Origin of the sequence: Bacillus sp. SIMBA_074 (genome assembly GCF_046534555.1) — a bacterium.
Taxonomy (GTDB): domain Bacteria; phylum Bacillota; class Bacilli; order Bacillales; family Bacillaceae_G; genus Bacillus_A; species Bacillus_A mycoides.
On sequence record NZ_JAWRYM010000008.1, the window covers coordinates 57,672 to 173,014 of the forward strand.

Here is a 115,343-nt window from a genome sequence, read left to right on the forward strand (position 1 = left end):
GAAATTTTCTATGTACTCTACAATTTTTTCAAGACCAGCAAAAACAGCATAGCCGTTTTCGAATGGAAGCTTTCGAAAGTATAGATCAAAAACAGAACGGCGAGTATGAATACCATCTTTCCAATATGTATAAGCCATGTTGATTTGATATAAATCTGTATGTAAGGCGTAACTATCGTCTTTATAATGATTCATTGCGAAAACACCTCCGTAATTTGGTTATAGTATACCAATTTTTCCCCTTTCGTAGCAAAGAAGTAATAGGGGATTGAAGTCAAGAGAGAAAAAAATGAAATAATGCATATTTTTTAGAAAATTTACATTTATCAATTTATATTTCTCTAGATTTTATGTATTATTAGAGTAGTGGGGGTAATGAGAATGGAGGAGGACAATGCAACAAACATTAGAAAAAATAGGCAAGCAAGTTTTTTATAAACGGCTACAGCAAAAAATGACACAAGAAGAATTATGTCAGGGCATTTGTTCTGTCTCATACTTAAGTAAGATCGAAAATGGAAAGATTGAAGCATCAGAAGAAATTCTACAATTGCTCTGCACAAGACTAGAAATTGCTGTGACGGATTTGAGAGATGTAGAAGAAGATGTGAAAGTGAAGTTGGACGAGTGGTTGAATGCATTAGTTCATTTGGACAAGCAACAAGTAGAGCGCATATACGAAGAGTTGCAAGGTGAAATGAAGCATGTGTTGGATTTTGAAATTATAAATTATTATAAACTGCTGTATACACGTTATTTAATTATGAAAAGGGATTTTCCTGCTGTTGAAGAAGAATTGGATAGATTGAAAAAAGTGTACAAGAAGTACTCACCTTTTCAGAAGATGTTGTATACGTATAGTAAAGCTCTATTACTTAGTTTGCAATATAAGCATAAAGAAAGTTTGAAGTATTTAATTGAGACAGAAGAAATGGCTAAGGAGCAAGGGTATTATGAAACGGGGATATATTATAACTTGAGTCTAGCGTATAGTCATCTAAATATCCCACATTTAGCTATGCATTTTGCTCATATTGCTATGGAAGGATTCCGTAGTGAATATAAATTCCGTTATGTAATAAATTGCCAAACGATTATTGCTTTAAGTTATGTAGAAAAAGCGCAATATGAAGAAGCTTTAAAGATTTATGAAAGTATATTGCGAGAAGTAGATTCTTTTGCGGAAAAAGACATGATGAAAGCTATGACTTTAAATAATATGGGAGAATTATATCATTATAAAAATGAGCATGATAAATCAAAGAACTATTTTCTCCAAAGTTTTGAATTACAGCAGACAGTCAATATGAATTATATTGAAACGATTTATGGGCTCGCTAAACAATGCATTCATCTTAAGCGTTATGAAGAGGCGCAGGAATGGATAGAAAAAGGAATTGATTGCTCACGTAGTGATGAAAAATATAATAAAATGATTTATTCGTTTTTTATATTTAAGTATAAATATTTTGGTGAACCTCAAGAATTTAAGAGATTCTTAGAGAATGAGGCTATTCCGTTCTTTAAGAGTGTAGGTAGTATGAAAGAATTGAAAAATGCTTATTTAGAATTAGCTATGTATTTGGAAAATGAATTTAAGTATGAAGAAAGTAATAGATATTATAAAGAAGCTATTAAAGTTTTAGAAGAAAAGGAGGAATTGAATTGAAAAGCCGTATGTATGGTGTGGTAGGAATGAGTATAGTGGCAATTTTGTCTTTTGGGGTTAACTATTCTAATCCAGATATCTATGGAGTAAAATCCTTGAAAGAAGGATCAGTAAATTACTCTAATCCAGATATTTATGGATTGAACTCTTTACAAGAAGGAAGTATACAATATTCTAATCCAGATATTTATGGTTTTAATTTTTCGGAAAAAAGCGACATAAATTATTCTAATCCAGATATTTATGGTTAAGAAAATATTGAAAAACCCCTTTCCAATCGGAAAGGGGTTTTTCAATATTTGTTCCTCAAAATTCTACAAAACTTGAGAAATTAATTATTTGAATTTTTAGTATATTAATAGTGGAAACATAATGCTAATATAAAATTACTCTTTTTCAAAAATTTTTTATTAGGGGGAAGGTTATATGAAAAGGAAGAGTTTAGCGTTAGTGTTAGCGACAGGAATGGCAGTTACAACGTTTGGAGGGACAGGCTCTGCGTTTGCGGATTCTAAAAATGTACTCTCTACGAAGAAGTACAATGAGACGGTGCAGTCACCTGAATTTATTTCTGGTGATCTAACTGGAGCAACTGGCAAGAAAGCGGAATCTGTTGTGTTTGATTACTTAAACGCGGCAAAAGGTGATTATAAGCTAGGGGAAAAGAGTGCGCAAGATTCTTTCAAAGTGAAACAAGTGAAGAAAGATGCAGTAACTGATTCAACGGTAGTGCGTATGCAACAAGTTTACGAGGGAGTGCCTGTATGGGGTTCTACTCAAGTAGCTCACGTAAGTAAAGATGGTTCTTTAAAAGTATTGTCTGGAACAGTTGCGCCTGATTTAGACAAAAAGGAAAAGTTGAAAAATAAAAATAAGATTGAAGGCGCAAAAGCGATTGAAATCGCGCAGCAAGATTTAGGAGTAACGCCGAAGTATGAAGTAGAACCAAAGGCGGACTTATATGTATATCAAAATGGTGAAGATACAACATACGCATACGTTGTGAATTTAAACTTCTTAGACCCGATCCCAGGAAACTACTACTATTTCATTGAGGCAGAAAGCGGTAAAGTGTTAAATAAGTTTAATACAATCGATCATGTGACGAATGATGATAAGTCTCCAGTTAAACAAGAGGCTCCTAAGCAGGATGCAAAAGCAGTTGTAAAGCCTGTAACAGGAACAAATAAAGTAGGGACTGGTAAAGGTGTATTAGGAGATACGAAGTCGCTTAATACAACATTATCTGGATCATCTTACTATTTACAAGATAATACACGCGGGGCAACGATTTTCACATATGATGCGAAAAACCGTTCAACATTACCAGGAACATTATGGGCAGATGCAGATAATGTTTTCAATGCAGCGTATGATGCAGCAGCGGTAGATGCTCATTACTATGCAGGTAAAACATATGATTACTATAAAGCTACATTTAATAGAAATTCTATTAATGATGCAGGAGCGCCGTTAAAATCAACAGTTCATTACGGAAGTAATTATAATAATGCATTCTGGAACGGATCACAAATGGTATACGGAGATGGTGATGGTGTAACGTTTACTTCATTATCTGGTGGAATTGATGTAATTGGTCATGAATTAACGCATGCGGTTACGGAAAATAGCTCGAATTTAATTTATCAAAATGAATCAGGAGCATTAAATGAAGCAATTTCTGATATCTTTGGTACATTAGTAGAGTTCTATGATAACCGTAATCCAGATTGGGAGATTGGTGAAGATATTTACACGCCTGGTAAAGCAGGAGACTCGCTTCGCTCTATGAGTGATCCAACGAAATATGGTGATCCAGATCATTATTCTAAGCGTTACACTGGTTCAAGTGATAACGGTGGAGTTCATACGAACAGTGGTATCATTAACAAACAAGCTTATTTATTAGCAAATGGCGGTACGCATTCTGGTGTAACAGTAACTGGTATCGGTAAAGATAAGCTAGGTGCAATTTATTACCGTGCAAATACACAGTATTTCACGCAATCTACTACATTTAGCCAAGCTCGTGCTGGTGCAGTACAAGCTGCAGCTGATTTATATGGTGCGAATTCTGCTGAAGTAGCAGCAGTTAAGCAATCATTTAGTGCTGTTGGTATAAACTAAGGCCTTAAGAGATAGCTATTAATAAAATACTTCAAAAATAAAGAAGGAGCATAGGCTCCTTCTTTATTTTTTTCTCCATTTTTTCCACAAATAATATAATCCGATACAACCCGCGATTGTTACAATCCACTTCGCTTCATTTGTACCATTCATGACATGGTATGCAGAATATACTTCAATCAATAAGGACGGTATTTTCCCTATTGTACTGGCAATACTGAAAGAGAGTAATGACATTTTGCCTAGAGCTGCAAATAAAGTAACGATACTGGACGGAATGAAAGGAATAAAACGAAAAGATAGGACTAGTAGAAATGCCTCTCTGCCTTCTACGTAAAGAAGGCGTTCTACCTTTGGATACGTATTTACTTTATCGTGAGTGAACTTTTGAAGGCCTATACGATAAATATAAAACGAGATAATAGCCCCTAATGCCTCACCTGCGATCGAAATGATTGTGCCATTTGTTACACCGAAGAGCTGTATATTAATGGCGGTCAAAAAAATACTAGGGATAAAACCTAAAAGACTGATGATGATGTTGATTAAGATACTAAGTGGAATTGCGATTGAATAATAGTCTGTTAAGAAGTTTTGAATTGTTTCAGTCATTCTTTAAAATCCTTTATCTTTTTTTGCATTACACCATATTTACATTGTATAGGCAAGTGCAAATTTACATAATGTAGAAAACAGTTGATAGAAAGGGGATTGTATACCTTATATAGGTATTGGGTATATGAAGGTATGGGTATATTTAGTTTGTTTAAAAAACACTCAATAAATCCTGTATTTAAAGGGTTTATGGAGTGTTTCGATTGGTGTTTTAATCTGGGAAATAATTATAAAAACATGGGGGTATATTTTAAAAAGGGCGAAAAACAGTGATTTGATGAAAGGGGGGTGGAAAATATAGCAAAATGAATGAGGATTTTAAAACTGTATACATTTTTTCTTTGTGAAATTGACTTTTAGTGGAGTTACGATAATAATCATGGAAGAGGTGATACGATGAAACGATTAAGTAGTCTTTTCTTGAGTAGTTTATTGGCACTAATGCTGATTTTAAGTGGATGTGCAGGAAAAGAACAAAAAACAGAAAAACCAAAAGAGGATCATTCTACATCAGTAGAAAAAATTAGTGATAATATTTTAGATGAAATGGAAGGGCCACCTAAAAATGGTCATACGATTGAAAGGCATGTAGGCAAATCAGAAGAGGATTTGAAGAATCGTTTGAAGACAGATAAAGTTTCAGCGGCAAGTACATACTATGATAAGGAAACAGCGACAAAGGCTGTGAAAGATAGTTTAAAACAACATGATAAAGAAATTCAGGATTGGTTGAAAAACTCTAAAGAGGCTCGTCTTGTATTGAATACAACTCATTCATTCCCAGTTGGGAAAACAGTAATAAAGAAAAATATGAATGTAAAAGACAAACTAGTAAAGACTGTTACTGTTTTAGCGAGAGATAAATCAGGAAATCTAGGATTTAAGATTATTACTTCTTATCCATCAGATAAATAAAGGGGGGAGTATATATGTATCCAACATTACAATACTTTCTTAAATCGTACTGTACGTTAAGTATTCATGAGGATGAAATAGTAAGCGTAATGGAAGAGTTTATAGAGCAAGAGGACGAAGAGATTGTTTTGAAATTACGCGATGAATTAGTAAATATGAAGAAAAAGAACGCGTGGGAAGAAGCGTGCGTATTAGCTGCGAAGCAAGGCAATCGTGTGTGGTCTTTAGAAGAAACGAAAGATCATCTGGAAATTTTTTTACTATTATTGCAAAAGAAAAAGGCGTGAGTAGATCACGCCTTTTTGTATACGCTTTTTGTATACGCTTTTTGTATACGCTTTTTGAAATTTGTCCGTTTGATATTATCTCATTGTTTTGGGGCACTTTTATATACGCTTTTTGAAATTTGTCCATTTGAGAGTACTTCACCGTTTTGTGTTACTTTTTTATACGTAACCGCTGTTATTTTATCACCAGTATTACTAATTACTTGAGAAGAAACTTCAACATTTTTACCAGTATTTGTACCGAAAATACGTGTAGTAATACTACCGCCATTTGAAAATGCTTGAATGTAAATATGCTTACCTGTATTGTTTTTAAATTTTAAATCCGGACCATAATCTGCCACTGCTGCATCCTGCCCAAGTGGTAAATAATTTACGGGCATAGAATGATTGCTTCGAGAAACAATTCCTAAATCTGCCCTTAAAGCTGCGCTGTATAAAGTACTACTTACTTGGCAAACGCCTCCGCCTGCACTTTGTATAACTTTACCTTGTGAATATACTGCTGCGGATTTATAACCATGTGCAGCATCAGTTACGCCAACACGGCCATTAAAACTAAACGTTTCATCAGGTGCTACAATAACTCCACTTAACGTATTAGCTGACTTATTTACGTTATAGGACTGATTTCCATTACGGCCAGCCATTGGGGTAGAGTATTCAGCAATCACTTCTTTAATCCCCATTTGTTGTATATCTTCTGTAGAACGTTCAGGTTTTATTAGTGTAACTGGTAATACAACATCGGGTGTGCCAGAAGTAATAGCTGCGCTTGTTAAATCGGTTAATTTTCCTTTATCAATTTTTTCCCCATTTTGACTTTGGCTAATATTTACTATAGAGCCTTCAACACTTAATTCGGCGTTGACAGGATTTTTTAATGTTTCATTATATTTATCCTTTATAAAGGTTTCATAAGTTGTTGTATTTAATTGTGGTGTTAATTTATAGTCACGTTTTACTTCACCGTTTTCAGCTTGCTTACGCATGTTGTAACGATTCATTACGTTCCCTTCTTGTTCTTTAAAGATATTGTCGACAATATCCTTCTCTTTATAATCTACTCCTAAATCTTTCCACGTGTAATTTTGCTTATCATTTTGGAATACGTAGTTAAGAGATTTTTGATTTAATTCATTCATCTTTTGATTAACAAGGGCTTGAATATCTGCTTTATTTTTTCCATCAAGAGAAATACCTTCAAATGTAGTGTTTGGTAGTGCAGTTGTATTTAGTTGATTATTTAATTTGGATACATATTGATATCCACCAATACCACCAACACAAAGTAATATGCCACTAGCAATAGCGGAACCAATCAGTATTTTGCTTAGCTTCATTTATTTCCCCCCAGAAAAATTTGTATAAATATATGTATTACATTTTTTGTATAAAAATGATGAAAATAACATTATGTACGTCCTAGTATACTATTATTTTCACTACGTGTGTAATGTTTTCATAAAAAATGTTACACTGCTGTAATAATTGTCTCTTTTTGTCACAATATGCATGAGAAATATGTTGAAAATTATAATAAAAAGGCTGCTTAGAAAAATCTAGCAGCCTTTTTATTATAATTTTTTATGCTCATTTTTATTCGTAACACCGAGATGTTCTTGAAGTGTTGTCGATATATCATTAACACTCTTTTCGTTTGGAACGTAATAATAAATACCACCTATATATTTATCAGTACCTTCCACTTGCAATTTATCCATTTTTAAATTTGAATCCATTGAATTTTTTGCAATAGTCATCATATCATCAAAAGTTAAATTTGTTTTTAAGTCTGTATCGACAGCATCTAATAGGCTTCCGATTTTATTAATGGAATTGAGAGATAGGGCTTTTTCAGCAATAGCCTCTAAAACAAGTTGTTGTCGTTGACCACGCATATAATCACTATCAATATGACGCGTTCTAGCTAGTGCAAGTGCTTCTTCTCCATTTAAATGTTGACGCCCTTTTTTTAGGTGAATTGCATCTGCTTCGTCGCTACTATTTTGTTCTGTGAACTCAACTGGAACGTCGACAGTTATACCACCTAGAGAATCAACAATCTTGATAAAGGATTTGAAATTAAATTTTACATAGTAATCAACTGGTACATCTAAAAATTTTTCTACTGTATCAATTGTGCTGTCTACACCACCAAATACATGTGCATGTGTAATTTTATCATATTTATCACGTGATTTAATGAAGACGCGTGAATCACGTGGAATGCTGACTAGTTTAACAGATTTATCATTTTTATTAATTGTTGCAAGTAGTAATGCATCTGTACGAGTCGCTTTTCCGTAACCTTTTTCCCTGATATCACTTTCATCAACACCCATGATCAGGACAGAAATATTATCAGTCATAGGTTTAACAGCTTTTTCACGTTTGCTGGATTTATCTCCTCGGCCGAGTTCAGAATAAGCGTTGCTTAAGACGGATTTTGCTTTACTGTATATATGGAAGGAATAGCCTCCTGCTCCCATTGCTACAATAAGTAAGGGAATAAGAATGAACCAAAGTAGGCGCTTTTTCTTTGAGCGTCCTTTTTTGGCTCGAGTTTCGTTGTTAATGTCGGATTTCATCATTTTTTCTCCTTTAAAACAATCAAAGTGTATACATCTAGAAGCGTATTAAAACACATAAAAAATATTTTACGCTAAATAAAAGGTATTGTACATGTATAAAAAATAGATGTATTGATTATTTATAAGACATCTATTCGTTATTGTATACAAAAGACAGGGATAAGAAAATGATAAAATTTTACCTAATTAAAGCATAATACTTACAATAATCGCAGATAAAATACTAACGAGAGTAGCGCCGTATAGTAATTTTAGGCCGAAGCGGGCAACAACATTTCCTTGTTCTTCGTTTAACCCTTTTACCGCACCGGAAATAATTCCAATGGAAGAAAAGTTGGCAAAAGAAACGAGGAAGACAGAAATAATACCAACTGTACGGATAGAGAGAGTGCTGGAAATTTTACTAAGATCCATCATTGCTACAAATTCATTTGTTACAAGCTTTGTTGCCATAATGCTACCCGCTGTGACAATTTCAGAACTTGGTACGCCGATAAGAAATGCAATAGGGGCGAATACATAGCCTATTAATTGTTGGAAAGTAATGCCGAATATAATGAGGAATAGGTCATTAATGCAACTCATTAATGCGACGAATCCAATGAGCATAGCACCGACGACAATTGCTACACGAAAACCATCAAGAATGTATTCTCCAAGCATTTCAAAGAAACTTTGTTTTTCCCCTTTTATTACCAAAATGTCTTCATCATCGTTAACGTCGTAAGGGTTAATAATGAGTACGATAATAAAACCACTAAATAAATTGAGAACGAGTGCGGTTACTACATATTTTGGTTCAATCATTGTCATATAGGCACCGACAATGGACATAGATACTGTTGACATAGCAGAGGCGCAAAGTGTATATAGTCGATGTTTTGGAATTTGGGCTAATTGTTTTTTAACCGTAATAAAAACTTCTGATTGGCCGACAATAGCGGAAGCGATGGCGTTGTAAGATTCTAATTTCCCAAGACCGTTTATTTTACTAAGAAAGAAACCAATCCAACGAATAAAGAATGGTAGTATTTTGAAATGTTGTAATATACCAATTAAGACGGAGATAAAGACAATCGGTAATAATACGTTAAGGAAAAATGGCATTTCCCCTTTATTTGCAAGACCGCCAAATACAAAGTTTATACCACTGGCAGCATACTCAAGTAGCCTCGTAAACAGGCCAGAAATTACCGTAATAAGTATGAGACCAATTTCTGTATTTAATAATAAATAGGTTAAAATTAATTGTATAATAAGCATGATGAAAATTGGTTTAAATTTAATATGTTTCTTATTGTTGCTAGCAATATAAGCAAGGAAGAAAACAACGATAAGTCCCACGAAAAAAGTAATAAATTTCATAGTAAGCCCCCTAAAAGAGATATTCTGCTATATATGTTTTTCATTTCAAGGGAGAATATGCATCTTTAGTAAAGAAAGGAATAGAGAGAGCATGAATATATGTAGAGTGCACCACGTTGCAATTATTTGTTCGAATTATGAACTGTCAAAGGATTTTTATACTCGGATATTAGGTTTTAAAGCGATAAATGAAGTATATAGAAAAGAACGAGATTCTTATAAGTTAGATTTATGTGTAGGGGAAGAGTATCAAATTGAATTATTTTCATTTCCTAGTCCACCTGAGCGCCCAAGTTTTCCAGAAGCAGCTGGACTTAGACATTTAGCATTTGCTGTTACAAATATAGAAGAAGCTGTAAACCATTTAAAACAATGCGGTGTGGAGACTGAAGCGATACGTATGGATGAAATTACGGATAAAAAATTTGTCTTTTTCCAAGATCCTGATGGCTTGCCTTTAGAATTGTATGAGGCTTGAAATTGGTGAATTTTATATAGGGTTGCTTTCAAATAAATGAAGAAACTAAAGTGAAACTTCTTTTGTAAAGGAGGTGTAACTTTAGCTAAGAAAGCTAAAGGACATATGTGGATATTTTAAAATTACTGATGGTAGCCATCCTTATTGCGTTAACAGCATTTTTTGTGGCTGTTGAGTTTGCAATTATTAAGGTGCGTAGCAGTCGTATTGATCAACTCGTTAGTGAAAAACGAAGAGGAGCATTGGCAGCTAAAAAAGTAACTTCGAATTTAGATGAGTATTTATCAGCATGTCAGTTAGGTATTACAATTACTGCTTTAGGGCTTGGGTGGTTAGGAGAGCCCACTATAAAACATATACTCGAGCCGTTGTTTTTAAAACTACACCTATCTCCTGCAATTGCAAGTACAGTTTCATTTATTATTGCCTTTGCAGTTATTACGTTTTTACATGTTGTCATTGGTGAACTTGCTCCGAAGACGCTCGCTATACAAAGGGCAGAGCAAGTTAGCTTATTATTATCGAAGCCAATTATTTACTTTTACCGAGTAATGTATCCGTTTATTTGGGTTTTAAATGGTTCTGCAAGGCTTGTAACAGGGTTATTCGGATTACATCCGGCTTCTGAACATGAAGTAGCTCATTCGGAGGAAGAATTACGATTAATCTTATCTGAGAGTTATGAGAGTGGAGAGATTAATCAAAGGGAATTTAAATATGTAAATAATATTTTTGAATTCGATAATAGAGTCGCAAAGGAAATTATGGTACCTCGTACGGAAGTTGTAGGTTTATATGAGGACGAACCATTTGAAACACATATTAAAATAATCGCACAAGAAAAGTACACGAGATATCCCGTATTTGGTGAAGATAAAGATGAAATTATTGGGATGGTTAATGTAAAGGATTTATTTATTCGTTATATGGATGGTAATCGAGAAGAGGGGTGCTCGATTACGCCATATACAAGGCCAGTTATTGAAGTGTTAGAAAATATACCTATTCATGATTTGCTATTACAAATGCAAAGAAAACGAATTCCATTAGCTGTATTATATGATGAATATGGTGGTACAGCGGGGATCGTTACACTAGAAGATATTTTAGAAGAAATTGTTGGAGAAATCCGAGATGAATACGATGAAGATGAACACCCGCCTATAGAGCATATAAGTGAAGGGTGTAAAATCGTAGAGGGAAAAGTGCTTATTAGTGAAGTAAATGATTTATTTGGCATACACTTAATCGCTGATGATGTAGATACAATTGGTGGCTGGATTATGGTACAAAAGCAAATCGTTGCTGAAGGAGATATTATTGAAAAACACGGCTTTTCTTTTAAAGTTCTTGAAAAGGATATGCATCAAATTAAGCGAGTTGAAATAAAGAAAGTAGAAGAATGAATGGATTTTCTATATAAACTTTAATAAAAAGTATATATAGAAAAATAAATGTTTGCGCTTTCAAAAAAGGTGCTATATAGTGAAAGTGGATACTGAAGAATTCATTTAATGATACTCGTATTTTATAGGGCGAATTCTTTAGATAAGGATTTAGAATGAAAAGTATAGGTGATGAAAAATGATAGCAACGAAGGATATACGTATAGAAAAAGATTTTTTAGGTGAAAAGGAAGTACCGAGTGTAGCTTATTATGGTGTACAAACATTACGTGCCGTAGAAAACTTTCCTATTACAGGATACCGCATTCATCCGTCACTCATTACGGCAATGGCAATTGTAAAAAAAGCGGCAGCGCTTGCGAATATAGATACAGGTTACTTAGCTAAAGATATCGGACAAGAAATTGCAGAAGCGGCACAAGAGATTGTTGATGGAAAGTTCCATGATCAATTTATCGTAGACCCGATTCAAGGCGGAGCAGGTACTTCAATTAATATGAATACTAATGAAGTAATTGCAAATAGAGCCTTGGAACGTATGGGATACGAAAAAGGTGAATATGCGAAAATTAGCCCAAACACTCATGTGAACATGGCCCAATCAACAAATGATGCGTTCCCAACTGGGATTCATATAGCAACTCTTATGATGCTGGAAGAACTTCTTGTTACAATGGAAGAACTTCACTCTGCTTTTCATGATAAAGCAAAAGAGTTTGATCACGTTATTAAAATGGGGCGTACGCATTTGCAAGATGCAGTTCCAATTCGCCTTGGGCAAGAATTTGAAGCATATAGCAGAGTGCTAGAGCGTGATATAAAAAGAATTAAACAGTCTCGTCAACATTTATACGAAGTTAATATGGGTGCGACAGCTGTTGGTACGGGATTAAATGCAAACCCTACTTATATAGAACAAGTTGTGAAGCATTTACGAACTTTTAGTGGTTTCCCTCTTGTTGGTGCAGAGCACTTAGTTGATGCGACGCAAAACACAGATGCATATACAGAAGTATCTGCAGCACTAAAAGTATGTATGATGAATATGTCTAAAATTGCAAATGACCTTCGTATTATGGCGTCTGGTCCACGTGTTGGGTTGGCGGAAATTCAATTACCAGCTCGTCAACCAGGTTCATCTATTATGCCGGGTAAAGTGAATCCAGTTATGGCAGAAGTAATTAACCAAGTTGCTTTCCAAGTAATTGGAAATGATCATACAATTTGCTTAGCGTCAGAAGCTGGACAATTAGAGTTAAATGTAATGGAGCCGGTATTAGTATTTAATTTAATTCAATCCATCAGTATTATGAATAACGGTTTCCGTGTATTCCGTGAATACTGTATAAAGGGAATTACAGCGAATGAAGAGTTGCTTAAGCAATATGTTGAAAAAAGTGTTGGAGTTATTACAGCAGTGAATCCTCATATTGGTTATGAAGCAGCTTCTCGCATTGCACGTGAAGCAATTGCGACAGGAAAGTCTGTTAGGGAGCTATGTTTAGAACATGGTGTACTTACAGCAGAAGAGCTTGATATTATTTTGGATCCATACGAAATGACGCATCCTGAAATTGCTGGTGCTTCTTTATTAAAGGATAAAGTGAAACTTTAATCAGTGGGGGGGGGAATCCCCCACTGATTATTAGTTGAACCAATCGGGCTTTTACGGGCAGTTGATCTCCCATCTAACTCCCTCGCATTCGCCGAATTTTGGGGTGGGAGTTTTACTGCCCGTTAATGCGGGATAAAAAAATGTAATGTAAAAAGCACCGATCCATTTGGATCGGTGCTTTTTTAGAAGATATTAAATACAGAGTTAAGTTGAAGTAAGCTAATAATAGCTAAGAAGATTAAACTATATTTCATTACTATTTTAAATAGAGCAGATTCTTGACCAACTAGTCCAACTGCTGCACAAGCAACTGCTACAGATTGTGGTGAAACCATTTTTGCGATTGTACCACCAACTACGTTTAATGAAACGAGAGTAGATGGTACGATGTTTAACTGATCGGCAGTTACTGCTTGAAGTGGTGCGAATAATGAACCACTTGATACGACTGAACCTGTAATGAATACGCCAATCCATCCTAAGATTGGAGAAAGAACTGGGAATGCATTTCCCGTAGAAGAGAATGCAAGTCCAAGTGTAGATGACATACCAGAGTAGTTTTCTACGTAAGCTAAAGCGATAACGCTACAAATTGTATATACTGGAACTTTTAGTTCTTTTATTGTTTCGATCATTAATTCTTTAATCATTTTGCCGTTTACACGGTAGACGATAAGTGAAACGATGATTGCTAATACAATCGCAGTAGTTGTAGAAGAGAATACATCTAGTTTGAAAATCGCTGCGAAAGGTGTATCAGCCTTTGTAATTGGTGCAGTTTTCATAACCGCATTATGAAGACCAGGGAATTGAATGTTAAATACTAAGTTTGCCAATGGACCATCCGGAGCAAATAAAGCTTTAATTGGTTTTAAATTAAAGATTGTTACAAATGCAGTTAAGAATACGAATGGGGACCAAGCATATAAAATTTGATTGAATGTATGAGATTCTTTTTCTTCTTGTTTTTCTTCTTTAGCAGAAGATTTTGGTTGCCAAACACGTAAGAATAATGTAAGAGCGACCATACTTACGACTGCTGCGAAAATATTAGTAAGTTCAGCGCCTAAGAAGTAAGTCACAAGGAACTGAGTAATTGCGAAAGAAACACCACTTACAAGAATACCTTGCCAAGTTTCTTTAATGCCTTTAAATCCATCTACCATTGAAACAAGTAAGAACGGTAAAACAATGCTAATGAATGGCAAAATGTAAACAGCTTGACGACCGACAGTTAATGCATCTAGCCCAGTTAATTGTGCAGGTACTGTAACTGGAATACCCATAGCACCCATAGCACCACCAGCGATATTAGCTACTAAGCAAATACCTGCTGCTTTTAATGGATTAAAGCCCATACCTACAAGTAATGCAGCTGTAATAGCAACTGGAACACCGAAACCAGCTGCGCCTTCTAAGAAAGCACCGAAAGAATAAGCGATTAATAATACTTGTAAACGCTGATCATTTGTAATACTTGAAATGCTATCACGAATGACATTGAATTGTTCTGTTTTAACAGTTAATTTGTAAAGGAAGATAGCTGCGATAACGATAGTACAAATTGGATAAAATCCAGATAAAACACCGAATCCGGCAGATGCTACAGCTACAGTTGCGGGCATTTTATAAACAAATATAGCAAGAATAATAGCGACGATCACACTATAAAGCCCAGCCATGTAACCTTTCATTTTGAATCCCACTAAACAAATAATGAAGCAAAAAATTGGGAGTGCTGCGATTAGTGCAGATAACCAAATATTGTTTAATGGGTCATAAATTTGTGTCCAAGTACTCATAATAATGACAACTCCTATCTATTATATGTGAAGAAATTCACATTATTTGTGAAACTATTCACAATCAACTTACATGCTTAGTATATTCTCCTTCAACACTATTGTCAACGTGAAAAAGTATAATTATTCCATAATAGTATTAAAAGTAACATTTTGTTCATAAAGTAGACAAAAAGCGTAATCAAATTGATTTGAATACGCTTTTATAAATTATTGACATATTCTTTCATTTTTTCATATGTCATTGGTCCTACATGCTTATATTGAATGACACCGTTTGAATCGATGACAAAAGATGTTGGAATACTGATAATTTGATATGCAGCACTTGCCTGTCCTTTCTGATCTAATAGGACGGGAAAGGTATATTTGTTTTCTTCAAGAAATTGTTTAACATTGTTCGGGTCTTTTTCAGTAGCTGTCGCATTTACAGCAACAATTTCAATCCCCATATCTTTAGTATCGTGATAAAACTTTTCCATATCAGGCATTTCTATTTTGCATGGACCACACCAGCTTGCCCAAAAATTCAATATTACTTTTTTTCCTTTATAGTCTGTAAGACGAACTTCTTGACCAGTGGTTGTTTCCAGAAGGAAATTGTGGGCAACATTGCCAACTTCAGTTCCAATGGGGGTGTTTGATTTTGAAGCTATATCTTCTTTGTTGTCTAATAGGAAGTGATCGATAATAGTCCAGCCAACGGCAATGCTAATTAACGCAATAATAAACCATTTTTTAATATTATATCATCCTCCTTACTTAAATTTCCTTTTTATCGTAACAAAGTGGTTAAATATGGTCAAATTACTTTACGATAGGTTATCAATTATGGACGATATTTTACAATATCATTACTGTACATTTCAGTAAGGTGAAAATATAACAAAAAGCCTGATAAAACAACGTTTGTAAGCAAAGTATTGCTAGCCCTTTGTTTTGCTTTTTTATTGTATCATATAGTATAATATTCAAAATCAGGTGGGATTTTTTCTTGAACTGTGTGCTGATAAAAGTCGGAAAATTTTCTCAGCATTATAGGTTGATAAAGTTATGTCGTAACAGGAAATATAAGAACAGATATATAAATAAATAAAGAGAAAATAAAAAATGAAAATGAGGGGAATTTTATGAACCAAAACCAATTTGACTGTCGTATTTCAGAAGAAGACGTACAGATGTTAAGAGCATTAGCTCATCCACTTCGTCTACGTTTAGTAATGGAACTGATGCAGCGTGGAACATGTAATGTAACACAATTACAAGAGGTATTAGAAATTCCGCAATCAACTGTTTCGCAGCATTTAACGAAATTAAAACAAAATAAAGTAGTACGCTTTGAGAGACGCGGGTTAGAAGTGTACTATCAAATTCATAACGATAAAGTAAGTGAAGTAGTAAAAACATTATTTTCTTAATTTTTGAATATTATGGAAAGAAGACGTGTGAAATATACGTCTTTTTTTATTTGGAAAGGATCTAATAATAGGAAGATTTGAGAGCGTATATATTAGCGCGTTAGAAAGAAACAAACTATCGGTTGAAGTGCTAAATTGACGGAATATATTCTGAAGGGATATGAAAAGATAGAAAGGAGTGTTGTAAGCCAAAGGAGGAATAATATAATGGATGTAAAACGTGTGAAACAGATATTATCTTCTTCAAGTAGAATTGATGTTACATACGAGGGAGTCCCCGTATGGATTGAGAGCTGTGATGAGCAGAAGGGTAGTGCTCAAGTGTATGACGTATCCAACCCAGGAGAGAGCGTTCACGTGGATGTGACGGCTTTAGAAGAGATGTAATAGAAAAGACGCTTCTAATTGTAGAAGCGTCTTTTTTATTTACTATTCCATCATATGTGCAATTTTCTTAGAGAACATAAGAAGTACTAATCCTAGCACGATTACGATAACACCGATGCTTGCGAATACTTCTAAATATCCTAAAGATTGAGTGAAAGCAGCTAATTGTCCTGCTAATAAGTTTGCACAGCCAGTACCAGCTAACCATACACCCATTAATAAAGATGCTAATTTAAGAGGAGCGATTGCACTTACCATAGATAATCCGATTGGTGATAAGAATAATTCACCAATTGTATGGAACATGTAAGTGAACACAATGAACAGTAAGTTTGCTTTCATTGTAATGTTACCTTCATCGCTACCAGTTTTTAAAACAGCTAAAGTTAGAATTAAATATCCAACTCCTAGTAAAATCATACCTAATGCCATTTTTGTTGGGATTTTTAAATCACCATTTTTTGTTTTTGAAAGTTTAATCCATAATGCAGAAACAGGTAATGCTAATAAGATGATGAACAATGGGTTTACAGATTGGAACCAAGGTGTTGGAATTGTAAATCCACCAATTGTACGATCTACGAATTTATCTGTATAAAGTGTTAAAGAACTACCAGCTTGTTCAAATCCTGCCCAGAAGAATACAACGAAACAAGTTAAAATTAAAATTGCAGCTGTACGTTTTTTCTCTTGTGGTGTTAAAGGTTTTTTCTCAATTACTTTTGCGTTTTGCTCTTTAGATTGTTTACCGACAACAGTTGTTCCGATTGTACCTAAGTAACGAGGCGCTAAGAAATTAAAGGCAATCTGACCAATGATCATACCGATACAAGCTGTTAAGAATCCGTATTTATAATCTGTGAAATAACCGCAAATGAATGGAGCGATAAAAGCTCCTAAGTTAATTCCCATGTAGAAGATAGTGAAGGCACTATCACGACGAGAATCATTTTCGCTATATAATTGACCTAATAAAGTCGAAATATTTGGTTTGAAGAATCCATTACCGATAACTAATAATCCTAAGCCTAAGAAAAGTCCAGTTTTAGTGTTCATGGAAAATAGTACAAAGTTACCAAGTGCCATAATGATACCACCGATGGTAATGGCGTGTCGTTTCGTAATGAAATGGTCAGTTAGCCAACCACCAATAATCGGTGTGAAGTATACTAACATTGTGAAAATACCGTAAATCTGTACAGCAACTGCTTTATCAAAGCCTAAACCGCCACTTACTAAGCTCGTTGTTAAATAAAGAACTAATAAGCCACGCATTCCGTAATAACTAAATCTTTCCCATGCCTCTGTAAAGAACAACAAATATAATCCTGGTGGATGTTTTTTTGGTGATTGTTGCTCTCCAGCTTTGTCTAATTTTAAAGCTGCATCCATGTTTGTTTCCCCCTAATCCTGTATAACGGATATTTATGTAATTATTTTAATTCACAAAATATTTAGAAGTCAATAGAATTATATGGAAATAGCAAGAAAATTTATGAAAAAATCTATTTTTCTTCAACCGTTATTATATTTTTCCCTGAAAACAAGATAATAAGCGTTTTCAAATGTAGTAATTGAATTCTAAAATAAAGTAAAATAGTGATAAATCAGAAAATTTAGATTAGAATATTTATTCTGATATAGAGAAAATATACTATATTTACTTTTATAATATAACATATCGGGAATAAAAATACAAAATGAAATAATGTGACACTTCAGTGAAATGAAAAAACCAGCTCCATAAAAGAGGGAGCTGGTTAGAATGAAATTATTTAACAAAGCGTTTTTCAATGTCGTCTAGTAGTAAGTTAGCAGCCATTACACCGCCAGCTGTATTCCAAATAACGTCGTCAACTTTGTATGCTTTTCCGTTCTTTACTGCATTTAAGTTTTTAAAGAGAGGGTCGTTTATATATTCTTTTTCTAGTTCAGAACCTTTTTTCTCATTGCCTTTATCGAATGTGAAGTAGAATAATACATCGCCATCCATTGCCGAAATACGCTCTTTAGATACGTTACGTTCTGCGAAATCATCTTTGTTTTGATCTCCAGGACGTTTAAATCCAAGTTCTTTTAAAATAACACCAGAGAATGTATCGCCATGATAAATACGAACATCACCAGGCATAAAACGTACCATAGAAATTTCTTGATTTACTTTATCGCCAAGTTGGCCTTTCAAATCTTTCATACGTTTTTCGTAATCAGCTAAAACCTTTTGACCTTCTTTTTCTTTATTTAAAGCCTTTGCATAAAATGTGAAGTTATCTTTCCATTCACCACGTAATGTTTCAGAGAACACAGTAGGTGCAATAGCTTTTAGTTGCTCGTACACTTTTTCGTGACGCATTTTGTTACCGATAATTAAGTCTGGTTTTAAAGAAGCAATCGTTTCAACGTTAACTTGTCCTTCGTCGCCAACAACTTTTACATCTTTCATTTTGTCCTTAATATGTGGATACCACGGATCACCAGTCCAAGACTTTACAGCACCAACGGGTTTCACACCTAATTCAAGTAAAGCTTCAGTTCCTTCATTCGTTAAAATAACTACACGTTTTGGATTAGCAGGAACTTCTGTTTTACCCATTGCGTGTTCAACGGTAATCATTTCTTTTTTATTATCTTCTTTTGTTGATTCTTCTTTGTTATTTGATTTTCCACAAGCACTTAAAAGAAGTGAAAAAGCTAGTAGAAATACAAATACTGTAAACGATTTCTTTTGCATGAAATTCATTATGTACCCCCTACATGTTGAGAATATTTTTCAATAGCAAGCATGATATTAAGCCTTTATCTTTTGATTGTCAATATATATTACTGAAAATAGTTCTCATTATCGTTGACAATGAGAATTAAGTTGAAATACACTTACAACGTATCATTATACATTGAAGGGGAAACGCTGCATGTTATTAAAAACAAATCAAGCAAAATGGATTGGATTATTTGTTGGAATCATTGCAGTCGTTATTTGTATTTGGGGAAGTATTATTTTCGGATATACAAATACGAGTTGGAAATTAGCGTTAGATGCTTTTTTCCATTTTAATGGTTCAAATGAGCATATTATTATTCAAAATGTGCGTTTACCAAGGGCGTTAATTGCAGCAAGTGTTGGCGCTAGTTTAGCCATTGCGGGTTGTTTAATGCAAACTTTAACAAAGAATCCGCTTGCTTCTCCAGATTTTATTGGATTAAATTCAGGCGCTGCGTTCTTTATAGTTGTAGCAATTGTACTTTTTTCCGTTACGTCTTTATCGGCTTTCACTTGGATTGCCTTTTTAGGAGCGGCAGTTGCAGCAGTACTTGTATTCGCCTCTAGTTCTTTAGGAAAAGAAGGGACAACACCTCTTAAGTTAACGTTAGCAGGTGTTGCAATCAGTGCGTTATTTTCATCATTAACACAAGGGTTACTTGTTTTAAATGAAAAAGCATTTGAAGAAGTGTTATTTTGGCTTGCCGGATCTGTGCAAGGAAGAAAGTTAGAGATTTTACAATCTGTATTCCCATATTTATTAATAGGCTGGATCGCATCTCTTATGATGGCAGGGAAAGTAAACACATTAATGATGGGGGAAGACGTTGCAAAAGGACTTGGACAACGAACAATTTTAATGAAATCATTCGTACTACTTATTATTGTATTGCTGTCTGGTGGTTCAGTTGCGGTCGCTGGTCCAATTGGATTTATTGGTATTGTTACTCCGTATTTTGCCAGATTCCTTGTTGGAGTAGATCACAGGTGGAGAGTACCGTATAGCGGCTTGTTAGGTGCAATACTATTACTCTTAGCTGATATAGCAGCTAGATATGTCATTATGCCACAAGAAGTACCAGTAGGGGTTATGACAGCATTTATCGGGGCCCCATTCTTTATTTATATTGCACGTAAGAGAGGGCTTAGCAAATGAAGAAGTATATTCCGTTTCGTATTGGAAAAGGCGAGCTCTCGTTTTTAATGTATAAACGAGCTTGTCTCGTCTTATTGAGTTTACTAGTTGTTTTAATAGGATTATTTTTTGCGAGTGCAGGTATGGGGGATATGAAAATTGCTCCTTATGACGTATGGCAAGCGATTACCGGAAATGGTGATGCGATGTCAAATATGGTTGTAAATAAATTTCGTATGCCGCGTATTTTAATTGCTATCCTCGTAGGAATTGCGCTTGCGGTAGCGGGCTGTATTTTACAAGGGCTCGTTCGAAATCCGCTTGCTTCCCCTGATATCATCGGAATTACGGGCGGGGCAAGTGTTGCAGTTGTACTCTTTTTAGCTATATTTAGTGATAAAAACAATGCGTTAACAGTAAGCATTCATTATATGCCGCTAGCAGCTTTTGCTGGGGCAACAATTGTAGCGTTTTTTGTATATTTATTTGCCTGGAAAAATGATGGATTATCACCGATTAGTCTTGTTTTAATTGGTGTTGGATTTTGGGCATTAACGAAAGCAGCAACAACTTTATTTATGTTGTTAGCACCAATTTATCAAGCAAGTCAAGCGAATGTATGGATCACAGGTACTGTTTATGGCTCTTCGTGGCAAAACGTTATGATACTTGCGCCGTGGGTTCTTATTTTAACGGTAATATCATTTATAGCGGCTAGACATTTAAATGCTCAAGAGTTAGGGGATGATATTGCGGTAGGACTGGGTGTTCCTTTAACGAAGTCACGCGTATTCATGTTATTACTTAGTACAGCTTTAATTGGCGGGGCAGTTGCCTTTGCAGGAGGAATTGGATTTGTTGGTTTAATGGCACCTCATATTTCGCGAAGATTAGTTGGCTCTTTCTACGGTGCATTGCTCCCAGTTGCGGCGATTATCGGTGCAATTCTAGTACTCGCTGCAGATTTAATTGGGCGTACAGTTTTCGCACCACTTGAAATTCCAGCAGGGGTATTTACATCAGCAATTGGTGCACCTTATTTTATTTATTTACTTTATAAAAGTCGGAATTCATAAAGGGAGATGAATATGCAAAAAGCATTGGAGACGAAACGCTTGACGCTGTCGTATGGTGAAACGATTATTATTGATGAGCTGAATTTAGAAATTCCAAAAGGGGAAATTACAATCTTCATCGGTTCTAACGGTTGTGGGAAATCAACTTTATTACGTTCACTAGCTAGATTATTAAAGCCAACAACCGGTGACATTTTGTTAGATAATCAAGCAATTCAAAGTATGCAAACGAAGCAAATTGCTCGTCAAATGGCGATTTTACCGCAAGGGCCACAAGCACCAGAAGGACTTACAGTATTGCAACTTGTAAAGCAAGGACGTTATCCATATCAAACATGGCTGAAGCAATGGTCCGAAAAAGATGAGGAAATGGTACAAAAAGCGCTTGCTGCAACGGGTATGACAGAATTTGCTGAGCGTGATGTTCATGCCCTTTCAGGTGGACAACGTCAACGTGCTTGGATTGCAATGACCCTTGCACAAGATACAGATATTATTTTGCTTGATGAGCCGACTACATATTTAGATATGACGCACCAAATTGAAGTGTTAGATTTATTATTCGAATTAAATGAAACAGAGCAAAGAACGATTGTTATGGTATTGCACGATTTAAATTTGGCATGTCGTTATGCAGACAACATTGTGGCTATTCAAGATAAACAAATATATGCGCAAGGTAAACCAGAAGAAGTTATTGACCAGAAGTTAGTTCGGGATGTATTCCGTATGGAGTGTCAAATAAGCGCTGATCCGTTATTTGGGACACCGCTCTGTATCCCGCATGGAAGAGGAAGACGTGTACTTAAAGAGGCTGTTCAGGCGATGAGATAACGAAAAAAGACGATGAGGATTCATCGTCTTTTTTATTTTTGGCAAGAAAATAATAGAAAAAGGGGAATACGTAAACGTCGTTCATATTCTTCTTCATCTTGAAAACAGTTTCGATTTGGTGTAGCTTCTTTTAAGCTTGTAATCGTAAATCCGGCTTGTTGTAATAATGTAAAATATTCTTCCGTAGTCCGGTGATATTTAATAACTTCTTGATCAATCCATGGCTCAACTCGTTTTCCTGTTTCGAAATAATCATCGACGAGCCAACTAGTTCTTTTACCACTCGTTTGCAAGCTTTCAAATGAAGAGGTAATAACGGGATGTTGAACGCTAAAGGTGAAGGTTCCGTTTGTTTTTAAAGTTTGAAACACATTTTGAAAAATGATATCAAGGTGTTCAATATAATGTAAGGCGAGTCTAGATGTTACTAAATCAAAAGTAGAAGGAGGGTATGTGTAGTCTTTGAGGTTTAAAAAATGAACGGTGCCATTTTTATTTTCTAGTTGTTTTTTAGCTTTTTCATACATAAGCTCGGAGCCTTCAATACCAGTGTAAGAGTGGCATCCATGTTCTAATAATTCTTCGCCGAATTTAGCATCACCACAACCTAAATCGAGGATTTGTTTTCCTGATACATTGCCAATGAGCTGAAAGAATGCTGGTTTTTCAAGGGATTCGTTTGGACTATTTTCTCGATATCTTCGCTGCATATATTGCTCTAAAAACGATTCGTTATTATATACATCAGATTCAGTAAAAGCCATTTTAAAAGCCTCCTAAATATTTTTTTAATTCTATCAAATATGAAAAGTAAATGATAGATTTCTTGTAATGAATCATATATAATCTAAAAATGTAAGCGGTTTCTTTAAACTATTTTTCTATAATAAATTCTGAAAACGTGTTAAGCTAGTAGAGGGATTATTAGAACTATTAAGATAATAATCCGCTTACATGAACGATGGGAGGCTTCACGATGTCTAGTAAAACACTTGCAAACTTTTTAGAAGAAAATTTAGAGGATTTAAAATCAAAGGGGCTTTATAACGTAATTGATCCGCTTGAAAGTCCAAATGGACCGATTATTACAATTGGCGGAAAAGAATATATTAACTTATCTTCAAACAACTATCTTGGATTAGCGACTGATAATCGCTTACAAGAAGCAGCAATTGGTGCAATTCATAAGTACGGCGTTGGAGCAGGAGCTGTTCGTACAATTAACGGTACTTTAGATTTGCATATTAAATTAGAAGAAACAATTGCAAAGTTTAAACATACAGAAGCAGCAATTGCTTATCAATCAGGATTTAACTGTAATATGGCAGCGATTTCAGCTGTTATGGATAAAAATGATGCGATTCTTTCAGATGAATTAAACCATGCATCTATTATTGATGGTAGTCGTCTATCAAGAGCGAAAATCATCGTTTATAAGCATTCTGATATGGAAGATTTACGCAAAAAAGCAATCGAGGCAAAAGAATCAGGTCTTTATAATAAATTAATGGTTATTACAGACGGTGTTTTCTCAATGGATGGAGATATTGCAAAATTACCAGAGATTGTTGAAATTGCAGAAGAGCTGGATTTAATGACATATGTAGATGATGCACACGGTTCAGGTGTACTTGGCAAAGGTGCAGGTACTGTAAAACATTTCGGCCTTTCTGATAAAGTTGATTTCCAAATTGGTACATTATCAAAAGCAATTGGGGTAATTGGTGGATATGTAGCTGGGAAACAAAACTTAATCGATTGGTTAAAAGTGCGTTCACGTCCATTCTTATTCTCAACAGCTTTAACACCAGCTGATGCAGCTGCTTGTATGAGATCAATTGAAATTCTAATGGAAAGCACAGAGTTACACGATCGTTTATGGGAAAATGGTCGCTATTTAAAACAAGGGTTAAAAGAACTTGGCTTTAACATTGGAGAAAGTGAAACACCAATTACACCTTGTATTATTGGTGATGAAGTATTAACACAAGAATTTAGTAAACGTCTAAATGAAGAAGGCGTTTACGCAAAATCTATCGTATTCCCAACCGTAGCAAAAGGAATGGGACGCGTTCGTAATATGCCTACAGCAGCTCATACGAAAGAAATGCTAGATGAAGCAATTCGTAAGTATGAAAAAGTAGGGAAAGAAATGGGTATCATTTAAGTAACGACATCTTTTGAATAGCTTGCAAATGGGGAGTGGGAAAAATGAAAAAAATTCTAGTAACCGGTTCTTTAGGGCAAATTGGTTCTGAACTAGTAATGAAACTTCGTGATGTATACGGCGCATCAAATGTTATTGCAACAGATATTCGTGAAACAGACAGTGAAGTAGTAACGTCTGGTCCATTTGAAACGTTAGATGTAACGGATGGACAAAAATTACATGATATTGCAAAGCGTAATGAAGTAGATACAATTATTCATTTAGCGGCTTTACTTTCAGCAACTGCAGAAAAAAATCCGTTATTTGCTTGGAATTTAAATATGGGCGGACTTGTAAATGCATTAGAAGCAGCACGTGAATTAAACTGTAAGTTTTTCACGCCAAGTTCTATCGGTGCATTTGGTCCATCAACGCCAAAAGATAATACACCACAAGATACAATTCAGCGTCCTACTACGATGTATGGGGTAAACAAAGTAGCAGGAGAATTACTATGTGATTATTATCATCAAAAGTTTGGCGTTGATACGCGCGGTGTACGTTTCCCAGGCTTAATTTCTTACGTAGCTCCTCCAGGAGGCGGAACAACTGACTATGCAGTTGAAATTTATTATGAGGCGATTAAAAAAGGTACATACACCTCATACATTGCAGAAGGAACATACATGGACATGATGTATATGCCAGATGCTTTACAAGCAATCATCTCATTAATGGAAGCTGATCCAAATAAACTAGTTCATAGAAATGCGTTTAACATTACAGCAATGAGCTTTGAACCAGAGCAAATTGCAGCATCAATCCGTAAACACATTCCGAACTTTACAATGGATTACGCAGTAGATCCAGCTCGTCAAACAATCGCTGATAGCTGGCCGAACTCTATTGATGCAACAGCAGCAATGAAAGAGTGGGGCTTTAAAGCAGAATATGATTTAGACAGAATGACAACTGATATGCTGGCTAAGTTAAAAAAAAAGCTCGCATCTGAGTTAGTAATGAATTAATAGGAAGAGCCGATTCTTAGGAATTGGCTCTTAATTATTTTAGGAAGGGAGAAAAGCAACATGCAAAGAGTTGATGTTGTATATGCATTAATACACGATAGCGAAAAAGATAAAATATTAATGGTACATAATATAGAACAAAACGTTTGGTCATTGCCAGGCGGGGCTGTTGAAAAAGGTGAAATATTAGAGGAAGCACTAGTAAGAGAAGTGAAAGAAGAGACAGGTTTAACTGCCGCACTCAGTGGACTTGTCGCATTAAATGAGAAGTTTTTTGAAGAGAAAGGACATCATGCATTATTTTTTACATTCCGAGCAAATGTAGTAACAGGTGAACTTCGTGCAGAAGATGAAGGAGAAATTTCCGCAATCGAGTGGGTAGATAGAAAAATCGCGAATGAGCGATTCCCATACTACGATGGAGGGTTCGAATTATTATTAGAAGTTTCCATTCCATACAAGTTTCAACCAGAAACAAAGTAAGTTAACGAAGAAAAACAGGAGCCTCGTGGCTCCTGTTTTTCTATTCAATCGTCTTCAGTAATAGTTTCTTCAACAATGGTTTAATCTTCAGGCGTAAATCTTCAGCATGATTTGCAACTAAGAAGTGATGGTTATAAATGTTTTTCATTAGTTGATAAGTCGCTTCTTTCGCTTCGCCTTCTTCGATAAAGATGCCGATTACTTCCATACCACTTTTGCGAGCAAGTTTGACTGCTTCGTGCGTATCTAAAATTCCGTCTTGTTGATAGTCTAGTGCAGAAGGTTCACCGTCTGTAAAGACAAGTAAGAATTTATGTTTTTCTGGTCTTTTCGCAAGCTTTTCGGAAACGATACGAATAATATACCCGTCGCGGTTATCTTCTTCTTCGCGAAGTTGCATAATTTCTGGACCGACGTTTGGTAACGTTGAGTTTTTATACGTAACAACTTCATGGATAACGTTCGGTTTATCTTCAGGTTTAGCACTAGAAGCATCTTCCCAAAATCCACTAATAGCGTGCGGGATTTTTAAAGATTTTAAAGCTTCATGGAATAGGACCACACTCTTCTTCGTTTCTTCCATTTTGTTATACATAGAACCAGAGCAGTCCACTAATAGTTGGAATGCAACGTCGAGCTCTTGTGATTCTTGTCCTTTTTTATAAAACATACGCGGCTGTTTTTCAGTATAAATACGAAGGAATTTCTTACGAAGCCTTCCGTAATATTTATCACTGTTTGCATTCGTTTTGTTTTCAATTGTTTTTTCGATAATTTTCTTTAATTCTTTTACATCTTTATTAACGACTGATTTGATGGCTTGGTAATCTTTTTTCTCATCAGGATTCGATTTGCGAGCTTCTTTAAATGTATGAAAAGCTCCCACATTATACTTGCCGTATGCACCGTCGTTTTGGCTAGAAGCATGAGACGCTCTTGCTTCCTCTGTATCAGCACCATCAAAGTTAGATTGTGTACTTTTTTGGGAAGTACCTTGTACAGAACCAAGTGCTTGGTCACCATCTTCTGATTCACGAGCAGTATCACCCATCATATTTGTTTTTGTTCCGCTTTCTAAATCAAAGCGTAAAAAGTTCTCGTTTTCATTGTTTTTATTTTCACGGTGCCATGTCGAGAAGCTTTCATCCATTTTGTTTTTGTTATCATCGTCATCTAGGAGCTGCGTATCATCATTTGCTAATTTTTCAGCGCGACTGTCTTTCTCATCTGCAATCACAGATAAATAAAGCGGTGCATGTCCGAAATAATTATTAAGCATATCACTTTCAAGAAGTCCTTCTAAACGATAGCGAATTTTCTCAACAATATACATAATATCTTCCGTATTACGAGCTTGGAATGTTTCATGCAAAATTGATTCAATTTGCTCGAAATATTCATTATTAAACATTTCATATTTATCACTCGTTAATGAAAGATAGCATAGACAAAATAGACGATCACCGTGATAGTTACGAACACGATTTATTTCATTTTGTGAGCCAAAGTAATTGCGATACATTTCTTTTCGGCGTTTAAAAATATGTTTTGTGCCAGGACGTAAATTTTTGACGATTTCCTCAACACGCAAATCTTCTAATAGAACAAATAATTGTGTTAAAAACTTTTTTAGAGGCGATTCTTGTAACTCAATCGCATAAGAACGAATTAAAGTCATGTCCGAGTAATGTTTATTACCAAGTGCCTTTAAGAACACTTCGCTTTTTAATCCGATTACTGTATCCTCTTCTTTTCGATCATCCCAAAAGTGACTAATGACAACCTTTTTTTCAATTTCGTCGTAGTATGCTTTATAGCCATACTCAAGATAGGCATCGTCTTCTTTTAGAAGAGCATACATTAAGTTTTCCATTTGTAGAAACAGCGACGCATCAATTTTTTTGTCACTAAAAATTTGTCTCATGAATTATCCCTCAAAGAAATAACTTTCTGCTAATTCACGGACAGTCATTTGTTCTGTTTCATCGTTTAATTTTGCGATAATACTACGTTCAATTGCACGCATAACAGGAATATATACACCTAAATCACATGCATCGATAATGCCACGAATACTAGCTGCTTCTTCACTTACGCGCCCATCACGAGCTAAAGGCATAAGATCGCTTGCGAATGCAACGAACTTTTCAATTGTTGCAACATCATTTAATTTTGATTCAGATAGTAATAGTTCTTTTAATGTATCACCTTGAATGTAAGGAACTTCAATAATAACGAAACGGTTTTTTAACGCTTCGTTTAGTTCACTTGTCCCAACATAACCTTCGTTAATCGCAGCAATTACGCGATATTCGTCATCACCGTATACAACTTCTTGTGTAAATGGGTTTGTAATCATTTTACGGTAATCTAACGCACCATGAAGAAGTGGTAACGTTTCAGGTTTTGCCATATTGATTTCATCAATATAAAGGAAATGACCGTTTTTCATTGCCTTCATAAGAGGACCGTTAACGAACGTAACTTCAGATGCGCCGTCTTTTGTTTGTAATGTGTTGTATCCTAAAATACCTTCCACATCTAAATCGACAGAACAGTTAATGCTATGCATTGGTTTTTGGAATAAAGAAGAAAGAGTTTCTGCTAGTACGGTTTTACCACTACCAGTTGGTCCTTTTAATAGAATGTTTTTACCAAGTAAAAGTGCTGTAATGGCATCTTCAATAATGCTATTATCAGATGCTTTATATATTTTCTTGCCAATTAAATGTGCATTTTCACCAGCTTCTTGTTTATTCTTTTCATGAATTGTAGAAAGCTGCTGTTTTAAATCAGAATGTATATGAAATTGTTCTAACATGTATTTCCCACCTAACATTATTTTCATAAAGTAATACATCTTATGATAACTTGTTTTAATATGGTATGCAAAGAAAAGGAGAAGGGGGAAATATAAAAGAAAAAGCAATCAATATCACATTGATTGCTTATAGTAAAGGAGAAATGAGTCGCATAAAGGACTCTAATATTCTTTTTTTGATACTTCTTTTTTGGAACGAGTTCCATTTAATTTCAGTGGAGTGTTTAAAGTCTTCTTCAAAATCGCGTTTAATATCATGAACGGTTTCTGATTCATATAGTACGCTAATAATTTCATAATTCAATTCAAAGCTACGTACATCCATATTTGCTGTTCCGATTGTTGCAATTTTATCGTCAACGAGTACAATCTTTGCGTGCATAAATCCATCTTTATAACTGTAAATAGAAGCACCAGCTTTTAAAAGTGGAGTGAAATAGGATTGAGATGCTTGATCGCTAATAATACTATCACTCTTACCAGGATATAAAATGCGTACATCTATGCCAGATATTGCACTTAAGCGTAATAATGTTAAAGTTTCTTGATCCGGAATAAAGTATGGTGTAGCGATCCAAATAGATTTTTTGGCTGAGCCCATAACAGCTAGTAATGTATTACGAATACTTTTATCATCTGAGCTTGGTCCACTTGCTACAATTTGCACCGCACCTTCTGCATCCGGAATTTCTTTTCCTGGGAAGTAGTGTCTATTCATAAATTGATCCCAAGAATAAGTATTCAATCCACTAGACGCATAAAGCCAATCTTCTAGAAAGATGGCTTGTAATTTATACAATGCTTTTCCTTCTATTTTTAAATGACTATCACGCCAAACAGGGAATTTTTTTGAGCGACCAAGATATTCATCACCGACGTTGAGCCCTCCGGTAAAACCAATTTCTCCATCTACAATGACGATTTTACGGTGATTCCGATAATTAACTGTCTCGAGTAACCAAGCTGAAAAAATAGGGTCAAATTCGACAATTTCAATTCCAGCTTTTTTCATAGGTTGTAAAAATCGTCGTCTTAACGTATTACTTCCGAGTCCATCATAAAGGAAGCGTACAATAACACCATCTTTTGCTTTTTGTATTAAAGCATCTCGTACTTTTGTACCAATCTCATCAGATTTATAAATATAGTATTGAATATGTATGTGATGTTTTGCATGCTCAATAGCTTGCAGAATTTCTGAAAAGGTTTGATCACCGTTTGTTAAAAGTTTTGTTGTCGTTCTATCTGCGGCAGGCCCGCCTCCGAATTTTTGTACGACTTCTGTTAAATGTATAGAACGTTCATGTAATGGGACTGTGAGTGATAATTCTAGTCGTCTTCCTTCTAATATTTCGCGGAATAACTTTCTTTGTTCTTCTGAACGATGAAGATGTTTTTTTCTTCTCCAACGGCTACGCCCGAAAATAGAGTATAAAAGGACACCTACAACAGGAAGAAGTGCTAATACTAAAAACCACGCTAAGGTGCTTTGGGGTGATCTATTTTCGATAAAAATAACGAATGAAATTCCTACGATTGTGATGGACCATAGAGCACCAACAAACGTATATAACGAAATAACCGATGTATTTAATAGGAAAAGAACGATAGATACGATTGTAAATATTAATAATAATTGAACGATAGGTTTCTTCATTTCTATATAATTCCTCTAATCTTTCTTAAATATAGACTTCTTAAATAGAAGATATAATCTGACATCCTTATTATAAAGTGTTTTGTTTTTTTTACAAAATATAGACATTTGTCCTATACTTTCCGCATTTGTCCTACATACAGTATATTGTTACGTTGTTATATAAAAAAGGGGTGTGAATAAAATATACGGTCGTCCAATTGGAGGATTTGGTCATGGCCGTGGTTTTGGCGGATATGGTTATCCATATTATTCAGATTATCCATACTATGTGGATTATCAATAGAATCCTTATTATTCCACATATTAAAGAGAGGCAGAACTATATGCTAAAAGGAGAGGAAGAAAAATGAACTATACTGGAAATTATGGAGGATATGATCGGAATCATCACGGAGGACACAATCATCATGGTGGACATAATCATCACGGAGGGCACAATCATCATGGCGGACATAATCATTATGATCACTACCACCATCATGGTGGCGGGTGGGGTGGAGGCTCATGGGGCGGAGGATTTTTCCCAGGGAGTTTTGCAGGGGGCGTAGTAGGAGGACTTACAGCTGGGGCATTAACAGGTGCAGCTAGTGGTGGGGGATATTATCCAGCACCATACCCGGTAACTTATCCAGCGCCGTACCCAGTACCATACCCAGCTTATCAACAAACATCGTACCCTTATTATTAACATATTTCCAAAAATAAGGTGGAAATATGTTAATATTTTATTATTGTAATTCAAAGTATTAAATGTCAAATCAGGTGTTTATAGCACTATTTATGAATGCATATATTTTGTATTTAATAGCTATTCCGCAATTGGTAGGCAGTTATATTCACCCTTCAATTTTTTATAAACGTAAAGAGGGATAGATGGTGGATGGCTAATATTTATAAAATCTTCACTTTATAAATGAATAGAATATAAGCAGCATATTGTATAATAAAATCAGATAATCAGAGAAGAAAGAAGCCTCTACTATAATTTAAAGGGCACCATATTGCTTTTTTTTATAAATAATATTATGTTATTTTAATCGGCCTATTTAGAAAAAATTTGTGATTTATCCCGCATTAACGGGCAGTAAGACTCCCACCTCAAAATTCGGTGAATGTGAGGAAGTTAGGTGGGAGATAAAAGCCCGATTGGTGAAGGCTAATAATCAGTGGGGGATGGACAATCCCCCCCCCACTGATTAAAGTTTCATTTTATGTAAAGGCGTATTGTTAGAAAATGAAATATCTCTATTTCTATGAAGAGAAACGAGTTGTGTTTTAGTCAGATAGGAAGCAAGGAGAGGTGCGCATGCTAGAACAAAGAGGTCATGCATTATATGACTCTTCATTGCAAGATTTAAAATTAGCATTAGATGAGTCTTCAATTGTTGCTATTACAGACCGAAATGGTCTTATTACATATGTGAATGATAAATTTTGTGAAATCTCAAAATATAAAAGAGAAGAGTTAATAGGAAAAGATCACCGTATTTTAAATTCCGGATATCATCCGAAAGCATTTTTTCAAATCCTATGGAAGCGTATTTTGAGTGGAAAAGTCTGGACAGGGGAAATTCGAAATCAAGCAAAAGATGGTACGTATTATTGGGTTAAAACAACAATTGTTCCATTTTTAAATGAAAAGGGAGAACCTTATCAATTTATTGCAATTCGAAATGATATAAGTAGTAGGAAAGAAGCAGAACAAAGATTACGATTAAGCGAAAGTCGTTATAGGGAACTTGCTTATCATGATGCGTTAACAAGTTTACCGAACCGTTTACAGTTAATTACGACTGTAAATAAGATGATTGCAGAGAAAATAGAGTTTGGCATGATTTACTTTGATTTAGATCGTTTTAAATTAGTGAATGATACGTTAGGTCATATGATAGGAGATTTACTTTTAAGCGAAGTTGCTTCACGGTTGCATTATGTGCTAGGAGAGAAAGATGTTCTGGCTAGGCTTGGTGGCGACGAATTTGTGCTGTTAACAAAAACTCATACACATGATGAGATGAGGCAGTTAGCGACATCCGTGTTGTCATGCTTTCAAGCGCCATTTATGCTTGAAGGTCATGAAGTATATATTTCAGCTAGTCTAGGACTTTGTTCCTATCCGCAAGATGGAAAAGACGTTGAAACGTTATTAAAAAATTCGGATTTAGCCATGTATAGTGCGAAAGAGCAAGGAAGAAATGCGGCGTGCTTCTTTACAGATGAATTACGTGCGAAAATAAACCGTAGAATGAAAATAGAATTTGCTTTGCAAAAAGCGATTCGTGACGAAGAATTAAAAGTGGCATTACAACCCATTATTGATTTGAAAACAAAGAAATGTACTGGTATTGAGGCTTTAGTACGCTGTAAGACAGAAGAAGGTCCTATTTCACCAAGTGAATTTATCCCTGTAGCTGAAGAGTGTGGACTTATTATAAAACTAGGAGACTGGGTACTAGAAAAGTCATGTCGACTGTTTAAAACTTTACCAGATTATCAAGAGGGACTGAAGTTATCTGTTAATTTATCAATACAACAATTGATGCAAAAGCGATTTATTTTATCTGTTCGTAGTATATTGAAGCGAACAGGGTTTCCGCCAAATCGTTTAATATTAGAAATAACAGAAAGTATAGCTGTACGTCATTTTGATTATATTATTGCTACATTACAAGAATTAAGAAGTATGGGAATTTTAATCGCTTTAGATGATTTCGGAACAGGGTATTCCTCATTATATTATTTAAAACAACTACCACTTGATATTGTGAAAATTGATCGTAATTTTATTCGTGAGTTTCATTATGATCATGCACAACCAGAGCGAACGATTGTAAAATCGGTTATTGAAATTGCCCATAGTTTAAATTTATTAGTGGTTGCTGAAGGGGTAGAAACGGTAGAACAAGAAAGTTTATTAAAATCAATGAGTTGCGACTTTGTACAAGGTTTCTATTATGCGAAACCGTTAGATATAGGGGAACTAAAAGAAAAGTTATTAACTGATTTTTAATAAAAAAAGAGAAGCGAAAAGCTTCTCTTTTTTATTGTTTTTTTTGTGAATCTTTCATTAAAACTGGATAAAGAATAAGACCTAATACAAACAAACCAATGCCTAAGAAGAATGTTTTTAAATCAGCAGTTCCCGTTTTAATAACCCATATGGAATATAAAAATGCTAATGCAGTAATGATTCCATCTTTTATTCGAGATCCCGGCATTATATCATACGTTTCCCCCGTAATAACTAATTTTAACTGATACAAGGTAGAAACAAGGTACGGGATTAAATATGCTAATGTCGCTACAACAATAGCGAAATTATATGCTTCTGAAACAGTACCAGAAATCGTTGAGAATAAGAAAATTTGCGTCATCACATTTGTAATAAATAATGATTTTGAAGGACTACCTTTTTTATTTGTTTTACTGAAAAACTTAGGGAAAAGTCCATTTTTAGCAGCCTGGTAAGGTACTTCTGAGCTAACAACGATCCATCCTACAGTAGAGCCGAATAAAGATACGAGTGCAAGTAAGGCCATTATATAAGCACCTTTAGTACCAATTGCTAAATTTAATGCATCTACTAATGGTTTTTGAGACTCTTTTAAAGCGTCTTGTGGAAGAGCGCCCATTGTTAGTAGAGTAATTGCCATGTAAATAAGAAGAGCGATGATTAATCCGAAAATCGTAGCTTTCTTAACATCGTGCTGAGATTTTGCACGGTTAGAGAGCATAACTGCTGACTCAATACCGATAAACGCCCAAAGTGTTGCAATAGCAGCGGAATTTATTTGTCCACCCAACGAAATAGGTTGTCCAGCTTCATTCATAAATGTTTGACCGTCCCCGAAATTAGAGGCATTGAAAATGAATAATGTGATTACAATAAACATTGTAAATCCGATGATTTTTGCGATTGTTGCAAGAAGGTTCATATTTCCGGCTCTATCAATATTTTGAGAAAGAATATATTGAATTCCCCATAGCATCATACTACATACTATGAAGGTTAAAGCTTTTCCAAGTTCTAATGAAAATCCGTTTGTTGAAAAGAGAATTTGCTTACTTTGTAAAACTGGGAAGAATGTTGATAAATATCCTGCAAAGGAAATAATTACAGATGCTGTAGCAGCCCAGTTAGCAGCCCAGTATCCCCAAGCCATACTATATCCTGCAACTTTACCTGCCTTTTGGGAAGTAAACATCGCTTGGGCGTAACTTTGTGGTCCTGCTTTTAATTCTGGTTTACGAATTGCTAAATTTCCAAATACGAGTGCAATCATAAATACACCAAGTCCTGTAATACTCCATGCGAGTGTAGAACCCATTGGACCTGATACTTGTGCTAAATTTGCTGGGAGCATAAATACGCCACCGCCAACCATATTCCCGATAACAAAAGCTGTTAAAACCCATAATCCCCATTTTTTCGTTTCCATTTTTGTTAACTCCTTTGTAGTAAGATTTGCTTAAACATCATTTTTTACTAGCTTTTTGGCAATAAAAAAAGAGCCATGTAGATAAAAAATACCTACATGGCTCTTTGCCAAAGCGTAGGTACAACGGGAATAACCCTTGTACCTACGCGTAATTTTTCCGCTAGGTTTCAAGGGTTACGTATGATGATGATGTTTTTGTGCAAATGTAACTACAATTGTTGTATAAGTAAGCATAGTTCTTTGCTCCCTTTCTCCTCTGATTTTGAAGTTAGTATACTACATGTTTTTTTGAATGAAAAGAAAAATATAAAAATTTTTATAAAAATACGTTTTAGAGATTAAATATTTATCCGTATTTTTCCTATACTGGATAATAAGTGAGAGATTGGCAGAAGAGTGTAGCATGGTATAATACATATAGAATTAGAAGGTGACAAGGGGCTATTGTAGATGATGAGTAAGTATGAACAAATTTATACAGAAATCAGTAAGTCTATTGATAATAAGCAATTAAAAGAGGGATGCAAAATCCCATCAGAAACAGAATTAATGAAGCAGTACGAGGCAAGCAGGGGTACTGTAAGAAAAGCAGTAGATTTATTGCAAGAGCGTGGATATGTGCAAAAAATTCATGGAAAAGGTGTTTTTGTATTAAAGCGCAAAAACATTGAGTTTAACTTCGGTGGCATTGTAAGTTTTCAAGAAGAAAATGAGCGTTTAGGACGTTACTGTATTACAGAAGTCGTAGAAATGGAGAAAATAAAAGCGACAAAAGATGTAGCAAAACTATTAAACGTGAAAGAGAAAACAGAAATAGATCATATTAAACGTGTACGAAATATTGATGGAGAAAAAGTGATTTTAGATATAAACCATTTTGTAGCGGAATATATTCCAGGATTAACGAGAGAAATTGCAACTGCATCGATTTATAAATACATTGAGAAAGAATTAGGGCTACATATTAGCTATTCACAGCGGGTAATTGAAGTGCAACCATGTACAGAGGATGACCGAAAGTATTTGGATTTAAATGGAACAGACTATGTTGTCGTTGTAAAAAACTTTACTCATTTATACGATGGGAGTCAGTTCGAATATACGGAATCACGTCACCGTTTAGATATTTTTCACTTTTCGGATGTGGCGCGAAGAAAATAAAGAGATGGAGCGAAATAATCGTTCCATCTCTTTATTTATCCCGCTATTTGTGGGCAGTAAAACTCCCACCTCAAAATTCAGCTGGAGCAAAGAAGTTAGGTGGGAGATCAACTGCCTGTAAACGCCCGATTGGTGAAGGCTAGTAGTCAGTGGGGGATGAACAAAACCCCCACTGATTAAAGTTTCACTTTATAAAAAAATCACCAACTTATATATACGAGTGTTGACTAACTTATATATACGAGTTAATATGTAAGTGTAAACGGTATCAAAAAAAGAAAAGAGGGACGGGAATATGGGGAAAGACTATCGTAAAACAGCAAAAGAAGTGTTGCAGTATATTGGTGGGAAAGACAATATTGAACAAGCTGCGCACTGTGTAACGAGGCTACGTATCGCTTTAAAAGATGAAAATAAAATAGATAATGATAAATTACAGTCTGTTTCATTAGTAAAGGGAGCGTTTCATAACGCTGGGGTATTTCAAATTGTAATTGGTCCAGGTGATGTCGATCGAGTATACGCTGAATTGATAACGCTTGCAGGTATGGAAGAATCGACAGTAGCTGACGTAAAAGGTTCAGGGGATAAAAAATTAAATCCAGTTCAAAAGTTTGTAAAAGTATTTTCAGATGTATTTATGCCGATTTTGCCAGCAATTATTACGGCAGGTTTACTAATGGGGATTAATAACCTGTTAGGGGCAAAGGACTTATTTTTTGATGGGAAAAATTTATTAGAAGTATATCCGAACTTAGGTGGGCTTTGGGATTTAATTAATATGATGGCCAATACAGCATTCGTATTCTTACCGGCACTTGTTGGTTGGTCAGCAACGAAGCGCTTTGGTGGTAGTCCAATACTAGGGATTGTTATGGGATTAATGCTTGTGCATCCGGCCTTATTAAACGCGTGGGATTATGGAAAAGCAGCGACTGGTTTAGAGGGACAAAAGATTGAGTACTTCGATATTTTAGGGCTATTCCAAATTGAAAAGGTAGGGTATCAAGGTCAAATTTTACCCATTTTAGTAGCAGCATTCGTATTAAGTAAAGTTGAAATCTTCTTAAAGAAACATGTGCCAAACGCAATTCAATTATTAGTTGTACCAATTACAACAATCGTTGTAACGGGTGTGTTAGCGTTAGGAATTATCGGTCCAGTTACACGTCATATTGGCGATTTATTAACGGCTGGATTAGTTGGCGTATATGAAACGGTACCAGTAGTTGGAGCAGTATTATTTGGAGCATTATATGCACCGCTCGTAATTACAGGAATGCATCATATGTTTATTGCAATTGATTTACAGCTAATTGCACAGCACGGCGGTACATTTATTTGGCCGATGATTGCTCTTTCTAACATTGCACAAGGTAGTGCGGCACTAGCGATGTTCTGGATTTCTAAAAATCAAAATGATAAAAGTATGGCATCAACATCAGCAATCTCAGCGTACTTCGGTATTACAGAGCCAGCGATGTTCGGTGTGAATTTAAGAAATAAATTCCCGTTCTATGCAGCGATTATTGGGTCTGTTATAGCAGCGATATTTATTACATTAAATGGTGTATTAGCACCAGCAATCGGAATTGGCGGATTGCCAGCATTTATTTCTATCATTCCGAAATCGATTCCAATGTTTATTGTAGGGATGATTATTGCGGTTGTAATCCCATTTACGTTAACATGGTTATTTGCAAAAAGAGTTAAACAGAAGTAGGAGGAAGTTAAACATGAAGGATTGGCATAAAAGTGTAGTCTATCAAATTTATCCGAAGAGCTTTAATAGTTATTACAATAAAGAAACCGGTGATATAAAAGGTGTTACAGAGAAACTAGATTATTTAAAAGAACTCGGAGTGGATTATATTTGGTTAACACCGATATACCAATCGCCACAAAATGATAATGGATACGATGTAAGTGATTATTACAGCGTTGATTCATCTTACGGAACGATGGAAGAGTTTGAAGAACTTTTAGAAGAAGCGAAAGCACGTGACATTGAAATTATGCTGGATATCGTTGTAAATCATAGTTCGACGGAGCATAAATGGTTTAAAGAGGCGAGCAAAGACAAAAATAGTCCGTATCGTGAGTATTATATTTGGCGTGATGAAAAAAATAACTGGCAGTCTAAGTTTGGTGGATCTGCTTGGAAATATGATGAAAAGACAGGTCAATATTTTTTACATCTATTTGACGAGACACAAGCAGATTTAAATTGGGAAAATGAAAAGCTTCGTGAAGAAGTGTACGATATGATGCGCTTTTGGCTAAATAAAGGTGTAAAAGGGTTCCGCCTTGATGTTATTAATTTAATTTCAAAGGATCAGAGGTTTTTAAGTGACGAAGGAAGCACCTCTACAAGTGATGGGCGTAAATATTATACGGATGGTCCACGCATCCATGAATATTTACAAGAGATGAACCAAAATGTTTTTGAGGGGAAAGATGTAATTACAGTTGGAGAAATGTCATCTACGACAATTGATAATTGTATTAAATATTCGAATCCTGAGCGTAATGAACTAAGTATGACGTTTAGTTTTCATCATTTAAAAGTAGATTATCCGAATGGTGATAAGTGGACGCAAGCGGAGTTTGATTTCATTAAATTAAAAGAAATTATGTCTAACTGGCAAATTGAAATGCAAAAGGGCGGAGGATGGAATGCGTTATTCTGGTGTAATCACGACCAGCCTCGTATCGTTTCACGGTTTGGTGATGATGAGAAGTACCGAAATGAATCTGCGAAAATGTTAGCGACAGCTATGCATATGTTGCAAGGAACGCCTTACATTTACCAAGGTGAAGAAATCGGTATGACGAATCCTAAATTCGAGTCCATCGAGCAATATCGTGATGTAGAATCGTTAAATATATATGATATAAAGCTAGAAGAAGGATTATCAAAAAAAGAGATTATCGGGATTTTAAAACAAAAATCTCGTGACAATTCCCGTACTCCGATGCAGTGGAATGAAGAGGTGAATAGTGGTTTTACAACAAGTACACCTTGGATTTCTGTGGCTGAAAACTTTAAAGAAATAAACGTAGAGAAGGCATTAGAAGATAGAGAATCTGTATTTTATCATTATAAAAAGCTAATTGAACTTAGAAAAAAATACGATGTCCTTACAGAAGGGAAATATGCTATTTTAGATGGAAATCATCCTAGCATTTGGGCGTATACACGTACTGTAAATAATGAAGTATTACTTGTTATCAATAACTTCTACGGAGAAGAAATAACGTATTCTGCACCAGTGAATGTTCAATTGGATGGAATGAAACAAGAAGTATTATTATCAAATTACAAAGATTCAAGTAAAGATATTACCAATCTTAACTTAAGACCGTATGAGTCAATTGTATATCGTTATATGAAATAAAAGGTTGGATGCCGGCGGGCGTCCAACCTTTTTATTTTAAGACACCACTATATAAAATACTTACTTCAACTTCGGGCTTAAATTTCACTTTTGCATAATCTTTATTCCAATTTTTTTTCTTCCATAATTCAGGATGATAAGCGATAAGATGTCTACCAATCCCGAAAGCATCACAATTTGCTTTTTGTAGCTTTTTCGTTATTTGTTTAGCTTCCTTCGTAAGTTGTTTCGATAATTCTTTATTTAGATTTTTTCTTTCACCCATTTTATAAAGATTATCCCTTGGGGCTTCAAGTGCTATAACTTTTAGTTGGAGCTTAATGTTAGCATAAACATTTCCTTTTTTATCCGTTGTTATTTTTAAGTCTCGTTTTAATTTCCTATTACTCACTTCCATTGTTAAATAATCAGATGTCGTCTCTGATTCATTGCTAGTAAGTTTTTGGGTTATACGGGCACTTGTTCCCATTTTTCCAGTTAATAATACGAAGAGAACCGACTGTCTTAAAGGTAAATGTCCAGTTAATTTGTCTTTATTAAATAAAGCTATTCCATTGGTTACAACTTCTTTTCCTTTTAGCTTTATAGACGGGAGGGTGAAGTCTTTGCCCGGATCTAACATTTTTGTAGCAGCTGTTTCTAAAGTTTCTTCTGGAAACACACTCATATCCTCTAGGCTTTTAATTTTTTTCTTTAGAAAATCTCCAATCAGTAAATTCCCTACTTTCTTTTTGTTGAGTATCTCGGATGTGCCACCATCTACTGAAATAAGTTTTACTAATGCGGTTGGATTTGATGGATCTCTAAATCCAACATCTAAATAGGAAAGTATTCCTTTCTTCTGAATTGTAGTTCCTAATAGCTCTATTCCATATTTAAAATAACGAATGTTACCTGTTACATTTTTTCTCAAAGAATCACTTGTGTCACGCACGTTATAGCCAGTTGCTGAATGCACTTCATTTTCGAATGAAGATTGTTCACCACTCGAGCTTTTTACGAGTTCAATGGTTTGCTGTAGTTTATTATTTTCTATAATGTCAAACCCGAGACTATAGGCTAATCTAGCTTCTCTTAATGGTTCTTGGTCCCAACAACCGGAAAGGAGTAGGCTAAAGCATAGTACTGTACACAGTTTAGCTATTCTTTTGGACATAATTTTCTCCTTTCTTAGTTCTTAATAAGGAATAAAGGAGAAATAAAAAAGGAAGAACGACAATGAAAATATAAGTGAATTTATCTGTGAAATTCGCAAGCATTTTTAGTTGTTCTGGTGTGTCTATAAATATTGCAACAAAAAAGGAGATGAGACCAACAATTGGAACAGCTTTCTTATGATTAGCTATATTGAATATATGACCGATTCCTATTGAAGCTGCACAATAATAACTAGCGATAGAAGCTACAACGGTTATCATCCATATTGGAATGAAAATTAAGTCAGTTCGGTCTACAATTCCGATATGAAGAGAGCGCAGCAAATAAGCAACTGGTTCAGGGATAAGTTCCACTTGTTTCGGACTAAATACGATAAAACAAATCAAAACTGTAAAAGCATAAAATAGTGTTACTAATCCGTTAGCAATAGAAATTGCTTTCAGTTTTGCTGCTGGTTTACCTTTTACATATGGATAAGCAATAAGAATAATTTCAAAGCCATACATTGCTGTAATAGTCTCTTTGGATGCTTGGATAATATTCCACCATCCTGCTTCTGTAAGCGGGAAAATATATGAAAAATCAGCACGTGTTAATCCGAGAGCAATTAAGAAGGCCATCGGAATAATAAGAATAGAGGCCATGACGTAAAATCGTACAATGACTTTGAATGTGTTATAAGCTAAATAAGAACATGTAACAGTAAATAAAATTAAAAGTGCAGACCAAGGCGTTGCTTGTAAAATCCATACTTTAATGACATTACAAGCGTTTAACATAACCGTCATTCCGATGATGATAAAATAGATAATATAAGAAAAACCGAATAGTTTCCCGAGCTTATTTCCGAACATTGTACAAACAATTTCATATATATTTTTATCGGGAAACCTCTTTAGTAAAAGCCACATCAGTGAAATAATAAGTTGAATTGCAAGACCAGCGATGAGAGCAGAAATCCACCCACCGCCTTTGGCAATGGGGTGAAGACGGTTTGGTAAAGAAAGTATACCAACTCCGATTTGGCATTGAATAACGAAAAAGGTAAATTGAACAAGCGAAATTTTATTTTGCGTGTTTGTCACCGTTCTCATCCTCTCTCGTTACATGTTGTCTTTGCATTTTTTTCGGCTTTGGATCATGTGGGCGTTCCCCAAATGACCAAATAGGAAGTCTTACAAAAGAATCTTTCATGTCTTTTATTCGCATGGGCGCAATAGGAGAAAGGTATGGCGTATGGAAAGAATGCAGCTGACATAAGTGGACGAAAGTAATAATTAAACCGAAAGAAATTCCAACATATCCAAATAGAGCAGCTAAAATCATTAATGGAAACCGGAGAATTCGAACGGCTGAACTCATATCATTTGATGGAACGAGAAAAGACGCAATTGCAGTTAAAGCTACAACGATAATCATTGTATAAGAGACAAGTCCAGCCTTTACAATCGCATCACCAATAACTAAACCTCCTACGATACCGATTGTTTGTCCAACTCGGCTCGGCAGACGAATACCAGCTTCTCTTAATAATTCGAAGATTAATTCCATTAAGAGTGCCTCAAAGATCGGAGGGAGTGGTACCTTTTCTAATGAAGCTTTAATTGTATAAACGAGTTCGAGTGGTAATACATCAGGATGAAAGGCGACGGTTGCGATATATATAGCTGGTAGGAGAAAAGCGATTAAGAAACTTACTAAGCGAATCATTCGTACGAAAGAACCGACAATCCAGCGGTTATTATAATCATCTGGTGATTGATAAAAAGCAAATAGTGTAACGGGAACAATAAGGGTAGTTGGGTCTCCGTCAGATAAAATAGCAACGCGTCCTTCCATTAAGTTAGCGACAGTTCTATCAGGTCTTTCTGTATTTAATTGTTGCGGAAATGGTGAGAAAGAAGTGTCTTCTATAAATTCTTGTATGTAACCTGGTGGCATTAGTGCATCGGTCTTAATCGTTTCTAATCTTCTTTTTACTTCTGTGACGAGATCATCATTAGCTATATTTTGCATATAAACAATTGCTATTTTCGTGTGCATCTCTTCACCAAGGATAAAATATTTAACGACTAAATTTGGACTCTTAATTAGTTTCCGTACGGAAGCTAAATTCGTAACTAAATCTTCAACAAAACCAGAATGTGATCCACGTACAACCCCTTCATTATCAGGCTCTGTTATATCTCTTTTTAAAGATAAAGCCGTTTCAAAAATACAAAAGCTCTCGACATGCTCATGGAAATATAAAGATTTACCTTGTAATAAAAGTTGCACACCATAATTTAAATTTGTTTCTTTTTTCATATTCAATGTAGAAAAAGCTTTTTCTAAAGACAAATCAGATCGAGTTAATAATGGTTCAAGAGCTAATTGATGAATTAAATTTGGGTCGGCTAAAGATTCGATATATAAGATTGTTCCTTTTCCATTTTGAAAAGGAACATCTAATTTTTTTATATCATCAGAATGGCAGAGCTTATTTTCAATGTAATTAACATTTTCCAAAAGTGATGGAAACATATGCTTCGTTTTATTTTTTTGCTCGTTATTGCTTTGCTCTGTCATAAGGCCCACCCTTTTAGAATTGAATTATCACTGTTAATTTTTGCTTTTTATGAAAAAATTATGCTTATATTCTTTTTAAAAAAGTAGCTTGAAAGTTACGTTACGTCATCTTTTATACTAAAGAAAATAGGATATAGGGGGATGGTGTAGATGACTTTAAAATGTATGTGGGGATGGAAAGAAATTTTATATTTATTTGTTTTCGTATTTCTGATTGTACCAGTAATGATTGAATCTCTTTTTTATGATTATACTTTAAAAATACTAGGGAACTCATTATATGCTGGAGTATTAATGGGACTTATAATGGCAGTGATATTTACGTTTGTAGTTTATCTTTTTTGCATAAAAAGATATAAACTGTCGTGGAAAGATATTGGAATTCGGAAGCTTTCATGGAAAGATTTATTGTGGACATTTGTAGTGGTTATTTCTTTGATTGTAGTTAGTATTGGTGTATTAATGATAATGGAGAAACTGGGGACTTCTTTTGAAAATAGTAAAACGGAGACGATCCAAGATGATAAATCAATATATTCGTTTTGCATCGCGGTAATTGGAGCGGCGGTTATATCACCAATCTATGAAGAGATTTTATATAGAGGTGTTTTTTATACATTTTTTCGTGATAGGTATGGTATATGGGGCGGTATGCTTATAAGTTCAATAATATTTACTGTTGTTCATATCCCGACATATAACACATTACCGGTGAATTTTTTAAGCGGAGTAGTATTTGCGTGGTTATATGAGAAAACAAATTCTATTTTATCGGCTATGATTGCCCACGCATTATTCAATTTCATAGCAGTACTTCTCACATTCATGTCGAATTAATTAGAGGGTACATATAGGAGGGAATAAATATGGAAATAGCTGTGGAACGAGTTTTTACACATGAGATTTTAGCAGAAGCTGCAAAGATATTTAATGTGAAAGTAGAAGAAAAGCCACTTGGTGATTTTGAAAATTATATTTTTAAGGGGAAGGGTAAAAATAATGAAGATTACGTATTACGCTTAACTCATTCTTCTCATCGTTCTAAAAAAGAGGTAGAGGCCGAACTAGATTTTTTACGGTATGTTGCGGAGCATGGGGCGAAAGTGGCGGGACCTCTTAATTCAATATCTCAAAATCTTGTAGAAGAAATCGGAGCGGAAGATGGTACTTTCTTTTTTGCGTCTTTATTTACATATGCAAAAGGTGAGCAAGTAAAAGGAGAAGAATCGGCTTATTGGGGAGATGCTTTCTTTGAAGCTTGGGGAAAAGCGATTGGACAACTGCATCGCCTCACAATGGATTATCCTAAAACAGACTACCGTGATACGTGGGAAGAGGATGAAAGTAGCATTGTTAGCGGATTAGAAGATGCGAAGGTGAAAGAGATTGGTTCTGTATTAATGGATGAAATAAAGTCTCTTCCAATTGAAAGAGAAACATTCGGTCTTATGCATGGTGATATTCATCCAGGTAACTTTCATTATGATGGTAAAGAACTAACAATCTTTGATTTTGATGATGCAGCTTATAATTACTTTATACATGATTTAGCAATGGTTCTCTATTACTCTGTTCTATTTACACCGTGGACTACAGAAGAGAGGAAAGAATTTGTTTGCAAACAGTTACAAGTGTTACGAAAAGGTTATGAATATGAGCACAGACTGGCGGATAGTTGGTATGAATCGTTACCGTTATTTTTACGGTTACGTGATATAGGCCTATACGGTACGCTTCAAAAGAAATTTAAGGGGAAAGATATGCCAGAGGATTTTCAAAAGTTATCAGATGAGTTGTATGAAAGAATTATAAAGCAAGAGGCAATTGTGAATATATAATACATTCATATCGAAACAAAGTATACAAAATAAATGTATACTTTGTTTTTTTATACAAAAATATGTTTGTTTTATTAAAATAATATTGTTATAGATTCGGTATACACTTATAATTTTATATATATTCTGAATATTCTTTATAAAGAAGGAGGGGGAAAGTTGGAAGCTATCGTAAGTTGGATAAATAATATTGTTTGGAGTCCCGCACTTGTCTATTTATGTTTAGGAGTAGGCTTATATTTTTCCATTCGAACGAGGTTTTTACAAGTAAGACATGTAGGAGAAATGGTGAAGCTTACATTTAAGGGAGAAAAGTCTGATGCGGGTGTTTCTTCGTTCCAAGCGTTAGCACTTTCGTTATCAGGGCGCGTTGGAACCGGAAATATTGCCGGTGTTGCAACGGCTGTTGCCTTTGGTGGTCCAGGCGCTGTATTTTGGATGTGGGCGGTAGCCTTTCTAGGAGCTGGTTCTGCATATGTAGAATCGACGCTTGCACAAATATATAAGACGAAGCATCAAGGGCAATTCCGCGGTGGTCCGGCTTATTACATTGAAAAAGGACTAGGTGTTAAATGGTACGCATTAGTGTTCGTCGCAGCGACAATTCTTGCAACAGGAATGCTGCTTCCAGGTGTTCAAGCGAATAGTATTGCTGTAAGTCTAGAAACAGCTTTTGGTATTAATACTTCTGTATCAGGGGCGGTATTAGTAGCGGCATTAGCACTTATTATTTTTGGTGGAGTTAAGCGAATTGTTAACGTAGCGCAAGTTGTAGTACCGTTTATGGCGCTTGGCTATATTTTAGTAGCTTGTGTAATTGTAGGTATGAATATTGAAAAATTACCAGACGCTTTCATGTTAATTTTAAAAAGTGCATTTGCATTAGAAGCAGCTTTTGGCGGGATTATTGGTTTAGCAATTTCTTGGGGTGTAAAACGTGGTATTTATTCAAACGAAGCAGGGCAAGGAACTGGGGCCCATGCAGCAGCAGCTGCTGAAGTATCGCATCCAGCTAAACAAGGGTTAGTACAAGCATTTTCCGTTTACATTGATACATTATTTGTTTGTTCAGCAACAGCATTTATGATGATTATTACAGGCATGTATAACGTATTTGATGCAAGCGGAAAAAACTTTATCGTCAATAAATTAAATGGTGCACAGCCAGGTCCTGGTTATACACAGGCAGCAGTAGAATCTGTTTTCCCTGGATTTGGAAACGGTTTCGTAGCAATCTCTTTACTATTCTTCGCATTTACAACAATTATGGCTTATTACTACATTGCAGAAACGAATATAGCTTACTTAAATCGTGATAAAGACCGTCCTTGGATGTCTATCGTACTAAAGTTTGTATTCTTAGGAGTTGTATTCTACGGTTGTGTAAAAACAGCAGAAACAGCATGGGCTTTAGGAGATATTGGTGTAGGAATTATGGCATGGGTTAACATTATTGCGATTCTATTATTACAAAAACCGGCATTGATCGCATTAAAGGATTATGAAAAGCAGAAAAAAGAAGGAAAAGATCCAGTGTTCGATCCGCAGAAATTAGGAATTAAAAATGCTGATTTCTGGGAGCATGAATACGGGAAAGACAAGAAAGAAGAAGTATCTTAAGAGAATAGAAATGAAGGAGCAAAGGGAAATCCCTTTGCTCTTTTTTATGGACAAAATGAAGATGAAAGTTATTTTTTTGCCTATTTTTGAATATAAAAAGAATGTACATGCTTTGTTTAGGGGAGGAGGGAGTATGGTGATAGAGTTTCGTAATGTAAATAAATATTATGGTAACTTCCAAGTTTTGAAAAATATTAATATGCAAGTGAAAAAAGGTGAAGTGGTAGTAGTTGTTGGTCCTTCAGGATCAGGAAAAAGTACATTGCTTCGGTGTATAAATCAGTTAGAGGCGATTACCGATGGAGAATTAATCGTACAAAATACAGACGTACACAATAAAAAAACAGATATGAATGAATTACGCCGAAATATTGGTATGGTCTTCCAGCATTTTTACTTATACCCACATAAAACAGTTCTGCAAAATATTACACTAGCACCAATTAAAGTAAATAAAACTTCAAAAGAAGAAGCAGAAAAAACAGCGATGGTTTATTTAGAGAAAGTAGGAATCCCGGAGAAGGCAGGTGTATATCCTCATCAATTATCCGGAGGTCAACAGCAAAGGGTAGCTATTGCTAGGGGACTGGCAATGCAGCCGGAAATTATGCTATTCGATGAGCCTACGTCTGCTCTTGATCCAGAGATGATCGGGGAAGTACTTGATGTTATGAAAACGCTAGCTAAAGAAGGGATGACGATGGTTGTTGTCACGCATGAGATGGGATTCGCGCGGGAGGTAGCCGATCGGATTTTATTTATGGATGATGGCCAAATCATTGAGGATACAACACCGGCGCAATTTTTTGCAAGTCCTGAACAAGAAAGAGCGCGTCTATTTTTAAGCCGAGTGTTAAACCATTAAAGGAGGAATTTCATGCTTAAAATGAAAAAGTTGTTTACGTTAATCGTATTTTCATGTTTATTCGTAATTGTCGTTGCCGGGTGCGGAAGTAAAAAAGATGAGGCGAAAGAAACGAATACGAAGCAAGGCGGGGCTGTGGAGCAAATTAAGAAGCGCGGGAAATTAGTAGTTGGAGTGAAGAATGATACGAACTTATTCGGATTGAAAAACCCTTCAACAGGGCAAGTAGAAGGATTCGATGTTGATGTTGCAAAGGCGCTTGCGAAAAAAATTCTCGGAGATGAAAAGAAACTAGAATTAAAAGAAGTAACATCTAAAACGCGTATTCCACTATTGAAAAACGGTGATATTGATGCAATTATCGCAACAATGACAATTACAGAAGAACGTAAAAAAGAAGTGGATTTTTCAGATGTATATTTTAAAGCGGGGCAATCGTTACTTGTGAAAAAAGGGAGCGATATTAAAAGTATTGCTGATGTGAAAAAGGGTGTGAAAGTGTTAGCTGTAAAAGGTTCAACGTCTACAAATAATATTCGTCAAAAGTCACCAGAAGCGACTGTATTAGAATTTGAAAATTACAGTGAGGCATTTACGGCGTTAAAAGCGGGGAAAGGCGATGTTTTAACGACAGATAATGCAATTCTTTACGGCATGGCAAAACAAGATTCAAATTATGAAGTTGTAGGGAAAATTTTTACGGATGAACCGTACGGAATTGCAGTGCAAAAAGGTGCAGATGATTTGACGAAAGAGATTAATAGCTTACTAAAAGATATGAAAGCGAATGGGGAATACGATAAATTGTATGAGAAATGGATTGGACAAAAACCAGAGAAGTAGATAGTAAAAGTGAGAGGATGAGAGTACTCATCCTCTTCTTGTAAAGAAAGAGGGGAGAATATGTGCCTGATTTTTCTATATTAACGAATAATATTGATATGTATGTAGAAGGATTTAAATATACAGTGATGTCTAGTGTAATTGCATTAATTGGAAGCTTTATCTTGGGAGTAATTTTGGCTGTAATGCGTATTGCACCGATTCGTATTTTAAATTGGATAGGATCAGCTTTTGTTGAGTTTGTAAGAAATATTCCACTCGTATTAATTGCATTTATATTTTATTTCGCTTTACCTGTAATAGGAATTACTTTAAATGGGTTTGTAGCAGGAACAGTTACGCTTACCGTATATACGGCAGCGTTTATTGCGGAAGTTATTCGCGCTGGTATTTTATCAGTCGCGAAAGGTCAGATGGAAGCAGCACGTTCCTCAGGATTGACGTATACGCAAGCAATGTACCATGTCGTTTTACCTCAAGCGATGAAAATCGTAATCCCTCCTCTAGGAAATCAATTTCTCAATTTAGTAAAAAACTCTTCCATACTCGGAATTATCGCTGGTACGGATTTAATGTATCAAGGAGACTTAATTTCAACGAAGACATTGGTTACGTTCGACGTCTATATATTTGTCGGGATGTTTTATTTAATATTAACAATTCCGCTCAGTATGCTAGTGCGTTATTTAGAAAAACGCTTAGCAAAGGAGGCGGTGTAAATGGATTTTAAGGGAGCAATTACAGGAGATCATATTCTGTTTTTATTAAAAGGATTACTTATAACGCTAGAGGTAGCGCTCGTAGCAATTGTACTTAGCTTTATTATTGGTAGTGTAATAGGGATATTGCGCTACATGAAAATACCTGTCGTCTCACAAATATTAGGAATTGTCGTTGAAGTAATTCGAAACTTACCACTACTATTAATTATATTTTTCACATATTTTGCACTTCCAGAAGCGGGATTGAAGTTAGAAATTATAACAGCTGTAATTGTTGCTTTAACAATATTTGAAGCAGCAATGATATCTGAAATTGTTCGAAGTGGTTTATTATCGATTGAAAAAGGACAGATTGAGGCTGCAAGATCTTCAGGATTAACGTATGTTCAAGCGCTTTGGCACATTATTTTACCACAAGCATTAAGAAGAATGGTCCCGCCGCTTGTTAGTCAGTTTATTTCATTGCTGAAAGATACATCATTAGCAGTTGTTATATCACTGCCAGAGCTTATGCATAATGCTCAAATTATTAGCGGACAGAATGTGAATTATATGATTCCAACGTTTATAGTAGTAGCTTGTATGTACTTTATCATAAATTATAGTTTATCAATTTTATCGAGAAGATTAGAAATCCGTTAACCTTTACAATATATGTAAAGGTTTTTCCTTGTTTCTCCTTATTTTCCTTTAATTATAATCTAAATCTCGCGATAATTCGATTTTTTATATTGTTTTATCAGAAAAGTTTTAATTTTATATAGAAATTGTAATCGCTTTCGTGTATATTTTTATTATCAGAAAATTTTAAAAAGAGATAGGGGTACTTGTAGGGGGAGGATTAAGATGCAGCAAACAACGAATGAGCAATTACATCGTACGATGAAGAGTAGACATTTATTTATGATCGCACTAGGTGGTGTAATCGGGACTGGTTTTTTCTTAGGTTCAGGTTACACCATTAATCAGGCTGGACCAGGGGGAGCCATCCTTTCCTATTTAGTGGGCGGATTTATTATGTATTTAACAATGCTTTGTCTTGGAGAGCTAACGGTAGCAATGCCAGTTTCAGGATCTTTCCAAAAGTATGCGACGAAGTTTATTGGACCAGGAACTGGATTTATGATCGGTTGGCTATACTGGATTGGATGGGCAGTAACAGTAGGATTAGAATTAACATCGATCGGTTTAATGATGAAAAGATGGTTTCCGAATGTTGATGTTTGGGTATGGTGTCTCGTATTCGGAGTTATTTTATATGCTTCAAATGCAATATCAGCGAAGAGTTATGCTGAATTAGAGTTTTGGTTCTCTAGTATTAAAGTAGTTACAATTATTGCATTCATTTTACTTGGTGGTAGCGCATTACTAGGATTCTTACCATACGATGGAAAAGAAGCAGCGCCTCTTTTCTCTAACTTTGTAAGTGATGGTGGGCTATTCCCAAATGGACTAGCTGCAGTGCTTCTTACGATGATTACAGTTAACTTTTCCTTCCAAGGAACAGAGTTAATCGGGATTGCAGCAGGAGAGAGTCAGAATCCTGAAAAAACAATTCCACGTGCGATTCGTAATACAGTATGGCGCATTATGTTATTCTTCATTTTAACAATGACAATTTTAGTAGGGTTAATTTCTTGGAAAGAAGCAGGGATAATTGAAAGCCCATTCGTAGTTGTATTTGATAAAATCGGTATTCCATATGCAGCTGATATTATGAACTTCGTTATTATTACAGCTCTTCTATCTGTAGCGAACTCAGGGTTATATGCAGCAACGCGTATACTATGGTCACTTGCAAATGAAGGAATGGCACCAACTTCTTTCAAGAAAGTAAATAAACGTGGTATTCCGATTACAGCGTTAGTCGTAACGATTGCTGTAGCGGCGTTATCTTTATTAACAAGCTTCCTTGCAGAAGATACAGTATATATGTACTTATTATCTATAGCTGGTTTATCGGCTGTTTCAAGTTGGATCATTATTGCTTTATCACAACTTCGCTTTAGAAGTCAGTATTTAAAAGGTGGAGGAAAATTAGAGGACTTAAAGTATAGAACACCACTATACCCGCTTGTTCCAATTTTAGCTTTAATTACAAATAGCATCGTTGTTATTAGTTTAGCGTTTATTCCAGAACAAAGAATGGCGTTATATTGTGGTATTCCATTTATCATTTTCTGCTACATATATTATTATATGAGTAAGAAACGGAAGAAGCCGATGAAAGTGGAGATGGAAGCGAAGTATGAAAATAAAAATTAAGCATGATGATATAGAGGCAGATTTATCGTATGGTCCATTAGCGATTGGAAAAGAAAATGGGTATTCACCGTTACAATTACTCGTTTCTTCTATCGCAGGATGTAGTGCAATTGTCTTTCAAACAATTTTAGAAAAGAAACGTATTACATACGATACGTTTACAATCGAAACGGAAATTGGTAGAAGTGAAGCTTTATCAAAACCAGTTGAAAGTGTTCATTTGCACTATAAAATTAAAGCACAAAACATTACAGAAGAGCAATTGGACAAGGCGCTACAACTTGCAGTGAAAAATTGCACGATTGTTCAATCGGTAAAAGATAGTATAAAAGTTACGGAAACAATTGAACTAATAAAGTGAAATATAAAAGCGTGAGAATATAGCTCTCACGTTTTTATGTTTTAGAGAGAGGGGAAAGTGTGATGGAATGTTTAGGATGTAAATTAGCCAACGAAGAAGAAAGTATATATAAAATATATGAAGATGACTATGTAACATGTTTTTTAGATCATGAACCTTTCTATTTAGGTCATACTTTAATTGTGCCAAAGCAACATGTTGTAGAAGTGGACGAATTAGATGATTGTGTAGCAAAAGCGATTATGGATGCTTCTAAGCTTATTTCAAAGGCTATTAAGTTATTATATAAACCAGACGGAGTTACAATTTGTCAAAATGGTGGAATCTTTAACGAGTTAACTCATTATCACATGCATGTTGTGCCGAGATATAAAGAGCGTTCGTTTGCTGAGTTTTATACGGTGCAGCCAGGAGAACAGCAGAATCATAACTTTGAAGAGACAAAGAATTTATTAAAAGAAGCAATTGAGAAAATAATACATAGCGAAAAGGCGTAAGAGGGGTTTTCTTAAGGGGACAGTCAGGAAAATTCTAATATTAAAAAGCCCAATTTCTCAGTTAAAATAGAGAAATTGGGCTTTTCTTTATTCTATTATTCAATTTTCTTTATTAAAGAATTCTGCAGTGTCACAAAGTATATCGCTCATTCGTTATATAGAATGAGAGGAGGAATTATATGAAAGTTACAAACAAAGATTACGAAAAGATGGAAGAGCTATACGAGTTGTATGAACAAAAAATTTATTATGTAGCTTATTCTATTTTAAATAATATTGAGCAGGCTGAAGATGCAGTTCAAGAGACGTTTATTACTCTTTATAAAAATTTGGAAAAGCTTCATAGTTTGAACACTGAAGAGCTTAACCGGTATATTTTGAGGATTGCGAAAAACAAAGCGATTGATAGCTACCGGAAAAATAAACGACATGAAACATTTTTAGAAGAATATCAACGAGAATCAACAGAGGTAGTAGATGAAAATATTGAAGAGTGGGAAAAACGTATAATGTCTGAGGTTCAGATTGATACATTGCTAAAAGAGCTAAATGAATCTAACAGAAAAGTGTTTAAGTACAAAGTCTTCTATAACTTAACGTATCAAGAAATTTCAAGTGTAATGGGGATAACAGAGGCTAATGTCCGCAAGCAATTTGAGCGCGCTCGAAAACGAGTACAAAGTATTATAGGAGGTATACAACATGACGAATTCAAAGAACTCCAAAGAAATATATGAACTTGCTGAAAAAATTGCTTTAGATGATTTTGATAAACTGGATGAACAACATGAATTCTCACATACATATACGCGCAAAAAGAAATTGTTTATGGAGGAAATGAAGCTGAAAGATGGAAAACCACAGAAAAAGCGAAAAAGACATCGTATGTTAATCGCTGCTGCGTGCTTATTGATCGGCATGCCGACAACCGTTTTTGGAGCAGTAAAAGTCTACAATATGATTGTTCAAAAACAAAATTACGAAGTAAATGTTTCAGTAACAAATAAGGACTCGAAAAAGGCTGATAAGTGGTATAAGTTGAAAGTTGGTAAATTACCAGAAAATATGGAGGCAATTGATGACTCTGCTATGAAATATTCATTTAAAGGTAACGACGCAAATGGAGGCTTTTCATTTAGTCTTTGGAGAGTAGGGGAAAATGCGGACTTTCAAACTTTATACTCAAAAAGCTATGAAGAAAAAGAGATAAGTGGCAAGAAAGCAGTAATTGTTCATAAAGAAACTGGAAACAACAATGTAATGTTTGATAGGAAGGTCTTTCTCTTTTTTGAGAAAGAAGGGATTATGTTAGAAAGCCATATCGGATCCGATGTAAATGAAGAACAAATGATAGATGTGTTAGGGAATATTTCACTGGAGCCTACTTCAAAAGAAAAGGCATCACATATAGCAGATTATGATGAAAATCGTTTTAGCAAACCAACTGAACCAAAAGAAACTAAGGTTATTCCTTTGAAAAAAGATAGTAAACGACTATTTCATGTAGGGCAAAAGGTTCCAGTAACGATATCTATGGATAACAGCCAAATTGAATATGTGATAGAAAAAGTTGAAGTTTTTGATTCGATTAAAGGTTTTAAACAAGAGAACTTTAATGAACTTGGCCTAGGGATATTAAGCAAGAAGAAGGCTTTAGATCAGACGGGAAAATTGCTATCGTACAGACGGGATGTATATAAATTAGGGAATGGTAAAGGTTCAATTGATACATTAGTAGATTCGAAATTAGTTAATGTTAAATTTGTCTACCTGACAACAACAGTGAAAAATATAGGTAAACAGATGACAGAAGAAATCTATATGACTCCATCCATAAAACAGCTTAAATTTGAAGGGAATGCATGGAACTACGCTAAAGAAGAGGGAATGGACGCAACGCGTATTATGACGGGCGAAGTTGATTATTTAGAACCTCACGGAGAGGGAAAAAGCTTTTACAATATTGGTAGTATCCGACCAGGAGAAACGGTAAAAGTTAAATTAGGTTATTTTGTAGATGAGGATAAACTAGATTCAATCTTCCTGGATGCTTTCCATTACAGAGGGAATGGAAGTACTGAAAATATGAATGCGTCATATCGTTGGTGGATTGATATTCGTCAACAGTCAAAATAATAGGAACAAATACACAAAAAGCTGCTTATATTTAGCAGCTTTTTTCGTCTTCATACATATTTAAAACTTCTTTCGCACGTATACGTAAACCATCTATTAATTCTTTCGGTTCTAAAACTCGTGCATCTTTTCCAAGTCTATAAAATAAAGGGGTAATAAAGTTAATTTCACCTTTATCAATTGTTGAATGTATATAACCTGTCCCGTCTTCGTTTACTACCACGAATTCTTCAAGGTAAGGAACGCTTTTACATTGGCGCACGCCTTCAGTCGTTAATAAAACATGTAACTGGGTAGGAATATGCACTACGTTAGAGCTAGAGGCAAACCATTCTTCTAAATTCATGAACGTATCTTTATTTTCTTCTGTTGATAATATAGAAAGAATACGATCAACGCGATACAGTAATATTTTTTTGCTGCTGAAGTCATAGGATGGTAAGTACCATAGCCCATCATGAGCATATACACCGATAGGATGAACATATTTTATTTTTATCCCTGATTTAGATTCGTATTGAAAGTGTAAATTTTTATTTTCAATAGCCGCGGTTAATACTTCGTTTAAAAGAGGTGTATCAATTGTTCTCTTCGGATTCCAAAAAGAGATATAAGAACGTATTTTATCAACTTTCGCTTTCGCATCATGTTGTAGGGAGCTATACAGTTTATGAGTAACAGAATTGATTTCTGTATTAAAAGGCAAGTCTCGGTAGTAGCTTAAAGATTGAAAAGCAAAAAAGATGGAAACCGCTTCTTCTTCCGTAAATAAAATAGGGGGAATTACTCTATTCGTTAATACTTTATATCCTCCATTGCGACCTTGTTCAGCATAAATGGGTAACCCCATATCACTTAAATCTAAAATGTATCTATGAACTGTACGAACGGAAATATTAAATTCATCAGCTATCTCCTGAGCTGTAAATGTTTTTTTCGCAGAAGCAAATATAAGAATGTCTAACAAACGTTTTGCTTTTGACAAATACATCACCCGTTTCTTTTTTAACATGACATTAATTGTCATGTTTTACGGTTAGTATAGTGCATATACTCTAATTTTATCAAGATGAGACGCAGGGAGGAAAAGATATGTCACGTGAAATTGTTTTATTTATTGCAGCGAGCTTAGACGGGTTTATTGCGAAAGAAGATGATGATTTACAGTGGTTAATGGAAACTGAAGGAGAGGGAGACAACGGTTATACGGAAATGTATGAGACAATTGATACAATAATCATGGGAAAGAGAACGTACGATTATGTAGTAGAGCATACAGAAACATTCCCGTACTTAGATAAAAAATGTTACGTGTTTTCTAATTCAGAAAAAGGTTCGAACGGACATGTAGAGTTTGTAAATGAAGATGTAGTGGAGTTTACAAAAAAGTTGAAATCGCAGGAAGGATCTAAAATATGGATGGTCGGTGGAGGGAGTCTACTGAGAGAATTTTTTAAGAATAATCTAATTGATGAATATGTTGTTACGATTACACCCCATATATTAGGTTCTGGAGTTCCATTATTTAAAGAAAAAAATCCAGAAATTCATTTAACTTTAACGGAAACGAAACGTTTTGGCCAATTCGTAAATCTATATTATAAAGTAAAGTCCTAAAGGATAAGAAAACACGACTATTAATGATAGTCGTGTTTCTATATAGATGGCAATGAAATTGTAAAGCAAGTTCCATGATCAACTTCACTTGTGACAGTAATATTCCCGCTGTGGAGTTCTACAATTTCCTTTACGATAGAGAGTCCTAAACCGGTTCCACCTGTAGCTCTGGAGCGCGCTTTATCAACACGATAAAAGCGGTCGAAAATGTGAGGGAGGTCTTCAGGGGGAATACCTTCGCCTTCGTCCTCAATTTTGATGGAAATATGTTTATGTTCTTCTGTAACAGAAATATTGATATGAGAATGTTCTTTTGAATGCCTATAAGCGTTATTTAAAATGTTCACTACAACTTGTTCGAATCGCTGTTCATCCAAGTTTACTAACAGTGAAGGAGGACAAGTGAAAGAAACTGTAATATGTCTTTCCTTATACATCGCGTTTACTTTTTCGGTTATGCGAGTAAGGAAGGTGTGTAAATGCACTTCCTTTACTTGAATGAAAAAGTTATGTTTTTCCATTTGAGCGAGTGAAAATAAATCTTGAACTAAGTTTGTAATATAATCAGATTCGTCTTTTATAATGGATAAGTATCGTAAACGCTGCTCAGGAGGTGTAATTTCTTTTAATGCAATGTCAGCATAACCTCTTACGTACGTTAATGGTGTTCGTAATTCGTGAGCAACACTTGCTAGAAATTCACTTCGCTCTGTTTTCATATAATGTAAATCATTTGCGAGAGTTTGGATGGAGTCTGCTAGTTCACCAATTTCGTCATTTCGAGTAGTCGTTAATGAAACTGATAAATCCCCCTTACTCATTTTTTCAGTCGCTTGTTTCATGTGTAACAATGGTTTTGTTAATAAACGTGACAATAGAAAAATGGTGATAGCTGTTAATAGGAAAGTAATGACTCCGGCAATAATGAATTGTCTTGTTAGCCCGTTAACCATTTCTTCGATTGATTCCGTCCCGAGAAACATATATACATAGCCTTCCGTTTTTCCTGCCACTACAATTGGGCTAACTGTACATATATAATTAGATGTTTTCCAATGATTCTCTATAATTGCTCCATCATGATCTGTTCGTGTTTGCATTCTTTCAATATGTTTTTTTATAGTAGTATTTATTTCATTGGATTTTGCTAGCACTTCCTTATTTGCATTTGTAATAATAACAGTTGTTTCAGCTTCGGATTCCATTAAAGCAACATGGGAGATTGTTTGCCTATCAAAATACTTTTCAAGGACATCTCGGTGACTATTTCCACGCTTTAATAAAGCAGTCATTTCTTCATTCACTCTATTGTTTACAAGGCTATAATAGAGCAAGACAAATAGAACACTTTCGATTAAAAGTGTAACAATTAGAAAATAAAATCCGAGTTGAATAGAAATTCGCTTCATCGTTTTGCTCCTTAGTTTTCAATATCAATCCATCGATATCCTACTCCATAAACAGTTTTTAAATGGTGATCAATGGGGAAATTTACTTTTCGTAATTTATCACGTAAATTACGAATATGTGAATCGACTGTTCGATCTTCTGTATTTGTATTTAATCCCCAAATTCGTTCAATGAGCTGATCACGGCTTAATACGTAGTTCACATGACGTAAAAATAATCCGAGTAAAGAGAATTCGATTGGGGTGAGAAGAAGTTCTTCATTATGGACAGAAATGAAATGCTTGGCCTCATCCCATAAAATGCCGTGATATTGGATTTGTGCATGTTGATTGGTTCGGCGTAAAACAGCTTCAATTCTTGCGAAGAGCTCCTCTTCGTGGAATGGTTTCGTCACGTAATCATCTGCTCCAAGTTTTAACCCTTGAACGACATCTACCGTCTGATCACGAGCAGTTACCATAATGATAGGAACGTTACTAAATGATCGAATTCTTTTGCAAGTTTCCCACCCATCCATCTTTGGCATCATAATATCGAGTAAAACAAATTTGAAATTTCGATTTTCTATATGTGAAATAGCTTCTTCTCCGGACACTGCACATACGCAGTTATATCCGATTGGAGTAAGATAAAGCGTTAATAATTCAAGCATTCTCGGTTCATCGTCTACGAGTAGTATATCGATCATAGAGTACCTCCGCATTTGTAGTTATTACTTAAATTGTAAGTCAAAATCATGAAGAAATGGTGCAGATTATAATGCATCTGCATAATTTCTTCAGAATTGCTTGTTATCGTAAAGTTGAAATTCCATTTTAGGTAATAAGATTGGTTCGAAAACAATTACGGGGGCGATATAGTGAAAAAGATGACCCGAATTTTTGGGATAACAATAATTGCAGCAGTCGGTCTTGCGGCATGCGGACAAACGAGTACAGATCATAAAAATCATGAATCTACAGAAGAGAAGAAAACAGAGCAAAAGGAAATGAAAATGAATCAGGAGGTAACTGCGCCGAAAGAAATGAATCAAGGTGCATCGAATGATTTATTAACGACAAGTTTAAAAAATGTAACGAGATTAAATACAAATGATCCTCTGCAAATGGCAGTATTAACTTCGCAAACGATATGGCCAGCAACGCATAAAGAGAATCAGCCAGGCGCTATTATTTTAGTGCCAGTGAACGAGTGGCAATTAGGTATTGCAAGTGCGGATCTTATTCATCACCCGAATAACGGACCGATTTTATTTATAGAAAAAGAAAAGGTACCCGAAATGACGTTAAAAGAAATAAAACGATTAAATCCGCTCGGAACGAAAGATGGAACGCAAATTATGGTGATGGGGGATATAGGGGCATCTAGCCTAGAGCAATTAAAAGGTTATAAAGTAAAGCAAATAAAAGAAACAGATCCAGCTACATTTGCTAAAGATGTTGATAAGGAGTACGCCGATATAACAGGAAGTTATCCAAATAGCGTTATTGTCGGTTCGTCTGAAGAGGAAGGGCGTTTATATACAACACCAGCTGTAAACTGGATTTCTCATATGCCGGAACCTCTTCTATATACTGAAAAAAATAAAGTGCCAGAAGCGACAATAGAGGCATTAAAGGCGAGAAAAGATAAAGCAAATATATATGTATTAGGACCAGAAAAAATTGTTTCAAAAGAAGTAGAAAAAGAGTTAAGTAAATACGGGAAAGTAACGCGTATTAGTGGAGAGACCCCTACAGAAAACTCGATTGCGTTTGCCAAATTTAAAGATGAAAAAACAAAATTTGGCTGGGGATTCACAAAACCTGGTCACGGTTTATCATTTGTTTCAAACAAAACACCAGATTTAGCAGTTGCGGGAGCACCTTTTTCACACATGGGTAAACACGCGCCCGTTGTATTATTAGAAGAAGGTAAAGCCTCACAACCAGTTTATGACTTCCTTACTACTATTCAGCCGAAGTTTAAAGATGATCCAACAATCGGTCCATACAATCATGGATTCTTATTAGGGAATACCGAAAATATTTCATTTGAAACGCAAGGTGTATTAGATGAGAGGTTAGAGATTGTTCAAGAAAATGGCAAGGGGCATGGTGGACATTAAATGGGGAAAGACGCTGCTGCTGGTAGCGTCTTTTTTTAGGAAACTTTTACATAGCAAAAAATCTTCTACTCGTTATATAATAGCCTTCGTGTAGTCGGCCTAGATTTTCTTACGGAGAAAATCAAATGATAAAAGAGTAGAGGGTGGTAGCTTGTTTCAAAAGATAAAAAATGAATGGTTTTCTAATGTGAAAGGGGACGTACTATCAGGAATTGTCGTTGCTTTAGCATTAATTCCTGAAGCGATAGCTTTTTCTGTTATTGCAGGTGTAGATCCGACGGTGGGATTGTACGCGGCCTTTTGTATTGCGGTTACAATTTCGTTTGTTGGTGGAAGACCAGGGATGATCTCGGCGGCAACGGGTGCGATGGCTTTATTAATGGTCACTCTTGTGAAGGATCACGGTTTACAATATTTATTTGCTGTAACAATAGTAACAGGTATTGTTCAAATTATTTTTGGAGTGTTCAAGCTGAGCTCATTTATGAAGTTTGTTCCTAAATCCATTATGAGTGGTTTTTTAAATTCACTTGGAATTTTAGTTTTTACAGCGCAATTGCCGCATTTTAAAAATGCAACTTGGCAAATGTGTGCACTTGTCGCATTAGGACTTGCAATTATATATTTATTTCCACGTATTACGACGGCTGTTCCGTCTACACTTATTTCAATTATTATTGTGACAAGCATTGCACTTATGAGCGGATTACAGTTAAAAACAGTAGGGGATATGGGAAGCTTACCGAAAGAATTACCGTTCTTTAGTATTCCTGATGTTCCATTTACACTTGAGACATTAGCAATTATTTTACCGTATTCAGTTATGTTAGCGGTTATAGGTTTACTAGAGTCATTATTAACGGCGTCGGTTTTAGACGATATGACACATACGGAAAGTAATAAGCATAAAGAGGCACGTGGACAAGGGATTGCGAACGTTGTTACTGGGTTTTTCGGAGGAATGGCAGGATGTGCAATGATTGGACAATCTGTTATTAACATTAAATCAGGTGGTCGAGGGAGATTATCGACGCTTGTAGCCGGTGGTTTTTTAATCGTATTGCTATTTGTTTTAGGTGATTACGTTGTTCATATTCCGATGGCAGCTTTAGTTGCAGTTATGATTATGGTTTCGATTGGGACGTTTGATTGGAACTCTGTAGCGACGATTCATAAAGTACCAAAAGGAAACGCATTTGTTATGATCGTAACAGTTGTGATTGTCCTAATTACACATAATTTAGGATTAGGTGTAATTATCGGAACGATAATTAGTGCAGTTTTATTTGCATTCAATATGGCAAAGATTCACGTGAAACATTTGTATATTGAAAATAAGAAAATATACGAAATTCACGGCCAACTATTCTTCGCATCTACGGCAGAGTATATAAATGCTTTTTCATACAATGAAGATGTGAAAGAAATTGAGATGAACTTTACTAACGCACACGTATGGGATGATTCAGCAGTAGCGGCAATTGATAAAGTTATAATGAAGTATGAACAGAACGGTGTGAAAGTAAGGATCACAGGGTTAAATGAACGTAGCTCGAAGCTCGTTGCGAATTTAGCTACTTATAATAAGAGAATTGCTAGTTAGAAGCCTCCTTTTTAGGGGGCTTTATTATATAATACGGGTAGGATAACGAAAAGGGGATTCAGCATATGTACAAACAAATTTTATTAGCATGCGATGGTTCTGAACATGCACTTCGAGCAGCCGAGCATGCAACATATATTGCGAAATTTAACGAAGAAACACATGTTGAAGTTGTGTACGTAGTAGATAATAGAACGGCAAAGTCAGATATTATACAAGGACAAACGGATTTAGAAACAATATCAGCTAGTCGAAAAGATAAATTAAAAGAGATTGAGGGTTTATTAAAGAAAGAGAACATTTCCTACAAAATTACGATTCTACATGGCGATCCAGGAGATACGATTGTTCAATATGTAAATACAGGAGATATAGATCTTATTATTGCTGGGAGTAGAGGGCTAAATACACTGCAAGAGATGGTGCTTGGTAGTGTAAGTCATAAAATAGCAAAGCGTGTGAAATGCCCGGTTATGATTATAAAATAAGTTGAGTGAGATATTATGTAGTGTAAGCAGGACCTTGATATAATTCGAGGTCTTTTTTGATGTATTAAGAGGGAGAATGTGGACAGAATATATATAAGTTTAAAAAATGTTAACTTACAAATTTGTAAGTTAGCTGTCAGCGAAATCGATGTTATGAAATTTTTCCCATTGATACAATAAGAATATCAAAGGGGATATAGGGAGGATGGAAGGTATGAAATCATTTCAAAATTTGTCTTATAGCCAAGGGGTAAGTTTAATTTGTTTAGGTGGATTTGCTGGATCTGTTACGTTAGCTGTTTTAATAAAGATGTTTCAGCAAATGTTTTAATCGTATGAATAGAAGGGAAATGATTAATATAAATAGCAAGAGAAGAACGATAAATAAAAAATAGCTCTTAGCATGTAAGTAAATGCTGAGAGCTATTTTTATGTTTATTTTTCTACACATTATATTTTGTTTAAACTTCTTTTGATTTAGCAGATCCTGTATTTAAAGTAAGAGCAAGGAAGAACATTGCAAGCACACAAGAAGCAAGGAGCAAAATGAATCCGCCGTCCCATCCGAATCCATCTACAATAAAGCCCATAGCTGCGCTAGCAAAAGTAGCTCCGCCTAGGTAACCGAAGAACCCAGTTAACCCAGCGGCAGTTCCAGCAGCTTTTTTTGGTGCTAAGTCAAGAGCGTGTAGACCAATTAACATAACAGGTCCGTAAATTAAAAATCCAATTGAGACAAGTGCGATACTATCAACCATTGGATTACCAGGAGGATTTAGCCAGTAAACAAGAACGGCAATGAATACACCGACCATAAATAAAATACCAGCAGGTGCGCGGCGCCCTTTAAATAGTTTATCACTCATCCATCCGCAAAGAAGTGTACCTGGAATACCAGCCCATTCGTATAGAGCATAAGCTGTACGTGAGCTACTATGAGTAAAACTTTTTTCTTCTACTAAATAAGTAGGAGCCCAGTCTACAACGCCGTAACGAACGAAATAAACAAAAACGTTAGCGATAGCGATGTACCATAAAAACTTATTGTTTAATATGTATGTAAATAAAATTTCCTTTACCGAAAGTTCGCGTTCACGGTCCGCTACTTTTTCATCTGATGGATATTCCCCAGTATGTTCTTCAATAGAAGGTAATCCGCAAGATTGAGGTGTATCTCTCATCGTAATTAATACATAAATCCCCACCAAAATTGAAAGAATACCTGGGAAGTAAAATATACTTTTCCAGTCATTTGCAAAGAAATATAAGCCTAATGTAACGAGAGAGGGCATAAGCGCGCCGCCGACATTATGAGCGACGTTCCAAATAGACATTTTTGTACCACGTTCACTAACGGAGAACCAGTGAACCATCGTACGACCACAAGGAGGCCATCCCATACCTTGTACCCATCCATTTAAAAACTGAAGTACAAACATAAGTATAATGCTCGTTGTAATGAAAGAAAATGAGCCGAAAATAATATTAATGATACCGGATAAAAATAGCCCAGCTGCTAAAAAGTAGCGAGGATTACAACGATCGGATACGATACCCATAAGAAATTTACTTAATCCGTAAGCGATAGATACTGCTGAAAGGATAACCCCAAGTTCCCCTTTACTAAAGCCTTGTTCGATTAAGTATGGCATTGCGAGTGAAAAGTTTTTTCGAACAAAGTAGTAACCCGCATAACCGATGAAGATGCCTAAGAATACTTGCAAACGCAATTTGCGGTATTCGCTATCAGTGCGATCAGCGGGTAAGCGTTCTGCGTGGGGCGCAGGTTTAAATAATTGTGTGAAAAACATAAAATGAAAATCCTCCCCTAATTAATTGGAAGCGTTTTAAGACAGAGAGAATACAAAAAGGCTATGAAATATAAAAAAGTTCCCTTTTTTATGATTCATAGCCGTATACTCCGATTCTCCGTGACTGTCAATATTAACTTCGACGAAAATTATACAACTTTGTGACAGAAATGTAAACGTTTTTATAAAGAAAGTTGTTGACGTATTTTGTTTGTGGGATTAATATTTAAATACGTTAAATATTTTATTGCTTAAATAAGAGGTGGATAACATGCCAAATGATATGACTCATATTGATAAGATTCAAGCTCTTGCATTCGCTATAGGAAAGAAAATGCAAACAGAGCTATTAGAACAAATGCAAGCATCAGGACTTACACCACCGCAGTTTTATATTTTAAAGATTTTAGATCATTACGGAGCTTCAAGAGCGACACAATTGGCGGAGAAAATGTACGTGAAACCGAGTGCGATTACAGTAATGACTGATCGTTTAATTGATCATGGGTTAGTAGAGCGCTATCACGACGATAATGATCGCCGCGTTGTTGTCATTGAGCTAACGAAGAAGGGGAAAGCTACAGTAGAAGAAGCGATGGCGGCTCGTAATGAGCATATTGCAAAATACTTCTCACACTTAGAATTACAAGAGAGGGAAGATTTGTTGCGCCTCTTTGAAAAGCTAGAAACAATTATTTGCGGGAAACCAGAGAAAAAAGAGAAAAAAGAGAAACACTAAGAGGAATTGAGGAGATTACATGGAGCAACAAGAAAATCAGAATAGAAAGTTGTTGTTAATCGGTTTAGTAATCGCAATGCTATTTGCTGCATTGGACGGAACAATCGTTGGTACAGCAATGCCGCGTATCGTCGGTGAACTAGGTGGATTAAGTTTAATGACATGGTTAACAACAGCTTACATGTTAACATCAACAACGGTTGTACCGATTGCAGGTAAATTAGCGGATTTACTTGGGCGTCGTAACGTATATATAGCAGGATTAATTATCTTTATGGTTGGTTCAGCGTTATGTGGTATGGCAAACGGTATGACAGAATTAATTATTTTCCGTGGTATTCAAGGTCTTGGTGGCGGTATTATGATGCCAATGGCTATGATTATTATCGGAGATATGTTCACGGGAAAAGAACGTGCTAAATGGCAAGGTATTTTTGGCGCTTTATATGGTCTTGCTTCTGTAATTGGACCACAAGTTGGTGGTTGGATTGTAGACGCAGTGAACTGGAGATGGGTATTCTATATTAACTTACCAGTTGGTATTTTAGCGACAATCTTTATTGCAATGGGATTAAAAGCACATAAACAAACAGGACCAATTAAAATTGATATCGCTGGAATCTTCACGATGATTCTCGGTGTTGTAAGTTTATTACTTGCGTTAACGTTTGGCGGGAAAGATTATGCATGGGGTTCTTGGCAAATTATCGGGTTATTTGCACTAGCTGCCATTGGTATTGTTAGCTTTGTTATCGTTGAAACGAAGGCTGAAGAACCAATTTTACCGATGCACTTCTTTAAAAACCGTACATTTACACTACTGAATGCGATCGGTTTCTTTATGAGTATCGGAATGTTTGGAGCAATTATGTTCGTACCGTTCTTTATGCAAGGAATTGTAGGCGTAAGTGCTGCTGAATCAGGAACGATTATGACACCGATGATGATTACAATGATCGTTATGAGTATTATCGGTGGTCAGCTTGTATTAAAAATTGGTGTGAAACCACAAATTATTACAGGGATGCTTATTATGGCTAGTGGTTTCTGGTTATTAACAACGATGGATATGCATACAACTAAGCTTACCGCTACTTCTTATATGATGGTTATCGGTTTAGGAATGGGTCTTGTTATGCCGATATTAACATTAGCATTACAAGAAAGCTTCCCGAAAAAAGATCTTGGCGTTGTAACATCATCAAGTCAATTCTTCCGTCAAATCGGTGGAACATTCGGTATTACAATTTTAGGATCAATTATGAATAACACTTCAGGTACAACGTTAACAAATAAATTAGTACCTGTATTAGACACATTCCCAAAAGAAGCGGGACAAATGGTAACAAAATTTAAAGATATGATTCATACAGATCCACAAAGTTTATATTCTATGCTATTTAGTCCAGAGGCATTAAAACAAATGCCAGAAGCATTTTCTAATAGCATCGTACCAATTTTGAAAAGCTCTTTAGTGGACTCACTTCATACTGTATTCTTAACAGGATTGGTATTTATCGTAGTAGGTGCTATCTTTACGATTTTCTTACAGAAAATTAAACTGTCTGATCGTAAAAAAGGTGCTGAAGAGCCTGCTGTAGAAGAAAAGGAAAAAACGGTATCATATTCGTAATGAAAAAGCATCGCCTTATGGCGATGCTTTTTTTGAGTATAACCTTAAAAGCTTTTTAGTTAGAAATGATTGACGTATTTTTATAAATGCGTTATATTATTTTCTGTAAACGGTTACATGAAATGAGGAGAAAAGAGAATGAGTACGATTAAAGACGTTGCAAAATTAGCAGGGGTATCTGTTGCGACCGTTTCCAGAGTGTTAAATAAAAATGGATATGTCCATGAGGATACATTAAAGAAAGTAGAGCGAGCAATTGAAATGCTAGATTATAAGCCTAGTACAGTAGCGCGTTCTTTATATAATAAAAAGTCTCGTTTAATTGGCTTAGTTGTTCCAAATATCGTGAATCCATTCTTTCCGGAAGTTGCACGTGCTGTAGAAGATGTAGCACATAAGCAAGGTTACACAGTTGTACTTTGTAACTCTGATGAAAATTTAGAAAAAGAGAAGCAATACATTGATGTGCTTAGACAAAATAATGTGGACGGATTTATTGTAGCAACGAATCCACAAAATAGTGTTAATTACATGAATTTGTCTATTCCAGTTGTTGCGATTGACCGTATGTTTAATGAGCGCATTCCTACTGTATATGCAGATAACTATGCAGGGAGTCAGGCGGCGACAAAGTTATTAATAGACAAAGGGTGTAAACATATTGCACATATTCGTGGACCGCGTGATGTGAGCACAGCTAATGAACGTTTTGAAGGTTTTGTAGACGTTATTACGCAAAATAATCTTTCTTATATGATTGCAGAGAGTACATTCGATCCAGCTAATAGTGAACAGGTAGCGGTGGAATTATTAGAAGAATATCCGCATATTGATGGAATTGTTGCTGGGAATGATTTAATTGCAATTGGTATTGTAAAGGCTGCACTTCAAAAGGGAATTTCTATTCCAAACGATTTACAAATTATTGGATTCGATGGAATTTCTTTAACTGAAATGATGTATCCATCTATTACGACTGTTGCACAGCCAATTTATGAAATGGGGAAAATTGCAACAGAATTGTTGTTAGAGCAGATGGAAGGAAATCCATTAGAAGAGAAACACTATCGTTTACCGATTGAAATTATAGAACGAAATACAACGAAGTAAGGAGATGAGACAGATGCCAAATATTGCAGTAGTAGGTAGCATTTCAATGGACTTAGTGGCTGTTTCAAAAATACGGCCGAAAGCAGGAGAAACAGTAATTGGTGAAGCGTTTCATACGATACCAGGAGGAAAAGGGGCCAACCAAGCAGTTGCTGCAGCTAGATTAGGAGCAAATGTAGCGATGGTTGGTGCAGTAGGAAATGATGATTACGGAACAGTAGTTAGAAAAAATTTGGAGAACGAACGCATTTTTATCGACTATGTGGTACCGGTTACAGATAGGACGACAGGAATCGCTCATATCGTTTTAGCAGAAGAGGATAATAGTATTGTTGTCGTACAAGGAGCAAATGCTCTTGTAAATGAGTCGATTGTAGATCGTTCAAAAGACCTTCTTGTAAAAGCAGATATGGTTGTTCTTCAACTAGAGATCCCGCTTGAAACAGTAAAATACGTTCTGGCTATTTGTGAGGAGCATAACATTCCAGTTATGTTGAATCCGGCTCCAGCACAAATCTTATCAGAAGATATTTTAGAAAAAGCGACTTATATTACGCCGAATGAACATGAATGTCGCATCGTATTAAATGATTTCACATCACCAATTGAAGAGTTACTTGCGAAATATCCAAATAAGCTATTGATGACGGAAGGGTCTAACGGTGTTCGTTTCCATAACGGAACGGAAGTTGTTCAAGTTCCAAGTATTGCTGTAGACGTAGTGGATACGACTGGAGCTGGTGATACATTTAACGGCGCGCTAGCAGTTGCACTTTCTGAAGGAGAAATACTTCAAAAAGCAATTCGTTTTGCGAACATTGCTGGTGGTCTTTCTGTAACGAAACTTGGGGCACAGGGCGGTATGCCAACGAGAGATAGAGTACGTGAAGTACAGGTGATTGTCGGATGAAAAAACACGGTGTATTAAATAGTGAAATTGCGGCGGTCCTTGCTTCACTTGGACATACAGATACGATTGTAATTGCTGATTGCGGGTTACCTATTCCTGATGGAGTAAAACGAATTGATTTAGCAGTTGAAATCGGAAAACCTAGTTTTTTAGACGTATTACAAGTTGTTGCTGATGATATGGCAATTGAAAAAGTGACGTTAGCAGAAGAAGTTATTATGAATAATGCAGAGGTAAATAAAGAAATTGAGATGCGATTAATAGAGCCAGCATTTGAATATGTGTCTCATAAGGAATTTAAAGAGCATACAAAGAGAGCGAAGGCGATTATTCGTACAGGAGAAGCAACGCCTTATGCGAATGTTATTTTACATGCAGGCGTGATTTTTTAATAGAGGGATGTGATGAGAATGCATATTGAAATGAAGAACATTTCAAAAGCGTTCAGTGGTAATCCTGTTCTAAAAAACGCACAGTTTATGATTGAAACAGGAGAAGTCCATGCATTGATGGGGGAAAATGGAGCGGGGAAATCGACGCTCATGAAGATTTTAACAGGTGTATATAAAAAAGACAGTGGAACAGTCATGATTGATGGGAAAGAACGAACTTTTAAAAATGCGAAAGAAGCTGAAGAGTATGGTATTGCATTTATCCATCAAGAGTTGAACATATTACCGAATTTAACGGTAGCTGAAAATATGTTTCTTGGAAAAGAGTTAATGTATGGGAAAACGGGCATTTTACGTACGCGTCAAATGAATGCGATTGCCCAGCAACAATTAGCAGATCTTGGTCTACATGTGAGAGGCGCTATGCTAGCAGGTGAATTATCAGTTGGACAACAGCAAATTATTGAAATTGCTAAAGCATTAATGACAAAGGCGAGCGTTATTATTATGGATGAACCTACAGCAGCATTAACAGATCGCGAAATTGAAACGCTGTTTATTGTTATTAATAAATTACGTAAAGAGGGCGTTTCATTCGTTTATATTTCACACCGGATGGAAGAAATTTTTTCAATATGTGATGCCATTACGATCTTGCGTGATGGAGAATATGTAGGGAAGAGATTAATTCCGGAAACATCATTTGATGAAGTAGTTAGCATGATGGTGGGGCGCAGTATTGGTCAACGTTATCCAGAGCGAAATAGTCAAATTGGCGAAGTGATTTTTGAAATGCGTAACGGAACGAAAAAGGGGAAATTTGAAAATGTTTCGTTTCAAGTTAGAAAAGGTGAAATCCTTGGTGTTGCGGGCTTGATGGGAGCTGGTCGCACGGATATTATGAAAGCAATATTTGGATATGAACCGCTCGATTCAGGAAAAATTTTTATGAATGGACAAGAAGTAAAAATTGATAGCCCAATTGATGCGATTAGACAACGAATTGCCTTTATTACAGAGGATAGAAAATCTGAAGGGCTTGTGTTAGATTTTTCGATTCGTGAAAATTTAGCTTTACCAAATTTAGAAAGTCTTTCAAAGGGAAGCGTTGTTAATAAAGGTTTAGAACGGCAATTTACAGAGGATATGATGAAGCTTCTTAATGTGAAAGCAGCAAACGGAGAGCAAGCTGTCAAATCTCTTTCTGGTGGAAATCAGCAAAAGATTGTAATGGCAAAATGGCTAGGTATTCATCCGCAGTTACTCATTTTAGATGAGCCAACAAGAGGTGTAGATGTTGGGGCTAAAAAAGAAATTTACTCTATTATGAATAAGCTTACTGAGCAGGGTGATGCCGTTATTATGGTATCGTCTGAGCTTCCAGAAGTTTTAGGAATGAGTGATCGTGTTCTCGTTATTCATGAAGGGAAAATCGGTGGTATTTTAGAGAAAGATCAGGTATCGCAAGAGTCTATTATGGCACTAGCTACAGGGGGAGAGTAAGATATGGCTAAGAAGGGGAATGTATTACAACAACTTGGTTCTTTAATTGGGTTAGTATTAATTATCGTGGTAATTACAGCTTTAAATCCAGCATTTATTGAAATTCCAAATTTATTTAATATACTGCGCCAAGTATCGATTAATGCACTCATTGCATTTGGAATGACCTTCGTTATTTTAACAGGGGGTATTGACTTATCGGTAGGTTCTATTTTAGCATTATCAAGTGCACTTGTTGCCGGAATGATGGCAAGTGGCATGGATCCGTTCCTTGCAATGGCAGTTGGATTATTAGCCGGTCTTGTAATGGGGATTGTAAACGGTATCATTATTGCGAAGGGAAAAGTAGCTCCGTTTATTGCAACTTTAGCAACAATGACTATTTTTCGCGGGTTGACGCTTGTTTATATGGACGGACGTCCGATCACTGGTCTTGGTGATCATTTAATGTTCCAAATGTTTGGCCGTGGTTATTTCCTTGGTATTCCTGTGCCAGCCGTTACAATGATGATTGCTTTTGCAGTATTGTACTTTATTTTAAAGAAAACAACGTTTGGTCGCCGTACGTTTGCGATTGGTGGAAATGAAGAGGCAGCAGCTTTATCAGGTATTAATGTTACGAGAATTAAAGTAATGATTTACGGTCTTTCCGGAATTTTGGCAGCGCTTGCAGGTATTGTCTTAACATCAAGGTTAGATTCTGCACAGCCGACTGCTGGTACTTCTTACGAATTAGATGCAATTGCTGCAGTTGTGTTAGGAGGAACGAGTCTTTCAGGTGGAAGAGGATGGATTGTTGGTACATTCATCGGTGTGCTTATTATTGGTGTACTAAATAACGGTTTAAATTTATTAGGTGTATCTTCTTTCTTCCAACAAGTTGTAAAAGGACTTGTAATCTTACTAGCTGTACTAATTGATCGTCGAAAAGAAGCGTAATGGAGGGGCAATTCATGAAAAAATGGTTACTGATACTCGTTGCATGCATCATGGTAGTTACTGCTGGTTGTTCAATGGAACCACCAGAATGGGCAAAGGATTCTAGCGATAAAGGTCGAAATAAAACTATTAAAGTTGGATTTTCTGTTTCAACTTTAAATAATCCATTTTTCGTCACGTTGAAAAAAGGTGCAGAAAAGAAAGCAAAAGATAGTGGCATTGAACTAATTGCTGTTGATGCACAAAATGATGCAGCGAAGCAAACAAACGATGTTGAAGATTTAATTCAAAAAGGTGTCGATGTAGTTGTTATTAATCCAACTGACTCAGATGCTGTTGCTTCAGCGGTAAGTGCAGCTAATGCAGCCAATGTTCCTGTTATTACAGTAGACCGAGTTGCGAATTCAGGTAAAGTTGTTTCTCACATTGCTTCTAACAATGTCGAAGGTGGTCAAATGGCTAGTGATTACATTCGGGAATTAGTTGGTGAAGGAACAAATGTTACTGAGTTAGAAGGAATCCCTGGATCGTCTGCTGCTCGTGAGCGTGGGAAAGGATTCCATAACGTAGCTGATAAGTCTTTAAAAGTAGTAGCAAAACAAGCAGCTGATTTCGATCGTGCAAAAGGGTTATCCGTTATGGAAAATATTTTGCAAGCAAATAGCGATATTAAAGCGGTATTTGCTCATAATGATGAAATGGCATTAGGCGCAATTGAGGCATTAAAATCTGCTGGTAAAACGGATGTAGTTGTTGTTGGATTTGATGCAACGGATGATGCTGTAAAAGCGGTTAAAGATGGGCGTATGGCAGCAACAGTCGCTCAAAAACCGGAATTAATCGGAGAGAAGGCGATGGAAACAGCAAAAGAGATAACACAAGGTAAAAAAGTGGACAAATTTATTCCGATTGAATTAGAGCTTATTAAGAAAAAATAAATAAATATAAAATGAAAATTAGGAAGGAAGAATAACAAATGAAATTTTTTATTGATACAGCAAACATTAACGAAATTAAAGAGGCAAATGCATTAGGCGTAGTAGCTGGAGTAACGACAAACCCATCACTTGTAGCAAAAGAAGGCGTAGATTTCCATGAGCGTATTCGTGAAATTTGCAGCTTTATTGAAGGACCTGTAAGCGCAGAAGTAATTAGCTTAGAAGCTGATAAAATGATTGAAGAAGGAAAAGAGTTAGCAAAAATCGCTCCAAATGTTGTTGTAAAAGTTCCAATGACAACAGAAGGCTTAAAAGCAGTAAAAGCATTCTCAGATTTAGGAATTCGTACAAACGTTACATTAGTATTCTCAGCAGTGCAAGCATTACTTGCAGCTCGCGCTGGTGCGACATACGTTTCACCGTTCTTAGGTCGCCTAGATGATATCGGTCATAACGGTATGGACTTAATTCGCCAAATCGCAGAAATCTTTGCAATTCACGGCATTGAAACAGAAATCATTGCAGCATCTGTACGTCACAGTGTTCATGTAACAGAAGCAGCATTAAACGGTTCACATATTGCAACAATCCCAGCAAACGTAATCGCTTCATTAGTGAAGCACCCATTAACAGATCAAGGAATTGAGAAATTCTTAGCTGATTGGGAAAAAACACAAGAGAAATAATACGAAATGGAGAACCCAAGTTTAATTAACTTGGGTTCTTTTTTTTATTTGAAAGAATTTTCATGCAATTGTGCATATTGTCTTTTAAATTTTTAATATAAGCTATTTAATATATACAAATCACTCTTTATTTTTCACATTTCGACATAAAAAGATAGAGGGTCTGACCAGAAAACTGGAGGGCATGATTCTATAACAGAAAGCTTATTTCTTATAGAATCATGTCTTTTATTATACAAGGGAGGATAGATTACATATTTTTATCTGAAGTTTAAGATTGATACAAGGGGATGAGTAAAATGAGAAAAAAAGCGCCATTTAAAGTGTTGTCATCATTAACGATCGCGACACTCATCGGATGCTCAGCTGTAATGAGTGCTCCGTTAGCATACGCAGAAACGCCAGTAAAAGAAAGTGTGTCTACAACGCCAATTGATCATAATTTAATTCAAGAAGATCGTTTAGCAGAAGCGCTGAAAGAAAGAGGAACGATTAATCCAGCCTCTTCTAAAGAAGAGACAAAAAAGGCCATAGAGCAATATATTGAAAAGAAACAAGGGGATCAGGCGAATAAAGAAATTCTTCCCGATGATGCTGCTCAAGAAGCATCTGATTTCGTGAAAAAGGTAAAAGAGAAGAAGATGGAAGAAAAGGAAAAAGTAAAGAAAGCTGAAAAAAATGTTAGCCCTGAGCAAAAGCCAGAGCCAAATAAAAAGCAATTAGATGGTAAAGTTCCAACTTCTAAGGCGAAACAAGCTCCATATAGTGGACCTGTCCGCAATGATAAAGTGTTAGTGTTACTCGTTGAATTTAGTGATTATAAACATAATAATATTGAGCAAACACCAGGTTATATGTATTCGAAAGACTTTAGTAGAGAACATTATCAAAAGATGTTATTCGGTAAGGAACCGTACACGTTATTTGATGGTTCGAAAGTAAAAACATTTAAACAATATTATGAAGAGCAGTCTGGTGGTAGTTATATGACAGACGGATATGTAACGGAGTGGCTAACTGTGCCAGGAAAAGCTGCTGATTACGGTGCTGATGGCAGTAGTGGTCATGATAATAAAGGACCAAAAGGCGCACGTGATTTAGTGAAAGAAGCATTAAAAGCTGCAGCGGATAAAGGATTAGATTTATCACAATTCGATCAGTTCGACCGTTATGATACAAATGGCGATGGCAATCTTAATGAATCGGACGGTGTAATTGATCATTTAATGGTAATTCATGCCGGTGTTGGTCAAGAAGCTGGCGGTGGTAAATTAGGAGATGATGCAATTTGGTCACATCGATCTAAATTAGCAAGGGATCCAGTAGCGATTGAAGGAACAACATCTAAAGTACCTTATTGGGATGGAAAAGTAGCGGCTCATGATTATACAATTGAGCCAGAAGACGGTGCAGTAGGTGTGTTTGCACATGAATTTGGACATGACCTTGGTTTACCGGATGAATATGATACGAAGTATACTGGAAATGGATCACCAGTCGAAGCTTGGTCATTAATGAGTGGAGGTAGCTGGACAGGGAAAATCGCAGGAACAGAGCCAACTAGTTTTTCTCCACAAAATAAAGACTTCTTACAAAAGAATATGGGCGGCAACTGGGCGAAAATTTTAGAAGTAGATTACGATAAAATTAAGAGTGGTGTAGGAGTTCCTACATATATTGATCAAAGTGTTACAAAATCAAATCGTCCAGGTGTAGTACGTGTCAATTTACCAGATAAGAGTATTGAAACAATTAAGCCCGGGTTTGGAAAACAGGCATACTATAGTACAAGAGGCGATGATATTCATACGAAATTAGAAACACCGTTCTTTGATTTAACGAAGGGAACAAATGCAAAGTTTGATTATAAAGCGAATTATGAATTAGAAGCTGAGTGTGATTTCATCGAAGTACATGCTGTAGCTGAAGATGGAACAAAAACATTAATTGATAGATTAGGAGAAAAAATAGTACAAGATGATAAAGATACAACAGATGGGAAATGGATTGATAAATCATACGATTTAAGCCAGTTCAAAGGGAAGAAAGTTAAACTACAATTCGACTATATTACAGATCCAGCTTTAACATATAAAGGTTTTGCAATGGATAATGTAAATGTAACAGTTGATGGGCAAGTAGTATTTTCAGATGATGCAGAAGGACAGTCTAAAATGAAGTTAAATGGATTCGTCGTTTCTGATGGGACAGAAAAGAAACCCCATTATTATTATTTAGAGTGGAGAAACTATGCTGGGTCAGATAATGGATTAAAAGCGGGAAGAGGTCCGGTGTATAATACAGGTCTTGTCGTTTGGTATGCAGATGATAGCTTCAAAGATAACTGGGTTGGGGTGCATCCAGGTGAAGGATTCCTTGGCGTTGTAGACTCTCATCCAGAAGCGTTAGTTGGCAATCTAAACGGGAAACCAGCGTACGGTAATACTGGAATGCAAATTGCAGATGCTGCATTTTCATTTGATCAAACGCCAACATGGAGTGTAAATTCATTAACACGTGGACAATTTAATTATACTGGATTACAAGGTGTTACAACATTTGATGATTCAAAAGTATACAGCAACAAACAAATTGCTGACGCAGGACGCAAAGTTCCAAACCTTGGCCTTAAATTCCAAGTTGTTGGACAAGCAGATGATAAGTCTGCAGGTGCTGTTTGGATTAGGCGTTAATAAAGTAAAAGCACATTCTTCATATGAAGAGTGTGCTTTTATATTTGTACAGTAAGTTATTATTTTAGCTTATGTAATACAAGCGTCTGTTCATATATAGTGTAGCAAATTATGTGGGGAAAAGAAATATTTCCGAGGAAATTGTCGAAGTATCGTTGGTATTTATAGACTTTCTTTTTTAAAGGAAGAATGTAGTATTGCTTTTATACATAAGTTTATTTACAGTATTACTTGGTTATATGCAAAAGTAATATATATTAGGCGAAAAAAAGACAATGATGGAATTAACCCATCATTGTCTTTTTTACTTTGCTTCTTACAAAAATCATTCCAGCAAATGTTAACAAGAATGCAGTTCCGATAACGAAGCTGACGCTAGGCGATGCCCCGATTGCTCCAACTGTAAAGGAGCCAGCAACAACTCCTAACGAGAAGAATGCATAAAACAATCCGAATGCTTTCCCTCGGTTACTATCTGTTGTATTTTCAACAAGTAAAGCATTAATTGCTGGGAAGAGGATAGCGAATCCAATTCCATAAATCATCATAACGATAAAGAGCATGCCTTTTTTTGCAAATAATCCGAGTAAAGATAACGCTAGTGCCATTACTGCAATCCCGATTAGCATTAGTTTGGAACGATTAAATCGATCGTAAATGCGATTTGTTGGCAGTAAGAAGAAGAGGATAGCGGTAATTCCGAATACACTTAACATCATGCCTGTTGTAGATGCTTTAAGTGCTAATGCCTCAACTTTTACTGGTAACATATAAGTGACAATCCCTTGTGAAAACATTAGTGTGAAAGCACCAATATATGCTTGTAATAACGGTTCTGATTTCAATAGTTCAATCATATCTTCTTTGTTCATCATTTGTGTTCTTGATGTATCTTTTCTTGATACGTTATTTGGTAAGAAGAATAGAGATACGATTGTACCAAGGACCATTAAAATAGAAATAGTAATGAACACCCACTCTATACCAGCTGTTGCTTTCATAATGCCGCTGAAAGCAGGTCCTACGATTGCAGCTGTTCCAACAGCGGCACCAGATAGAGCCATTGCTTTACCTTGCCTTGCTGAATTCGTTTGCTTTGATAAAAACGTAAAGGCAGCAGGAATTAAAAATCCGTCACTAAAACCGTGCATAAAGCGCACAACTAATAGTTGTTCACCACTTTGAACAACGGTGTATAACAAGACTATGAAACTCGTAATTCCCATGCTTATATAAAGGATTTTTTTTGCACCAAATTTATCGACAGCGGCTCCAGCGATAATATTACCGATCATATTAGCGAATGAGTACATACCGATAACTAGCCCGATAACAAGAGGGGTTCCTCCAAGACTTTGAGCGAAAGTACTCATAATAGGTAATTGTGAAAATGTATCTAAAAACGCTACGATAACAATAAAGTAAATAAAATATTTCAAGCGATATTCACCTCTCCTATGCTATTATGGCATAATGCTAATTTCAACCGCAATGAAATTAGCATTAACAGATGTGGAAAAAAGTACAAAGTGACAAAATATTGAACGTTATTTGTTAAAAATTAGTGAAAATGAGATTGTTTTTTTGAAATATATGGATGGAAGTATTATAATAGATTTGTAAACTTCACCAGGTTAAGTATATACGTAGAGAGGGATGTATAAAATGAAAGCACTACTTTGGCATAATCAACGTGATGTACGAGTAGAAGAAGTACCAGAACCAACTGTAAGACCAGGAGCAGTTAAGATTAAAGTTAAATGGTGTGGTATCTGCGGAACAGACTTGCATGAATATTTAGCAGGACCTATTTTTATTCCAACAGAAGAGCACCCATTAACACACGTAAAAGCACCGGTTATTTTAGGTCATGAGTTTAGTGGTGAGGTAATAGAAATTGGTGAAGGAGTTACATCTCATAAAGTGGGAGACCGCGTTGTTGTAGAACCAATTTATTCTTGTGGTAAATGTGAAGCTTGTAAACATGGACATTACAATGTATGTGAACAGCTTGTTTTCCACGGTCTTGGTGGAGACGGTGGTGGTTTCTCTGAATATACAGTAGTACCAGAAGGTATGGTTCATCATATTCCAGACGAAATGACGTATGAGCAAGGTGCGCTTGTAGAACCAGCAGCAGTAGCAGTTCATGCAGTACGTCAAAGTAAATTAAAAGAGGGAGAAGCTGTAGCGGTATTTGGTTGTGGTCCGATTGGACTTCTTGTAATCCAAGCAGCAAAAGCAGCAGGAGCAACTCCTGTTATCGCAGTGGAACTTTCTAAAGAACGTCAAGAGCTAGCTAAATTAGCAGGTGCTGATTACGTATTAAATCCAGCAACTCAAGATGTACTAGCAGAAATTCGTAACCTAACAAATGGTTTAGGTGTAAATGTGAGCTTTGAAGTAACAGGTGTTGAAGTAGTACTTCGTCAAGCGATTGAAAGTACAAGCTTTGAAGGCCAAACTGTAATTGTTAGTGTATGGGAAAAAGATGCGACAATTACTCCAAACAACCTTGTATTAAAAGAAAAAGAAGTTATCGGTATTCTTGGATACCGTCATATCTTCCCAGCTGTTATTAAATTAATTAGCTCTGGCCAAATTCAAGCAGAGAAATTAATTACGAAAAAAATCACAGTGGATCAAGTTGTTGAAGAAGGATTTGAAGCACTTGTAAAAGATAAAACACAAGTGAAAATTCTTGTTTCACCTAAATAATAGAGAATAGTAAAAAGTAGCCCTTTTCTAGAAATAGAAGAGGGCTACTTTTTTTCTATACAGAAAGGTGATAGACTTTCCTTTAACTAAAGGTATTTTGTTTGGAAGGGGAAGTCTAATGCTTTCATTTATGTTGACATTGAAACGGATGCTAAAAGCTTGTTTACGAGCGTGGAAAGATAAAGAATTTCAAGTATTATTCGTATTAACAATTTTGACATTAACATCGGGGACGATTTTTTATAGTACAGTTGAAGGATTACGTCCTCTTGACGCTTTATATTTTAGTGTGGTCACGTTGACGACTGTCGGTGATGGGAATTTTAGTCCGCAAACTGATTTTGGAAAGGTATTTACGATTTTATACATATTTATCGGGATTGGATTAGTGTTTGGATTTATTCATAAATTGGCAGTTAATGTGCAACTGCCAAGTATATTATCGAAAAGAAAAAAAGAGTAAAGCGGTTAATCGCTTTACTCTTTTTTTACATTAGTTTAGACAAGTATTTGCAGTAGCTTAACAATATTTTATTACAATGTAAGTGTATTCATTCATTATATTCACTATGTATAAAGTTATAATGATATGAACATTTGCATATTTTAATTTATTGATAGAAATTTTGTGAAAGGTGGGATATTCTAGTCATAGGTTAACCGGAAGACATCGTAGGATCCTAACAAAATATGAAAAATAATTCAATTATAAAATGGAGGATTTCAGATGAAAAAGAAAGTTCTTGCTTTAGCAGCAGCTATTACATTAGTAGCTCCGTTACAAAGTGTTGCATTTGCTCATGAAAATGATGGGGGAAGTAGAATAAATATAGTTCACCGCTGGTCTGCTGAAGATAAGCATAAAGAAGGCGTAAACTCTCATTTATGGATTGTAAACCGTGCAATGGATATTATGTCTCGTAATACAACACTTGTAAAACAAGATCAAGTTGCACTATTAAATGAATGGCGTACGGAGTTAGAGAACGGTATTTATGCTGCTGACTATGAAAATCCTTATTATGATAATAGCACATTTGCTTCACACTTCTATGACCCTGACAATGGAAAAACTTATATTCCATTTGCAAAGCAGGCAAAGGAAACTGGAGCTAAATATTTTAAATTAGCAGGTGAGTCATACAAAAATAAAGATATGAAACAAGCATTCTTCTATTTGGGGTTATCTCTTCATTATTTAGGGGATGTAAATCAACCGATGCATGCGGCAAACTTTACAAATCTTTCTTATCCACAAGGGTTCCATTCTAAATATGAAAACTTTGTAGATACGATAAAAGATAATTATAAAGTAACGGATGGAAATGGATATTGGAACTGGAAAGGTACAAATCCAGAAGATTGGATTCATGGAGCGGCAGTAGCTGCGAAACAAGATTATTCTGGCATTGTAAATGATAATACGAAAGATTGGTTCGTGAAAGCAGCTGTATCACAAGAATATGCAGATAAATGGCGCGCTGAAGTTACACCAATGACAGGTACGCGATTAATGGATGCACAACGTGTTACTGCTGGGTACATCCAGCTTTGGTTTGATACGTACGGAAATCGTTAAGTATTTGAAAAAGGTCAAATCTCATAATAGAGTATTTGGCCTTTTTATCACTATACACATGGAGGTATGAAACGTGAAAGGTAAATTGCTAAAAGGCGTACTTAGCTTTGGGATTGGTTTAGGAGCTTTATATAGTGGATCTTCAGCTCAAGCAGAAATGTCTATAAATCAAAATAATACATTAAAAGTGATGACGCATAATGTGTACATGCTATCAACAAACTTATATCCGAACTGGGGACAAAATGAGCGTGCTGATTTAATTGGAGCAGCAGATTATATAAAGAATCAGGATGTTGTTATATTAAATGAAGTGTTTGATAATAGTGCTTCAAATCGCTTATTAGGAAATTTGAAGAAAGAATATCCAAATCAAACGGCAGTATTAGGTCGTAGTAGTGGAAGCGAGTGGGATAAGACGTTAGGTAGCTATTCATCTTCAACTCCTGAAGATGGAGGTGTAGCGATTGTGAGTAAATGGCCAATTGTTGAAAAGATTCAATATGTATTTGAAAAAGGCTGTGGACCAGATAACTTATCAAATAAAGGATTTGTATACACAAAAGTTAAGAAAAATGATCGTTTTGTACATGTGATTGGGACTCATTTACAAGCTGAAGATAGTATGTGTGGAAACACTTCGCCAGTATCTGTACGTACAAAACAGCTACAAGAAATTCAAGAGTTTATTAAAAATAAAAATATACCAAATAACGAGTATGTGTTAATTGGTGGTGATATGAATGTAAATAAAATAAATGCTGAGAATAATAGCAATTCAGAGTATGCATCGATGTTTAAAACATTACATGCGTCTGTTCCATCTTATACAGGACATACAGCAACTTGGGATGCGACGACAAACAGTATTGCGAAATACAATTATCCAGATGCACCTGCTGAACATTTAGATTATATTATTGCGAGTAAAGATCATGCGAATCCATCATTCGTAGAGAATAACGTATTACAACCGAAATCTCCAGAATGGTCTGTTACTTCATGGTTCCAAAAATATACGTATAATGATTACTCCGATCATTATCCAGTAGAGGCGACTATTTCTATGAAGTAGTCAAAAAAGTTTCTTCGTGAAGAAGAAACTTTTTTTATTTGCAAACAGGAAAATCATTTTTTCTTTCCAATATGTATAAGACATATATAGAAGAGGAGAGAAAACTGTGGATAGAGGAATTTTTAAGGAAGTTCCATTACCGTGTGCGTTTTTAGATGAAGTGGCTTTAGAGAGGAACATTCAATCGATTATAGAGTTAAGTGGAGATAAGAAGATTCGTATAGCGAGTAAATCATTACGCTCTGTTCCAATTATGAAAAAGATTTTGGCTGCAAATAATCGCTTTCAAGGTATTATGTGTTTTTCTCCTAGAGAAGCTTTGTTTTTAATTGAACAAGGATTTAATGATTTATTGCTCGGATATCCTGTTTATGATGAAAGAGCTTTACATGAAATTAGTTTGCTGACAAAGCAAGGGCACATTATAACTTGTATGGTAGATTGTGAAGACCATATTACTTATTTAGAAAAAATTGCTGAGAAGTCTAAAGGGTGTTTTCGCGTTTGTTTGGATATTGATATGAGTAGTCGTTTTTTGAAATTTCATTTTGGTGTAAAAAGATCCCCGGTAAAAGATGTGCAGAGCGCTTTGAAAATAGTAGAAAAGGTGAAGGGCTCATCATATTTAATACTAGATGGTGTAATGGGATATGAAGCTCAAATTGCCGGGGTGGGGGATAATATACCGAATCAATGGATGAAAAGTAAAGTGGTTTCGTATTTAAAGAAGAAATCAGTATTAGAGGTTAAAGAAAGAAGAGGACGTATCGTAAAAGAAATACAAAACCTTGGTATTAAACTAAGATTTGTAAATGGGGGAGGAACAGGAAGTATAAAAACAACTGAGCAAGATAACTCAGTTTCAGAGATTACAATAGGTTCTGCTTTTTATTCCCCGAAACTATTTGATTATTATAAAGAAGTACAATTTCAGCCAGCTGTCGGATTTGCTTTACCCGTTGTGCGTAAACCAGCTCCGTTTATTTATACTTGCCTCGGTGGTGGATATATTGCTTCAGGCGCAGTTGGTAAAGATAAAGAGCCTGAGATTTGGAGGCCGGGTGGTGCAAGACTATTAGCGTTAGAAGGTGCTGGTGAAGTGCAAACGCCAATTTTTTATAACGGTGAGGAACGAGTGGATATAGGAGATTCTATCTTGTTTCGCCATAGTAAAGCTGGAGAGTTATGTGAACGCTTTCCTGTTTTGTATCGCGTTAAAAAAGGAGAGATTGCTGGGGAGTATTCAACATATCGGGGGGATGGACGATGCTTTCTATAAAGGGACAAAAATGGAGAAATTGGACAGGGAATGTAGAAGGAACGCCGTATTATACGATGTATCCAAAAAGTATACAAGATGTAGTAGAAGTTGTAGGGCTTGCACGAAAAAAGGGAAAGAAAATTCGTGTTGTCGGCTCAGGGCATTCGTTTACACCTCTTGTGCAAACGGAAGAAATTTTAGTTTCTTTAGATGAATTGAAGGGTATTGGGAATATTGATGCAGAGAAGAAGGTTGCCGAAGTATGGGCGGGAACAAAGTTACATGATTTAGGGAAGTTACTTCAGGAAAAAGGTTATGCGCAAGAAAATTTAGGGGATATTGATTCACAATCTATTGCAGGAGCGATTAGTACGGGGACTCATGGGACGGGTGTTACATTTGGGAGTTTATCAACACAAGTTATAGAGATCACGGCAGTTTTATCAACAGGTGAGAGTATAGTTTGTTCAGAAACCGAGAACGCCGAATATTGGAAAGCATTTCAGTTGTCACTTGGAATGCTAGGTATCATTGTAAAGATAAAATTGAAGGTTATCCTAGCGTATTCGCTTGTTTATGAAAGTGAAAAACAATCATTGTCTACTGTAATGAACAAACTAGAAGAATATAAGAAGAATCGTCATTTTGAATTTTTCGTTTTTCCTTATTCAGATGAAGTGCAAGTGAAATTTACAAACGAAACAACGAGTAAAGCAAGTGATTTGAAATGGCATAAACTAAAGGTGGAGTTACTTGAAAATAGGATGTTCTCTTTATTATCTAAAGGGTGTAAATGGTTTCCTTCTATAAGTAAAGGAGTAAGCCGATTATCAGCTAAGGCTGTACCGAACACGAAAATAATTGGACCAAGCTATGAAGTGTTCGCTACATCACGTACAGTTCCATTTTATGAAATGGAGTACAGTGTCCCTTCAAAGTATATGAGGGCTGTTGTAGAAGAAATTTCAAATCTTATTGAAAAGAAAAAGTATAAGGTGCACTTCCCGATTGAATGCCGCTACGTGAGAGGTGATGATATATGGCTCAGTCCAGCATATGGAAGAGAGTCAGCGTATATAGCTGTTCATATGTATAAAGGTATGAAGTATGCCGCTTATTTTGGTGAAGTGGAGAAAATTTTTCTAAAGTATGAAGGGCGCCCACATTGGGGGAAAATGCATACGTTAACGTACGAAAAATTGCAAAATATATATCCAGAATTGCATTCGTTTCTAAAAGTGAGGAAGTCACTAGATGAAACAGGAATATTTTTAAGCCCTTATACAGAAAAGTTATTTACGATTATGAAAAAAAGCTGACAAATTAGTATTTGTCAGCTTTTTTAAGTGTAATTGCATTTCTTGTATGACTAATACGCTCGTAAAATAGTAATTTATCACTGCTAAATACATGTAATAAAACATGAATAATAAATAGCCCGTTAATTACAAATTGGAATAACAGTATAACTAGTAATACTAAAGGCTCTGTATGATTTAAAATAGAGCTACTAGAAAGAATGTAATTGATTCCACCTAAAATGAAATAGAATATACCGTAACGAATGAATAATTCTTTTAGTGTAATACGCTCTGCTTGTCCTTTAATGTAAATACGAAGCAACGCTTTCCCTATTGTTCTTCCATTTGTAAAATATGGGATGATAATAAAGTAAATTAAGATTGAACATGTAATGAAAAGGAGTTCGTATACATTTGTATAAGATTGGATGTTAGAAATAAATAGTGAGTTTCCTTTGTTTTTAATGAAAGGTACAACGATAGATAAGAAAATCCAATCAATTTGCATAGCGAGGAGACGACGAACGAATCCGACTGGTTTCGTTTCCAAATCAATATGACTATCTAATTCACTTGTTTTTGGCAGGAAGTACGTAAATATTGGTGCAATGATAAAACCGATTACGCCGCCTAGTGTGTTTAAAAACAGATCGTCGATATCGAATAAGCGATATGCACAATTATAAATACCATATAATCCAGTTACTTGTGTTAATTCAAAGAACAGTGAAAGGCAAAAAGAAATGCACACTGTTTGGAAGAAACTACGTCGGAAATAATAACGTAAGTAAATACCGAATGGAACGGTTAATAGAACGTTAAAAGCAACTTGTAAAAATGCAGATTCTTTTAATAACAAGAAATAAGTAGTAGGTTTCGTTAAAATTGCCGATGTATGATTACTAATCTCTTGTATGAAATAAAATGGTGAGAGTTGCATATGCTGTGTATTAGCGGGTTGTAGGCTACAAGTATCATACGTTTGTGGTAACGGCAAAATAACAAGAAAATAGGCATTTAATAAGTAAAGTAATAATGAGTATAAAATAAATGAGCGCCATTTATTTAAATAACCGTATTTTCGATAATTAAATATTAAAAAAGGAATTAATAGAAACATTGCTAAAATAGGAAATAAAATAAAAGCTGTTTTTACTGGAAATAAATATGCAGTCAAAATGAAGCTCCTTTCAATGAAATTTCGCTTATCATTATAGCGCTTAAAAGAATGTAAAACAAAGTTGAAATAGCTCGAAATAGAAAAAATTACAAATTTAAAATAGATTAAGTTATAATAAGTTAAATATAAAGATATTATGATTATACAAGTTGAAAGAGGGTACATGATATGCAATATGAGCTTTTTTCGGTAAGCGGGGATCATATTACAACTTTTGAAAGCACATGGCGTTTTCAAGAGGGGGAACAGATTTTTGTTCATGATGATAATACAAAACGAAATTTTATTATTATTCGCTTAACACATGATTTATTTCAAAAAAATACACATGTTATTCGCTTGTATTGTCAGGAAAAGAAAGTTTATGCATAAGGAAAAACCACTTACTGTATGAGGGCAGTAAGTGGTTTTTTATCCTGCTATTTGTGGGCAGTAAAACTCCCACCTCAAAATTCAGGTGGAGCAAAGAAGTTAGGCGGGAGCCCTGCTGCCCGTAAAAGCCCGATTGGTGAGGGCTAATAATCAGGGGGGGTGAACAAAACCCCCACTGATTAAAGTTTCATTTTATAAGAAAATGATAGTTAGCACACCTACGATAATACAGTAGAAAGAGAAGTATTTTAAATTTCCTTTTGCCATAATGTTCATAAACCATTTTAATGAAATATATGTCATGACAAATGTTGCGATGAAAGCAACAATATAAGGTACAAATAATGTATCTAAATTTGGATCGTTTGCAATGTCTGTAATACTTAACAATAAACCACCTAAGCTAACAGGAATGTATAGTAAGAATGAGAAGCGAAGAGCTGTTTCTTGCTTCATACCAAGTAACATTGCTGCCACGATTGTAGCACCTGATCTGCTTATACCAGGAATTAGTGCGCAAGCTTGTGCTAGACCAATAATGATTGCATCTTTCATAGAAAGGTCGCCATCATTTTTACGTCCACGCAAGTTTCGAATAATCCAAAGGCCGATAGCAGTAATAAGAAGGGAAATCCCAACCATTTTAACACCTTTTAAATAGTGGTCGATATAATCTTTAAATAAAACTCCAATTACACCTGCTGGAATGGTTGCAATAACAAGGTAAATAATAAAGAAGAAATCTGATTTTGCATCTTCTGCTCTTGTGAATATATAAGATAGACCATTCTTTGTTAGACGAATTAAGTCATTTTTATAAATAAGTAATACAGCTAATAATGAAGCTGAATTAACAAGTAGCTCAAAGCTAAACCCTTCTATTTTTAGTCCTAGCAAATGCTGTGCTAAAACGAGGTGACCGCTTGAAGAAATCGGAATTGGTTCTGTTAGTCCTTGGAATAGACCAAGAATTAAATATTTTAAAATGTAGTAAAATTGTTCCATAATAACCTCCTTGTTTATTAGTCGAAAGAAACAACTTTTCCATTATAGCAAAAGAGAGGATGAATATTGAGAAGAAATAAATATTCGAAATATAATAAAAATCCCTTATAACAGTATAAGGGATTTTTATTATTAATGAGAAACTACTGTTTCTTCAAGACTTTTCGTTAATTGAACATCGACTTTTTCAGCATCATGAATGTGATTCATAATAGTAGTATTTAATTTTTGGAACATTTGCTGTGTATTTGCAAATTCTCGTAATATATCATCATTACAAGATTTTTGGTTTTCGATAGCTTTAATAACATTTGTAGCGCCACTTTGTAATGTTTGAATCATTATTAAAATATTTTCAATTCTAGCGTTAGTATCGGCGCTCATTTCTACACCTTCATCAACTAAATGTAAATTATCTTTTGTATTTTCGTACGCTTTTTCAATTTCCTCTTGGATTTTTTTCGTTAAATTGCCAATGTTTTTTGTACTCTCCGCTGTGCTTTCTGCTAGTTTTCTTACTTCATTGGCAACAACAGCGAATCCTTTTCCATGCTCTCCAGCACGTGCAGCTTCAATACTTGCATTTAACGCTAATAAATTTGTTTGCGCAGCAATGTTTTGAATTACTTCTACGATTTGCTCGATTTCTTTTGAGCGTTCACTTAAATGATTCATACTATTAGACGTGCGCTGAGATTGTTCACCTAATTTATTAATTACAATAAGTAAGCGATGAACAGATTCTTTTCCTTCATTAGAGCAATCGATAATTTCTTCAATAGACTGAATTAAGCTTTGTTCTTTTTGTAACATTTCACTATTTAATTCATTGGAATGTGTCGTACGTGTTGAAACATTTTCAAAACATGAGTTTAAATGTTGAATTAAATTTTGGAGTGTATGGTGCTGGTTATTTACAAGTTGATGCTCTTGAACAACGCTTTGTACACGGTCGTGGATAGAAGAAATAGTCTCTTGGCTTTCAATATCTTTTTGTTTTAATTCTGTTTCTAGCTCTTGTATACGATTTTCTAATTGATCAATTTTATGTTGGAGTGCTTTCTTTTGAGTAAACATGTATTTATCTCAACCGCCTTTAGAAGTTATATTTTCTCTATATTTGGATTTTAGCATCTTTTATAATTTTTAAATATAGGAATTGTTAAATATTTAAGAATCTATTACATTTTATTCATAATTCCCTTTTTTTGTCATGAAAAATAAACTGTATTTAATGGTCCTGTAAACAAACTGTAAAATAAATCATGTATAACTGTATAAGAAGGGAGTCGGATTATGAACTATTTTAAGCGAATCAGTAGTCTAGTATTAGCAGGAATGATTGTTCTTTCTAGTACAGTCGCTGTAAAAGCAGAGTCAAACGACGAGAAACTTAACAACATGCAACAGCAATTGCAGCAAAACGATGCAGATATGCAGAAGAAAGAGCAAGAGAAGCAAGCTGTTAGTAAAGAAATTCAAGGTATCGAAAACGAACTACATAATTTAAATAATACAATTGCAAAAAATAAAGAGGATCAAGCTGCTATTCAACGTAAAATCGATGAAACACATAAGCAGATTGAACAAAAAAAGAACGAAATTGTCGTTTTAGAAGATAAAGTCCTTGCTCGTAAGGATATTATGAAAAAACGTATGGTTTCTGTTCAAAATAGCTCAAATACGAGTTTAGTAGTAGAAGTTGTTGTAGAATCAAAAAACTTTGCAGATTTCATACAACGTATGAACGCAGTTACTACTATTCTAGAAGCAGATAAAGAAATTTTACGTCTACAAGAACAAGATCTTCGTCAAATTGAAGAAGATAAAAAAGAGATTGACGAAAAAGAAGCATCTTTAGTAGTAGATAAACAAAAATTAGCAAAAGCACAAGCTGATTTGCAAGATAACTTGAAAAAACGTCAAGATAACTTACAAACAGTTCAAGCTAAATATAATCAGATTGCAAGCCAACTTAATTTAGCAGCGGAAGAGAAAGCAAAAGTTGAAGCAAATATGAAAGCAGTACAAGAAACAATTGCTCGTGAACAAGAAGCAGCAAGAATTGCAGCAGAAGAGCGCGCAAAAGCTGAAGCAGCTGCAAAGGCTGAGCAAGAAGAGTTGGCAAAAGCGAAGGCAGAAGCAGCTAAGCAAAAAGAGGAACAGGCAGCTAAGCCGGCAGAGCCTGTAGCAAAAAATACAACACCAGAGTCTAAGCCAGACCCTAAACCAGCTCAAGGTGGAAAAGAATTTTATGTAACAGCAACTGCTTATACAGCTGATCCATCTGAAAATGGTTATAAACCGGGTGAAACTGTAAAATCTAAGATGGGGCATAACTTGACTGCAAATCCCAATATGAAATTAATTGCTGTAGATGATGCAGTTATTCCATTAGGATCTACTGTATATGTAGAAGGTTATGGAACAGCAATTGCTGGAGATACGGGTAGTGCAATTAAAGGTCATATTATCGATTTATTAATGCCAGATTCTGCAACAGCTAATGCTTGGGGTAGAAGAACTGTTAAAATTACAATTTTAAACTAAATCAAAATCCAACTTTACAACAAGTAAAGTTGGATTTTTTTGTAAAAATAATGTTAAGTTGAGTTTACATTTTGTTAAGGTTAGCATACAATATAGGTGAGAGGTGGTAAATTTGACCATTTTAAATAGAGTAAAGGAATTAAGAGCTCGCTTTAATTTTACGCAAAGTGTATTAGCAGAAAAGGTTGGAGTGACGAGGCAAACAATTGCTGCAATTGAAAAAGGGGATTATGTTCCTTCATTGTTACTAGCGTTAACGATTTGTGATGTGTTCCAGTTAAAGATGGAAGATGTGTTTGTTTTAAATAAGGAGGGGGAAGAGGATGAATAGAATTGTTGCTTCATATATCATAAATTTATTTTACAGTGTATTGGCATGCTGGGCATTTGTAGAGTTTTATGATTTTTATATACAGTTTGCTGATATTATTAAAAATGAGAGTTTGCCATCTAAAATAACAATGAGTTTGACACCTGCTGTATTACTATTTATTGTAGCTATCATATTAGCGTTTTTTAAAAGATTGCATAAGAAGAAATATAAAAAATCATCATTGCGATTGTATCCTTTATTATTTCCCCAAGAGGATGAACGTGAGAAGGATATTACAGATAGAGCATGTCGAACAACATTTGTATCATTGTGGTTTGTATTACCTTGTGCACTAGGATTATTAATATTTACACCTGTAGCAAATTTGTATATTCCAGCGTATCCTTTATATGTTGTATATTTGATTTATTTGACTCAAGTGACAGTTTTTCACATATCCCTATACAGAAATAAATTAGCTTAAAAAGAAACCTTCTTGCATCGGCAAGAAGGTTTTTTTTCAGCTTATACTTGTACATATAGCAATATTATTTTATCATTTTATATAGAGTAAGATTTTGTAAGGGAAAGGAATTGTATATGAATAAGCAAAGAATTTATAGTATAGTAGCAATCCTTCTATTTGTTGTAGGTGGGTTTTTAATTGGAAAGCCATTTTATGATGGATATAATGCAGAGAAGAAGCAGACAGCGAATGTACAAGCTGTTCAAAAGATGGAATATGAAAAGCATGATACAGAATTTGTAGATGCTTCAAAAATTAATCAACCAGACTTGGCAGAAGTAGCGAGTGCATCGTTAGATAAAAAACAAGTAATCGGTCGTATTTCAATTCCGAGCATCTCATTAGAACTTCCTGTTTTAAAAGCGTCGACTGAAAAGAATTTATTATCAGGTGCGGCAACTGTAAGAGAAAATCAAGTAATGGGACAAGGGAATTATGCACTTGCAGGGCATAATATGTCAAAAAAAGGTGTTTTATTTAGTGATGTATCAACTTTAAAGAAGAACGATAAAATTTATTTGTATGACAATGCAAATGAGTATGAGTATACTGTTACCAGTGTATCTGAAGTGACTCCTGATAAATGGGAAGTTGTAGAGGATCATGGGAAAGATGAGATAACACTTATTACATGTGTATCTGTTAAGGATAATTCTAAGCGTTTTGTTATTACGGGTGATTTAGTAGGAACAAAGGCTAAGAAATAAAGAAAAAAGAAGGTTCACTCTTTAAAGAGTGAACCTTCTTTTTTTATCAAATGTTGAGAAATAAAAGAATATTTTAGTTGGTATTTAAATATTTTTCTATTTTTATATAATAAAGTAATGATTCTAGATTTTGGGAGGAACAAAAGTGAAACAGCAAGTAAAAAAACTTCTTTTAACAACAAGTGTAGCGTTATTGGTAGCGCCAATTTCTGCTTATGCACATCCAGGACGTACAGATGCTAATGGTGGACATACGTGTCGTACAAATTGTGAAAAATGGGGATTGCAGTACGGGGAATATCATTATCACAATAAACCAGCTTCTAATAGTGGTACAACGAGTCCAGCTCCTAGCCAAAATAATAATGGTGCTGTAGAAGCAGAGAAACAAGCAGAAGCACAGCGTAAGGCTGAGGCAGAGAAACAAAGAGCTGCAGAAGAACAACGTAAAGCAGAAGAAGAGAGACAACGTGCTGCAGAAGAACAGCGCAAAGTAGAGGAAGAGAGACAGCGTGCTGCAGAAGAACAACGTAAAGCAGAAGAAGCACGTAAGGCAGAGGAAGCGCAGCGTAAAGCTGAGGCTGAAAAGGGACAAGCTGAAGGTCAAAAAAGTGGAGAGACAGATTTTAAAGCAGGAAAGAATAATGCAGAAGGACATGTAGCTGGAAAGTCAGACGTATATAAACAAGCATTTACAACTGCGTATGCTGCGGCATGGTCTTTAGAAGAACAGAAAAAAGCACATTTTGAAAAAGGTAAAGAGCAAGGGTTAACACAAGAAGCAATGGACGATAGTCAAATTACTCCTGAGTTTAAGGTGAACTTTGCAGAAGGTTTCCAAGTAGGTAATAAAGAGAGAACCGAAAAGATTGAAAAAGAACAAGCGGAACTTGGTGAAAAGGCTGGTAAAGAATTAGCTGAAAAGAAACCTGGAAATACTGAAAAGGATACATATGTGAAAGTATATGAAACCGCGTATGAAAAGGGATATAAGGCTGCTAAAAAGGCAGCGGAAAAAGCTGGATATACATATGCATTTGAAAACTACGACTTAAAAGTTCCTGCTAAGTATGAAAAGAATGAAACATTAAAGAAATGGTTTACTGAAGGATTTAAATCAAATAAAAAGGCAGCGGAAATTCGAGAAGAAGGATATAAAAAAGGAGACAGCTGGCTTTCGTTCTTCTATAAGAGTTTCGTGCCAAGTGAATATAAAGAACATAAAGGCTTGTATGAACAAGCAATAGAAAAGGGAAAGAAAGCGTAAAAAAAGATGAGGAATTTTCCTCATCTTTTTTTAATCCATCCATTTCACTAATTTCTTAGAAATTGATAATAAAACACAACCTAAAACGATCGCCACAGCGCCAATAACTGTGAATACTTCAGCATATCCAAGTGAAGTTGTGAAGCTTGCAAGCTGTCCGCCTAAAATATTAGCAATACCTGAGCTTGCTAACCATACGCCCATTAATAAAGAGGCTAGTTTTACTGGAGCGAGAGCACTAACCATTGATAGCCCGACAGGTGATAAGAATAGCTCACCTAACGTATGGAAAAGATACGTAAAGACGATAAATAGTAAGTTTGCTTTTTCTGTAATGTTATGTTCGTCACTGCCTGTTTTTAATGTAGCGATAACAAGAACAATATAACCGATACCGAGTAAGATCATACCAAGTCCCATTTTTGTTGGGATTTTCATGTCACCATTTTTTCTAGTTGCCAGTTTCGCCCATAATGCTGAAATAGCTGGTGCAAGTAAAATAATAAATAACGGATTGACCGATTGGAACCAAGATGTTGGAACTTCCCACCCGAACATAGAGCGGTCTACAAATTTGTTTGTATATAATGTTAACGAACTACCAGCTTGTTCAAATCCAGCCCAGAAGAAGACAACAAAGCATGTTAAAATGACGATAACTGTTGTACGTTGTTTTTCTTTTTTTGTTAACGGTGTATTTCCTATTGTTTGTTGTCCAGCATCCGTTTGCAAATCGCGAGTTGGTTTTTTACCGATATCACCAAGGAAGCGATTTGATAGTGTTGTAAATAAAATTTGTCCAATGATCATTCCGATTGAAGCGGCTAAGAAACCGTAACGGAATCCGAAATGAGCAACGCCATCTACTGTTGTTTTGAATAAATTTTCTGATAAAAACCCGCAAACGAGTGGAGCTAAAAATGAACCGACGTTAATACCCATATAGAAAATTGTAAATGCACTATCACGTTTTGGATCATTTTCTTCGTATAATTCTCCAACAAGTGTAGAGATATTCGGTTTGAAGAATCCATTACCGATAATAATAAGCGCTAATCCGAGGTATAGACCGACTTGGTTTTGCAAGGCAAATAGTGTAAGGTTACCGATTGCCATTGTTATACCACCAATTGTGATGGCTTTTCGTTTGCCTAGAAAACGGTCCGTTAAGTATCCACCGATCAATGGTGTGAAATAACAAGCACCAGTATAAAATCCGTAAATAGAGAGTGCCCAAGCGGGACTAAACCCAAGACCACCACTTACTAAAGCTGTTGTTAAATATAATGTTAATAATCCTCGTAATCCATAGTAACTAAATCTTTCCCACATTTCTGTAAAGAAGAGTAAGTATAAACCTGGAGGATGTTTCTTTTTTCTTTGTTGTTCTCTTTCTAGTTGTATCGCTGATTCCATAATATTTTCCTCCTGACACAAGCAAAAAACAAAGTTAATAGTATTGTATGATTAATATTTTACCTTATTAACTATTATAAGTCAATAAAGGTTGATTTTTCAGAAGAAATTTGAAAAGGGAAATAGCTATAGAATGGGTGTTTCTTTTGTGATAGACTATGGACTATGTTTTCTTTGTAAGGAAGCGGATTACCGCATTTTTTTATTTGTGGAATTGATTTCATGTAAGGTGAAATTGAAGAAGGAGAAAGAAATGAAATTGTTACAGAAAAAAGAAATTTTGCTTATTAGTCTTATGTTATTCTCTATGTTCTTTGGGGCCGGAAATCTTATATTTCCACCTTTCCTTGGATATGAAGCAGGAGAACATGTATGGATTGCATTGTTAGGTTTTATTATATCAGCAACAGGGCTTCCTATATTAGGTGTTATCGCTATTGCGAAAGCAGGGAGTTTTCAAACGTTAGCGGGCAGGGTTCATTCTTCATTTGCAATTATTTTTCCGTGTATTGTGTACTTATTTATTGGACCAGGTCTTGGTATACCACGTGCAGGAAGTTTAGCTTTTGAAATGGGGCCAGGTCAGTTGTTCCCAGAAGCGGGTAGCGTAGTTTTGTTATTGTACACGGCTATTTTCTTTAGTATTGTTTACTGGTTAAGTTTATCACCGTCTAAATTAATGGGCTTGTTTGGAAAGGTGTTAACGCCTTTATTATTATGTATGATTGCTATTATATTTATAAAAAGTATGTTTACATCAGTAGGCGGTGTGAAAGAGCCTGCAGGAAATTATGGACAAGCTCCTATGTTCCAAGGATTTTTAGATGGATATTTAACGATGGATGCGTTAGCAGCTTTAATATTTGGGATTGTTATTGCAAATGCTCTGCGTGCAAAAGGTGTAGCGGATGATAAAGGTTTAGCGAAATATATGAGTATTGCTGGTATTGGAGCAGGACTATTACTAACTATTATTTATGTCATTCTTGGATATGTTGGTTCAATTAGTGGTTCATTGGGTACATTTGATAACGGTGCGAAAGTGTTAGCACAAGTTATGACTACATTATTTGGACAAGGTGGGTTAGTTTTATTAGGTCTTATTTTTACTGTCGCTTGTCTATGCGTTTCCATCGGACTTGTTACGTCTTGTAGTCAATTTTTCGCAAGTGTATTTCCGAAAGTATCTTATAAAGTTTGGGCATTTATATTAAGTTTTGTTAGTATGGTTTTAGCTAATTTAGGATTAACGCAAATTTTAAAAGTATCGGTACCGATTCTTGGATTTATTTATCCAGTTGCACTAACGCTTATTATTTTAGGGTTATTCCATAAGTATATTGGAAAGTATGTATACGTATATTCGGTAACGATTGGACTCGTAGCGGTATTTAGTGCGATTGATATTTTAAACAAAAGTGTACTGATGAATAAATGGACACCACTACTAAAAATGCTTCCGTTTTATTCAGAAGGTGTAGGTTGGATTGTTCCGGCATTTGTAGGTGTCTGCCTCGGTGTAATTGTTAGTATTGCTATAAATAAGAATAAATAAGTAAGAGGTGTTTTCCTATTTCGGAAAACACCTTTCTTTTTTTGGAAAAATAGTATTGAAAATGAATAGACTAAGAGTATGATAAAGGTAATTGGTAATATATAGGTTTTACATGAATGATGAGGGGGGAGAGTATGAAGGAGGATTTGAATAAGAAAATAGAAGCACTCGAAACGGCAATTGAAACGATGCAAGAGGCACTTTATGAATTGAAAGCGAAACAAAGAAAAATAGAAGTAGATAAAGTTCAACAAAATGTTAATAAGGAAAAGAAAGAATATATTGAAGCGGTAAGTAATGAAAAGTTACAAGAAGATGTAGTTAAGACGAGGAAGTCCATGCAAGAGCCAGAGGTGAAACAAGTAGATATATCTGCATTTAAACCAGAACCATTTAATATTATAAAGTTTTGTCAAACGTGGTTACCACGCATATTTGTCGGTATTATGCTACTTGGCGTTATTTGGTTATTCAAAGCAGGGGTAGATGCCGGATTATTGACACCAGCGATACGAGTTGTGTTTGGTATAGTACTATCTGCCGGTTTGTATTACGTAGGAGATATACAAATTAAAAGAGAGCGGCAAGCGTTAGGGTTAGTATTAGCTGGAGGAAGTATTACGGGAATTGTTTTAACAACGTTTGCGGCACATTATTTATATGAGTTTATTCCTGCAAGTATTGCGTTTGTTTGCAACATTATATGGGTTGTTTTAGGGATTTATTTAGCGAAAAGATATAGATCGGAATATCTCGCTATTTTCGTGGCGGTGGGAGCATTTTTTGTTCCTTTCTTGTTAAATAGTACGACTCCTAATACGTATATTTTCTTTAGTTATGAGACGATATTAACAATTAGCCTATTATGGTATGCATTGAGAAACCTTTATAAGTACTTGTATATGATTTCTTATGTTGTTGCGGCAATTGTCCTATTTGTCTTCTTTGTTGTTATGTCAATATTAGTAGAGAATGTGCAAGTACAGTTAACAGTTGTATACGGTGCAATTCATTTACTATTATTTTGGCATATGTTTTCGGAGAGAAGTTTTATACAAGAAGCACGATTGGCGATATTTAGTGCGAATGCAGTTTTCTTTATTTTAGCCATTTCTCAAATTCCTGAATTTACAACGTGGGGATTAGTTATAAGTGCATTTGTGCATGCTGTTATGTTTGTACTTGAATATAGGAAGAATAAACATTCTGTATTTTCAAATCTAATATTTGGCTTTGCAATGGGATCATTTAGTTTAGCGATTTTATACGAGTATAGTTTGGTGAATGCAGCGATCGTATTATTGTTACAAGGTTTCCTCGGTATGGTTACTGCTATTAAAGTAAAGCAAAATATTAAGTTGTATGTAGGTGCAACGATTTATGCGATTGGAATGGTACAGACGATTTTTAGCCCGTTTGATGAGTTCATTTCAGCAGGGTTTGTCGCTCATATTATTTTAATAGGAACGTTCTATTATTGCATGATACAAGCAAAAGAAGTGTTAGCGAGTTTAGGTAAATATGTTTATTCTATAGCGCTCTACTCGTTAATGGTTATTGTATTTATTACAATTACTAGGATCGGTGAAGTTCTTTCTACAGATGGAAGTATAATTAGCGTATCTGTATCATTATTATGGATGGTATATGCTTTATTTGCAGTTTGGTTTGGCCGTTATAGACAGATGAACGAAATATTATATGCTGGATTAGTCGTATTAGTAGTAACAGTAGGGAAGTTATTCCTTCTCGACCTACCAGAGGTGTCGATGATGATTAGAGCGGTGTTATTCTTAATCGTAGGTAGTATAGGTATCGTTATTTCAAGAATGTTTTTCTCAAAAGAAGAGAAGTGAGAAGAAGGCAATCCCTTTATGGATTGCCTTTTCTTTTACTTTACTTCTTACCAATCGTTACAGCCTCATTATATTTAGCTGTTGTGTTTTGTCTTAGGCGAAGTGTTGCTTGTCCAGTTGTATTTGGATCAAGTTGTACGTTTACAATTTTTTCAGCAGATCCTTGGCTATTTGTTATGAAAGAGAATGTACTGCTATATCCGAAAGAAGATGGCCAAGTACCATTTGTATTTTGAACTTTTGCTACTTGTGTTCCACCAGTTGTGAAAATACCTAACGAATAATTATTGTACGTTGTATTTGGTAATAAGTTATTTACTTGAATCGTCATTTGGAACACTTCATTGTTTGGTAGAATGCTAGGGTGCGTAATTACGTAATCACTCGTTGTCACGGCGACGTTATAGCCGTATGAACCAGATTTGAAAGTATTTGTATTGAACCACTGGTAACCTTGACTTGGTGCACTCCAAGGTTCTGGTTGTGGTTCTGTTGATAAACTTGGTTGTTCAAATGTTTGTAGAGCTGTAGGTGCATCAAGCTGTAAACCACTTACTTGATCTAAGCTTGTAAATGTTTCTTGCTTCGCTAACCAATTCACTATGTTTTCTAATAGAACAGCATCGTTTTCTTCTTTATAACCATCATAAGTTTTCTTTGATTGACCTGAATCTTCACGAACATATTTTGGCGAGGCATCTTCAACAGGAGAAGAATCACCAATAAAGGCTGCTTTTCCAAGGCCAACTTTCGAAATAGCAGCATAAGGACCCTCTGCAACGCCACCACCGTTATAAACGCCGCTATCAACAGCGTTATTCCATTTTGATGGATTTTCTGGAAGATATACAAGGCCTTTCGCTAGTTTTGGATTTGTAATCGCAAGAGTAGAGCCGGCATGCATTGCTACAGATGATACACCTTCTGTAATTCCGAATGATTGTTCAGGTGAAACAATATTTTTAGCTGAAACATCACCAAGTGCGTTATAGCGGAAGCGAATACCGAAATTATTGGATAGCCAATCAGAGCTTTCGACTCCTTGCATAGCTTGTGAATTTGCTTCCTCGTTTGACATTCCTTTTGCTGGATTATCCCAAGCACCGCGTCTATATCCATTGAATACTTCGGAAGAGTCCCAACGGTTTTTATTACGATCTGCATTATAATGATCGGCAATGAAGAAGATACTGCCGCCATTTTTCACGTATTGTAACATTGCATCTTGTTCAGATTTTTTGTAAGGAATATTAGCTTCTGGAACGATAAACACATTGTAGTTTTTTAAATCTTCGTATGTAATAGGTGCTGATTTACGAAGTTCTTTTACATGATATCCGTTTTGGGCAATGCCGTTTCCGAAATCAGAAAAACCGCCATCAATAACCCAATCAGCCGTCCCGGCAGTTTGACCGTGCGTATTATCGAATAATACTTTTTTCCCATTGTTTTGATTTACAATTTTTGCAGCAATTTCAGGAGATGGGTCTACAGAGCTTTCGGCATAAGTAGACGGTATGAACGAACTCCCCATACTAAGTGTAATTGCTGTTGCTAAAGAAAATGTGATCCATTTTTTATTCTTCATAGAAGAATCCCCCTAATAATAAATATATGTGCTTTAATAATGTAATTTATTTTTCTGAAAAAATAAAGACAGAAAACGTAAAAAATATTAAAAAATTGTAAAAATACCGTGAATTTTGTTGAGAAATATTTATATAGGCAATAAAAAATCCCCTCCAATTAATAAGGAAGGGATAGCTTGTTTAACTAATCTTTGAATTAGGTGTTTCATCGATCTTATGAAACCCTTTCATGTAATACACGATAGCTAAGCCAATAAGCCAAATTGGGCCAACGATTAATGCAATTCGTGTATCTTCTGAATACGCCATAATACCTAGTACAAGTGCAAGGAAGCCAAGTGAGAAGTAAGAGCTTAATGGATGTAAAGGCATTTTATACGTTAGCTTGTCTTTTTTCTCAGTTGGCAATCCTTTACGGAATTTAATTTGAGCGACTAATATTATACCCCAAGTCCAAATTGCCCCGAAAGTTGAAATACTAGTTAGCCATGTAAACACTTTTGCAGGAACGAGATAGTTTAATATAACGCCAACGAGTAAAACAATCGCAGTTGCTACAATACCTTGACTTGGAATGCCATTTTTATTTAAACGTCCAAATCGTTCAGGTGCTTTCTTTTGTTTTGCTAGTGTAAATAGCATACGGCCTGTACTAAACAAACCACCGTTACAAGATGAAAGAGCCGCTGTTAAAACGACAAAGTTAATAATACCTGCTGCCTTTGCAATACCGATTTGCTGGAACGTTAGTACGAAGGGACTTCCTTTCTCACCAAATTCGTTCCAAGGATAAATTGCCATCATAACGAATAATGCCCCGACGTAAAAGATTAGGATTCTCCAAAATACGTTATCGATAGCTTTTGCGAGTGTTTTCTTCGGGTTTTGAGCTTCACCAGCTGTAACACCAATTAGTTCAACGCCTAAATAAGCGAATAATACCATTTGTAAGGAAAGCAATAATCCAGAGAAGCCATTTGGGAACCAGCCCCCATGTTCCCAAAGATTTGAAATACCAGTTGCAACGCCGCCATTTCCAAATCCGAATAGAATAATACCAAAGCCAATTACTATCATACAGATAATTGTGACAATTTTGATGAGAGCAAACCAAAACTCAAGTTCTCCAAATACTTTTACTGATAAGAAGTTGAAAGCGCTCATTAATAATAGAGCGAGTAGTGCCCAAGTCCAGCGCGGGATATCTGGGAACCAGTACTGCATGTAAATTCCAGCCGCCGTAATTTCAGCCATACAAGTAACAACCCATAAGAACCAGTAGTTCCAACCAGTAATATAGCCAGCAAGTGGACCGATATAATCATTAGCATATTTACTAAAAGAACCGGCAACCGGTTGTTCAATTGCCATTTCTCCGAGCGCTCGCATAATGAAAAAAATAACGAGTCCAGCGATCATATAACCTAGTAAGATGGAAGGACCAGCTAGTTTAATAGCAGAAGCAGATCCTAAAAATAGCCCAACGCCAATAGCCGAACCGAGTGACATTAAAGTAATATGTCGTTCTTTTAAACCTCGATTTAAAGTTCCAGATTTGTTTGTGTGCTGCATAAGAAGAATCCCCCTTGTAGAATGAGCTACCTAAATATTTAACTATTTCAAATTATAAAACATTTCTATCTGTTATGCTACAAAAATAATCAAAATGAACTGTACTACATCTGAACTTGTCAGACTTAAACTTAAAATTCTCACTATTAGAGAATATATTGACTCTTCTTTTTATTGATTGTTAAGATTAAGTATTATATTTTCTCACATACTAGTAAGAAAAGAATGTGTGATAATAATTCAGGTGTAGGAAGGGTACATAGCCATGTTTCAATTACAAAAATATAACACTTCTGTGAAGCAAGAGCTTTTAGCGGGCATCACAACTTTTTTTACATTTGCGTATATTCTTGTCATCAATCCGAAAATATTATCTGATGCAGGTGTACCATTTGATCAGGCGTTTACGGCAACTATTATTGCGACAGTTATTGGGACGCTATGTATGGCGTTTTTAGCTAACTATCCAATTGTTATTGCTCCAGCTATGGGAATGAATGCATATTTTGCTTATTCTGTTGTTCAACAGGCAGAGGGGATTACATATGTCATTGCGTTTTCAGCAGTCTTTGTAACAGGCATTATTTTTCTTTTATTATCTTTCACTTCATTTAGGCAAAAGCTAATTATCGCAATTCCTGACAGTTTAAAACATGCAATTGCAGGTGGAATTGGACTATTTATTGCTTTTATTGGATTACGTCTATCTGGAATTATCGTGGATCATCCATCTAACTTAGTTACGATTGGTGATTTTCATTCTCCAGCCGTTATTTTAACTTTAATTGGTTTAATTTTAGCGGCAGTATTAATGGTATTACGTGTGAGTGGTGCATTATTTATTAGTATGATTGTGACAGGAATTATCGCCTTCTTTACGGGGCAACTGAAGTTTGAGGATAAAATTGTAGCGATGCCTCATTTACCAGAGGGTATTATTGTTTCAAATCCAATCAATGCTTTTTCAGATGTAATTCAGTATGGATTATATGGTGTTGTATTTTCATTTTTACTTGTACTTTTATTTGATACGACAGGTGCATTACTCGGTTTAATTAAACAAGCTGGTTTAATTACAGATAATACAGAGAAACGTTTTGGCAAAGCGTTTATTGCAGATGCGATTGGCGGAACGACAGGTTCTATCTTCGGAACAAGCCCAACAGCAGCAACGATTGAATCTTCAGCTGGTATTGCTGCAGGTGGTAAAACTGGATTAACAGGTATTGTAGTTGTTGGTCTAACGATTATAACGGCATTTTTCAGCCCTGTTATCGCGTCTTTATCAAGTGTAGCTGCTATTACAGCTCCTTCATTAATTATTGTAGGTAGTTTAATGGCACAAAGCATTCGTGATATTAATTGGAATGAATTTGAAGATGCATTACCAGCATTTTTAATTTTCGTTGGTATTCCGTTAACGTCTAGTATTGCAAATGGAATTGCAATTGGATTTTTAGTGTATCCAGTATTAAAAATTGTGAAGGGGAAAGGGATGGAAGTACATCCGTTACTATATTTATTTACAATTTTATTTGGATGTCATTTATTCTTATAGTATAGAGATAGGAAAGGGGGCTTCTTATGAGAGGCTCCTTTTTTGTGTATAATAAAGTGAAAAAAACAAATCAATTACGTAAAATATAAATTACTTAATGGAATATATATGTTACAATAAAGGCAGAGGAGGAACATGAATGGCTGTAAGTAAAATAAAAGTCGCACGTGTTCAGTTAGATTTAACACAACAACAATTAGCAGAAAAAGTAGGCGTCACAAGGCAAACAATTAGTTTAATTGAGAAGGGGAAATACAATCCATCTTTAGATTTATGTTTGAAAATTTGTTATGCAGTAGATAAAACATTGAATGATTTGTTTTGGGAGGAAAAGGAGTGATTTAATGAAAATCGTGAAAGATGAGCGCTTAATGGTTGAAGGGTTAAAGCATATTAGAATGGCGTTTATCCTGCAAAACGTTATGATATTAGGGATTGTCTTTTATCGTTACGTCGTGCAAGGAGCCGGATATGAAAGTGTCTCTCATCTATTAATGATATTTATTGGCGGAATAGTAGTTATTAACTTCTTAAATTTAAAACATTCTGTAGAGGTATATGAGCATACAGGTGGAGTATCACGTAGTTATTTCATGAAACTATTATTAATTCCAGTAGGGATTGTTATTGGACTGTTAGCTATTTGTATCATTGTAACACCGGGTATTTCGATAAAGGAAATTAGTATAACAGGACTTATTATGTTTGTTTGCTTTTTAATTCCTAGTTTGTTTATATACATATATATGAAAAAAATAAAAAGTGAAAATGAAATATAAGAAAAGCTTTCTGCAATATGCAGAAAGCTTTTCTTATATTTCATTATACATTACTTTATGTAGTCCTATTGGATCAATCTCGAAGATTTCACCATGCTCATGGAAGCCTAATCGTTTGTAATAATCCGCTACGGTAATTCGGGCATTACACCATAGAATATTTGCTTCGCGTTCTTGGAGGACTTGTTCAGCTTTACGGATTAAGGAAGTGCCAGCATACTGGTTTCGGAAATTAGGTAAAGTTGCCATTCCTCGTAGACGATAGTGGGTACCAGCTTGTAAATCAGGATGTATTTCTTTAGAGAAAGAGGCGATACTAACAAGTTCATCATATAAAAATGCACCTAAATGAAAGGCGTCTGTTTCGTAATCTGAATCGTATTTACAATCTTCTAATGATTGATTGGGACGCAAAACCTTTTGACGTAATAAGTATGTTTCAGATGCATCAATATGTTTCACTGTAATCATAATATCATCCTTTCTTATAAGCCTTTTTCTATAAGTTGTAAGAAGAAATATGCGGGTGCAACGAGAAGTCCTAGTATGCTAGCGGTTCCGAGAAGGAGTGAAATTAAGAGACAAAAGTACTTAATTCCATTCGATTTTTTCCATCCATAACTACAAATTTCAATGCTAATACCGATGAGAATAATGGCGACGAGTACTTCTGCTAATAATAAGAGAGCTAAAGTTGAAATAGACATAATGTGATTCATCCCCATAATATGTGATAGTAACATTTTACCATATGAAATTGAAAAAATGCCCCTCATTTATGTGAGGGGCATTTTCTATTCTAATATGTTTTTCATTGTATCAATATGTTCTTTTGAACCCGTTACAAGTAAAGTATCGCCATGCTGTAACTTCGTATCACCATGTGGTATTAATGCTTTATTACCACGGTAAATTTGAATGACAAGTACATCACCTAGAAACGGAAGGCGACGAAGTGCTAAGCCGTTATATTTATTACTTCGTAGTTCAACCTCACGCACCGTTTCATTTGCTGTTGTAATCAAGCGAACGAGACTCGGTTTATCAATAAGTGCACGTAATAAAATACGTGTAGAGTTAATAGTCGAGAATACAGCGATATGTTCTTGAGTCGCTTTTTCTTGTAGAAGGGGATCTTCTACACTTGCGATGACGTGTTCAACACCTAATTCTTTTGCGTGTTCTGCTAATAATAAGTTTTGTTCATCATCACTTGTCGCAACAACAACACGGTCTGCTTCGAAAGCTTGTTGCTCCATTAAAGATTGAATAGTAATCTCATCTAATTTTACAATAGGGAAGTCATGAGATTTCGCTTCCTCATCATTTATTTTATTTTGACGTATCATATATAGTGTTACGTCATAATCTTCACGTTTTAAATCAAGTGATAACGGAAGGGTAATTCTGCTTGCACCAATAATAGATACTTTCGGTTTTGGTGTTTCCACTTTTGGAAACATCTTTTTAAATAATATAGGTGCAAAAATACAAGTAATAACTGCACTTAAAATAAGAGATGCTGATAAACTTGGGCTAATGATGCCTAGCTTTTCACCGATTTGTGCAGCCGCAATAACTAAAGAAAGTGTTGATGTTAACAAAATAGCACTTCCGAGTACGATATTGCGTGGGTACCATTTTCGTAAGACGAGTGATGGTAACAGTTTTGAAATAAAGAGTCCCACAATTAGAATTGGGATCATTAGCATACTAGAAGGCTCGTTAAAAATAGACCATACTTCTAGATTTACACCAACCATTACGAAGAAAATAGGAATGAAGAAGCCATATCCGATGGAATCAAGTTTTTCAATCATATCTTCATTTGGTGATAATAAAGATACGAGTACACCTGCTAAAAAGGCTCCCAAAATATTTTCTGCCCCAACAGATTCAGATAATCCAACTAATATTAAGATGAGTGCAAAAACAGCTCGTGTATCAATTTGTACACTACCGGCTTTTAAGCTTTCTAGGTATGGAATATTTTTAAACCGTCTTGCGACAAAGTAAATTACAATACCAGCACCGAATAGAAGAAGTAGAAGCCACATGCTTTGGCCACTTTCGGAATTTAATCCGACGAATACAGCGAGTAAAATCATTGTAACTAAGTCTGCAATAACAGCGACTAATAAAATGATTTGCCCGATTGCGGTTTTTCCTAAGTTATTTTCTTTCAATGTTGGTACGACAACACCTAAAGAAATAGTTGAAATAATTAAAGTCATGAACATTGCATTGTCTACGAATCCTAGCCATACGAATAGTAATGATAGGGCATAAGATAAAATGAAAATAAACAAGAAGATAATGCTTGCTGCTTGGAATGTGTTCGGTTCGTTTGTCGTATTCTTTTTCCCTTTTTGTTTAAAGATCGAAAAGTCAATTTCTAAACCACTTAAAAACATTAGGAAGATAAACCCTAGTGTTGATAAGACTTGAAGCCACATATCGGGCTCAATGATGTTAAATCCACTTTTACCTACAAAGATTCCTGCGATAATTTCTGCAACAACGACAGGAAGTGCTTTTAATTTAAAGCGCTGTAACAAAAGGGGAACGAAAAACGCGATTGCGACGACAACCATAAGTGATAGAACAGAAGAATGATGTTCCATTGCGTTCTCTCCCTTCAAATAAATATAGTAACTATTTAGCCATATAATAGGAAGAAAAGCAACGGATATGGTTTCGATTTCATAAAGAAAGAGTTTTCTTAACATTTGTCATAATAAGTATATTTTTCATGATTTTGTTGTTAATTCTGTAATGTGGATGTAATAGGGGGAGGGGATAAAGTGAAACTTTAATCAGTGGGGGTCTTACTGCTCGTTAATAGGGGATAAAAAAAGACTGCTGAGGAATCCCAGCAGTCTTTTCATGCAAATTACATTGAGAAGAAGATCCATACAGTAAGTCCAACTGTTGCAGTTGCAACGAAGAAACTGTATATCATTGTAAGAACTTGAATTCTTCCTTCTCCTTCTTTTAAGTGCATGAACATAATTAATTGTAATAACGCTTGCGCAACTGCCATTATGATGATAGTTGTTAATATCGTTGAAAGTGGCAGGTTTGTGTAAAGTGCCACGTATAACGCTAGAAACGTTAGTGCAAGCGATAAAATAAATCCGAAAACGTGTGACCATGGGAATCCGCTATGCCCATGCCCGTTTGCTTGGTTGTTATTTTGACCCATTTACGCCACCATCCCGTTCAAGTAAACTAGTGTGTAAATAAAGACCCAAACAAGATCAAGGAAATGCCAGTATAAGCTGATAATAAATACTTTACGAGCTGTAACTGGTGTTAAACCTCGTTTTAAAATTTGGATAATAACACAAGTTGCCCAAATGATACCACCTGTTACGTGGGCACCATGCGTTCCAAGAAGAACGAAGAATGCCGATAAGAAAGCACTTGTTTGAATCGTTGCACCTTCACCAACGTACAAAATGAATTCTTCAATTTCAAAGAATAGGAAGCCTGCACCTAAAAGTAAAGTCAGGATAAACCAAGCTAACATTCCTTTTTGATTGTGTTTACGCATTTCGTGAATTGCGATCCCACATGTAAAGCTACTTGTTAAAAGTAACAGTGTTTGAATTAAAAGTGTTTTAACTTCAAACAATTGCGCTGGTGTTGGGCCATCAGCCGTACGACCAGCAAGGACTAGATAAGAGGCGAAAAGTGTTGCGAACAGCATAATTTCAGCCCCAAGAAAAATCCAGAATCCTAGGATATTCAATCTGCTTTGCTCGGATTGATATTCCAAAGGTAAGCTTTTATCTAAAGCCGCCATGTCATTTCACCTCTCATGCTATATGTTCTGTTTCTTTAATTTCATCAACGCTTACGTAGTAGCCATCATCATAATCGAATGAACGATAGATTAAGCAACCTAAAATACCAATACCACCGATTGCTGCAATCCAGAACCAGCTAAATACTAATGCAAAACCTGCAAGACCGAAGAATAAAGACGCAATAATAGGCACACCAGAATTACTTGGCATGTGAATTGGTTTTAATTCATCTGCTGTTGGTGTAATTGTTTCTCCACGTTTTTTCATGAACCAGAAAGCATCAGCTTCTTTAATTTCAGGAAGTTTCGCGAAGTTGTAATGTTGTACAGGAGATTGAGTTGCCCATTCAAGTGTACGGCCGTCCCATGGATCTCCAGTTGTGTCACGCTCACCGTGACGTGCACTCCAAATTACGTTATAGCAAAGGATTAGGAAGCCAATAGCCATCATTACAGCACCAACAGATGCGATTTGGTTTAGCCAGCCCCATCCAAGACTTTCAGAGTAAGTGTACATACGACGAGTCATACCGTCTAAACCTAAGAAGTACATTGGGAAGAAACAGATGTTAAATCCGCTCATAAAGATCCAGAATGTCCATTTACCTAGGCGTTCATTTAACATATGACCTGTCATTTTTGGATACCAGTATGTGAATCCAGCAAGCATAGCGAATACTGTACCTGCGATTAATACGTAGTGGAAGTGAGCAATTAGGAAGTAGCTGTTATGGTATTGATAATCAGCTGCTGCCATTCCAAGCATAACCCCTGTAACTCCACCAACTACGAAGTTTGGAATAAATGCCAATGACCAAAGCATTGGAACTGTAAAACGAATACGTCCTTTATACAGTGTAAACAACCAGTTAAAGATCTTAACACCGGTTGGAATCGAAATCGCCATTGTCGAAATCGAGAAGAATGAGTTAACCGCTGGACCTGCACCCATAGTGAAGAAATGGTGAAGCCATACGACGAAACTTAGTAAAGAAATTGCAACCATCGAGTACACCATCGCACTGTAACCGAATAGACGTTTACGTGAGAATGTACTAATGATTTCAGAGAAAATACCGAATGCCGGTAAAATAACAATATATACTTCAGGGTGACCCCATACCCAGAATAGGTTGGCCCATAACATTGGCATACCGCCGCTCGCCATCGTAAAGAAGTGAGCATCGAATAGACGGTCAAATGTCATTAATGCAAGAGCAACTGTTAATACTGGGAAAGCGAAAATAATGATAATTGTTGTAATTAAGATTGACCAAGTAAACATTGGCATTCTCATTAATTTCATACCAGGTGTACGCATTTTTAAGATAGTAACAAGGAAGTTAATACCCGTCATCAGCGTACCGAGACCTGAAATCTGTAATGCAATTGCGTAGTAGTTATTTCCTACACCAGAAGTAAACTCTGTACCTGCCATTGGGAAGTAAGAAGTCCACCCAGCGTCTGGAGAACCACCGATTACGAAAGCGATGTTGAATAACATTGCTCCGACAAAGAATAACCAGAAACTTAAAGCATTTAAGAACGGATATGCAACGTCACGAGCACCAATTTGTAATGGTACTACAAGGTTCATTAATCCCATAACGAATGGCATTGCCATGAAAAGAATCATTACCGTACCATGTGTTGTAAAGATTCCGTTATAGTGTTCAGCGTTTAAATAAGTTGTTTCCGGGAATGTTAACTGGGCACGAATCATTAAACCATCCATACCACCACGGAATAACATTATAACGGCAGAGATAATATACATGGTCCCTATTTTTTTATGGTCAACAGTTGTCAACCACTCATCCCAAAGCCATCTCCATTTTTTGTACTTTGTTAGTACGAAAAGAATCGCTAATGTCACAAGAACGATAGAAGCGTCAGCTCCGTAAATAATCGGGTCACCTGTGACAAAAAATTCATCAAGCTTCACTGTGTTCACTCCAATCTGTTGGAATAATAGCTATTATTTTTTGTTTTTGTAGTAGTTGTAATCACAATATTCAAGTGATTTTGGATCTACATAACTTAAGTGGTGACTAGAGAACGTCATACGCCCCACTACACCAGGTTTAATAATTTCGTTATATTTCTTTTCTGATAATTTAGGGGCAGTTTCTTGTACTTCTTTTACCCACTTATCATATTTCTCTTTAGTTTTTGCTTCAACTTCGAATTCCATATGAGTAAATCCTTCACCAGAGAAGTTCGAGCTACGACCTAGGTAAGAACCTGGTTTGTCAGCTTGTAAATATAAGTCCATGATCATGCCATCCATTGTATACTTCATACCACCAAGTTCTGGTACCCAGAAAGCATTCATTGGACCTACAGAAGTCAGTTTAAATTGAATTGGTACACCAGCTGGGATGTTTAAATAGTTAACGGTTTCAATTTTTTCCTCCGGGTAACTAAATAACCATTTCCAGTTTGCAGATGTAACATAAATTTCAACTGGTTTAATATGTTTGGACTCTTGCGGAACCTCTTCCGAAGCATAAGTTGCTTTAACTGTTGGAATCGATAATGCGATAACGATAATAACAGGAATAATTGTCCAAATGATTTCTAATAATGTGTTACCATGTTGATCAGGTGGCTCATAGTCCATATTCTCTGGTTTTTCACGATAACGAATCAAGATGACTGTAAACAAGATGAATACAATTGCGATAATTAATGACATAAGCAAGAATGACCAAACAATTAAATCATACTGTGCTTTTGCAACAGGTCCTTGCGGATTTAATACTGCGAGTTTTTTATCACAGCCACCGAGGAACAGAAGTAATGATAACGGAAGAAGCGAAGCCAACTTCCAAAATGCTTTCTTTAGTTGCACGATTGAAAATCTCCTTTCTCCTTGGATTGAAACTATGCCAATAAAACAATATAAACCTATTAATTTATAGATGGCAATAGTTTTTGTTATATTGTTAAAAAATAGACACAAATGCACGCTTTTTAAGGTGAATATCATTTGTAACTTGATAACATTGTAAACTATTTTCCAGATAAAAACGTGTTTGTGGGAATTTTAAGATAAATAAAGTTATACCAACATACCCAATAAATAGAAAAAAATTATCTTATCATAAGGAAAAAACTGAATTTTTAATATATTCGGTTTGTTACCTAAGTTATATTTCTTTTTTGCTCAAATGTGACAACTTTCCGAAACTTTAACTCGGTATAAAATGTAACAAATGATCATAAATGGAACCCAGCAATAAAGAGCAATTCTCTGATCTGGAATGAAAGCTAAACTAACAAATGTAAGGAAATTGAGTGAGAAAGCTAAGATTGGAACTATTGGATAAAGTGGTGTGCGGTATTTTAATTCTGCTTGTTCTACTCGTTGATTCGTATGTCCCTCCCCCCATATTTTTTTGTATGTTTTAACTAGATTTTATTCGGTGCTTTTAATCATTAGTGGGGGTGAAAAACATACTTGGTTTATTTTGTTGTGAACTGAGTATGTAAAGGAAAAACTAAATATGACTAAATACCTTAGCGTGTTTATTAACCTAGTGAAGGAAATGAGATTCTTTCACTAGGTTAATAATTTTGTTTTTTAGTAAAATATTCTAAAAAACTATAATATTTCACTTACTATTTCAAACAATCAGAATTTTGAAATGGTATTTGTGAATAATAATTCACAGAATCTTTCTAGCAAACTAGTAAGAAGAAAGGTACAATGATAGGAGTTATGCCTTTAAAATAATTGATATAATGGAGTTTGGTTTATGATGAAAAAGTTAAAATATATTTTTATTTTCGGTATTATATTTGCTGTCGTGTTTTTTTTCGAGAAAGATAAAATTATGAAAAAGGCACAAGAATTTCGGTTAGACCTTTTCTCTGAGATGAAAGAAAGTGCAATGATTACAGAGGTTCCGTTTATTAGACAGTTACCTGAATTACCTAGAGGTTGTGAAGTGACAAGTTTAACTATGCTACTACAACATAAAGGTGTACAAGTAGATAAGATGCAACTTGCTAGTGAAATTCATCGCGTTCCATTTAAACAAGATGGTTTGCATGGAAATCCGTATGAAGGATTCGTTGGAAATATTTACACAAAAGCTGAGCTGGGATACGGTGTATATAATCAACCGATTTTTAATTTAGCAGAAAAGTATGTTCCTGAAAAAGTAATTAATTTAACGGGTAGAGACGTGCAAGATCTATATAAAGTAATTAGTTCTGGTTCTCCAGTATGGGTAATTATTAATACAACGTTTAAACCATTAGCCGAAAGTAGTTTTGAAACATGGAATACGAGTTCAGGTAAAGTGAAAATTACATATTATGAGCATAGTGTTGTAGTAATTGGATATGATCAAAACTTTGTATACGTAAATGATCCTCTTGCAAACAATCCACGAAAAGCTGTTCCTCGTGCTGAATTTGAAAAGGCATGGGAGCAAATGGGGAAACAAGCAATTACTATTTTATAAAATGAAAAGTCATCTTGAGGTGGCTTTTTCTTTTTGAATATTCGTTATAGAAAATTCTGAAAATTCTTTCAGAAGTTAACAATTCACGCTATAATAACATTTAACTTGGTAAAGAAGGGGAGAAGAGAAATGGATGTCGCAAAGGAACTTGTTTTATCAAAGAATCAGTTGATTGAGTGGAGAAGGCATTTTCATAAGTATCCAGAGTTATCTTTTCAAGAGGAAAAAACATCTCAATTTGTATTCGACATACTTCGGGAAATCCCGTATTTAGAAGTCTCAAGGCCTACTAAATATAGTGTAATGGCAAGGTTAATTGGTAGGCAGCCTGGTAAAACTATCGCGGTTCGTGCTGATATGGATGCTCTTCCTATTCATGAAGAAAATAAGTTTGATTTTATTTCTATATATCCAGGTGTGATGCATGCGTGTGGTCACGATGGTCACATGGCAATATTGCTTGGTGTAGTACATAAGTTGGTAGAGGAAAGAGAGAAAGTTAAAGGAGAGATTCGCTTTTTATTTCAACATGCAGAAGAAAACTTTCCGGGCGGTGCAGAGGAAATGGTCGCAGCGGGAGTGATGACAGGTGTGGATTACATTATTGGTGCTCATCTTTGGGCGTCATTAGAGGTTGGAAAAGTAGGTGTAATTTATGGTCCTGCGATGGCGGCGCCGGACGTTTTTAAAATTACGATAGAGGGAAAAGGTGGGCATGCTGGAATTCCGCATGAAACAGTTGATAGTATCGCCATTGGTGCGCAAGTAGTTTCGCAAATTCAGCAAATTGTATCTCGCCTCACGAATCCGTTAGATTCTCTCGTAGTATCTGTTACGCAATTTCATTCTGGGACAACTCATAATGTTATCCCGGAACAAGCGGAGATTGAAGGGACAGTGAGAAGTTTAAGGCATGAATTAAGAGAAGAAACAAAGAAGAAGCTTGAAAGGATTGTAAAACATATTACAGAATCCTACGGTGCTAAGTATACATTTTCTTATGAATATGGATATCGCCCAGTTGTGAACGATTATGAAGTTACAGAGCTTATTGAACATACAGCATTACAGCTGTATGGAAGAGAAAGAGTTGTTCGTTTACAGCCAACGATGGCAGGAGAAGATTTTTCAGCATTTTTACAAAAGGCACCAGGGACGTTCTTTTTTATAGGGGCAGGAAATGAAGAGAAGGGAATTATATATCCGCATCATCACCCTCGTTTTACAATTGACGAAGACGCATTACCAATTGGAGTGGAAGTCTTTGTATCATCTATTATGAATTTTATAAGTAAAGGAGAATGAGATGAAAAAAATACACGTGCTAGCACTTATTCCAGTTCTTTGTTTAGTAGTTGGACCAGTATTTGCAAATTCGGTCACTCCTTACGTATGGGGGATGCCATTTTTATTATTTTGGGTACTATTATCAGTGCTCATTACGTCTCTTTGTATGGGTCTTGTGTACGTATTCGATCCTGCTAATAAGGGGGACGTAAAATGACTGCATTATTTATCATTATTATATTTTTGTTTCTCGCACTATTTTTAGGAATTCGGGCACAACATGGAAAAGATATGAATTTAGAACAATGGTCAGTTGGAGGAAGAGGATTTGGAACTATTTTCGTTTTTCTCCTTATGGCAGGGGAAATTTATACGACGTTCACATTTTTAGGAGGAAGTGGCTGGGCTTATAGTAAAGGAGCTCCTACATTTTATATTTTAGGGTATGGTGCATTAGCTTATATTTTATCGTATTTCTTATTGCCTCCAATTTGGAAGTATGCAAAAGAACATAACCTCATTTCACAATCAGATTTCTTTGCGAAGAAATACAGGAGTAAGACGCTTGGGGTAATTGTTTCAATTATTGGTGTTATTTCGATTATCCCGTATCTTGTTTTGCAATTAAAGGGATTAGGAATCATCGTTTCGGAAGCTTCCTATGGAAGAGTGACACCTGTTATTGCGGTATGGATTGGTGCTATTGTTATAACTATTTATGTAATGGTTTCAGGTATACATGGATCGGCTTGGACAGCTGCTTTGAAGGACATTATGATACTATTTATCGTTATGTTTTTAGGTATATATTTACCGTATCACTATTACGGAGGATTTCAACCGATGTTTGAAGCTGTAGAAGCTGCAAAACCAGGTTTTTTATCTTTACCTGAAAAGGGAATGAGTATTTCTTGGTTTGTTTCTACTATTATATTAACGGCTCTCGGTTTTTATATGTGGCCTCATACATTTGCCTCAGCTTTCTCAGCGAAAAGTGAAAAAGTATTTAGGAAAAATGCAGCAATTATGCCTCTCTATTCTTTAGTTTTGCTTTTTGTGTTCTTTGCAGGTTTTGCTGCTATCCTGCAAGTTCCAGGATTAAAGGGAGCAGATGTAGATCTTTCATTATTCCGTCTTGCTTTACAAACTTTTGATCCTTGGTTTATCGGAATTATTGGTAGTGCTGGGGTATTAACGGCATTAGTTCCAGCATCTATGCTTGTTATGGCCGCTTCTACATTGTTAGCGAAAAATATTTATCGTACGATGGTCCCATCTGCTTCAGATAGACAAGTTGCTAAAGCTGCAAAATTATTTGTGCCTGTAGTAACGCTCGTAGCAGTATTGTTTACATTTAAAGGAGGAGAAACAATAGGGGCACTTCTTTTAATGGGATACAGTATAGTGACACAACTTTTCCCTGCGCTTGTATGTAGTTTGTTTCCTCGGCAAATTATTACGAAGCAAGGAGCGATTGCAGGGATGGGGATTGGGCTGTTAGTTGTTGCATATATCACCTTATCCGGTTCTACTATAGCTACAATGTTTCCAGGTTTCCCGCAATATATAAAAGATTTGAATGTAGGTATAGTCGCATTGTTAATTAATATTATTGTGATGTTTATCGTTAGTGGATTCACGAAAAGTGTATCTATAAAGACAGACAATATAATAGTAGAAAAGTAACACGCGTGTTAGAGCTATCTTCGAAAAGAGATAGCTCTTTTTTGTATATATTTTCTTCTATTAGCGGAATCTAACTAAAAACTTGTTGAAAAGGAAGTTAGGTGGGGAAATTGTTAGAACTAAAAGGTAACTTGTTTGAAGTTATGAAGGAAATTAGAGATGAGTTAGGTTCACCTAATGATTTAACAATTAGAGAAGTTGCTCTTGCTGGTAGCATTACACGTTGTGCGGTTGTTTTTTTATGTGGATTGACAGATAAGGATAATGTTTATAAATATGTAGTTCGTACACTTCAATATGAAGAAATACCAAATGAAGCAGCTGTGGTTCAGACATTATTGGATCGTTTTATTTCTATTGCAGAAGTCGGTAGGAAGACAACTTTTCCAGATATTATAAATGCGGTTTTAGCAGGAGATACAGTCATATTAATTGATAATATTCAAACGGCTATTGTTGTTAATAGTAGAGCTTGGGAAAAAAGAAGTCTAGAGCCTCCAGTGACAGAAGATTTAATACGTGGACCGAGAGTTGGATTAAATGAAGATATTAATGTGAATAAAATGTTAATTCGCCGTGGTTTACGTGATCCGAAGTTACGGTTTCAATCTTATATTATGGGGAAGCGATCGCAGAAAGAAGTAACCCTAGTATATATAGAAGATATTATTAACCCTTACATCGTAAACGAGCTAGATCGGCGTCTTCAATCAATAGTGACAGATGTCATTTTTGAGACAGGAACGATTGAGCAATTAATTCAAGATAATAATTTGTCGCCGTTTCCGCAGTTTTTAAATACAGAAAGACCAGATAATATAGTGGCTGCATTGGCGAAAGGAAAAGCGGCCATTTTAGTAGATGGGTCACCATTTGCTCTTATAGCTCCACTAGTATTTGTTGATATTTTTCAATCTGTAGAAGATCATTATGAGCGTTGGGTAATTGGAACGTTATTAAGAATGTTACGTATGGGATCAGGTATCGCTGCTGTTTTATTACCTGCCATGTACGTAGCACTTGTATCGTATCATCAAGGGCTTATCCCATCTAAACTAGCTTATTCCATTGCGGGAGCGAGAGAAGGGGTACCGTTTCCTGCTTATATAGAAACATTAATGATGGCATTAACGATGGAATTAATACGAGAAGCCGGGATTAGGCTTCCGAAACCGATGGGACAAACAATTGGCATCGTAGGCGGTCTTGTAATTGGAGAAGCGGCAGTAAATGCGGGGATTGTAAATCCGTTTTTAGTAATTATTATTGCGGTTACCGCAATTGCTACATTTTCACTGCCTGTGTATAGTATTACGATTACGTTTAGGATTTTACTTTTCGTTTTTGTATTAGCCGCGACTGCTTTTGGATTGTACGGGATTATTTTAGCTCTTATTGCACTTGCGATCCATATTACAAATTTAAAGAGTGTTGGGGTACCGTATACAACACCTATTGCTCCTGCTTTTTATAAAGATTGGGAAGAAGAATTGGTTCGCCTACCAAAATCAATGTTAAAAGAGAGACCAGAATATTTACAAACGAAAGACTCTACACTACGTCCAAAGGAGCGAGAGTAATTGAAACCATTTGAATATGGGGATGAAGAAATTGGATCTCGGGAACTTGGTTTTGCGGTATCGTCAACAATTATCGGTATAGGTGCATTATCTATGCCACGAGATATTGCTACGCAAACTTTATTTTCGGACGGTTGGATTATTTTGCTTTTGGGTGGATTGATATGTGCGGTTTTAGGTTGGTTTGTAACGAGGGTAGCTATTTTATTCCCAAAACAAAACTTTGTTCAATATACAAGTGCACATTTGACGAAGCCTGTTGCATACACAATTAGTAGCATTTTAGTATTAACATTTGCTGCTTTGACCGCATATGAATCGCGAATGATTGCAATTATTTCACAAACATATTTATTTAGTGATACACCAATACAGCTACTCTCTTTCTTCTTCTTATTAGTTGTTATTTATGGAGTAGCAGGATCGAGAGCGGCTTTAGTAAGGTTAAATGTTCTTTTCTTACCTATCGTGTTCATTGCGATAGTGTTGCTTTCTTTATTGAATGTGAATTTAATGGAAATAAACAATTTACTACCAGCTTTTCAAACGAACGCAAGTCAATATGCTGTAGGAGTTAAAAATTCTATTTTCACATTTATCGGATTTGAGGTAGCTCTGTTTTATGCTGTGATGTTGAACGATAAGGCAGCGAAAAAAGCGCCAATGGCAGTTGCAAAAGCAGTGATGGTAAATGTGCTGTCATACATTTTAATTTATGTAACTTGTATTAGCGTTTTTTCGTATATGACAACCCGTGGATTGACGTATCCAACAATTGAATTGGGTAAAGAAATTGAAATTGGTGGAGGTTTTTTAGAAAGATTTGATGCCATTTTTTTTACTACTTGGATTATTACTATTTATAACACTACAGCAATGTATTATGACGTCGCATCTTTATTATTTTGTGCTATGTTTCCGAAAGTGAAGAAACATATTTTCATTTTTGTAAGTGCCCCGATTATTTTTATGGCGAATATGATACCTAGTAATTTGAATGCTTTGTCAAGTTATGGGACTTATTTAGCTTGGATAGATATGGGTTTTGTCGTGCTAGCGCCTTTGTTAGTTTTTATTGTATATAAAATAAAAAGAAGGAATGGTAGAAATGAAACACCTTCTTAAAATTATAATGGTTATGGTTTTAGCTGGATCTATAAGTGGGTGCTCTGAGCTAGAAGAAATAGAAGAAAGAGGATTTGTAGTAGGCGCAGCTTACGATATTGTGAAGGCAAAGAAATCAAATCCAA

At 35.5% G+C, this 115,343-nt stretch carries 106 protein-coding genes and 2 pseudogenes (2 of these 108 cut by a window edge); 72 read left to right on the forward strand and 36 right to left on the reverse strand.

Annotated features, from left to right (window positions below; translation table 11 throughout):
• On the reverse strand, positions 1–195 hold the 5' portion of the coding sequence (locus tag SB773_RS11630) for a nicotinate phosphoribosyltransferase (RefSeq protein ID WP_002010465.1). The gene continues 1,269 nt to the left of window position 1, outside the view; the window shows 195 of its 1,464 coding nt (coding positions 1–195); its start codon is at positions 193–195; its stop codon lies off the left edge, out of view.
• A gap of 199 nt (positions 196–394) precedes the next feature.
• Here SB773_RS11630 and SB773_RS11635 point away from each other — a divergent pair, with 199 nt between their 5' ends.
• The 3 genes from SB773_RS11635 to SB773_RS11645 all read left to right on the forward strand — a co-directional run bounded on the left by SB773_RS11635 (position 395) and on the right by SB773_RS11645 (position 3,796).
• Positions 395–1,669, forward strand: coding sequence for a tetratricopeptide repeat protein (locus SB773_RS11635; protein WP_060750764.1), 1,275 nt, complete (start codon positions 395–397; stop codon positions 1,667–1,669).
• Positions 1,666–1,920 (forward strand): Phr family secreted Rap phosphatase inhibitor, encoded by a 255-nt coding sequence (locus SB773_RS11640; protein WP_113734779.1) that lies wholly within the window; start codon positions 1,666–1,668, stop codon positions 1,918–1,920. Before SB773_RS11635 ends, SB773_RS11640 begins: the two co-directional genes overlap by 4 nt.
• A 175-nt stretch (positions 1,921–2,095) precedes the next feature.
• Positions 2,096–3,796: a M4 family metallopeptidase gene (locus SB773_RS11645; RefSeq protein WP_410590016.1), complete on the forward strand. Its 1,701-nt coding sequence runs from the start codon at positions 2,096–2,098 to the stop codon at positions 3,794–3,796.
• A 63-nt stretch (positions 3,797–3,859) separates the two neighbouring features.
• Here the strand turns inward: SB773_RS11645 and SB773_RS11650 are convergent, their stop codons facing one another.
• Positions 3,860–4,408, reverse strand: a complete 549-nt coding sequence (locus tag SB773_RS11650; protein ID WP_410590018.1) for a TVP38/TMEM64 family protein — start codon at positions 4,406–4,408, stop codon at positions 3,860–3,862.
• A 399-nt stretch (positions 4,409–4,807) separates the two neighbouring features.
• Between SB773_RS11650 and SB773_RS11655 the strand changes: the two genes are divergently transcribed.
• Positions 4,808–5,326, forward strand: a complete 519-nt coding sequence (locus SB773_RS11655) for an RNase A-like domain-containing lipoprotein (RefSeq protein WP_002125157.1) — start codon at positions 4,808–4,810, stop codon at positions 5,324–5,326.
• Between the two features lie 14 nt (positions 5,327–5,340).
• Complete coding sequence (locus tag SB773_RS11660) at positions 5,341–5,613, forward strand: hypothetical protein (RefSeq protein WP_002091014.1); 273 nt, start codon at positions 5,341–5,343, stop codon at positions 5,611–5,613.
• Positions 5,614–5,693: 80 nt separating this feature from the next.
• Here SB773_RS11660 and SB773_RS11665 read toward each other — a convergent pair whose 3' ends face one another.
• From SB773_RS11665 to SB773_RS11675, 3 genes are all read right to left on the reverse strand, one after another.
• Positions 5,694–6,956, reverse strand: a complete 1,263-nt coding sequence (locus tag SB773_RS11665) for a VanW family protein (RefSeq protein ID WP_410590021.1) — start codon at positions 6,954–6,956, stop codon at positions 5,694–5,696.
• 234 nt (positions 6,957–7,190) lie between these two features.
• The gene (locus tag SB773_RS11670; protein ID WP_002029713.1) at positions 7,191–8,207 is read right to left on the reverse strand and encodes an LCP family glycopolymer transferase; all 1,017 of its coding nucleotides are present in this window, start codon (positions 8,205–8,207) and stop codon (positions 7,191–7,193) included.
• Between the two features lie 186 nt (positions 8,208–8,393).
• Positions 8,394–9,572, reverse strand: a complete 1,179-nt coding sequence (locus SB773_RS11675; RefSeq protein ID WP_088038426.1) for a NupC/NupG family nucleoside CNT transporter — start codon at positions 9,570–9,572, stop codon at positions 8,394–8,396.
• A 91-nt stretch (positions 9,573–9,663) separates the two neighbouring features.
• On the opposite strand from SB773_RS11675, the gene gloA2 reads away from it, so the two are divergent.
• From gloA2 to aspA, 3 genes are all read left to right on the forward strand, one after another.
• Entirely contained in the window at positions 9,664–10,050 is a 387-nt protein-coding gene (gene gloA2, locus SB773_RS11680; protein ID WP_001017670.1) for an SMU1112c/YaeR family gloxylase I-like metalloprotein, read from the forward strand.
• A 107-nt stretch (positions 10,051–10,157) separates the two neighbouring features.
• Positions 10,158–11,456 (forward strand): hemolysin family protein, encoded by a 1,299-nt coding sequence (locus SB773_RS11685; RefSeq protein WP_410590024.1) that lies wholly within the window; start codon positions 10,158–10,160, stop codon positions 11,454–11,456.
• A gap of 178 nt (positions 11,457–11,634) precedes the next feature.
• Positions 11,635–13,071, forward strand: a complete 1,437-nt coding sequence (gene aspA / locus SB773_RS11690) for an aspartate ammonia-lyase (RefSeq protein ID WP_016093356.1) — start codon at positions 11,635–11,637, stop codon at positions 13,069–13,071.
• Positions 13,072–13,253: 182 nt separating this feature from the next.
• Here aspA and SB773_RS11695 read toward each other — a convergent pair whose 3' ends face one another.
• Positions 13,254–14,873 (reverse strand): lactate permease LctP family transporter, encoded by a 1,620-nt coding sequence (locus tag SB773_RS11695; RefSeq protein WP_002029741.1) that lies wholly within the window; start codon positions 14,871–14,873, stop codon positions 13,254–13,256.
• A 203-nt stretch (positions 14,874–15,076) separates the two neighbouring features.
• Positions 15,077–15,616: a redoxin domain-containing protein gene (locus SB773_RS11700; RefSeq protein WP_353050920.1), complete on the reverse strand. Its 540-nt coding sequence runs from the start codon at positions 15,614–15,616 to the stop codon at positions 15,077–15,079.
• 387 nt (positions 15,617–16,003) lie between these two features.
• Here SB773_RS11700 and SB773_RS11705 point away from each other — a divergent pair, with 387 nt between their 5' ends.
• Together SB773_RS11705 and SB773_RS11710 are read left to right on the forward strand one after the other, a co-directional pair.
• Complete coding sequence (locus tag SB773_RS11705; RefSeq protein ID WP_001075217.1) at positions 16,004–16,291, forward strand: ArsR/SmtB family transcription factor; 288 nt, start codon at positions 16,004–16,006, stop codon at positions 16,289–16,291.
• Between the two features lie 207 nt (positions 16,292–16,498).
• A complete protein-coding gene (locus tag SB773_RS11710) occupies positions 16,499–16,678 on the forward strand; it encodes an acid-soluble spore protein H (protein WP_002010492.1) in 180 nt (59 codons plus the stop codon).
• Between the two features lie 42 nt (positions 16,679–16,720).
• Here SB773_RS11710 and SB773_RS11715 read toward each other — a convergent pair whose 3' ends face one another.
• Both SB773_RS11715 and SB773_RS11720 read right to left on the reverse strand, forming a co-directional pair.
• The gene (locus SB773_RS11715) at positions 16,721–18,070 is read right to left on the reverse strand and encodes a peptide MFS transporter (RefSeq protein WP_002010491.1); all 1,350 of its coding nucleotides are present in this window, start codon (positions 18,068–18,070) and stop codon (positions 16,721–16,723) included.
• Between the two features lie 379 nt (positions 18,071–18,449).
• Complete coding sequence (locus tag SB773_RS11720; RefSeq protein WP_016101841.1) at positions 18,450–19,418, reverse strand: ABC transporter substrate-binding protein; 969 nt, start codon at positions 19,416–19,418, stop codon at positions 18,450–18,452.
• A gap of 172 nt (positions 19,419–19,590) precedes the next feature.
• Here SB773_RS11720 and SB773_RS11725 point away from each other — a divergent pair, with 172 nt between their 5' ends.
• From SB773_RS11725 to SB773_RS11735, 3 genes are read left to right on the forward strand one after another with little or no spacing between them, the layout of a single operon-like run.
• A complete protein-coding gene (locus SB773_RS11725) occupies positions 19,591–20,595 on the forward strand; it encodes a FecCD family ABC transporter permease (protein WP_016093353.1) in 1,005 nt (334 codons plus the stop codon).
• Entirely contained in the window at positions 20,592–21,650 is a 1,059-nt protein-coding gene (locus SB773_RS11730; RefSeq protein ID WP_002169174.1) for a FecCD family ABC transporter permease, read from the forward strand. Before SB773_RS11725 ends, SB773_RS11730 begins: the two co-directional genes overlap by 4 nt.
• A gap of 12 nt (positions 21,651–21,662) precedes the next feature.
• Positions 21,663–22,484: an ABC transporter ATP-binding protein gene (locus SB773_RS11735; RefSeq protein WP_002167083.1), complete on the forward strand. Its 822-nt coding sequence runs from the start codon at positions 21,663–21,665 to the stop codon at positions 22,482–22,484.
• A gap of 32 nt (positions 22,485–22,516) precedes the next feature.
• Here SB773_RS11735 and SB773_RS11740 read toward each other — a convergent pair whose 3' ends face one another.
• Complete coding sequence (locus SB773_RS11740) at positions 22,517–23,248, reverse strand: class I SAM-dependent DNA methyltransferase (protein WP_131247555.1); 732 nt, start codon at positions 23,246–23,248, stop codon at positions 22,517–22,519.
• 212 nt (positions 23,249–23,460) lie between these two features.
• On the opposite strand from SB773_RS11740, the gene SB773_RS11745 reads away from it, so the two are divergent.
• From SB773_RS11745 to SB773_RS11755, 3 genes are read left to right on the forward strand one after another with little or no spacing between them, the layout of a single operon-like run.
• Complete coding sequence (locus SB773_RS11745; protein ID WP_000095918.1) at positions 23,461–24,651, forward strand: glycine C-acetyltransferase; 1,191 nt, start codon at positions 23,461–23,463, stop codon at positions 24,649–24,651.
• A 44-nt stretch (positions 24,652–24,695) separates the two neighbouring features.
• Positions 24,696–25,661, forward strand: a complete 966-nt coding sequence (locus SB773_RS11750) for an L-threonine 3-dehydrogenase (protein ID WP_002125175.1) — start codon at positions 24,696–24,698, stop codon at positions 25,659–25,661.
• Positions 25,662–25,721: 60 nt separating this feature from the next.
• Positions 25,722–26,144, forward strand: coding sequence for an NUDIX hydrolase (locus SB773_RS11755; protein ID WP_002090992.1), 423 nt, complete (start codon positions 25,722–25,724; stop codon positions 26,142–26,144).
• A gap of 40 nt (positions 26,145–26,184) precedes the next feature.
• Here the strand turns inward: SB773_RS11755 and SB773_RS11760 are convergent, their stop codons facing one another.
• The 3 genes from SB773_RS11760 to SB773_RS11770 all read right to left on the reverse strand — a co-directional run bounded on the left by SB773_RS11760 (position 26,185) and on the right by SB773_RS11770 (position 30,622).
• A complete protein-coding gene (locus SB773_RS11760; RefSeq protein WP_410590031.1) occupies positions 26,185–28,068 on the reverse strand; it encodes a vWA domain-containing protein in 1,884 nt (627 codons plus the stop codon).
• A 3-nt stretch (positions 28,069–28,071) separates the two neighbouring features.
• On the reverse strand, positions 28,072–28,965 hold the full coding sequence (locus SB773_RS11765; RefSeq protein WP_000892986.1) for an ATP-binding protein: 894 nt from the start codon (positions 28,963–28,965) through the stop codon (positions 28,072–28,074).
• Between the two features lie 127 nt (positions 28,966–29,092).
• Positions 29,093–30,622: a cardiolipin synthase gene (locus tag SB773_RS11770; protein ID WP_060751657.1), complete on the reverse strand. Its 1,530-nt coding sequence runs from the start codon at positions 30,620–30,622 to the stop codon at positions 29,093–29,095.
• Between the two features lie 349 nt (positions 30,623–30,971).
• Between SB773_RS11770 and SB773_RS11775 the strand changes: the two genes are divergently transcribed.
• A complete protein-coding gene (locus SB773_RS11775) occupies positions 30,972–31,313 on the forward strand; it encodes a hypothetical protein (RefSeq protein WP_131247560.1) in 342 nt (113 codons plus the stop codon).
• A 618-nt stretch (positions 31,314–31,931) separates the two neighbouring features.
• Positions 31,932–33,635 (forward strand): putative bifunctional diguanylate cyclase/phosphodiesterase, encoded by a 1,704-nt coding sequence (locus SB773_RS11780; RefSeq protein WP_033708780.1) that lies wholly within the window; start codon positions 31,932–31,934, stop codon positions 33,633–33,635.
• A gap of 31 nt (positions 33,636–33,666) precedes the next feature.
• Here the strand turns inward: SB773_RS11780 and SB773_RS11785 are convergent, their stop codons facing one another.
• A complete protein-coding gene (locus SB773_RS11785) occupies positions 33,667–35,064 on the reverse strand; it encodes an amino acid permease (RefSeq protein WP_410590035.1) in 1,398 nt (465 codons plus the stop codon).
• Positions 35,065–35,514: 450 nt separating this feature from the next.
• Here SB773_RS11785 and treR point away from each other — a divergent pair, with 450 nt between their 5' ends.
• The 3 genes from treR to treC all read left to right on the forward strand — a co-directional run bounded on the left by treR (position 35,515) and on the right by treC (position 39,623).
• The gene (gene treR / locus SB773_RS11790) at positions 35,515–36,225 is read left to right on the forward strand and encodes a trehalose operon repressor (RefSeq protein WP_410590037.1); all 711 of its coding nucleotides are present in this window, start codon (positions 35,515–35,517) and stop codon (positions 36,223–36,225) included.
• Positions 36,226–36,520: 295 nt separating this feature from the next.
• Entirely contained in the window at positions 36,521–37,948 is a 1,428-nt protein-coding gene (treP, locus tag SB773_RS11795; RefSeq protein ID WP_410590039.1) for a PTS system trehalose-specific EIIBC component, read from the forward strand.
• 13 nt (positions 37,949–37,961) lie between these two features.
• Positions 37,962–39,623 (forward strand): alpha,alpha-phosphotrehalase, encoded by a 1,662-nt coding sequence (gene treC, locus SB773_RS11800; protein ID WP_410590041.1) that lies wholly within the window; start codon positions 37,962–37,964, stop codon positions 39,621–39,623.
• Between the two features lie 31 nt (positions 39,624–39,654).
• Here treC and SB773_RS11805 read toward each other — a convergent pair whose 3' ends face one another.
• Genes SB773_RS11805 through gerKA form a run of 3 tightly spaced genes read right to left on the reverse strand, consistent with a single transcriptional unit; the run spans position 39,655 to position 43,349 of the window.
• On the reverse strand, positions 39,655–40,779 hold the full coding sequence (locus SB773_RS11805; RefSeq protein ID WP_410590043.1) for a Ger(x)C family spore germination protein: 1,125 nt from the start codon (positions 40,777–40,779) through the stop codon (positions 39,655–39,657).
• Positions 40,760–41,866, reverse strand: a complete 1,107-nt coding sequence (locus SB773_RS11810) for a GerAB/ArcD/ProY family transporter (protein ID WP_410590045.1) — start codon at positions 41,864–41,866, stop codon at positions 40,760–40,762. Before SB773_RS11810 ends, SB773_RS11805 begins: the two co-directional genes overlap by 20 nt.
• A complete protein-coding gene (gene gerKA, locus SB773_RS11815; protein WP_410590047.1) occupies positions 41,847–43,349 on the reverse strand; it encodes a spore germination protein GerKA in 1,503 nt (500 codons plus the stop codon). Before gerKA ends, SB773_RS11810 begins: the two co-directional genes overlap by 20 nt.
• Positions 43,350–43,499: 150 nt before the next feature.
• Here gerKA and SB773_RS11820 point away from each other — a divergent pair, with 150 nt between their 5' ends.
• From SB773_RS11820 to SB773_RS11875, 12 genes are all read left to right on the forward strand, one after another.
• On the forward strand, positions 43,500–44,186 hold the full coding sequence (locus SB773_RS11820; protein WP_410590049.1) for a CPBP family intramembrane glutamic endopeptidase: 687 nt from the start codon (positions 43,500–43,502) through the stop codon (positions 44,184–44,186).
• Positions 44,187–44,215: 29 nt separating this feature from the next.
• Positions 44,216–45,187 (forward strand): phosphotransferase enzyme family protein, encoded by a 972-nt coding sequence (locus SB773_RS11825; protein WP_410590051.1) that lies wholly within the window; start codon positions 44,216–44,218, stop codon positions 45,185–45,187.
• A gap of 159 nt (positions 45,188–45,346) precedes the next feature.
• The gene (locus SB773_RS11830) at positions 45,347–46,807 is read left to right on the forward strand and encodes an alanine/glycine:cation symporter family protein (RefSeq protein WP_002029764.1); all 1,461 of its coding nucleotides are present in this window, start codon (positions 45,347–45,349) and stop codon (positions 46,805–46,807) included.
• 10 nt (positions 46,808–46,817) lie between these two features.
• Complete coding sequence (locus tag SB773_RS11835; RefSeq protein WP_410590054.1) at positions 46,818–47,672, forward strand: amino acid ABC transporter ATP-binding protein; 855 nt, start codon at positions 46,818–46,820, stop codon at positions 47,670–47,672.
• A 12-nt stretch (positions 47,673–47,684) separates the two neighbouring features.
• The gene (gene glnH, locus SB773_RS11840) at positions 47,685–48,515 is read left to right on the forward strand and encodes a glutamine ABC transporter substrate-binding protein GlnH (RefSeq protein WP_410590056.1); all 831 of its coding nucleotides are present in this window, start codon (positions 47,685–47,687) and stop codon (positions 48,513–48,515) included.
• A gap of 62 nt (positions 48,516–48,577) precedes the next feature.
• Positions 48,578–49,234 (forward strand): amino acid ABC transporter permease, encoded by a 657-nt coding sequence (locus tag SB773_RS11845; RefSeq protein ID WP_002188304.1) that lies wholly within the window; start codon positions 48,578–48,580, stop codon positions 49,232–49,234.
• Positions 49,235–49,879 (forward strand): amino acid ABC transporter permease, encoded by a 645-nt coding sequence (locus tag SB773_RS11850; RefSeq protein WP_002188305.1) that lies wholly within the window; start codon positions 49,235–49,237, stop codon positions 49,877–49,879.
• Positions 49,880–50,083: 204 nt separating this feature from the next.
• Positions 50,084–51,502 carry an amino acid permease gene (locus SB773_RS11855; protein ID WP_002029755.1) on the forward strand — a complete coding sequence of 473 codons (1,419 nt, stop codon included), beginning with the start codon at positions 50,084–50,086 and terminating at the stop codon, positions 51,500–51,502.
• Positions 51,486–51,863: an OsmC family protein gene (locus tag SB773_RS11860; protein ID WP_044444486.1), complete on the forward strand. Its 378-nt coding sequence runs from the start codon at positions 51,486–51,488 to the stop codon at positions 51,861–51,863. The genes SB773_RS11855 and SB773_RS11860 overlap by 17 nt, the downstream gene beginning before the upstream one ends.
• Before the next feature lie 62 nt (positions 51,864–51,925).
• Positions 51,926–52,360: an HIT family protein gene (locus tag SB773_RS11865; RefSeq protein ID WP_410590060.1), complete on the forward strand. Its 435-nt coding sequence runs from the start codon at positions 51,926–51,928 to the stop codon at positions 52,358–52,360.
• A 179-nt stretch (positions 52,361–52,539) separates the two neighbouring features.
• Positions 52,540–53,097: an RNA polymerase sigma factor gene (locus tag SB773_RS11870; protein WP_410590062.1), complete on the forward strand. Its 558-nt coding sequence runs from the start codon at positions 52,540–52,542 to the stop codon at positions 53,095–53,097.
• Positions 53,063–54,496, forward strand: coding sequence for a DUF4367 domain-containing protein (locus SB773_RS11875; RefSeq protein WP_410590064.1), 1,434 nt, complete (start codon positions 53,063–53,065; stop codon positions 54,494–54,496). Before SB773_RS11870 ends, SB773_RS11875 begins: the two co-directional genes overlap by 35 nt.
• A 31-nt stretch (positions 54,497–54,527) precedes the next feature.
• On the opposite strand, the gene SB773_RS11880 is transcribed toward SB773_RS11875, so the two are convergent.
• Positions 54,528–55,523, reverse strand: a complete 996-nt coding sequence (locus SB773_RS11880; RefSeq protein ID WP_410590066.1) for a helix-turn-helix transcriptional regulator — start codon at positions 55,521–55,523, stop codon at positions 54,528–54,530.
• Positions 55,524–55,588: 65 nt separating this feature from the next.
• On the opposite strand from SB773_RS11880, the gene SB773_RS11885 reads away from it, so the two are divergent.
• Positions 55,589–56,113 (forward strand): dihydrofolate reductase family protein, encoded by a 525-nt coding sequence (locus SB773_RS11885; RefSeq protein ID WP_410590068.1) that lies wholly within the window; start codon positions 55,589–55,591, stop codon positions 56,111–56,113.
• A 38-nt stretch (positions 56,114–56,151) separates the two neighbouring features.
• On the opposite strand, the gene SB773_RS11890 is transcribed toward SB773_RS11885, so the two are convergent.
• Both SB773_RS11890 and SB773_RS11895 read right to left on the reverse strand, forming a co-directional pair.
• Positions 56,152–57,522, reverse strand: a complete 1,371-nt coding sequence (locus tag SB773_RS11890) for a sensor histidine kinase (protein ID WP_410590070.1) — start codon at positions 57,520–57,522, stop codon at positions 56,152–56,154.
• 11 nt (positions 57,523–57,533) lie between these two features.
• The gene (locus tag SB773_RS11895) at positions 57,534–58,211 is read right to left on the reverse strand and encodes a response regulator transcription factor (protein WP_002029819.1); all 678 of its coding nucleotides are present in this window, start codon (positions 58,209–58,211) and stop codon (positions 57,534–57,536) included.
• Between the two features lie 171 nt (positions 58,212–58,382).
• Here SB773_RS11895 and SB773_RS11900 point away from each other — a divergent pair, with 171 nt between their 5' ends.
• The 4 genes from SB773_RS11900 to SB773_RS11915 all read left to right on the forward strand — a co-directional run bounded on the left by SB773_RS11900 (position 58,383) and on the right by SB773_RS11915 (position 62,052).
• Positions 58,383–59,630: a cell wall-binding repeat-containing protein gene (locus SB773_RS11900; protein ID WP_410590073.1), complete on the forward strand. Its 1,248-nt coding sequence runs from the start codon at positions 58,383–58,385 to the stop codon at positions 59,628–59,630.
• 151 nt (positions 59,631–59,781) lie between these two features.
• The gene (locus tag SB773_RS11905) at positions 59,782–61,233 is read left to right on the forward strand and encodes a SulP family inorganic anion transporter (RefSeq protein WP_410590075.1); all 1,452 of its coding nucleotides are present in this window, start codon (positions 59,782–59,784) and stop codon (positions 61,231–61,233) included.
• Between the two features lie 65 nt (positions 61,234–61,298).
• Complete coding sequence (locus SB773_RS11910) at positions 61,299–61,721, forward strand: universal stress protein (RefSeq protein ID WP_002010593.1); 423 nt, start codon at positions 61,299–61,301, stop codon at positions 61,719–61,721.
• A 214-nt stretch (positions 61,722–61,935) separates the two neighbouring features.
• Entirely contained in the window at positions 61,936–62,052 is a 117-nt protein-coding gene (locus SB773_RS11915; RefSeq protein ID WP_071717615.1) for a DUF4027 family protein, read from the forward strand.
• Between the two features lie 130 nt (positions 62,053–62,182).
• On the opposite strand, the gene glpT is transcribed toward SB773_RS11915, so the two are convergent.
• Positions 62,183–63,532: a glycerol-3-phosphate transporter gene (gene glpT, locus SB773_RS11920; RefSeq protein WP_410590078.1), complete on the reverse strand. Its 1,350-nt coding sequence runs from the start codon at positions 63,530–63,532 to the stop codon at positions 62,183–62,185.
• 271 nt (positions 63,533–63,803) lie between these two features.
• On the opposite strand from glpT, the gene SB773_RS11925 reads away from it, so the two are divergent.
• From SB773_RS11925 to inhA2, 10 genes are all read left to right on the forward strand, one after another.
• Positions 63,804–64,271 (forward strand): MarR family winged helix-turn-helix transcriptional regulator, encoded by a 468-nt coding sequence (locus SB773_RS11925; protein ID WP_410590080.1) that lies wholly within the window; start codon positions 63,804–63,806, stop codon positions 64,269–64,271.
• A 19-nt stretch (positions 64,272–64,290) separates the two neighbouring features.
• A complete protein-coding gene (locus tag SB773_RS11930; protein WP_002090931.1) occupies positions 64,291–65,904 on the forward strand; it encodes an MDR family MFS transporter in 1,614 nt (537 codons plus the stop codon).
• 138 nt (positions 65,905–66,042) lie between these two features.
• Positions 66,043–67,014 (forward strand): ribose operon transcriptional repressor RbsR, encoded by a 972-nt coding sequence (rbsR, locus tag SB773_RS11935; RefSeq protein WP_002029805.1) that lies wholly within the window; start codon positions 66,043–66,045, stop codon positions 67,012–67,014.
• Between the two features lie 13 nt (positions 67,015–67,027).
• Positions 67,028–67,924 (forward strand): ribokinase, encoded by an 897-nt coding sequence (rbsK, locus tag SB773_RS11940; protein WP_002140386.1) that lies wholly within the window; start codon positions 67,028–67,030, stop codon positions 67,922–67,924.
• Positions 67,921–68,316 carry a D-ribose pyranase gene (gene rbsD / locus SB773_RS11945; RefSeq protein WP_002090928.1) on the forward strand — a complete coding sequence of 132 codons (396 nt, stop codon included), beginning with the start codon at positions 67,921–67,923 and terminating at the stop codon, positions 68,314–68,316. The genes rbsK and rbsD overlap by 4 nt, the downstream gene beginning before the upstream one ends.
• A gap of 18 nt (positions 68,317–68,334) precedes the next feature.
• Complete coding sequence (locus tag SB773_RS11950) at positions 68,335–69,819, forward strand: sugar ABC transporter ATP-binding protein (protein ID WP_410590126.1); 1,485 nt, start codon at positions 68,335–68,337, stop codon at positions 69,817–69,819.
• Between the two features lie 3 nt (positions 69,820–69,822).
• Complete coding sequence (locus SB773_RS11955; protein WP_001074641.1) at positions 69,823–70,758, forward strand: ABC transporter permease subunit; 936 nt, start codon at positions 69,823–69,825, stop codon at positions 70,756–70,758.
• Positions 70,759–70,772: 14 nt separating this feature from the next.
• Complete coding sequence (gene rbsB, locus SB773_RS11960; protein WP_410590085.1) at positions 70,773–71,696, forward strand: ribose ABC transporter substrate-binding protein RbsB; 924 nt, start codon at positions 70,773–70,775, stop codon at positions 71,694–71,696.
• A 38-nt stretch (positions 71,697–71,734) separates the two neighbouring features.
• The gene (fsa, locus tag SB773_RS11965; protein WP_000667669.1) at positions 71,735–72,382 is read left to right on the forward strand and encodes a fructose-6-phosphate aldolase; all 648 of its coding nucleotides are present in this window, start codon (positions 71,735–71,737) and stop codon (positions 72,380–72,382) included.
• 299 nt (positions 72,383–72,681) lie between these two features.
• Complete coding sequence (gene inhA2, locus SB773_RS11970) at positions 72,682–75,075, forward strand: M6 family metalloprotease immune inhibitor InhA2 (RefSeq protein ID WP_410590088.1); 2,394 nt, start codon at positions 72,682–72,684, stop codon at positions 75,073–75,075.
• A gap of 284 nt (positions 75,076–75,359) precedes the next feature.
• Here the strand turns inward: inhA2 and SB773_RS11975 are convergent, their stop codons facing one another.
• Positions 75,360–76,514 carry an MFS transporter gene (locus SB773_RS11975; protein ID WP_410590090.1) on the reverse strand — a complete coding sequence of 385 codons (1,155 nt, stop codon included), beginning with the start codon at positions 76,512–76,514 and terminating at the stop codon, positions 75,360–75,362.
• Positions 76,515–76,740: 226 nt separating this feature from the next.
• On the opposite strand from SB773_RS11975, the gene bdhA reads away from it, so the two are divergent.
• The 6 genes from bdhA to SB773_RS12005 all read left to right on the forward strand — a co-directional run bounded on the left by bdhA (position 76,741) and on the right by SB773_RS12005 (position 83,027).
• Positions 76,741–77,793 (forward strand): (R,R)-butanediol dehydrogenase, encoded by a 1,053-nt coding sequence (gene bdhA / locus SB773_RS11980; protein ID WP_410590092.1) that lies wholly within the window; start codon positions 76,741–76,743, stop codon positions 77,791–77,793.
• 118 nt (positions 77,794–77,911) lie between these two features.
• The gene (locus SB773_RS11985; protein ID WP_060751623.1) at positions 77,912–78,256 is read left to right on the forward strand and encodes a potassium channel family protein; all 345 of its coding nucleotides are present in this window, start codon (positions 77,912–77,914) and stop codon (positions 78,254–78,256) included.
• Between the two features lie 264 nt (positions 78,257–78,520).
• Complete coding sequence (gene cerA / locus SB773_RS11990; protein WP_002029789.1) at positions 78,521–79,372, forward strand: phospholipase CerA; 852 nt, start codon at positions 78,521–78,523, stop codon at positions 79,370–79,372.
• 73 nt (positions 79,373–79,445) lie between these two features.
• Positions 79,446–80,447: a sphingomyelin phosphodiesterase gene (gene sph / locus SB773_RS11995; protein ID WP_410590095.1), complete on the forward strand. Its 1,002-nt coding sequence runs from the start codon at positions 79,446–79,448 to the stop codon at positions 80,445–80,447.
• Positions 80,448–80,553: 106 nt separating this feature from the next.
• Positions 80,554–81,726 (forward strand): amino acid deaminase/aldolase, encoded by a 1,173-nt coding sequence (locus SB773_RS12000; RefSeq protein WP_289403063.1) that lies wholly within the window; start codon positions 80,554–80,556, stop codon positions 81,724–81,726.
• Positions 81,714–83,027, forward strand: a complete 1,314-nt coding sequence (locus tag SB773_RS12005; protein ID WP_410590097.1) for a D-arabinono-1,4-lactone oxidase — start codon at positions 81,714–81,716, stop codon at positions 83,025–83,027. The genes SB773_RS12000 and SB773_RS12005 overlap by 13 nt, the downstream gene beginning before the upstream one ends.
• 4 nt (positions 83,028–83,031) lie before the next feature.
• Here the strand turns inward: SB773_RS12005 and SB773_RS12010 are convergent, their stop codons facing one another.
• Positions 83,032–84,186 (reverse strand): VanZ family protein, encoded by a 1,155-nt coding sequence (locus tag SB773_RS12010; RefSeq protein WP_367630956.1) that lies wholly within the window; start codon positions 84,184–84,186, stop codon positions 83,032–83,034.
• Positions 84,187–84,357: 171 nt separating this feature from the next.
• Between SB773_RS12010 and SB773_RS12015 the strand changes: the two genes are divergently transcribed.
• Positions 84,358–84,561 carry a hypothetical protein gene (locus SB773_RS12015; RefSeq protein WP_002010557.1) on the forward strand — a complete coding sequence of 68 codons (204 nt, stop codon included), beginning with the start codon at positions 84,358–84,360 and terminating at the stop codon, positions 84,559–84,561.
• 192 nt (positions 84,562–84,753) lie between these two features.
• On the opposite strand, the gene SB773_RS12020 is transcribed toward SB773_RS12015, so the two are convergent.
• Together SB773_RS12020 and SB773_RS12025 are read right to left on the reverse strand one after the other, a co-directional pair.
• Positions 84,754–85,566 (reverse strand): undecaprenyl-diphosphate phosphatase, encoded by an 813-nt coding sequence (locus SB773_RS12020; RefSeq protein WP_410590100.1) that lies wholly within the window; start codon positions 85,564–85,566, stop codon positions 84,754–84,756.
• 132 nt (positions 85,567–85,698) lie between these two features.
• Positions 85,699–86,217: pseudogene (locus SB773_RS12025) on the reverse strand (methyl-accepting chemotaxis protein); the annotation flags it as partial.
• 645 nt (positions 86,218–86,862) lie between these two features.
• On the opposite strand from SB773_RS12025, the gene SB773_RS12030 reads away from it, so the two are divergent.
• The 5 genes from SB773_RS12030 to SB773_RS12050 all read left to right on the forward strand — a co-directional run bounded on the left by SB773_RS12030 (position 86,863) and on the right by SB773_RS12050 (position 90,929).
• Positions 86,863–88,116 carry a PcsB-like coiled-coil domain-containing protein gene (locus SB773_RS12030; RefSeq protein WP_410590102.1) on the forward strand — a complete coding sequence of 418 codons (1,254 nt, stop codon included), beginning with the start codon at positions 86,863–86,865 and terminating at the stop codon, positions 88,114–88,116.
• A gap of 112 nt (positions 88,117–88,228) precedes the next feature.
• Positions 88,229–88,447 carry a helix-turn-helix transcriptional regulator gene (locus tag SB773_RS12035; RefSeq protein ID WP_000154019.1) on the forward strand — a complete coding sequence of 73 codons (219 nt, stop codon included), beginning with the start codon at positions 88,229–88,231 and terminating at the stop codon, positions 88,445–88,447.
• Positions 88,440–88,913, forward strand: coding sequence for a DUF2178 domain-containing protein (locus SB773_RS12040; protein ID WP_131247907.1), 474 nt, complete (start codon positions 88,440–88,442; stop codon positions 88,911–88,913). Before SB773_RS12035 ends, SB773_RS12040 begins: the two co-directional genes overlap by 8 nt.
• A gap of 116 nt (positions 88,914–89,029) precedes the next feature.
• The gene (locus SB773_RS12045; RefSeq protein WP_131247905.1) at positions 89,030–89,662 is read left to right on the forward strand and encodes a class A sortase; all 633 of its coding nucleotides are present in this window, start codon (positions 89,030–89,032) and stop codon (positions 89,660–89,662) included.
• Between the two features lie 145 nt (positions 89,663–89,807).
• Positions 89,808–90,929: a YHYH domain-containing protein gene (locus tag SB773_RS12050; protein ID WP_410590105.1), complete on the forward strand. Its 1,122-nt coding sequence runs from the start codon at positions 89,808–89,810 to the stop codon at positions 90,927–90,929.
• A 30-nt stretch (positions 90,930–90,959) separates the two neighbouring features.
• On the opposite strand, the gene SB773_RS12055 is transcribed toward SB773_RS12050, so the two are convergent.
• On the reverse strand, positions 90,960–92,345 hold the full coding sequence (locus SB773_RS12055) for a peptide MFS transporter (protein ID WP_410590107.1): 1,386 nt from the start codon (positions 92,343–92,345) through the stop codon (positions 90,960–90,962).
• Positions 92,346–92,598: 253 nt separating this feature from the next.
• On the opposite strand from SB773_RS12055, the gene brnQ1 reads away from it, so the two are divergent.
• Both brnQ1 and SB773_RS12065 read left to right on the forward strand, forming a co-directional pair.
• Complete coding sequence (gene brnQ1 / locus SB773_RS12060; protein WP_404468342.1) at positions 92,599–93,900, forward strand: branched-chain amino acid transport system II carrier protein BrnQ1; 1,302 nt, start codon at positions 92,599–92,601, stop codon at positions 93,898–93,900.
• Positions 93,901–94,034: 134 nt separating this feature from the next.
• The gene (locus tag SB773_RS12065) at positions 94,035–95,756 is read left to right on the forward strand and encodes a DUF2339 domain-containing protein (protein ID WP_016126570.1); all 1,722 of its coding nucleotides are present in this window, start codon (positions 94,035–94,037) and stop codon (positions 95,754–95,756) included.
• Positions 95,757–95,796: 40 nt separating this feature from the next.
• Here SB773_RS12065 and SB773_RS12070 read toward each other — a convergent pair whose 3' ends face one another.
• Positions 95,797–97,344 carry a DNA-binding protein gene (locus tag SB773_RS12070; protein WP_289403074.1) on the reverse strand — a complete coding sequence of 516 codons (1,548 nt, stop codon included), beginning with the start codon at positions 97,342–97,344 and terminating at the stop codon, positions 95,797–95,799.
• 181 nt (positions 97,345–97,525) lie between these two features.
• Positions 97,526–98,917: an amino acid permease gene (locus SB773_RS12075; protein WP_044444512.1), complete on the reverse strand. Its 1,392-nt coding sequence runs from the start codon at positions 98,915–98,917 to the stop codon at positions 97,526–97,528.
• A gap of 265 nt (positions 98,918–99,182) precedes the next feature.
• On the opposite strand from SB773_RS12075, the gene SB773_RS12080 reads away from it, so the two are divergent.
• The 3 genes from SB773_RS12080 (at position 99,183) to SB773_RS12090 (ending at position 101,254) form a co-directional block, all read left to right on the forward strand.
• Positions 99,183–100,475: an NCS2 family permease gene (locus SB773_RS12080; RefSeq protein WP_002029772.1), complete on the forward strand. Its 1,293-nt coding sequence runs from the start codon at positions 99,183–99,185 to the stop codon at positions 100,473–100,475.
• Positions 100,476–100,614: 139 nt separating this feature from the next.
• Entirely contained in the window at positions 100,615–100,815 is a 201-nt protein-coding gene (locus SB773_RS12085) for a helix-turn-helix transcriptional regulator (protein WP_000301182.1), read from the forward strand.
• Between the two features lie 4 nt (positions 100,816–100,819).
• Positions 100,820–101,254 (forward strand): hypothetical protein, encoded by a 435-nt coding sequence (locus SB773_RS12090; protein WP_193652918.1) that lies wholly within the window; start codon positions 100,820–100,822, stop codon positions 101,252–101,254.
• A gap of 33 nt (positions 101,255–101,287) precedes the next feature.
• On the opposite strand, the gene SB773_RS12095 is transcribed toward SB773_RS12090, so the two are convergent.
• The 8 genes and pseudogenes from SB773_RS12095 to SB773_RS12130 form a co-directional block, all read right to left on the reverse strand.
• Complete coding sequence (locus SB773_RS12095) at positions 101,288–101,725, reverse strand: GNAT family N-acetyltransferase (RefSeq protein ID WP_131247898.1); 438 nt, start codon at positions 101,723–101,725, stop codon at positions 101,288–101,290.
• Positions 101,726–101,739: 14 nt separating this feature from the next.
• Complete coding sequence (locus SB773_RS12100) at positions 101,740–102,030, reverse strand: DUF4022 family protein (RefSeq protein WP_002090894.1); 291 nt, start codon at positions 102,028–102,030, stop codon at positions 101,740–101,742.
• Positions 102,031–102,048: 18 nt separating this feature from the next.
• Positions 102,049–103,878: a monovalent cation:proton antiporter family protein gene (locus tag SB773_RS12105; protein WP_060750883.1), complete on the reverse strand. Its 1,830-nt coding sequence runs from the start codon at positions 103,876–103,878 to the stop codon at positions 102,049–102,051.
• A gap of 269 nt (positions 103,879–104,147) precedes the next feature.
• Positions 104,148–104,459: a cytochrome aa3 quinol oxidase subunit IV gene (qoxD, locus tag SB773_RS12110; RefSeq protein WP_002029843.1), complete on the reverse strand. Its 312-nt coding sequence runs from the start codon at positions 104,457–104,459 to the stop codon at positions 104,148–104,150.
• Positions 104,460–105,062: a cytochrome aa3 quinol oxidase subunit III gene (gene qoxC, locus SB773_RS12115; RefSeq protein ID WP_002029841.1), complete on the reverse strand. Its 603-nt coding sequence runs from the start codon at positions 105,060–105,062 to the stop codon at positions 104,460–104,462. It lies immediately after the preceding gene.
• 13 nt (positions 105,063–105,075) lie between these two features.
• Positions 105,076–107,010 (reverse strand): cytochrome aa3 quinol oxidase subunit I, encoded by a 1,935-nt coding sequence (gene qoxB / locus SB773_RS12120; protein WP_002063826.1) that lies wholly within the window; start codon positions 107,008–107,010, stop codon positions 105,076–105,078.
• 33 nt (positions 107,011–107,043) lie between these two features.
• Positions 107,044–107,919 carry a cytochrome aa3 quinol oxidase subunit II gene (locus tag SB773_RS12125; protein ID WP_002010605.1) on the reverse strand — a complete coding sequence of 292 codons (876 nt, stop codon included), beginning with the start codon at positions 107,917–107,919 and terminating at the stop codon, positions 107,044–107,046.
• A gap of 293 nt (positions 107,920–108,212) precedes the next feature.
• Positions 108,213–108,420: pseudogene (locus tag SB773_RS12130) on the reverse strand (amino acid permease); the annotation flags it as partial.
• Between the two features lie 409 nt (positions 108,421–108,829).
• Between SB773_RS12130 and SB773_RS12135 the strand changes: the two are divergent.
• From SB773_RS12135 to SB773_RS12165, 7 genes are all read left to right on the forward strand, one after another.
• A complete protein-coding gene (locus SB773_RS12135; RefSeq protein ID WP_060750886.1) occupies positions 108,830–109,540 on the forward strand; it encodes a C39 family peptidase in 711 nt (236 codons plus the stop codon).
• 129 nt (positions 109,541–109,669) lie between these two features.
• Complete coding sequence (locus SB773_RS12140; RefSeq protein WP_002167120.1) at positions 109,670–110,845, forward strand: amidohydrolase; 1,176 nt, start codon at positions 109,670–109,672, stop codon at positions 110,843–110,845.
• 1 nt (position 110,846) lies between these two features.
• Positions 110,847–111,044 (forward strand): DUF3311 domain-containing protein, encoded by a 198-nt coding sequence (locus SB773_RS12145; protein ID WP_002029838.1) that lies wholly within the window; start codon positions 110,847–110,849, stop codon positions 111,042–111,044.
• Positions 111,041–112,513, forward strand: coding sequence for a sodium:solute symporter family protein (locus SB773_RS12150; RefSeq protein WP_341023254.1), 1,473 nt, complete (start codon positions 111,041–111,043; stop codon positions 112,511–112,513). The genes SB773_RS12145 and SB773_RS12150 overlap by 4 nt, the downstream gene beginning before the upstream one ends.
• A gap of 101 nt (positions 112,514–112,614) precedes the next feature.
• Positions 112,615–114,093: a spore germination protein GerLA gene (gerLA, locus tag SB773_RS12155; protein WP_341023257.1), complete on the forward strand. Its 1,479-nt coding sequence runs from the start codon at positions 112,615–112,617 to the stop codon at positions 114,091–114,093.
• Positions 114,094–115,218: a spore germination protein GerLB gene (gene gerLB / locus SB773_RS12160; protein ID WP_283749393.1), complete on the forward strand. Its 1,125-nt coding sequence runs from the start codon at positions 114,094–114,096 to the stop codon at positions 115,216–115,218.
• On the forward strand, positions 115,202–115,343 hold the beginning of the coding sequence (locus SB773_RS12165; protein WP_410590128.1) for a Ger(x)C family spore germination protein. Its footprint extends 1,025 nt past the window's final position; only the first 142 of its 1,167 coding nucleotides appear in the window; it begins with the start codon at positions 115,202–115,204; its stop codon lies off the right edge, out of view. Before gerLB ends, SB773_RS12165 begins: the two co-directional genes overlap by 17 nt.

Bases quoted from the DNA above. Each gene is read 5' to 3' on its own strand.
- SB773_RS11930 (WP_002090931.1), top strand. From the start codon at position 64,291: ATGGAGCAACAAGAAAATCAGAATAGAAAGTTGTTGTTAATCGGTTTA.
- SB773_RS12150 (WP_341023254.1), top strand. From the start codon at position 111,041: ATGACTGCATTATTTATCATTATTATATTTTTGTTTCTCGCACTATTT.
- qoxC (WP_002029841.1), bottom strand. From the start codon at position 105,062: ATGGCGGCTTTAGATAAAAGCTTACCTTTGGAATATCAATCCGAGCAA.
- gloA2 (WP_001017670.1), top strand. From the start codon at position 9,664: ATGAATATATGTAGAGTGCACCACGTTGCAATTATTTGTTCGAATTAT.
- SB773_RS11710 (WP_002010492.1), top strand. From the start codon at position 16,499: ATGGATGTAAAACGTGTGAAACAGATATTATCTTCTTCAAGTAGAATT.
- SB773_RS11660 (WP_002091014.1), top strand. From the start codon at position 5,341: ATGTATCCAACATTACAATACTTTCTTAAATCGTACTGTACGTTAAGT.
- SB773_RS11875 (WP_410590064.1), top strand. From the start codon at position 53,063: ATGACGAATTCAAAGAACTCCAAAGAAATATATGAACTTGCTGAAAAA.
- SB773_RS12100 (WP_002090894.1), bottom strand. From the start codon at position 102,030: ATGAGGGGCATTTTTTCAATTTCATATGGTAAAATGTTACTATCACAT.
- SB773_RS11985 (WP_060751623.1), top strand. From the start codon at position 77,912: ATGCTTTCATTTATGTTGACATTGAAACGGATGCTAAAAGCTTGTTTA.
- SB773_RS11870 (WP_410590062.1), top strand. From the start codon at position 52,540: ATGAAAGTTACAAACAAAGATTACGAAAAGATGGAAGAGCTATACGAG.
- SB773_RS11755 (WP_002090992.1), top strand. From the start codon at position 25,722: ATGCAAAGAGTTGATGTTGTATATGCATTAATACACGATAGCGAAAAA.
- SB773_RS12075 (WP_044444512.1), bottom strand. From the start codon at position 98,917: ATGCAGCACACAAACAAATCTGGAACTTTAAATCGAGGTTTAAAAGAA.
- SB773_RS11675 (WP_088038426.1), bottom strand. From the start codon at position 9,572: ATGAAATTTATTACTTTTTTCGTGGGACTTATCGTTGTTTTCTTCCTT.
- SB773_RS11645 (WP_410590016.1), top strand. From the start codon at position 2,096: ATGAAAAGGAAGAGTTTAGCGTTAGTGTTAGCGACAGGAATGGCAGTT.
- SB773_RS12090 (WP_193652918.1), top strand. From the start codon at position 100,820: ATGAAAATCGTGAAAGATGAGCGCTTAATGGTTGAAGGGTTAAAGCAT.
- SB773_RS11635 (WP_060750764.1), top strand. From the start codon at position 395: ATGCAACAAACATTAGAAAAAATAGGCAAGCAAGTTTTTTATAAACGG.
- treP (WP_410590039.1), top strand. From the start codon at position 36,521: ATGGGGAAAGACTATCGTAAAACAGCAAAAGAAGTGTTGCAGTATATT.
- SB773_RS11890 (WP_410590070.1), bottom strand. From the start codon at position 57,522: ATGAAGCGAATTTCTATTCAACTCGGATTTTATTTTCTAATTGTTACA.
- SB773_RS11750 (WP_002125175.1), top strand. From the start codon at position 24,696: ATGAAAAAAATTCTAGTAACCGGTTCTTTAGGGCAAATTGGTTCTGAA.
- glpT (WP_410590078.1), bottom strand. From the start codon at position 63,532: ATGTTTTTCACACAATTATTTAAACCTGCGCCCCACGCAGAACGCTTA.
- SB773_RS11785 (WP_410590035.1), bottom strand. From the start codon at position 35,064: ATGGAAACGAAAAAATGGGGATTATGGGTTTTAACAGCTTTTGTTATC.
- SB773_RS12135 (WP_060750886.1), top strand. From the start codon at position 108,830: ATGAAAAAGTTAAAATATATTTTTATTTTCGGTATTATATTTGCTGTC.
- SB773_RS12040 (WP_131247907.1), top strand. From the start codon at position 88,440: ATGAATAGAATTGTTGCTTCATATATCATAAATTTATTTTACAGTGTA.
- qoxD (WP_002029843.1), bottom strand. From the start codon at position 104,459: ATGGGTCAAAATAACAACCAAGCAAACGGGCATGGGCATAGCGGATTC.
- SB773_RS11770 (WP_060751657.1), bottom strand. From the start codon at position 30,622: ATGAAGAAACCTATCGTTCAATTATTATTAATATTTACAATCGTATCT.
- SB773_RS11725 (WP_016093353.1), top strand. From the start codon at position 19,591: ATGTTATTAAAAACAAATCAAGCAAAATGGATTGGATTATTTGTTGGA.
- rbsD (WP_002090928.1), top strand. From the start codon at position 67,921: ATGAAAAAACACGGTGTATTAAATAGTGAAATTGCGGCGGTCCTTGCT.
- SB773_RS11850 (WP_002188305.1), top strand. From the start codon at position 49,235: ATGGATTTTAAGGGAGCAATTACAGGAGATCATATTCTGTTTTTATTA.
- SB773_RS12055 (WP_410590107.1), bottom strand. From the start codon at position 92,345: ATGGAATCAGCGATACAACTAGAAAGAGAACAACAAAGAAAAAAGAAA.
- SB773_RS12005 (WP_410590097.1), top strand. From the start codon at position 81,714: ATGCTTTCTATAAAGGGACAAAAATGGAGAAATTGGACAGGGAATGTA.
- SB773_RS11885 (WP_410590068.1), top strand. From the start codon at position 55,589: ATGTCACGTGAAATTGTTTTATTTATTGCAGCGAGCTTAGACGGGTTT.
- SB773_RS11825 (WP_410590051.1), top strand. From the start codon at position 44,216: ATGGAAATAGCTGTGGAACGAGTTTTTACACATGAGATTTTAGCAGAA.
- SB773_RS11775 (WP_131247560.1), top strand. From the start codon at position 30,972: ATGAACTATACTGGAAATTATGGAGGATATGATCGGAATCATCACGGA.
- SB773_RS11950 (WP_410590126.1), top strand. From the start codon at position 68,335: ATGCATATTGAAATGAAGAACATTTCAAAAGCGTTCAGTGGTAATCCT.
- SB773_RS11865 (WP_410590060.1), top strand. From the start codon at position 51,926: ATGGAATGTTTAGGATGTAAATTAGCCAACGAAGAAGAAAGTATATAT.
- brnQ1 (WP_404468342.1), top strand. From the start codon at position 92,599: ATGAAATTGTTACAGAAAAAAGAAATTTTGCTTATTAGTCTTATGTTA.
- SB773_RS12045 (WP_131247905.1), top strand. From the start codon at position 89,030: ATGAATAAGCAAAGAATTTATAGTATAGTAGCAATCCTTCTATTTGTT.
- fsa (WP_000667669.1), top strand. From the start codon at position 71,735: ATGAAATTTTTTATTGATACAGCAAACATTAACGAAATTAAAGAGGCA.
- SB773_RS11715 (WP_002010491.1), bottom strand. From the start codon at position 18,070: ATGGATGCAGCTTTAAAATTAGACAAAGCTGGAGAGCAACAATCACCA.
- SB773_RS12070 (WP_289403074.1), bottom strand. From the start codon at position 97,344: ATGAAGAATAAAAAATGGATCACATTTTCTTTAGCAACAGCAATTACA.
- bdhA (WP_410590092.1), top strand. From the start codon at position 76,741: ATGAAAGCACTACTTTGGCATAATCAACGTGATGTACGAGTAGAAGAA.
- SB773_RS11915 (WP_071717615.1), top strand. From the start codon at position 61,936: ATGAAATCATTTCAAAATTTGTCTTATAGCCAAGGGGTAAGTTTAATT.
- SB773_RS11665 (WP_410590021.1), bottom strand. From the start codon at position 6,956: ATGAAGCTAAGCAAAATACTGATTGGTTCCGCTATTGCTAGTGGCATA.
- SB773_RS12015 (WP_002010557.1), top strand. From the start codon at position 84,358: ATGCAATATGAGCTTTTTTCGGTAAGCGGGGATCATATTACAACTTTT.
- SB773_RS11860 (WP_044444486.1), top strand. From the start codon at position 51,486: ATGAAAATAAAAATTAAGCATGATGATATAGAGGCAGATTTATCGTAT.
- SB773_RS12105 (WP_060750883.1), bottom strand. From the start codon at position 103,878: ATGGAACATCATTCTTCTGTTCTATCACTTATGGTTGTCGTCGCAATC.
- treR (WP_410590037.1), top strand. From the start codon at position 35,515: ATGATGAGTAAGTATGAACAAATTTATACAGAAATCAGTAAGTCTATT.
- SB773_RS11650 (WP_410590018.1), bottom strand. From the start codon at position 4,408: ATGACTGAAACAATTCAAAACTTCTTAACAGACTATTATTCAATCGCA.
- glnH (WP_410590056.1), top strand. From the start codon at position 47,685: ATGCTTAAAATGAAAAAGTTGTTTACGTTAATCGTATTTTCATGTTTA.
- gerKA (WP_410590047.1), bottom strand. From the start codon at position 43,349: ATGACAGAGCAAAGCAATAACGAGCAAAAAAATAAAACGAAGCATATG.
- SB773_RS11745 (WP_000095918.1), top strand. From the start codon at position 23,461: ATGTCTAGTAAAACACTTGCAAACTTTTTAGAAGAAAATTTAGAGGAT.
- SB773_RS12095 (WP_131247898.1), bottom strand. From the start codon at position 101,725: ATGATTACAGTGAAACATATTGATGCATCTGAAACATACTTATTACGT.
- SB773_RS11740 (WP_131247555.1), bottom strand. From the start codon at position 23,248: ATGGCTTTTACTGAATCTGATGTATATAATAACGAATCGTTTTTAGAG.
- SB773_RS11925 (WP_410590080.1), top strand. From the start codon at position 63,804: ATGCCAAATGATATGACTCATATTGATAAGATTCAAGCTCTTGCATTC.
- SB773_RS11880 (WP_410590066.1), bottom strand. From the start codon at position 55,523: ATGACAATTAATGTCATGTTAAAAAAGAAACGGGTGATGTATTTGTCA.
- SB773_RS11735 (WP_002167083.1), top strand. From the start codon at position 21,663: ATGCAAAAAGCATTGGAGACGAAACGCTTGACGCTGTCGTATGGTGAA.
- SB773_RS11820 (WP_410590049.1), top strand. From the start codon at position 43,500: ATGACTTTAAAATGTATGTGGGGATGGAAAGAAATTTTATATTTATTT.
- SB773_RS11670 (WP_002029713.1), bottom strand. From the start codon at position 8,207: ATGATGAAATCCGACATTAACAACGAAACTCGAGCCAAAAAAGGACGC.
- SB773_RS11805 (WP_410590043.1), bottom strand. From the start codon at position 40,779: ATGTCCAAAAGAATAGCTAAACTGTGTACAGTACTATGCTTTAGCCTA.
- SB773_RS11895 (WP_002029819.1), bottom strand. From the start codon at position 58,211: ATGATCGATATACTACTCGTAGACGATGAACCGAGAATGCTTGAATTA.
- SB773_RS11655 (WP_002125157.1), top strand. From the start codon at position 4,808: ATGAAACGATTAAGTAGTCTTTTCTTGAGTAGTTTATTGGCACTAATG.
- SB773_RS12065 (WP_016126570.1), top strand. From the start codon at position 94,035: ATGAAGGAGGATTTGAATAAGAAAATAGAAGCACTCGAAACGGCAATT.
- SB773_RS12080 (WP_002029772.1), top strand. From the start codon at position 99,183: ATGTTTCAATTACAAAAATATAACACTTCTGTGAAGCAAGAGCTTTTA.
- rbsK (WP_002140386.1), top strand. From the start codon at position 67,028: ATGCCAAATATTGCAGTAGTAGGTAGCATTTCAATGGACTTAGTGGCT.
- SB773_RS11695 (WP_002029741.1), bottom strand. From the start codon at position 14,873: ATGAGTACTTGGACACAAATTTATGACCCATTAAACAATATTTGGTTA.
- SB773_RS11760 (WP_410590031.1), bottom strand. From the start codon at position 28,068: ATGAGACAAATTTTTAGTGACAAAAAAATTGATGCGTCGCTGTTTCTA.
- SB773_RS12145 (WP_002029838.1), top strand. From the start codon at position 110,847: ATGAAAAAAATACACGTGCTAGCACTTATTCCAGTTCTTTGTTTAGTA.
- SB773_RS11835 (WP_410590054.1), top strand. From the start codon at position 46,818: ATGAAGGAGCAAAGGGAAATCCCTTTGCTCTTTTTTATGGACAAAATG.
- treC (WP_410590041.1), top strand. From the start codon at position 37,962: ATGAAGGATTGGCATAAAAGTGTAGTCTATCAAATTTATCCGAAGAGC.
- rbsB (WP_410590085.1), top strand. From the start codon at position 70,773: ATGAAAAAATGGTTACTGATACTCGTTGCATGCATCATGGTAGTTACT.
- SB773_RS11705 (WP_001075217.1), top strand. From the start codon at position 16,004: ATGAACCAAAACCAATTTGACTGTCGTATTTCAGAAGAAGACGTACAG.
- SB773_RS12140 (WP_002167120.1), top strand. From the start codon at position 109,670: ATGGATGTCGCAAAGGAACTTGTTTTATCAAAGAATCAGTTGATTGAG.
- SB773_RS11720 (WP_016101841.1), bottom strand. From the start codon at position 19,418: ATGAATTTCATGCAAAAGAAATCGTTTACAGTATTTGTATTTCTACTA.
- SB773_RS12020 (WP_410590100.1), bottom strand. From the start codon at position 85,566: ATGGAACAATTTTACTACATTTTAAAATATTTAATTCTTGGTCTATTC.
- SB773_RS11955 (WP_001074641.1), top strand. From the start codon at position 69,823: ATGGCTAAGAAGGGGAATGTATTACAACAACTTGGTTCTTTAATTGGG.
- inhA2 (WP_410590088.1), top strand. From the start codon at position 72,682: ATGAGAAAAAAAGCGCCATTTAAAGTGTTGTCATCATTAACGATCGCG.
- rbsR (WP_002029805.1), top strand. From the start codon at position 66,043: ATGAGTACGATTAAAGACGTTGCAAAATTAGCAGGGGTATCTGTTGCG.
- cerA (WP_002029789.1), top strand. From the start codon at position 78,521: ATGAAAAAGAAAGTTCTTGCTTTAGCAGCAGCTATTACATTAGTAGCT.
- SB773_RS11780 (WP_033708780.1), top strand. From the start codon at position 31,932: ATGCTAGAACAAAGAGGTCATGCATTATATGACTCTTCATTGCAAGAT.
- SB773_RS12085 (WP_000301182.1), top strand. From the start codon at position 100,615: ATGGCTGTAAGTAAAATAAAAGTCGCACGTGTTCAGTTAGATTTAACA.
- aspA (WP_016093356.1), top strand. From the start codon at position 11,635: ATGATAGCAACGAAGGATATACGTATAGAAAAAGATTTTTTAGGTGAA.
- SB773_RS12030 (WP_410590102.1), top strand. From the start codon at position 86,863: ATGAACTATTTTAAGCGAATCAGTAGTCTAGTATTAGCAGGAATGATT.
- SB773_RS11855 (WP_002029755.1), top strand. From the start codon at position 50,084: ATGCAGCAAACAACGAATGAGCAATTACATCGTACGATGAAGAGTAGA.
- SB773_RS11765 (WP_000892986.1), bottom strand. From the start codon at position 28,965: ATGTTAGAACAATTTCATATACATTCTGATTTAAAACAGCAGCTTTCT.
- SB773_RS11910 (WP_002010593.1), top strand. From the start codon at position 61,299: ATGTACAAACAAATTTTATTAGCATGCGATGGTTCTGAACATGCACTT.
- SB773_RS11730 (WP_002169174.1), top strand. From the start codon at position 20,592: ATGAAGAAGTATATTCCGTTTCGTATTGGAAAAGGCGAGCTCTCGTTT.